The organism is Pseudomonas sp. QD4 (assembly GCF_049199125.1).
Taxonomy (GTDB): Bacteria; Pseudomonadota; Gammaproteobacteria; order Pseudomonadales; family Pseudomonadaceae; genus Aquipseudomonas.
On the sequence record NZ_JBLZOM010000004.1, the window covers coordinates 57,672 to 170,522 of the forward strand.

107 protein-coding genes and 1 pseudogene (2 of these 108 running past the window's edge) are annotated in these 112,851 nt (G+C 61.9%); 67 read left to right on the plus strand and 41 right to left on the minus strand.

Annotation, left to right across the window (positions count from 1 at the left end; all coding sequences use genetic code 11):
• On the minus strand, positions 1–1,195 hold the start of the coding sequence (gene secA, locus ACOZJV_RS23240) for a preprotein translocase subunit SecA (RefSeq protein ID WP_078471866.1). Its footprint begins 1,547 nt before the window's first position; the window shows 1,195 of its 2,742 coding nt (coding positions 1–1,195); its start codon is at positions 1,193–1,195; its stop codon lies beyond the left edge, outside the window.
• Between the two features lie 307 nt (positions 1,196–1,502).
• Between secA and ACOZJV_RS23245 the strand changes: the two genes are divergently transcribed.
• The gene (locus tag ACOZJV_RS23245) at positions 1,503–1,958 is read left to right on the plus strand and encodes a DUF721 domain-containing protein (protein WP_421548606.1); all 456 of its coding nucleotides are present in this window, start codon (positions 1,503–1,505) and stop codon (positions 1,956–1,958) included.
• A 15-nt stretch (positions 1,959–1,973) separates the two neighbouring features.
• On the opposite strand, the gene ACOZJV_RS23250 is transcribed toward ACOZJV_RS23245, so the two are convergent.
• Entirely contained in the window at positions 1,974–3,461 is a 1,488-nt protein-coding gene (locus ACOZJV_RS23250) for a helicase HerA-like domain-containing protein (protein ID WP_078471868.1), read from the minus strand.
• Between the two features lie 192 nt (positions 3,462–3,653).
• Here ACOZJV_RS23250 and ACOZJV_RS23255 point away from each other — a divergent pair.
• A pseudogene (locus tag ACOZJV_RS23255) lies at positions 3,654–4,685 on the plus strand (HAMP domain-containing protein); the annotation flags it as partial.
• 93 nt (positions 4,686–4,778) lie between these two features.
• The gene (locus ACOZJV_RS23260; protein ID WP_371106527.1) at positions 4,779–5,543 is read left to right on the plus strand and encodes a methyl-accepting chemotaxis protein; all 765 of its coding nucleotides are present in this window, start codon (positions 4,779–4,781) and stop codon (positions 5,541–5,543) included.
• Between the two features lie 127 nt (positions 5,544–5,670).
• Here ACOZJV_RS23260 and ACOZJV_RS23265 read toward each other — a convergent pair whose 3' ends face one another.
• Together ACOZJV_RS23265 and purU are read right to left on the minus strand one after the other, a co-directional pair.
• Positions 5,671–5,859, minus strand: a complete 189-nt coding sequence (locus tag ACOZJV_RS23265; protein WP_078471870.1) for a hypothetical protein — start codon at positions 5,857–5,859, stop codon at positions 5,671–5,673.
• A 65-nt stretch (positions 5,860–5,924) separates the two neighbouring features.
• Complete coding sequence (purU, locus tag ACOZJV_RS23270) at positions 5,925–6,773, minus strand: formyltetrahydrofolate deformylase (RefSeq protein WP_421548607.1); 849 nt, start codon at positions 6,771–6,773, stop codon at positions 5,925–5,927.
• Between the two features lie 345 nt (positions 6,774–7,118).
• Here purU and mvaT point away from each other — a divergent pair, with 345 nt between their 5' ends.
• Positions 7,119–7,493 (plus strand): histone-like nucleoid-structuring protein MvaT, encoded by a 375-nt coding sequence (gene mvaT, locus ACOZJV_RS23275; protein WP_078471871.1) that lies wholly within the window; start codon positions 7,119–7,121, stop codon positions 7,491–7,493.
• A gap of 100 nt (positions 7,494–7,593) precedes the next feature.
• On the opposite strand, the gene sbcB is transcribed toward mvaT, so the two are convergent.
• Entirely contained in the window at positions 7,594–9,021 is a 1,428-nt protein-coding gene (gene sbcB / locus ACOZJV_RS23280) for an exodeoxyribonuclease I (protein WP_421548608.1), read from the minus strand.
• A 183-nt stretch (positions 9,022–9,204) separates the two neighbouring features.
• Here sbcB and ACOZJV_RS23285 point away from each other — a divergent pair, with 183 nt between their 5' ends.
• The 6 genes from ACOZJV_RS23285 to ACOZJV_RS23310 are packed head-to-tail and all read left to right on the plus strand — an operon-like array spanning position 9,205 to position 15,971.
• Positions 9,205–9,930 carry an RDD family protein gene (locus ACOZJV_RS23285; protein WP_421548801.1) on the plus strand — a complete coding sequence of 242 codons (726 nt, stop codon included), beginning with the start codon at positions 9,205–9,207 and terminating at the stop codon, positions 9,928–9,930.
• Positions 9,927–10,907, plus strand: a complete 981-nt coding sequence (locus ACOZJV_RS23290; protein ID WP_078472051.1) for a stage II sporulation protein M — start codon at positions 9,927–9,929, stop codon at positions 10,905–10,907. The genes ACOZJV_RS23285 and ACOZJV_RS23290 overlap by 4 nt, the downstream gene beginning before the upstream one ends.
• Complete coding sequence (locus tag ACOZJV_RS23295) at positions 10,894–12,435, plus strand: DUF4129 domain-containing protein (RefSeq protein WP_421548609.1); 1,542 nt, start codon at positions 10,894–10,896, stop codon at positions 12,433–12,435. Before ACOZJV_RS23290 ends, ACOZJV_RS23295 begins: the two co-directional genes overlap by 14 nt.
• Positions 12,432–13,604, plus strand: coding sequence for a DUF4350 domain-containing protein (locus ACOZJV_RS23300; RefSeq protein ID WP_201127566.1), 1,173 nt, complete (start codon positions 12,432–12,434; stop codon positions 13,602–13,604). The genes ACOZJV_RS23295 and ACOZJV_RS23300 overlap by 4 nt, the downstream gene beginning before the upstream one ends.
• Positions 13,601–14,626, plus strand: coding sequence for an AAA family ATPase (locus tag ACOZJV_RS23305; RefSeq protein WP_078471876.1), 1,026 nt, complete (start codon positions 13,601–13,603; stop codon positions 14,624–14,626). The genes ACOZJV_RS23300 and ACOZJV_RS23305 overlap by 4 nt, the downstream gene beginning before the upstream one ends.
• A 13-nt stretch (positions 14,627–14,639) precedes the next feature.
• The gene (locus ACOZJV_RS23310) at positions 14,640–15,971 is read left to right on the plus strand and encodes a DUF58 domain-containing protein (RefSeq protein ID WP_421548610.1); all 1,332 of its coding nucleotides are present in this window, start codon (positions 14,640–14,642) and stop codon (positions 15,969–15,971) included.
• 15 nt (positions 15,972–15,986) lie between these two features.
• On the opposite strand, the gene ACOZJV_RS23315 is transcribed toward ACOZJV_RS23310, so the two are convergent.
• Both ACOZJV_RS23315 and ACOZJV_RS23320 read right to left on the minus strand, forming a co-directional pair.
• On the minus strand, positions 15,987–16,346 hold the full coding sequence (locus tag ACOZJV_RS23315) for a PilZ domain-containing protein (protein ID WP_421548611.1): 360 nt from the start codon (positions 16,344–16,346) through the stop codon (positions 15,987–15,989).
• A gap of 205 nt (positions 16,347–16,551) precedes the next feature.
• Positions 16,552–16,926 carry a tetratricopeptide repeat protein gene (locus ACOZJV_RS23320; RefSeq protein ID WP_078471879.1) on the minus strand — a complete coding sequence of 125 codons (375 nt, stop codon included), beginning with the start codon at positions 16,924–16,926 and terminating at the stop codon, positions 16,552–16,554.
• Positions 16,927–17,083: 157 nt separating this feature from the next.
• On the opposite strand from ACOZJV_RS23320, the gene pyk reads away from it, so the two are divergent.
• Positions 17,084–18,535 (plus strand): pyruvate kinase, encoded by a 1,452-nt coding sequence (pyk, locus tag ACOZJV_RS23325; protein ID WP_078471880.1) that lies wholly within the window; start codon positions 17,084–17,086, stop codon positions 18,533–18,535.
• 132 nt (positions 18,536–18,667) lie between these two features.
• On the opposite strand, the gene ACOZJV_RS23330 is transcribed toward pyk, so the two are convergent.
• Positions 18,668–19,606 carry an iron-sulfur-binding ferredoxin reductase gene (locus ACOZJV_RS23330; protein ID WP_421548612.1) on the minus strand — a complete coding sequence of 313 codons (939 nt, stop codon included), beginning with the start codon at positions 19,604–19,606 and terminating at the stop codon, positions 18,668–18,670.
• On the minus strand, positions 19,599–20,705 hold the full coding sequence (locus ACOZJV_RS23335; RefSeq protein ID WP_421548613.1) for a diguanylate cyclase domain-containing protein: 1,107 nt from the start codon (positions 20,703–20,705) through the stop codon (positions 19,599–19,601). Before ACOZJV_RS23335 ends, ACOZJV_RS23330 begins: the two co-directional genes overlap by 8 nt.
• Positions 20,706–21,041: 336 nt before the next feature.
• Between ACOZJV_RS23335 and ACOZJV_RS23340 the strand changes: the two genes are divergently transcribed.
• From ACOZJV_RS23340 to ACOZJV_RS23355, 4 genes are all read left to right on the plus strand, one after another.
• Positions 21,042–22,565: a fumarate hydratase gene (locus ACOZJV_RS23340; RefSeq protein ID WP_020297224.1), complete on the plus strand. Its 1,524-nt coding sequence runs from the start codon at positions 21,042–21,044 to the stop codon at positions 22,563–22,565.
• Positions 22,566–22,719: 154 nt separating this feature from the next.
• Positions 22,720–24,483, plus strand: a complete 1,764-nt coding sequence (locus tag ACOZJV_RS23345) for an ATP-binding protein (protein ID WP_078471883.1) — start codon at positions 22,720–22,722, stop codon at positions 24,481–24,483.
• Positions 24,477–25,802 (plus strand): sigma-54-dependent transcriptional regulator, encoded by a 1,326-nt coding sequence (locus ACOZJV_RS23350; RefSeq protein WP_421548614.1) that lies wholly within the window; start codon positions 24,477–24,479, stop codon positions 25,800–25,802. Before ACOZJV_RS23345 ends, ACOZJV_RS23350 begins: the two co-directional genes overlap by 7 nt.
• 205 nt (positions 25,803–26,007) lie before the next feature.
• Complete coding sequence (locus ACOZJV_RS23355; RefSeq protein WP_078471885.1) at positions 26,008–27,327, plus strand: MFS transporter; 1,320 nt, start codon at positions 26,008–26,010, stop codon at positions 27,325–27,327.
• A 93-nt stretch (positions 27,328–27,420) separates the two neighbouring features.
• Here the strand turns inward: ACOZJV_RS23355 and ACOZJV_RS23360 are convergent, their stop codons facing one another.
• Positions 27,421–28,176: a hypothetical protein gene (locus ACOZJV_RS23360; protein WP_078471886.1), complete on the minus strand. Its 756-nt coding sequence runs from the start codon at positions 28,174–28,176 to the stop codon at positions 27,421–27,423.
• A 376-nt stretch (positions 28,177–28,552) separates the two neighbouring features.
• Between ACOZJV_RS23360 and ACOZJV_RS23365 the strand changes: the two genes are divergently transcribed.
• Both ACOZJV_RS23365 and ACOZJV_RS23370 read left to right on the plus strand, forming a co-directional pair.
• Entirely contained in the window at positions 28,553–28,927 is a 375-nt protein-coding gene (locus tag ACOZJV_RS23365; RefSeq protein ID WP_421548615.1) for a heme utilization protein, read from the plus strand.
• Positions 28,928–29,102: 175 nt separating this feature from the next.
• Positions 29,103–29,732, plus strand: a complete 630-nt coding sequence (locus ACOZJV_RS23370; RefSeq protein WP_421548616.1) for a flavin reductase family protein — start codon at positions 29,103–29,105, stop codon at positions 29,730–29,732.
• Here the strand turns inward: ACOZJV_RS23370 and ACOZJV_RS23375 are convergent.
• Positions 29,725–29,997 carry a hypothetical protein gene (locus ACOZJV_RS23375; protein WP_078471889.1) on the minus strand — a complete coding sequence of 91 codons (273 nt, stop codon included), beginning with the start codon at positions 29,995–29,997 and terminating at the stop codon, positions 29,725–29,727. The two genes, ACOZJV_RS23370 and ACOZJV_RS23375, sit on opposite strands and share 8 nt — an antisense overlap.
• 9 nt (positions 29,998–30,006) lie before the next feature.
• The gene (locus ACOZJV_RS23380; protein ID WP_043229407.1) at positions 30,007–30,372 is read right to left on the minus strand and encodes a putative quinol monooxygenase; all 366 of its coding nucleotides are present in this window, start codon (positions 30,370–30,372) and stop codon (positions 30,007–30,009) included.
• 327 nt (positions 30,373–30,699) lie between these two features.
• Here ACOZJV_RS23380 and ACOZJV_RS23385 point away from each other — a divergent pair, with 327 nt between their 5' ends.
• Positions 30,700–31,629: an AraC family transcriptional regulator gene (locus ACOZJV_RS23385; RefSeq protein ID WP_078471890.1), complete on the plus strand. Its 930-nt coding sequence runs from the start codon at positions 30,700–30,702 to the stop codon at positions 31,627–31,629.
• 34 nt (positions 31,630–31,663) lie between these two features.
• On the opposite strand, the gene ACOZJV_RS23390 is transcribed toward ACOZJV_RS23385, so the two are convergent.
• Both ACOZJV_RS23390 and ACOZJV_RS23395 read right to left on the minus strand, forming a co-directional pair.
• Positions 31,664–33,112: an aldehyde dehydrogenase family protein gene (locus tag ACOZJV_RS23390; RefSeq protein ID WP_421548617.1), complete on the minus strand. Its 1,449-nt coding sequence runs from the start codon at positions 33,110–33,112 to the stop codon at positions 31,664–31,666.
• A complete protein-coding gene (locus tag ACOZJV_RS23395) occupies positions 33,109–34,746 on the minus strand; it encodes a 5-guanidino-2-oxopentanoate decarboxylase (RefSeq protein ID WP_421548618.1) in 1,638 nt (545 codons plus the stop codon). Before ACOZJV_RS23395 ends, ACOZJV_RS23390 begins: the two co-directional genes overlap by 4 nt.
• A gap of 159 nt (positions 34,747–34,905) precedes the next feature.
• Here ACOZJV_RS23395 and ACOZJV_RS23400 point away from each other — a divergent pair, with 159 nt between their 5' ends.
• Positions 34,906–35,787: a LysR substrate-binding domain-containing protein gene (locus tag ACOZJV_RS23400; protein WP_421548619.1), complete on the plus strand. Its 882-nt coding sequence runs from the start codon at positions 34,906–34,908 to the stop codon at positions 35,785–35,787.
• 69 nt (positions 35,788–35,856) lie between these two features.
• On the opposite strand, the gene ACOZJV_RS23405 is transcribed toward ACOZJV_RS23400, so the two are convergent.
• Positions 35,857–36,471 (minus strand): NAD(P)-dependent oxidoreductase, encoded by a 615-nt coding sequence (locus ACOZJV_RS23405; RefSeq protein WP_421548620.1) that lies wholly within the window; start codon positions 36,469–36,471, stop codon positions 35,857–35,859.
• A gap of 73 nt (positions 36,472–36,544) precedes the next feature.
• Positions 36,545–37,429: an MBL fold metallo-hydrolase gene (locus ACOZJV_RS23410; protein ID WP_421548621.1), complete on the minus strand. Its 885-nt coding sequence runs from the start codon at positions 37,427–37,429 to the stop codon at positions 36,545–36,547.
• A 114-nt stretch (positions 37,430–37,543) separates the two neighbouring features.
• Between ACOZJV_RS23410 and ACOZJV_RS23415 the strand changes: the two genes are divergently transcribed.
• Positions 37,544–38,449 (plus strand): LysR family transcriptional regulator, encoded by a 906-nt coding sequence (locus ACOZJV_RS23415; protein WP_421548622.1) that lies wholly within the window; start codon positions 37,544–37,546, stop codon positions 38,447–38,449.
• 141 nt (positions 38,450–38,590) lie between these two features.
• Positions 38,591–38,767 carry a hypothetical protein gene (locus ACOZJV_RS23420; RefSeq protein ID WP_020298624.1) on the plus strand — a complete coding sequence of 59 codons (177 nt, stop codon included), beginning with the start codon at positions 38,591–38,593 and terminating at the stop codon, positions 38,765–38,767.
• A gap of 8 nt (positions 38,768–38,775) precedes the next feature.
• Here ACOZJV_RS23420 and ACOZJV_RS23425 read toward each other — a convergent pair whose 3' ends face one another.
• The gene (locus tag ACOZJV_RS23425) at positions 38,776–39,672 is read right to left on the minus strand and encodes a helix-turn-helix domain-containing protein (RefSeq protein WP_421548623.1); all 897 of its coding nucleotides are present in this window, start codon (positions 39,670–39,672) and stop codon (positions 38,776–38,778) included.
• A 189-nt stretch (positions 39,673–39,861) separates the two neighbouring features.
• Between ACOZJV_RS23425 and pobA the strand changes: the two genes are divergently transcribed.
• Both pobA and ACOZJV_RS23435 read left to right on the plus strand, forming a co-directional pair.
• A complete protein-coding gene (gene pobA, locus ACOZJV_RS23430) occupies positions 39,862–41,046 on the plus strand; it encodes a 4-hydroxybenzoate 3-monooxygenase (protein WP_178102974.1) in 1,185 nt (394 codons plus the stop codon).
• 140 nt (positions 41,047–41,186) lie between these two features.
• Positions 41,187–42,641 (plus strand): MDR family MFS transporter, encoded by a 1,455-nt coding sequence (locus ACOZJV_RS23435; protein ID WP_421548802.1) that lies wholly within the window; start codon positions 41,187–41,189, stop codon positions 42,639–42,641.
• Positions 42,642–42,662: 21 nt separating this feature from the next.
• Here the strand turns inward: ACOZJV_RS23435 and ACOZJV_RS23440 are convergent, their stop codons facing one another.
• The 4 genes from ACOZJV_RS23440 to ACOZJV_RS23455 form a co-directional block, all read right to left on the minus strand.
• Positions 42,663–43,508, minus strand: a complete 846-nt coding sequence (locus ACOZJV_RS23440; RefSeq protein WP_421548624.1) for a cache domain-containing protein — start codon at positions 43,506–43,508, stop codon at positions 42,663–42,665.
• 124 nt (positions 43,509–43,632) lie between these two features.
• A complete protein-coding gene (locus tag ACOZJV_RS23445) occupies positions 43,633–44,472 on the minus strand; it encodes an ATPase (protein ID WP_078471901.1) in 840 nt (279 codons plus the stop codon).
• Positions 44,473–44,577: 105 nt separating this feature from the next.
• Positions 44,578–45,570: an NAD-dependent epimerase/dehydratase family protein gene (locus tag ACOZJV_RS23450; protein WP_201127595.1), complete on the minus strand. Its 993-nt coding sequence runs from the start codon at positions 45,568–45,570 to the stop codon at positions 44,578–44,580.
• 93 nt (positions 45,571–45,663) lie between these two features.
• Entirely contained in the window at positions 45,664–46,563 is a 900-nt protein-coding gene (locus ACOZJV_RS23455) for a LysR family transcriptional regulator ArgP (protein ID WP_078471903.1), read from the minus strand.
• Positions 46,564–46,659: 96 nt separating this feature from the next.
• Between ACOZJV_RS23455 and ACOZJV_RS23460 the strand changes: the two genes are divergently transcribed.
• From ACOZJV_RS23460 to ACOZJV_RS23505, 10 genes are all read left to right on the plus strand, one after another.
• A complete protein-coding gene (locus ACOZJV_RS23460) occupies positions 46,660–47,061 on the plus strand; it encodes an ACT domain-containing protein (protein ID WP_421548625.1) in 402 nt (133 codons plus the stop codon).
• Between the two features lie 5 nt (positions 47,062–47,066).
• Positions 47,067–47,669 carry a LysE/ArgO family amino acid transporter gene (locus ACOZJV_RS23465; protein WP_020298615.1) on the plus strand — a complete coding sequence of 201 codons (603 nt, stop codon included), beginning with the start codon at positions 47,067–47,069 and terminating at the stop codon, positions 47,667–47,669.
• A 176-nt stretch (positions 47,670–47,845) separates the two neighbouring features.
• Positions 47,846–48,442 (plus strand): superoxide dismutase, encoded by a 597-nt coding sequence (locus ACOZJV_RS23470; RefSeq protein WP_078471905.1) that lies wholly within the window; start codon positions 47,846–47,848, stop codon positions 48,440–48,442.
• 304 nt (positions 48,443–48,746) lie between these two features.
• Positions 48,747–50,798, plus strand: a complete 2,052-nt coding sequence (locus ACOZJV_RS23475; protein ID WP_020298613.1) for a putative bifunctional diguanylate cyclase/phosphodiesterase — start codon at positions 48,747–48,749, stop codon at positions 50,796–50,798.
• Between the two features lie 160 nt (positions 50,799–50,958).
• Entirely contained in the window at positions 50,959–52,302 is a 1,344-nt protein-coding gene (locus ACOZJV_RS23480) for an imelysin family protein (protein WP_078471907.1), read from the plus strand.
• A 178-nt stretch (positions 52,303–52,480) separates the two neighbouring features.
• Positions 52,481–53,908, plus strand: a complete 1,428-nt coding sequence (locus ACOZJV_RS23485; protein ID WP_421548626.1) for a di-heme oxidoredictase family protein — start codon at positions 52,481–52,483, stop codon at positions 53,906–53,908.
• Between the two features lie 31 nt (positions 53,909–53,939).
• The gene (locus ACOZJV_RS23490) at positions 53,940–55,004 is read left to right on the plus strand and encodes an imelysin family protein (RefSeq protein ID WP_020298610.1); all 1,065 of its coding nucleotides are present in this window, start codon (positions 53,940–53,942) and stop codon (positions 55,002–55,004) included.
• A 2-nt stretch (positions 55,005–55,006) separates the two neighbouring features.
• Complete coding sequence (locus ACOZJV_RS23495) at positions 55,007–56,104, plus strand: DUF1513 domain-containing protein (RefSeq protein ID WP_421548627.1); 1,098 nt, start codon at positions 55,007–55,009, stop codon at positions 56,102–56,104.
• A 137-nt stretch (positions 56,105–56,241) separates the two neighbouring features.
• Entirely contained in the window at positions 56,242–57,393 is a 1,152-nt protein-coding gene (locus ACOZJV_RS23500) for an efflux RND transporter periplasmic adaptor subunit (RefSeq protein ID WP_078471911.1), read from the plus strand.
• 13 nt (positions 57,394–57,406) lie between these two features.
• Positions 57,407–60,430, plus strand: coding sequence for a multidrug efflux RND transporter permease subunit (locus ACOZJV_RS23505; protein WP_421548628.1), 3,024 nt, complete (start codon positions 57,407–57,409; stop codon positions 60,428–60,430).
• A gap of 58 nt (positions 60,431–60,488) precedes the next feature.
• Here ACOZJV_RS23505 and ACOZJV_RS23510 read toward each other — a convergent pair whose 3' ends face one another.
• The 5 genes from ACOZJV_RS23510 to colR all read right to left on the minus strand — a co-directional run bounded on the left by ACOZJV_RS23510 (position 60,489) and on the right by colR (position 64,270).
• A complete protein-coding gene (locus ACOZJV_RS23510; RefSeq protein ID WP_020298606.1) occupies positions 60,489–60,716 on the minus strand; it encodes a hypothetical protein in 228 nt (75 codons plus the stop codon).
• Positions 60,717–60,718: 2 nt separating this feature from the next.
• Positions 60,719–61,432 (minus strand): lipopolysaccharide kinase InaA family protein, encoded by a 714-nt coding sequence (locus tag ACOZJV_RS23515; protein WP_078471913.1) that lies wholly within the window; start codon positions 61,430–61,432, stop codon positions 60,719–60,721.
• A 4-nt stretch (positions 61,433–61,436) separates the two neighbouring features.
• Positions 61,437–62,117 carry a class I SAM-dependent methyltransferase gene (locus ACOZJV_RS23520; RefSeq protein WP_078472052.1) on the minus strand — a complete coding sequence of 227 codons (681 nt, stop codon included), beginning with the start codon at positions 62,115–62,117 and terminating at the stop codon, positions 61,437–61,439.
• A gap of 199 nt (positions 62,118–62,316) precedes the next feature.
• Complete coding sequence (locus tag ACOZJV_RS23525) at positions 62,317–63,597, minus strand: sensor histidine kinase (RefSeq protein ID WP_421548629.1); 1,281 nt, start codon at positions 63,595–63,597, stop codon at positions 62,317–62,319.
• Positions 63,587–64,270: a two-component system response regulator ColR gene (colR, locus tag ACOZJV_RS23530; RefSeq protein ID WP_020298602.1), complete on the minus strand. Its 684-nt coding sequence runs from the start codon at positions 64,268–64,270 to the stop codon at positions 63,587–63,589. The genes ACOZJV_RS23525 and colR overlap by 11 nt, the downstream gene beginning before the upstream one ends.
• Positions 64,271–64,475: 205 nt before the next feature.
• Here colR and ACOZJV_RS23535 point away from each other — a divergent pair, with 205 nt between their 5' ends.
• Positions 64,476–66,425, plus strand: coding sequence for an LTA synthase family protein (locus tag ACOZJV_RS23535; RefSeq protein ID WP_421548630.1), 1,950 nt, complete (start codon positions 64,476–64,478; stop codon positions 66,423–66,425).
• 272 nt (positions 66,426–66,697) lie between these two features.
• On the opposite strand, the gene groL is transcribed toward ACOZJV_RS23535, so the two are convergent.
• The 4 genes from groL to ACOZJV_RS23555 form a co-directional block, all read right to left on the minus strand.
• Complete coding sequence (gene groL, locus ACOZJV_RS23540; RefSeq protein ID WP_020298600.1) at positions 66,698–68,341, minus strand: chaperonin GroEL; 1,644 nt, start codon at positions 68,339–68,341, stop codon at positions 66,698–66,700.
• Positions 68,342–68,390: 49 nt separating this feature from the next.
• Entirely contained in the window at positions 68,391–68,684 is a 294-nt protein-coding gene (locus ACOZJV_RS23545) for a co-chaperone GroES (protein ID WP_019827816.1), read from the minus strand.
• 254 nt (positions 68,685–68,938) lie between these two features.
• Positions 68,939–69,415, minus strand: coding sequence for an FxsA family protein (locus tag ACOZJV_RS23550; RefSeq protein ID WP_020298599.1), 477 nt, complete (start codon positions 69,413–69,415; stop codon positions 68,939–68,941).
• Positions 69,416–69,481: 66 nt separating this feature from the next.
• Positions 69,482–70,213, minus strand: coding sequence for a HugZ family protein (locus ACOZJV_RS23555; RefSeq protein ID WP_421548631.1), 732 nt, complete (start codon positions 70,211–70,213; stop codon positions 69,482–69,484).
• A 157-nt stretch (positions 70,214–70,370) separates the two neighbouring features.
• On the opposite strand from ACOZJV_RS23555, the gene ACOZJV_RS23560 reads away from it, so the two are divergent.
• Positions 70,371–71,129 carry an SDR family oxidoreductase gene (locus tag ACOZJV_RS23560; protein WP_201127614.1) on the plus strand — a complete coding sequence of 253 codons (759 nt, stop codon included), beginning with the start codon at positions 70,371–70,373 and terminating at the stop codon, positions 71,127–71,129.
• A gap of 58 nt (positions 71,130–71,187) precedes the next feature.
• Here the strand turns inward: ACOZJV_RS23560 and apbC are convergent, their stop codons facing one another.
• Positions 71,188–72,282, minus strand: coding sequence for an iron-sulfur cluster carrier protein ApbC (apbC, locus tag ACOZJV_RS23565; RefSeq protein ID WP_020298596.1), 1,095 nt, complete (start codon positions 72,280–72,282; stop codon positions 71,188–71,190).
• Between the two features lie 291 nt (positions 72,283–72,573).
• Here apbC and metG point away from each other — a divergent pair, with 291 nt between their 5' ends.
• From metG to ACOZJV_RS23605, 8 genes are all read left to right on the plus strand, one after another.
• A complete protein-coding gene (gene metG, locus ACOZJV_RS23570; RefSeq protein WP_078471921.1) occupies positions 72,574–74,625 on the plus strand; it encodes a methionine--tRNA ligase in 2,052 nt (683 codons plus the stop codon).
• 132 nt (positions 74,626–74,757) lie between these two features.
• Entirely contained in the window at positions 74,758–75,345 is a 588-nt protein-coding gene (locus ACOZJV_RS23575) for an Rnf-Nqr domain containing protein (protein ID WP_201127616.1), read from the plus strand.
• Entirely contained in the window at positions 75,342–76,568 is a 1,227-nt protein-coding gene (gene rsxB, locus ACOZJV_RS23580; RefSeq protein WP_421548632.1) for an electron transport complex subunit RsxB, read from the plus strand. Before ACOZJV_RS23575 ends, rsxB begins: the two co-directional genes overlap by 4 nt.
• Positions 76,555–77,556 (plus strand): RnfABCDGE type electron transport complex subunit D, encoded by a 1,002-nt coding sequence (locus ACOZJV_RS23585; RefSeq protein ID WP_421548633.1) that lies wholly within the window; start codon positions 76,555–76,557, stop codon positions 77,554–77,556. The genes rsxB and ACOZJV_RS23585 overlap by 14 nt, the downstream gene beginning before the upstream one ends.
• Entirely contained in the window at positions 77,553–78,164 is a 612-nt protein-coding gene (locus tag ACOZJV_RS23590; RefSeq protein ID WP_421548634.1) for an RnfABCDGE type electron transport complex subunit G, read from the plus strand. Before ACOZJV_RS23585 ends, ACOZJV_RS23590 begins: the two co-directional genes overlap by 4 nt.
• Positions 78,157–78,750: an Rnf-Nqr domain containing protein gene (locus ACOZJV_RS23595; protein WP_201127625.1), complete on the plus strand. Its 594-nt coding sequence runs from the start codon at positions 78,157–78,159 to the stop codon at positions 78,748–78,750. Before ACOZJV_RS23590 ends, ACOZJV_RS23595 begins: the two co-directional genes overlap by 8 nt.
• 7 nt (positions 78,751–78,757) lie before the next feature.
• Complete coding sequence (nth, locus tag ACOZJV_RS23600; RefSeq protein ID WP_078471927.1) at positions 78,758–79,396, plus strand: endonuclease III; 639 nt, start codon at positions 78,758–78,760, stop codon at positions 79,394–79,396.
• Positions 79,397–79,503: 107 nt separating this feature from the next.
• Positions 79,504–79,683: a PA3496 family putative envelope integrity protein gene (locus ACOZJV_RS23605; RefSeq protein ID WP_020298588.1), complete on the plus strand. Its 180-nt coding sequence runs from the start codon at positions 79,504–79,506 to the stop codon at positions 79,681–79,683.
• A 110-nt stretch (positions 79,684–79,793) separates the two neighbouring features.
• On the opposite strand, the gene ACOZJV_RS23610 is transcribed toward ACOZJV_RS23605, so the two are convergent.
• From ACOZJV_RS23610 to ACOZJV_RS23620, 3 genes are all read right to left on the minus strand, one after another.
• Positions 79,794–80,420 carry a response regulator transcription factor gene (locus ACOZJV_RS23610; protein ID WP_020298587.1) on the minus strand — a complete coding sequence of 209 codons (627 nt, stop codon included), beginning with the start codon at positions 80,418–80,420 and terminating at the stop codon, positions 79,794–79,796.
• A gap of 352 nt (positions 80,421–80,772) precedes the next feature.
• Entirely contained in the window at positions 80,773–81,990 is a 1,218-nt protein-coding gene (locus tag ACOZJV_RS23615; protein WP_020298586.1) for an argininosuccinate synthase, read from the minus strand.
• Between the two features lie 129 nt (positions 81,991–82,119).
• Entirely contained in the window at positions 82,120–83,028 is a 909-nt protein-coding gene (locus ACOZJV_RS23620; RefSeq protein WP_078471928.1) for a flagellar protein MotY, read from the minus strand.
• Between the two features lie 155 nt (positions 83,029–83,183).
• On the opposite strand from ACOZJV_RS23620, the gene pyrC reads away from it, so the two are divergent.
• Positions 83,184–84,230: a dihydroorotase gene (gene pyrC / locus ACOZJV_RS23625; protein ID WP_421548635.1), complete on the plus strand. Its 1,047-nt coding sequence runs from the start codon at positions 83,184–83,186 to the stop codon at positions 84,228–84,230.
• The gene (rnt, locus tag ACOZJV_RS23630) at positions 84,227–84,904 is read left to right on the plus strand and encodes a ribonuclease T (RefSeq protein ID WP_020298583.1); all 678 of its coding nucleotides are present in this window, start codon (positions 84,227–84,229) and stop codon (positions 84,902–84,904) included. The genes pyrC and rnt overlap by 4 nt, the downstream gene beginning before the upstream one ends.
• Before the next feature lie 69 nt (positions 84,905–84,973).
• Here the strand turns inward: rnt and ACOZJV_RS23635 are convergent, their stop codons facing one another.
• Positions 84,974–85,576 carry a peroxiredoxin gene (locus tag ACOZJV_RS23635; protein ID WP_421548636.1) on the minus strand — a complete coding sequence of 201 codons (603 nt, stop codon included), beginning with the start codon at positions 85,574–85,576 and terminating at the stop codon, positions 84,974–84,976.
• A gap of 324 nt (positions 85,577–85,900) precedes the next feature.
• Here ACOZJV_RS23635 and ACOZJV_RS23640 point away from each other — a divergent pair, with 324 nt between their 5' ends.
• Together ACOZJV_RS23640 and bfr are read left to right on the plus strand one after the other, a co-directional pair.
• On the plus strand, positions 85,901–86,119 hold the full coding sequence (locus ACOZJV_RS23640) for a bacterioferritin-associated ferredoxin (RefSeq protein WP_020298581.1): 219 nt from the start codon (positions 85,901–85,903) through the stop codon (positions 86,117–86,119).
• A gap of 200 nt (positions 86,120–86,319) precedes the next feature.
• Positions 86,320–86,790: a bacterioferritin gene (gene bfr, locus ACOZJV_RS23645; RefSeq protein WP_020298580.1), complete on the plus strand. Its 471-nt coding sequence runs from the start codon at positions 86,320–86,322 to the stop codon at positions 86,788–86,790.
• 227 nt (positions 86,791–87,017) lie between these two features.
• Here the strand turns inward: bfr and grxD are convergent, their stop codons facing one another.
• The 3 genes from grxD to ACOZJV_RS23660 all read right to left on the minus strand — a co-directional run bounded on the left by grxD (position 87,018) and on the right by ACOZJV_RS23660 (position 89,987).
• Entirely contained in the window at positions 87,018–87,359 is a 342-nt protein-coding gene (grxD, locus tag ACOZJV_RS23650) for a Grx4 family monothiol glutaredoxin (RefSeq protein WP_020298579.1), read from the minus strand.
• Positions 87,360–87,455: 96 nt separating this feature from the next.
• A complete protein-coding gene (locus ACOZJV_RS23655; protein WP_421548637.1) occupies positions 87,456–89,564 on the minus strand; it encodes a molybdopterin oxidoreductase family protein in 2,109 nt (702 codons plus the stop codon).
• A 132-nt stretch (positions 89,565–89,696) separates the two neighbouring features.
• Positions 89,697–89,987: a hypothetical protein gene (locus tag ACOZJV_RS23660; protein WP_421548638.1), complete on the minus strand. Its 291-nt coding sequence runs from the start codon at positions 89,985–89,987 to the stop codon at positions 89,697–89,699.
• Between the two features lie 415 nt (positions 89,988–90,402).
• Between ACOZJV_RS23660 and argF the strand changes: the two genes are divergently transcribed.
• Together argF and ACOZJV_RS23670 are read left to right on the plus strand one after the other, a co-directional pair.
• A complete protein-coding gene (argF, locus tag ACOZJV_RS23665) occupies positions 90,403–91,323 on the plus strand; it encodes an ornithine carbamoyltransferase (RefSeq protein WP_020298576.1) in 921 nt (306 codons plus the stop codon).
• Entirely contained in the window at positions 91,320–92,429 is a 1,110-nt protein-coding gene (locus ACOZJV_RS23670) for an ABC transporter ATP-binding protein (protein WP_078471932.1), read from the plus strand. Before argF ends, ACOZJV_RS23670 begins: the two co-directional genes overlap by 4 nt.
• A gap of 60 nt (positions 92,430–92,489) precedes the next feature.
• On the opposite strand, the gene ACOZJV_RS23675 is transcribed toward ACOZJV_RS23670, so the two are convergent.
• The gene (locus tag ACOZJV_RS23675) at positions 92,490–93,278 is read right to left on the minus strand and encodes a PhzF family phenazine biosynthesis protein (protein ID WP_421548639.1); all 789 of its coding nucleotides are present in this window, start codon (positions 93,276–93,278) and stop codon (positions 92,490–92,492) included.
• A 124-nt stretch (positions 93,279–93,402) separates the two neighbouring features.
• A complete protein-coding gene (gene ybaK, locus ACOZJV_RS23680) occupies positions 93,403–93,873 on the minus strand; it encodes a Cys-tRNA(Pro) deacylase (protein WP_020298573.1) in 471 nt (156 codons plus the stop codon).
• Positions 93,874–94,256: 383 nt separating this feature from the next.
• On the opposite strand from ybaK, the gene ACOZJV_RS23685 reads away from it, so the two are divergent.
• From ACOZJV_RS23685 to ACOZJV_RS23750, 14 genes are all read left to right on the plus strand, one after another.
• The gene (locus tag ACOZJV_RS23685; protein WP_020298572.1) at positions 94,257–95,108 is read left to right on the plus strand and encodes an MIP/aquaporin family protein; all 852 of its coding nucleotides are present in this window, start codon (positions 94,257–94,259) and stop codon (positions 95,106–95,108) included.
• 76 nt (positions 95,109–95,184) lie between these two features.
• Positions 95,185–96,696 (plus strand): glycerol kinase GlpK, encoded by a 1,512-nt coding sequence (gene glpK, locus ACOZJV_RS23690; RefSeq protein ID WP_078471934.1) that lies wholly within the window; start codon positions 95,185–95,187, stop codon positions 96,694–96,696.
• A gap of 89 nt (positions 96,697–96,785) precedes the next feature.
• Positions 96,786–97,541: a DeoR family transcriptional regulator gene (locus ACOZJV_RS23695; RefSeq protein ID WP_020298570.1), complete on the plus strand. Its 756-nt coding sequence runs from the start codon at positions 96,786–96,788 to the stop codon at positions 97,539–97,541.
• A 245-nt stretch (positions 97,542–97,786) separates the two neighbouring features.
• A complete protein-coding gene (gene glpD / locus ACOZJV_RS23700) occupies positions 97,787–99,325 on the plus strand; it encodes a glycerol-3-phosphate dehydrogenase (RefSeq protein WP_421548640.1) in 1,539 nt (512 codons plus the stop codon).
• A 336-nt stretch (positions 99,326–99,661) separates the two neighbouring features.
• Positions 99,662–100,576 carry a glutamate/aspartate ABC transporter substrate-binding protein gene (locus ACOZJV_RS23705; RefSeq protein ID WP_020298568.1) on the plus strand — a complete coding sequence of 305 codons (915 nt, stop codon included), beginning with the start codon at positions 99,662–99,664 and terminating at the stop codon, positions 100,574–100,576.
• Between the two features lie 192 nt (positions 100,577–100,768).
• Positions 100,769–101,515, plus strand: a complete 747-nt coding sequence (locus tag ACOZJV_RS23710; RefSeq protein WP_020298567.1) for an amino acid ABC transporter permease — start codon at positions 100,769–100,771, stop codon at positions 101,513–101,515.
• Positions 101,515–102,186, plus strand: a complete 672-nt coding sequence (locus ACOZJV_RS23715; protein WP_078471936.1) for an amino acid ABC transporter permease — start codon at positions 101,515–101,517, stop codon at positions 102,184–102,186. Before ACOZJV_RS23710 ends, ACOZJV_RS23715 begins: the two co-directional genes overlap by 1 nt.
• Entirely contained in the window at positions 102,183–102,917 is a 735-nt protein-coding gene (locus ACOZJV_RS23720; protein ID WP_020298565.1) for an amino acid ABC transporter ATP-binding protein, read from the plus strand. Before ACOZJV_RS23715 ends, ACOZJV_RS23720 begins: the two co-directional genes overlap by 4 nt.
• Before the next feature lie 222 nt (positions 102,918–103,139).
• Entirely contained in the window at positions 103,140–105,041 is a 1,902-nt protein-coding gene (locus tag ACOZJV_RS23725; protein WP_421548641.1) for a sensor histidine kinase, read from the plus strand.
• Positions 105,038–106,363, plus strand: a complete 1,326-nt coding sequence (locus ACOZJV_RS23730; protein WP_078471938.1) for a sigma-54-dependent transcriptional regulator — start codon at positions 105,038–105,040, stop codon at positions 106,361–106,363. The genes ACOZJV_RS23725 and ACOZJV_RS23730 overlap by 4 nt, the downstream gene beginning before the upstream one ends.
• A gap of 32 nt (positions 106,364–106,395) precedes the next feature.
• Positions 106,396–106,725: a GlpM family protein gene (locus ACOZJV_RS23735; protein WP_178102975.1), complete on the plus strand. Its 330-nt coding sequence runs from the start codon at positions 106,396–106,398 to the stop codon at positions 106,723–106,725.
• A 211-nt stretch (positions 106,726–106,936) separates the two neighbouring features.
• Positions 106,937–107,857, plus strand: a complete 921-nt coding sequence (locus ACOZJV_RS23740; RefSeq protein WP_421548642.1) for an arginase — start codon at positions 106,937–106,939, stop codon at positions 107,855–107,857.
• A complete protein-coding gene (locus ACOZJV_RS23745) occupies positions 107,854–108,228 on the plus strand; it encodes an EamA family transporter (protein WP_078471940.1) in 375 nt (124 codons plus the stop codon). The genes ACOZJV_RS23740 and ACOZJV_RS23745 overlap by 4 nt, the downstream gene beginning before the upstream one ends.
• A 30-nt stretch (positions 108,229–108,258) precedes the next feature.
• Complete coding sequence (locus tag ACOZJV_RS23750) at positions 108,259–108,660, plus strand: EamA family transporter (protein ID WP_078471941.1); 402 nt, start codon at positions 108,259–108,261, stop codon at positions 108,658–108,660.
• A 27-nt stretch (positions 108,661–108,687) separates the two neighbouring features.
• Here the strand turns inward: ACOZJV_RS23750 and ACOZJV_RS23755 are convergent, their stop codons facing one another.
• On the minus strand, positions 108,688–109,458 hold the full coding sequence (locus ACOZJV_RS23755; RefSeq protein WP_421548643.1) for a MipA/OmpV family protein: 771 nt from the start codon (positions 109,456–109,458) through the stop codon (positions 108,688–108,690).
• 229 nt (positions 109,459–109,687) lie between these two features.
• Here ACOZJV_RS23755 and ACOZJV_RS23760 point away from each other — a divergent pair, with 229 nt between their 5' ends.
• The 4 genes in view from ACOZJV_RS23760 to ACOZJV_RS23775 are tightly spaced (at most 14 nt apart) and all read left to right on the plus strand, a layout consistent with a single transcriptional unit that may run on beyond the window.
• Positions 109,688–110,395 carry an MtnX-like HAD-IB family phosphatase gene (locus tag ACOZJV_RS23760; protein WP_201127655.1) on the plus strand — a complete coding sequence of 236 codons (708 nt, stop codon included), beginning with the start codon at positions 109,688–109,690 and terminating at the stop codon, positions 110,393–110,395.
• Positions 110,388–111,782 carry an aspartate aminotransferase family protein gene (locus ACOZJV_RS23765; RefSeq protein WP_078471944.1) on the plus strand — a complete coding sequence of 465 codons (1,395 nt, stop codon included), beginning with the start codon at positions 110,388–110,390 and terminating at the stop codon, positions 111,780–111,782. The genes ACOZJV_RS23760 and ACOZJV_RS23765 overlap by 8 nt, the downstream gene beginning before the upstream one ends.
• The gene (locus ACOZJV_RS23770; RefSeq protein ID WP_421548644.1) at positions 111,779–112,642 is read left to right on the plus strand and encodes an alpha/beta hydrolase; all 864 of its coding nucleotides are present in this window, start codon (positions 111,779–111,781) and stop codon (positions 112,640–112,642) included. Before ACOZJV_RS23765 ends, ACOZJV_RS23770 begins: the two co-directional genes overlap by 4 nt.
• A gap of 14 nt (positions 112,643–112,656) precedes the next feature.
• Positions 112,657–112,851, plus strand: partial view of a GNAT family N-acetyltransferase gene (locus ACOZJV_RS23775; protein WP_078471946.1) — the 5' end (the start) only. 933 nt of this gene lie beyond the right edge of the window; 195 of the gene's 1,128 nt are visible here — the first part of the coding sequence; its start codon is at positions 112,657–112,659; its stop codon lies beyond the right edge, outside the window.

Here is a 112,851-nt window from a genome sequence, read left to right on the forward strand (position 1 = left end):
ACGCTTCGGTGTCGGCCGTACCGGTCATGCCGGACAGTTTGTTGTACAGACGGAAGTAGTTCTGGAACGTGGTCGAGGCCAGGGTCTGGCTTTCGGCCTGGATGTTCAGGTTTTCCTTGGCTTCGATGGCCTGGTGCAGGCCTTCGGAGAGACGACGACCCGGCATGGTACGACCGGTGTGTTCGTCGACCAGGACCACCTGACCGTCTTGCACGATGTATTCGATGTTGCGATGGAACAGCTTGTGCGCACGCAGGCCGGCGTAGACGTGGGTCAGCAGGCCCAGGTTGTGCGCCGAGTACAGGCTTTCGCCTTCAGCCAGCAGGCCGACACGGGTCAGCATCTCTTCGATGAACTGGTGACCGGCTTCGTTGAGTTCGACCTGGCGGGTCTTCTCGTCGATGGTGTAGTGACCCGCCTTGGTGACTTCGCCTTCCACTTCTTCGACATGCAGCTCCAGCTGCGGGATCAACTTGTTGATCTCGATATAAAGCTTGGAGCTGTCTTCGGCCTGACCGGAAATGATCAGGGGGGTACGGGCTTCGTCGATCAGGATCGAGTCGACTTCGTCGATAACGGCAAAATTGAGCTCGCGCTGGAACTTGTCTTCCATGCTGAAAGCCATGTTGTCGCGCAGGTAGTCGAAACCGAATTCGTTGTTGGTGCCGTAGGTGATGTCGGCGGCATAGGCTGCGCGCTTCTCTTCCGGCGGCTGGAAAGGCGTGACCACGCCAACGCTCAGGCCGAGGAATTCATAGAGCGGACGCATCCAGTTGGCGTCACGGCGGGCCAGGTAGTCGTTCACCGTCACCACGTGTACGCCCTTGCCGGACAACGCGTTGAGGTAGACGCCCAGGGTTGCTACCAGGGTCTTGCCTTCACCGGTGCGCATCTCGGCGATCTTGCCTTCATGCAAGGTCATGCCGCCGATCAACTGTACGTCGAAGTGGCGCATACCCATGACCCGCTTACCGGCTTCACGGGCGACCGCGAAGGCTTCAGGAAGCAGTTTGTCGAGGGTTTCACCTTTGGCTACGCGGGCCTTGAACTCTTCGGTCTTGGCACGCAATTGATCGTCCGAAAGGGCTACCATTTGCTCTTCGAAGGCATTGACGATCTGTACCGTCTTGAGCATGCGTTTGACTTCACGCTCGTTCTTGCTTCCAAAAAGTTTCTTTAACAAAGGCGCAAACATATCGGCAGGATCTTCCACACATAGGGATGGAGGGCGGCCCCGTGAGTCGCCCGAGCAGCCCTTATGGCCGCATGCGAACGAGTATTCTACCCGGAAACGATGGCGAGGAAAGTGGCGTTATTCCACGATGCTAGTACAGCGCTATGACGGGGCTCACTTACAATAAGGCCTTTTCGCCGACTTTCAACCCAGACAAGTACGAAGTTACCCATTGATTTAATGGACAATCCCCAGCCGACAGAGATGAGCGCAGAGAACAGGACGCTTTCTGCTACCATGGCCGCTCTGTAACTTCAGGTTTCTGATCATGGCATTTCGCCCACACACGGCCAGAGCCCCCGCCGTTCTCCTTCGCGAAGCCAAGCCTCTCAAAGCCATATTCGGCCATGCCCAGCGCCTGGCCCATCTGCAACGCCTGGTGGAAAGCCAATTGCAGCCGGCAGCGCGCGAGCATTGCCATGTCGCCTCGTGGCGCGAAGGCAGCTTGCTGTTGATTGTCACCGACGGCCACTGGGCGACCCGCCTGCGCTATCAACAGAAGCGACTGCAACGCCAGTTGGTGGAGTTCAACGAGTTCGCCAGCCTGACGCGGATCCTGTTCAAGGTGCAGCCGCCCACCGTTCCGCAAGGCGCTGCGGGCCACACCATGGACCTCTCGAGCAACGCCGCCGAAACCATCCAGGCAACGGCCAATGGCATCAGCGACCCCAACCTGCGGGCCGCCCTGGAACGCCTAGCCAGTCACGCCAAACCGCGAACCTGAGCCGCCGGCGTCGGATCAGCGACGCTTGCTGCCCCCCAGCAACGAGCCCATCAAGCCACGCACCAATTGCCGTCCCAACTGGTTGGCGGCCTGACGCATGGCTGATTTCAGCGCCTGGCCGGCCGCAGTGCCGAGAAACTCCCCAGCCCGATCGGTAAGACTCGGCTCTTGCGCAACCGGTTTGTCCGGTGCCGTGTCGGCCTTTGGCGCAAGGTCCTTGCGCCCCATCAGCACTTCATACGCCGACTCGCGATCAATGGGTTTGTCGTAGCGCCCAAGCAATGGCGAACCGGCAATCAAGGCCGCCCGCTCGGCTTCAGTCAGCGGCCCGATGCGTGATTGCGGAGGCGCGACCAGCACGCGCTCGACCATGGCCGGCGTGCCTTTGTCCTGCAAGGTGCCCACCAGGGCCTCGCCGATGCCCAGCTCGGTCAGCACTGACAACGCATCGAACGCCGGGTTGGGCCGAAAGCCCTCGGCCACCGCGCGCAGGGATTTCTGTTCCTTGGCGGTGAACGCGCGCAAGCCATGCTGAATCCGCAACCCCAACTGCGCCAGCACGCTGTCGGGCAAATCCCCTGGCGATTGCGTGACGAAGTACACCCCCACGCCTTTGGAGCGAATCAGCCGCACCACCTGTTCCAGTCGATCCTGCAGCGCCTTGGGCGTCCCCGCGAACAGCAGGTGCGCCTCATCGAAAAACAGCGCCAGCAGCGGTTTTTCACCATCACCGCGCTCCGGCAACTGTTCGAACAGTTCAGCCAGCAGCCACAACAGAAACGTCGCGTAGACCTTGGGCGCCTCATGCACCAGGCGGCTGGCGTCGAGCAGGTGAATGCGCCCGCGGCCGTCGCTGGCCGGTTGCAGAATGTCTTCAAGTTGCAAGGCCGGCTCGCCAAACAGCGCTTCGGCCCCTTGCTGCTCAAGGGTTGCCAGGCGCCGCAACAGGGCCTGGCTGGAGCCGGTGGTCATCAACGCCGCATCGTCACCCAGTACCTGCGGGTTTTCCCGCAGGTGATTGAGCAGCGCCTTGAGGTCTTTCAGGTCTAGCAGCAACAGCCCTTCACGGTCCGCGACCTTGAAGGCCGCATAGAGTGCCGATTGCTGGCTGTCGGTCAGCTCCAGCAGGCTTCCCAGCAGCAGCGGACCCATTTCACTCAAGGTGGTGCGTAATGGATGACCGGATTGCCCGTGGATATCCCACAGCGTCACCGGATAAGCCTGAGGCTTATGGTTCAGCCAAGGCATCCCGGCGATTCGTTCGGCCACCTTCCCCTGCGGATTGCCGGCAGCTCCCAAGCCACACAGATCGCCTTTGATATCGGCAGCGAACACGGCAACCCCGGCATCGCTGAAGGCTTCCGCAAGGCGTTGCAGGGTTACGGTCTTGCCCGTCCCGGTGGCACCAGCCACCAAACCGTGACGGTTGGCCAGACGCATGGCCTGGGCGATCGGCTGCCCGGAAAGATCGGCGCCGATAACGAGTTGCGATGAGTCAGGCATTTTGTCACCCCTGGTTAATCTTTAGCCGTACACGGTCGATATGAATAAACGAGATACCAGACACATCTGAAATTAATGTCGGATAGTTCCCTAGGGAGGGATGGAAGTATCAGCTTACTTTCAACTCCGTCTATTTTGCGCGCTTTTATATGAGCACGCCCGGATCACAAGACCTTAGCGGACCCTCGAGCCATGAACAAAAACCTGCGCTTCAGCCATAAAATCCTGCTTGCCGCCTCCCTGATCGTCATAGCTGCTTTCGCGCTATTCACGCTCTACAACGATTACCTGCAACGCAATGCCATCCGCAGGGACCTGGATAACTACCTTCAGGAGATGGGCGACGTCACCGCCAAAAACATCCAGACCTGGCTTGCCGGCCGTGCGCTGCTGATCGAAAACCTCTCGCAATCGGTGGCGCTCAACTCGGACAAGACCAACGTCAGCCTGCTGCTCGAACAAAAGGCCGTGACCTCGACCTTCATGGGCGCTTACCTGGGCAACAACGATGGCAGCTTTATTATCCGTCCCGACAGCAAGATGCCCGACGGTTATGACCCGCGTGCCCGCCCCTGGTACAAGAGCGCCGAAAGCACCAGCGGCTCGGCCCTGACCGAGCCCTACATCGACCTGGCGTCCGGGCAGTTGGTGATTTCCATCGTCGACAGCGTGCTCAAGGGCGGCCAGCGCATCGGTGTGGTCGGCGGCGACCTGAGCCTGCAGGTGATTGCAGACAGCATCAATGCCCTGGATTTTGACGGGATGGGCTATGCGTTCCTGGTCAGCGCCGACGGCAAGGTCCTGGTGCACCCCGACAAAAACCTGGTGATGAAGAACCTCAAGGACATTTACCCCCAGGACACCCCGCGCATCAGCACTGAACTCAGCGAAATCACGGCTGATGGCAAAACCCGAATTGTCACCTTCACCCAGATCAAGGGCCTTTCCTCGGTCAACTGGTACATCGGTCTGTCCGTTGATAAGGACAAGGCCTACGCCATGCTCAGTGAATTCCGTACCTCAGCCCTGATCGCCACCGTGATCGCCGTGGCCATTACCATTTTCCTGCTGGGCATGCTGATCCGGGTCCTGATGCAACCGCTGCATGTCATGACCCGCGCCATGCAAGACATCGCCGACGGCGAAGGCGACCTGACCCGGCGCCTGACTATCCAGAACCAGGACGAATTCGGCATCCTGGGCAACGCCTTCAATCGCTTTGTCGAACGCATCCATGGTTCGATCCGCGAAGTGTCCTCGGCCACCGAGCATGTCAACGAAGTGGCCCTGCGCGTGGTCAGCGCTTCCAACTCGTCGATGCTCAACTCCGATGAGCAGGCCAGCCGCACCAATAGCGTCGCCGCGGCCATCAATGAACTGGGTGCCGCCGCCCAGGAAATCGCACGCAATGCCGCTCAAGCCTCGCAACAGGCCAGCGACGCACGCAACCTGGCCGAAGACGGTCAGCAAGTGGTGGATCGCAGCATCCAGGCGATGAATCAGCTGTCGAAGATGATCAGCGCCTCCAGCACCAACATCGAGACACTCAACAGCAAGACCGTGAACATCGGGCAGATCCTCGAAGTCATCACCAGCATTTCCCAGCAAACCAACCTGCTGGCGCTTAACGCTGCCATTGAAGCGGCACGCGCCGGGGAAGCAGGTCGAGGCTTTGCGGTGGTGGCCGATGAGGTTCGCAACCTGGCGCACCGCACTCAGGAGTCGGCGCAACAGGTGCAAACCATGATCGAGGAGCTGCAAGTGGGCGCCCGCGAGTCGGTCGGTACCATGAGTGAAAGCCAGCGCCACAGCCAGGACAGCGTGGAGATCGCCAACCTGGCTGGCGAACGCCTGAACAGCGTGACCCAGCGGATTGGCGAGATCGACGGCATGAACCAGTCGGTCGCGACCGCCACCGAGGAGCAGACCTCGGTGGTGGAGTCAATCAACATGGACATTACCGAGATCAACACCCTCAACCAGGAAGGCGTGGAAAACCTGCAGTCGACCCTGCGCGCCTGCTCTGATCTGGAGCAGCAGGCCGCGCGCCTGAAGCACCTGGTAGGCACCTTCCGCATCTGACCTATTGCCGGCGAGGGCCTAGGCTCTCGCTGGCAAACGCCCATTAAAAAGCCGGCGCGCCTTTTTCTGAAAACGGGCGGGCCGGCAATAGGGTCTTGTCGCTGTATCCCAAGGCGCTGTTCGCCTATCAGGCAGGCTTGGTCGGTGCCTCGGTTTCGGGGTCTTGATCTTGCTGCAGTTGTTCCCACAACTCAGCGGCTCCGGGAAACTCGGTGCCGTCCTGCGGCCCCATATCGTCAGGGTCGTAGCGGCTCAGACAACCCTCGCCCAAGGTGGCGGGAGCCTTGGATGTGGCTTTATCCAGTGGATCGTTCATCGGCCCGACCTCGCTACGACGATGCGGGGGGCCTGACATGTAACGCCCGGCCCCACCCTTCTCAATCAGAACACCACGGTCTTGTTGCCATGCACCAGGACCCGGTCTTCCAGGTGATAACGCAGGCCACGGGCCAGGACCATCTTCTCGACGTCACGGCCGAAACGCACCATGTCTTCAATGCTGTCGCTATGGCTGACACGCACCACGTCCTGCTCGATGATAGGGCCGGCATCCAGCTCTTCGGTCACGTAGTGACAGGTCGCACCGATCAACTTGACCCCGCGCAGCGACGCCTGGTGGTAGGGTTTGGCACCGACGAAGGACGGCAGGAAGCTGTGGTGAATGTTGATCACTTTGTGCGCGTACTCGCTGCACAGGGATGGCGGCAGGATTTGCATGTAGCGCGCCAAGACCACCACTTCTGCATCGTGATGCTTGACCAGGCGCGAGACTTCGGCGAAAGCCGGTTGCTTGTCCTGTGGATTGACCGGTACGTGGTAATAAGGAATGCCGTGCCACTCGACCATGCTGCGCAGGTCGTCATGGTTGGAGATCACGCAGGAGATCTCGCAATCAAGCTCGTCGCTGTGCCAGCGATGCAGCAAGTCCGCCAGGCAATGGGACTCACGGCTGGCCATCAACACCACGCGCTTCTTCTGTGCGGTGTCGGTGATGCGCCAGTCCATCGAGAACTCGTCGGCAATCGGCTTGAACGCCTCGCGCAATGCTTCGATACCAAAGGGCAACGAATCGGCACGAATCTCGTGACGCATGAAGAACCAGCCACTGAGGTTGTCCGAGTGGTGGCTCGCTTCGGTGATCCAGCCGTTATGGGAGGCCAGAAAGTTACTGACTTTGGCGACAATGCCAACGCGGTCCGGGCAAGAAATCACCAACCGAAAAGTGCGCATGAGGGGGAAACTCCAGAACTTCGCAAAGGCCGCCATTCTAGCCATTACGCGGCAAAACTGCAGTATCCGTTACGCCTCAATCGTCTCCAGGCACCGCCAGGCTCACTAACACCCTGAAAAAACTGACTGCCGGGTTCTGTCACAGACCTAGTTGCAAATAGTCCGTGACTGAGTTTGTGAATATCTGTGAGAGGCCCATCACAGTATTTAACTGCACGGCTTTTTTTCGAGCCGACACTTTAAACAAATTAAACAAAAGCCCTCTTTAATGTTTACTTGCTGAAACTGCCTGACTATTATTACGACACTGTACCCCGCCACTCGCGCCCAAATAAGGTAGTTTCCATGTCCCTGATCAACGAATACCGTGCCACAGAAGAAGCCATCAAAGAGCTCCAGGCCCGTTTGAAGAATCTGTCCCAAGACGACAAACTGCAAACCGAACTGGAATTTGAAGGCAAACTGCGCACCCTGATGGGCGAGTACTCCAAGTCGCTGCGTGACATCATCGCCCTGCTCGATCCAGAGTCCAAAGTTAAAGCGCCACGCGCTGCTGTAAAAACTACCGGCACCAAACGTGCTCGCAAAGTTAAACAGTACAAAAACCCGCACAACGGCGAAGTCATCGAAACCAAAGGTGGCAACCACAAGACCCTGAAAGAGTGGAAAGCCAAGTGGGGCGGCGACGTAGTTGAAGGCTGGGCAACCCTGCTGGGTTAAGCCATAGCGCCGGCACCAGAAATTGGTGACCCGTAAAAAAACGCCAGTCAGCTGGCGTTTTTTATTCCTGGAATTTAACCCGGGTGCGCAGTAAGCCCGTTCAAATACCCAGCCGGACGCTTAATGAACGCGCATAATCCTGCCATTCATTGAGTACCGCTTTCTGCGCCGGCGTGGCGTTTAATAAGGACTGTGCACAGGCCGCGTTAAAAGCCTCAAGGGTATTGGGCGCCCCGTATTTCGGGTCGAGTAGGCGTTGCTGACAAAATGTTTTCCAGTGCTCTTGCTCTTGCTTATTCAATGTCTCGATGAAGTTGCGCGCTCGGTAACGGAATAATAATTCCGGCAGGCGTCCATCATCGAATGGCCAATGCGCTTGAGCCAAATCGACAGGGTCGGCCAGGCGTACTTGCTCGCACAGTCGACGATCACGATCACCAATAAACCCGTCGTATAACTGCTGCTCCGGATCCTCTGTGGCCGCAAAGTCTTCAGTTGCATAGATCGCCTGAAGTTTCTCCCGCCAAACTTCCTGGCCCGCGCTCAGCTGCTGCGCGCGCACCTGATAAAGCTCCATGTCCAGTTGCAGGCGCTGCTGGTCCTGTGGGCGCAATACATTCAGTGGCGCCACCACCGGACAGCGGTTGATATGAATAAGCTTGAGTGGCACCGGCAACTCGCCCTCCTTCAACTCGTCACGGCGGGTGTACAAGCGCTGGCGCAATGACTCCGCATCCTGGTCCAGCAACCCCTGGGGATCGAGGTGCAGGTCACAGACAATCAGCGCATTGCGATTGCGCGGGTGCCAGGCCAGGGGCAGCACCACGCCGAGGTAACTGCGCGCCGCCGAGAACCGCCCGGAGATATGCACCATCGGCTGCAGCAGGCGGATCTGGTCCATCACCCGTTGCTTGCTGCGCAGTTGAAACAGCCAGTCAAACAGCTTGGGCTGCTTCTCCCGGATCAGCCGCCCCAGGGCGATGGTGGCGCGCACATCGGAGAGTGCGTCGTGGGCCTGGCCATGGTCGATGCCGTTGGCAGCGGTCAGACGTTCGAGCTTGAGGCTCACCCGCCCCTCTTCCTCGGGCCAGACGATGCCTTGCGGACGCAAGGCATAGGCCGCACGCGCCACATCGATCAGATCCCAGCGGCTGTTGCCGCCCTGCCACTCGCGGGCGTACGGGTCGAAGAAGTTGCGGTACAGGCTGTAGCGGGTCATCTCGTCGTCGAAACGCAAGGTGTTGTAGCCCGAGCCACAGGTGCCGGGCTGGGCCAGCTGGGCATGGACCCGAGTCATGAAATCGGCTTCGCTCAACCCCTCTGCAGCCAGGCGGCCGGGGGTAATGCCGGTGATCATGCAGGCCGCAGGATGGGGCAGGATATCGTCGCTGGGCTGGCAGTAGAGGTTGACCGCCTCGCCGATCTCGTTGAGTTCATGGTCGGTGCGAATACCCGCCACTTGCAGCGGCCGGTCGCAGCGCGGGTTGATGCCAGTGGTTTCGTAGTCGTACCAGAAGATGGAGGTCACGGGCTGTTCCTGAACTGAAGACCGGCAAAGTCTAGGCGCTAGGCAGCCGCCGCGGCCAGCGATCTTGCACCAGATCGGTTACCCGATGCGTCATCGCGACAGTTAGTGATGTCGTTCGCCCCCCCGACACTGCTAGCATCTGCCCTGGATTTTTTTCTCAACCAGGCCAGCCACCCGTTGCCCATGCCCGAGAACACAGCACTGCCACGGAAAGCACCGCTGCACCCGCCACTGGATACGCGGTACCAGGTCGAGACGCCGGAAGGCATCGACTTGCCGCTGCGCCCGGCCGGGTTGATGTCGCGCGCCATGGCCTTTGCCATCGACCTGGGGTTTCGCGGGGCGATCCTCGGCGTGCTGTTCATTGCCCTGGCGTTTCTCGGCAAGCTGGGCATGGGCCTGGGTTCGCTCCTGCTGTTCCTGATCAGTTGGTGGTACATGGTGCTGTTCGAGGTGCTCAACCAGGGTCGCTCGCCCGGCAAGATGCTGATGGGGCTCAGGGTCGTGCAGGATGACGGCACGCCCATCGGCTGGGGCCCGTCCCTGACCCGCAACCTGTTGCGGTTTGCCGACATGTTGCCATTCGGCTATTTCCTCGGCGCCATCAGTTGTCTGCAGCACCCGACCTTCAAGCGCCTCGGCGACCTGGCCGCCGGTACCCTGGTGATCTATCGCGAGCGCACCCTGGACCGCCCGGCATTGCCCGAGGCTGAACCCAGGCGCGCACCTTTCGCCCTCAAGCTCGATGAGCAGCGGGCAATCCTCGGTTTCGCCGAACGCCAGAGCCAACTGTCGGCAGAACGAATCGACGAGCTGGCGGCGATTCTCGCCCAGCCCCTGCAGGTTCCCATTAACCAGGCCAAGGCCGAGCTCAACGGCATCGCCCGTGGCTTTTTGGGGCCGACATGAAGCAAAGCCTGTTCGAAAGTCGCCATCAACCCGAGTGGCAGCGTTTCAGCCAACTGCTGGAGCAACTGGAGCGCCGCCAGGCCAAGGCCGAAGACTGCCTGAGTTTCCCCCAGGACTACCGCCGCTTGTGCCAACACCTGGCGTTGGCCCAGGAGCGCGGCTACAGCAGCTACCTGATCGATCCGCTGCAACAATTGGCGCTGCGCGGCCATCAACAGCTGTACCGGCAACGCACGCCTTTGAGCGCCAAGGTGCTGGGTTTCGTACTCGCCGGGTTTCCACGCCTGGTGCGCGAACAATGGCGCTTCGTGCTGGCTGCCGGCCTGCTGTTCTTCGGCAGCCTGCTGGGCTTCGGCCTGCTGGTCTATCTGTTTCCCGACCTGGTCTACAGCCTGGTAAGCCCGGAGCAGGTGGGCGCCATGCAGAGCATGTACGACCCCGACTCCAGCCGCCTGGGCCGAGATGCCGCGCGCGCCTCCAGCGAAGACTGGGTGATGTTCGGCTACTACATCATGAACAACATCGGCATTGCCTTTCAGACCTTCGCCAGCGGGCTGCTGTTCGGCCTGGGCAGCGTGTTCTTCCTGTTCTTCAACGGTTTGATGATTGGCGCCATTGCCGGCCACCTGACGCAAATCGGCTCCGGGCAGACCTTCTGGTCGTTTGTCATCGGCCATGGAGCCTTCGAGCTCACGGCCATTGCCCTGGCCGGCGCGGCAGGCCTGCAACTGGGCTGGGCGCTGATCGCCCCCGGGCGCCTGCCCCGGGGCGAAGCGCTGCTGCAAGCCTCGCGCAAGAGCGTGCAACTGGTCTGTGGAGTGATGCTGTTTTTATTGATCGCCGCCTTTATTGAAGCCTATTGGTCCTCCCTGACCTGGCCCGCGCCCTGGATCAAATACCTGGTGGGCGCAGCCCTGTGGGCGCTGGTGGCGCTTTATCTGATTTTTGCCGGACGTACCGCCCATGCGCCTGAGTGACTCAAGTGTGGCGATCCGCCCGCGCACGCCCTGGGAAGCCATGGACCTGGGCGTGCTGCTGAGCCAGCAGCATCGTCGGCTGCTGATGACCAGTTGGGCCATCGTCACCCTGCCGGTCTTTGCCTTGCTCAGCCTGCTGCTGTGGCAGTCGCCCTCATGGGCCCTGCTGCTGTTCTGGTGGTTGAAACCGGCCTTCGACCGGCTGCCGCTGTTTATTCTGTCCAAGGCCCTGTTCGGCGAAACCCCGACCCTGGGCCAGGCGCTGCGCCAATGGCCGCGCCTGCTCAAGCCACAACTGCTGGCGAGCCTGACTTGGCGCCGCCTGAGCATGAGCCGCAGTTTCGTGATGCCGGTAGTGCAGCTCGAAGGCCTGAGCGGTGATGCGCGCCAGCAACGACTCAACGTTCTGCTGCAAAAAAATGCCGGCGCCGCGCGCTGGCTGACCCTGATCGGTGTACACCTTGAAGGCGCGCTGTGGATCGGCCTGATGGTGCTGTTCTACCTGATGCTGCCGCAACAGATCGAACTCGACTGGGACTGGCAGAAAACCCTGGTCGCGGCCGCCCAGCAGGACTGGCTATGGCTGGAGCACCTGACCAATGCCTTCTACGCGCTGGTGCTGATTGCCTGGGAACCGATCTACGTCGCCTGCGGTTTCAGCCTTTATCTCAACCGCCGTACCGAACTGGAGGCCTGGGACCTGGAGCTGGTGTTCCGCCGCCTGCGCCAACGTCTGAGCAGCGTGGCGGCGCTGCTGTTGCTGGTGGGCCTGACGCTGGTCCCGCTGCATCAAGAAGTCTGGGCCGCCGCAGAGGTCGACCCCTCGACCCACCTGCGCCTGCGCAACCAGGCGCTGAACAGCCAGGCGTCAAAAGATGGCATCCAGGCAATCCTGGAAAAACCGCCGTTCAAGAATCCGGAATCGGTGACCCGCTACCGCTTCGGCGACGAACCCAAGCCAGGCACCCAGTCGGGCAAACCGCCGAGCTGGTTGAAGAAGCTGCTGGGTAACCTGGACGGCGGCACCTTCGCCAGCATTGCCAAGGGTCTGGAAGTCTTCCTCTGGGCCGTGGTCCTGGGCACGATCGCCCTGGTGATCTGGCGCTACCGCGAGTGGCTGCAAGCGTTTGTCAGCCGGCGCCCCCAGCCACGGAAAAAAATCCCGAGGCCCCAGCCGACCCAGTTGTTCGGGCTGGATGTCGCCAGCGAAACCCTGCCCGAAGATATCGCCGCCAGTGCCGCACGGTTGTGGCAGAGCCAGCCCCGGGAAGCCCTGGGCCTGCTGTACCGGGCCCTGCTCAACCGCTTGCTGCATGACTACCAGTTGCCACTCAAGGCCGCCGACACTGAAGGCCAGGTCCTGGAACGGATCCGGGGCTTGCAGCAACCGGCCTTGCTGGCGTTCAGCAGCAGCCTGACCCAACACTGGCAAAACCTCGCCTATGGCCACCGACTGCCGGCGGCGCACCTGCAACAGGAACTGTGCGACGCCTGGCGGGCGCTGTTCGAGCCGCAGGTGCGACCATGAAGCGTGGCTTGCCGTGGGCCCTGGGCCTGGTGCTGTGCGTACTGGTCGCCGGGGTCGCTTACGTCATTTATCGCAACGCAGTGCCCTACCAGGAAGTCATCGACCACGGCCCTTCCCCCGAGGCCCTGGCCAACCCTTACCTGGCCGCCGAGCAGTTTCTGCAGCAGCGCGGACTCAAGGTCCAGCACGCCGATGGCCTGGAAATTCTGCCGACCCTGGAGTCCCACGGCCAAACCCTGCTGATGCTGGGGGAGCGCTCGAACATGACCCCACGCCAGGTTCGCCAGGTGCTGAACTGGACCCGCGCCGGCGGGCGCCTGGTGCTGGTCGCCGAGGCGCTGTGGGACGAGAAAACCGAAAAAAGCGGCGACCTGCTGCTGGATCGGCTGCGAATCCATCAATTTATGAGCGCCGACCAGGAACACCCGCCGCAGCCGCAGGAACCTGAAGAAAAAGAAGACTTCCCGAAGTTGACCAAGCTGTACCTGGAAGATGAAAAAGCACCGGCCTACTTCAGCTTCGACAATGACTTTGATCTCGATGACCCCCACGACCTGGCGCGATCCTGGGCCAACAGCGGCGTCGCCACCCACATGATGCAACTGTCCTACGGCAGCGGCACGGTGACGGTGCTGACGGACGCCGAAATCTGGAAAAACACCCAGATCGGCCGTTACGACAACGCCTGGCTGCTGTGGTATTTGAGCACCGACAGCACCGTCACCCTGTTATTCGACACCCACCACGACGGTCTCTGGCAGCTACTGCTGCGGTACTTCCCCCAAGCCCTGGTAGCCCTGGCGGCGTTGATCGGCCTCTGGCTGTGGCATGTCGGCGTACGCCACGGCCCGCTGCAGGCACCTCCGCCCAAGGCGCGGCGCCAGTTGCGCGAACACCTGCGCGCCAGCGCCGACTTCCTGCTGCGCCATGGCGGCCAGGGCGCCCTGCTCAAGGCCCTGCGCCTGGACATCCAGCGCCGCGCCCGTCGCCGGCACCCGGGGTTTGAACGCCTCGACACCGAACAACAGTGCCAGGTGCTCGCGCGCCTGACCCAGCAACCCATCGATGCCATCAGCCAGGCGCTGCCGTCAGGCAGCGGGCAGCGCCATTCCAGTGCCGATTTCAGCCGCCTGGTCGCCCACCTGCAAACTCTCAGGAATGCCCTATGAGCGAACTTCCCGAAGACCCGCTTCCATCCACTGACGCCCTCCCTGCCGAACAACATCTGGCCCAGCAGCGCCAGCGCGCCAGCCAATTGGCCCAGGCCGTACGCCAGGAACTGCAAAAAGTCGTGATCGGCCAGGACGCGGTGATCGACGACGTGCTCACGGCGCTGATTGCCGGCGGCCATGTACTGCTCGAAGGCGTGCCGGGCCTGGGCAAGACCTTGCTGGTGCGCGCCCTGGCTCGCTGCTTTGGCGGTGAGTTCGCGCGCATCCAGTTCACCCCGGACCTGATGCCCAGCGACGTCACCGGGCACGCGGTGTACGACATGCAGACCGAGCAGTTCAAGCTGCGCAAGGGTCCGCTGTTCACCAACCTGTTGCTCGCGGACGAGATCAACCGCGCACCGGCCAAGACCCAGGCCGCGCTGCTCGAAGCCATGCAGGAACGCCAGGTCACACTGGAAGGCCAGGCCCTGCCGATCGGTCAGCCGTTCATGGTGCTGGCCACCCAGAACCCGATCGAACAGGAAGGCACCTACCCGCTGCCGGAAGCCGAACTTGACCGTTTCATGCTCAAACTGCGCATGGACTACCCAGACGCCGAGCAGGAACTGGACATGGTGCGCCAGGTCGCCCGTTCGACCCGCGCCGACATGCTGGATGTGCAACCCCTGCGCACCGTATTGCAAGCCAAGGACGTGCTGACCCTGCAACGGATTGCCAGCGACCTGCCGCTGGACGAACAGGTGCTCGACTACGCCGTGCGCCTGGCCCGCGCCACCCGTACCTGGCCCGGCTTGACCCTGGGCGCCGGCCCCCGGGCATCGATTGCCCTGGTCCGCGGCGCGCGGGCGCGAGCGCTGTTGCGTGGTGGCGACTTCGTGATTCCCGACGACGTCAAAGGCTGTGCCCTGGCGGTGTTGCGCCATCGGGTGCGGATCGCCCCGGAACTGGATATCGAAGGCCTGTCGGTGGAGCAGGTGCTCAAGCAACTGCTCGACCAGATCCCGGCGCCACGCCTATGAGCCATCTGAACCGATGAAACCTTCGCGCCTGTTGCTGATCTGGCTGGGCGTGCTGCTGGGCCTGGACATCGTCCTGGGCGCCTGCGGTGCCCTGGGCCTGGACCTGCCACCAAGCCTCCAGTCGATTGCCTGGGGCCTGCTGTTGGCCTTGTTGCTGCTGGCGGTGCTCGATGCCGCGCTGCTCTGGCGCCTGCCCTCGCCCCGACTGCGGCGGCAGATCCCCGGCAGCCTGCCGCTGGGGCGCTGGAGCGAAGTCAGCCTGGAGCTGCACCACGACTATCAGCGGCCGCGCGCCGTCGAAGTCTTTGACCATGTACCGGACGGTTTGAGCTTCGAACACCTGCCTCAGGGCCTGACCCTCGAACCCGGGCGGCACAGTCAGTTCGGCTATCGAGTGCGACCGCTCAAGCGTGGGCATTTCAACTTCGCCTACTGCGAGCTCAACCTGCCCAGCACCCTGGGACTGTGGAGCGCGCGCCGGATCCTGCCCCTGCCCGACAGCACCCGCGTGTACCCGGACTTCGCCCGCCTCTACGGCGCGCAATTGCTGGCGGTGGACAACTGGCTAAGCCAGCTCGGGGTGCGCCAGTTGCAACGCCGGGGCCTGGGCCTGGAGTTCAACCAGCTGCGGGAGTTTCGCGAAGGCGACAGCCTGCGCCAGATCGACTGGAAAGCCACCGCCCGCCAGCGCACGCCGATTGCCCGCGAGTACCAGGACGAACGCGACCAGCAGATTATCTTTATGCTCGACTGCGGCCGCCGCATGCGCAGCCAGGATGGCGAGCTGGCGCATTTCGACCATGCCCTCAATGCTTGCCTGCTGCTGAGTTACGTGGCCTTGCGCCAGGGCGATGCGGTAGGCCTGAGCACCTTTGCCAGCCAGGCACCGCGCTACCTGGCCCCGGTCAAGGGCTCGGCGCAGCTCAGCGTCTTGCTCAACTCGGTGTACGACCTGGACAGCAGCCAGCGCCCCGCCGACTACCAGGCCGCCGCCAGCCACTTCCTGGCACGGCAGAAACGCCGGGCACTGGTGGTGCTGGTCACCAACCTGCGCGATGAAGATGACGAAGAACTGCTGACGGCGGTCAAGCGCATCAGCCGCCAACACCGGGTGCTGGTGGCCAGCCTGCGTGAAGAAGTTCTCGACGAACTGCGCCAAACACCGGTGCAGACCCTGCCCGAGGCCCTGACCTACTGCGGCACCGTGGACTATCTGAACGCCCGGAGTGAGCTGCATGAGCGGTTGCTGGCCCACGGCGTCTCCTTGCTCGACGCCCGTCCGGGCGAGCTGGGCGCGGAACTGGTGACCCGTTACCTGAGCTGGAAGAAAGCCGGCACCCTGTGAGCCAGGGCCGGCAGGCTAGGCCGAGGCCTGCAAGGGATAGAAACTGAAGTAGTGCTGCAGGTCACTCACCAGTTGCCGGTACTCGGCAGACGTCCGCTGCAGGGCAAAACCCGCGTCGTAATAGTGGGGCGTTACGTCTTCGTGGCACCACAGGCAGTTGGCCGTGAAGTCGATGAACTGCGCTCGACCGGTGTTGCCCGGAAGCTTCACCCGCAGTTCGAAATCGACCCCCACCATCATCGGCAACTGGCTGATCAGCATCAAACCGTCTTGCGAGACATTGCCCAGGCTGCCGACAGGCTTGTCGGTGAGTCGATTGTAGACTTTCAAAAAGTACGGCAGCTGGTGCCGCTCTATCCGACGTTCGGTAGGCATGCTGAAGATCGCTATGCAGAGGCCATTAAGCATGGCCGCACTAGGGCTTCGGAGCAGACCTGCAGGCAGGTCGCTCTCCCGAGTCCGTGCTGTCGCCGGTCGCGGGCAGCCAGCAGAGCCGGCGATTCAGATGCGAAGCTCCAGGCGGACTCCGCAATCTTAGCTCAAGGCCCAAGCCCGGCCACGGAATGTATGACGAATATAATTACAAGGTTGCCGGGCGGACCTGGGCGCCGGTACGCGGCGGGTAGTAGCCCAACTGTTGCAGGGTTTCCAGTCGAGCACGGGCACGGAACGCATACTCGCTGCTCGGGTACTCGGTGAGGATGAACTGATAGGTCTGCGCAGCATCGACGAACAGTTTCTGCCGCTCCAGGCATTGCCCGCGCAACATGGAGACTTCCGGCTGCACATAGCGGCGCGAACGGCTGGTGCGATCGACCTGGCTGAGTTCGAGCATCACGCTCTCGCAGTTACCGCGATCGTAGGCGCGGTAGGCATTGTTCAAATGGTGGTCCATCGACCAGCGGGTACAGCCGACAACACTGACGGCCAGGGCAGCAATGAGTACGAAGCGCATGGGGGATCTCCTGTCTTGTGCAGTGTATCGACTCATCAGCGAAAATCTTCAAGGTTGTTCGTTTAAACAAACAAACGAATAAGTAGTGCAAACGAACAATGACTACAACTTCGGACCATAGTAGCCTCTCGTTGCGCTTGAACTTTAGGAGTCTTGCATGTCCGTTCGTCGTACCAAAATCGTTGCCACCCTCGGCCCGGCCAGTAACTCGCCGGAAGTTCTCGAACAGCTGATTCTCGCGGGCCTCGACGTCGCCCGTCTGAACTTCTCCCACGGCACCCCCGACGAGCACAAGGCTCGCGCCAAGCTGGTACGCGATCTCGCGGCCAAGCACGGGCGTTTTGTCGCGCTGCTGGGTGACCTGCAAGGCCCTAAGATCCGCATCGCCAAATTCGCCAACAAGCGCATCGAGCTGAAGATCGGTGATCACTTCACCTTCTCCACCGTGCATCCGCTGACCGAAGGCAACCAGCAGATCGTGGGTATCGACTACCCGGACCTGGTCAAGGATTGCGGCGTCGGCGACGAGCTGCTGCTCGACGACGGTCGTGTGGTGATGCGCGTTGAAACCGCCTCCGACACCGAACTGAACTGCGTGGTCACCATCGGCGGCCCGCTGTCGGATCACAAAGGCATCAACCGTCGCGGTGGCGGCCTGACCGCACCGGCCCTGACTGAAAAAGACAAGGCTGACATCAAGCTCGCCGCCGAAATGGAAGTCGACTACCTCGCCGTGTCCTTCCCGCGCGACGCCGCCGACATGGAATACGCCCGTAAACTGCGCGACGAAGCCGGCGGCACCGCCTGGCTGGTGGCGAAGATCGAACGCGCCGAAGCCGTAGCCGACGACGAGACCCTTGATGGGCTGATCAAGGCGTCCGACGCCGTCATGGTTGCCCGTGGCGACCTGGGTGTGGAAATCGGCGACGCCGAACTGATCGGCATCCAGAAGAAGATCATCCTCCACGCTCGTCGCCACAATAAGGCAGTGATCGTGGCGACCCAGATGATGGAGTCGATGATCCAGAACCCGATGCCAACCCGCGCCGAAGTGTCCGACGTGGCCAACGCCGTGCTCGACTACACCGACGCCGTGATGCTTTCGGCTGAAAGTGCCGCGGGCCCGTACCCGCTGGAAGCGGTTCAAGCGATGGCGCGGATCTGCGTCGGCGCTGAAAAGCATCCAACCAGCAAGACTTCCAGCCACCGTATCGGCAAGGTCTTCGAAAGCTGCGACCAGAGTATCGCCCTGGCCGCCATGTACACTGCCAACCACTTCCCGGGCGTGAAGGCGATCATCGCCTTGACCGAAAGTGGCTATACGCCGTTGATCATGTCGCGCATTCGTTCCTCGATCCCGATCTACGCGTTCTCCCCGCACCGCGAGACCCAGGCCCGTGCCGCCATGTTCCGTGGCGTCTACACCGTGCCGTTCGACCCGGCATCCCTGCCACCGGAGCAGGTCAGCCAGGCAGCCATCGACGAACTGCTGAAACTCGGCGTGGTAGAAAAAGGCGACTGGGTCATCCTGACCAAGGGCGACAGCTACCACACCACCGGCGGCACCAATGGCATGAAGATCCTGCACGTTGGCGACCCGATGGTCTAAGCAGCACGCGCTGAACGCAAAAGCCCCGTCGTGAAAACGTCGGGGCTTTTTTCGTTGGGTAGCTGTTGGTGCTTGAGCGCGCTGGGGAGCGTCAGGCATAGATGCGCTGGCCCGCGAGGACGCCGTGGCCTGTCAGGCTCGAGGCAGGAAGACGTCGGCCAGCAGTTGATTGCGCGGCAAGCCTGACAGGTACAGACGCCGGGCGAAGGTGTCGACGCTGTCGGGGTGACCGCAGAGCAGCGCCAGGGTTTGCCGGGACGTCAGCCGCAGTTGACCCAAGGCCAAGGGCAGTTCGGCCGGGGTCAGCAACTCGACGCTGAGGTTGGGATGATTCGCCGCCAGGGCCGCCAGGGGCTTGGCCAGGTAATGCTCGCCGGCATCATGGGCGAGGTGGATAACCCGGATCGCGCCCTGATGATCCTGGCGCAACGCCTCACGCAACACCCCGAACAACGGCGCCAAACCGGTGCCGGCCGCCAGCAGCCACAGCGGCCGGCTCTGCCAATCCGGGTCGTAGTGCAGCGCCCCTCCTCGCAGCTCCCCCAGGCGCAGCGGGTCGCCCGGCTTCAGCTCACGCGCCACATCACTGAATGCCCCCGCCTGGCGACAGTCGAGGTGGAACTCCAGAAAGCGGTCTTCCTCGGGCAGGCTCGCCAGTGAATAAGGGCGCGCCACGCCACTGGTCGTCCATAGCACCAGATGCTGGCCGGCCTGATAGCGCAGATTGCGTTCGGGCTGCAATCGCAGACGCAGTACCGTGGACGATAACCAGTCAGCCCCCTGCACCACGGCAGACAGGCCATCGCGCAGGGGATCGAAGGTTTCGACCTGCAGATCCTCGTTCACCTGGCACTGACAGGCCAGGCGCCAGCCGAGACGGCGCTGCTCGTCGCTCAGGGCATCAGGTCGGCTATCGCTGGGCAGGCCCTGGACGCACCGCACCAGGCACGCATGGCAACTGCCGGCGCGGCAACTGTAGGGCACCGCCATGCCGGCCTGATTCAGCGCATCCAGCAGATTACTGCCCGCCGCCACCGACCACTGCCGCTCACCGACCCGCAGCTCAGGCATCGGCCTGCTCCCACGCCGCCGCGCAGCGGTTGCGGCCATCGCGCTTGGCCCGATACAGCGCCTGATCAGCACGCTGCAGCGCATCATCGAGGTCATCGTCCAGCACCAACAGGGTCATGCCCGCCGACAGACTGAGGTCGCGCACCTTCAAGCCAACCAGTTGGGCATCCATAAACGCAATGCGCAGGCGCTCGCAACAGGAGGTCAAGCGCTCGGCGTCGCATTCAGGCAGCAACAGGACAAACTCTTCACCGCCGTAGCGAGCCAGCACATCACCTTCGCGCAGGCAGGCGCTGGCCACTGCGGCAAACGCTTGTAACACCTGGTCGCCGGCGGCATGGCCATGCATATCGTTGATCCGTTTGAAATGGTCGAGGTCGATCAGCGCCAGGCCGTGCACCTGGTCGGCGCCCATGGCGTGCAGCTCACGGGAAGCGAGCCGAAGGAAGTGCCGTCGATTGAACAGGCCCGTCAGTTCATCGGTGGCCACCAGGTCCTCGAGCTGACGCATCATGCCACGCAAGGTGTCCTGGTGGGCCTGCAAGGCGAAGCGCCGTTGTCGCATGCGCTGGCGCGAAGCCTGGACATAGCTGGCGTACAGGCACAGCCACAGCAGCACCACGAACAGCACGCTCACCTGCAACACTGCCAACCGCGGGTCTGCCAGCCGGAAGTGATACGCCTCCCACAGGTTGAGCGCGGCAAAACTGATGAATATCCACATCGCACAGCGGGTAAAGGCCCGCCGCGAAAGATGAAAGAGCCCGAACAACATGGGCACCACGTAGAACACCAGGAAGGTGCCACGGGCGATATCCAGGTGCGCCAACAGCCAGGTCTGCCAGGTGATACCCAGCAGCACCTGCACTTCGGTAAGGCTTGGATCGGAAAACCGCAGGTTGCGCCCGCTGATGAACAGGCCAAACAGGATGGCCTGGCTGATCACCACCAGGACCGTATCGATCAGCGCGGCGCTGACCGGAGCAGAATAATGTCCGGTAAGGATGGCGACCCAGAGCAACAGCAAAATCAATGCGTAACTGCCCGAAGCAATGGCAAAACGCTTGATTAAAAGACGCTGAATAGCTTTATGGGTCAATCGTTGACTCACCGTGCGAAAGGGGGCTTAAAGAGTTTCCTACCCTACAGGCCACTTGCCACTTTAGTGCCGTGGCGAAAAAATAACTATTCAAATTTGTGGCGTTTTAATGCTACGTCTGACGCGTTCACGCAAGAACAGTGCCTGTTCGCTGCTCGACTTTCGTTTGGCGGCTGGCGGGTGTGCCCGGGACTGAGGCGCGGTATACTGCCGCGCCTTTTTAGCGTCGCGCCAATGTGTGTCCGGCGTGCCTCAAGAAGGTGTTTGCAACCGACCGATGCACCCAAGCTGCAAGCACCTTATTAAATGTTCCCGTCTTTTAGAGGAGCGCGACTCATGACCGTGATCAAGCAAGACGACCTGATACAGAGCGTTGCCGACGCCCTGCAGTTCATTTCCTACTACCACCCCGTGGACTTCATCCAGGCGATGCACGAGGCCTACCTGCGCGAAGAATCGCCGGCAGCCCGTGATTCCATGGCGCAAATCCTGATCAACTCGCGCATGTGTGCCACTGGCCACCGCCCGATCTGCCAGGACACCGGCATCGTTACCGTATTTGTCCGCGTAGGCATGGACGTGCGCTGGGATGGCGCGACCATGGGCCTGGACGACATGATCAACGAAGGCGTGCGTCGCGCTTACAACCTGCCGGAAAACGTCCTGCGGGCTTCGATCCTGGCCGACCCGGCGGGCGCGCGTAAAAACACCAAGGACAACACCCCGGCGGTCATCCACTACTCCATCGTCCCGGGCAACACCGTGGAAGTGGATGTGGCGGCCAAGGGCGGCGGCTCCGAGAACAAGTCGAAAATGGCCATGCTCAACCCGTCCGACTCGATCGTCGACTGGGTGCTCAAGACCGTTCCGACCATGGGCGCCGGCTGGTGCCCGCCAGGCATGCTGGGCATCGGCATCGGCGGCACCGCCGAGAAAGCCGCGGTGATGGCCAAGGAAGTGTTGATGGAATCCATCGACATCCACGAGCTCAAGGCCCGTGGCCCGTCCAACCGTATCGAAGAGATGCGCCTGGAGCTGTTCGAGAAGGTCAACCAACTGGGCATCGGCGCCCAGGGCCTGGGTGGCCTGACCACCGTGCTCGACGTGAAAATCATGGATTACCCGACCCACGCCGCCTCCCTGCCGGTGTGCATGATCCCCAACTGCGCCGCCACCCGCCACGCGCACTTCGTGCTCGACGGTTCCGGCCCGGCATCCCTGGAAGCGCCACCACTGGACGCCTACCCGGAAATCGTCTGGGAAGCCGGCCCGTCGGCCCGTCGCGTCAATCTCGACACCCTGACCCCGGAAGACGTGCAGAGCTGGAAGCCGGGCGAAACCGTGCTGCTCAACGGCAAGATGCTCACCGGTCGCGACGCGGCGCACAAGCGCATGGTCGAGATGCTGAACAAGGGCGAAACCCTGCCGGTAGACCTCAAGGGTCGCTTCATCTACTACGTCGGCCCGGTCGATCCGGTCGGTGACGAAGTCGTGGGCCCTGCCGGCCCGACCACCGCCACGCGGATGGACAAGTTCACCCGGCAGATCCTCGAGCAGACCGGCCTTCTGGGCATGATCGGCAAGTCCGAGCGCGGTCCGACCGCGATCGAGGCGATCAAGGACAACAAGGCCGTGTACCTGATGGCCGTCGGCGGCGCAGCCTACCTGGTGGCCCAGGCGATCAAGAAGTCCAAGGTCCTGGCGTTCGCCGAACTGGGCATGGAGGCGATCTACGAGTTCGAGGTCAAGGACATGCCGGTCACCGTGGCCGTCGACAGCCAGGGCGAGTCGGTGCACATCACCGGCCCGGCGATCTGGCAGAAAAAGATCAGTGAAAGCCTGGCGGTAGAAGTGCAGTAAGGCTTCCACGCGTCAACCCAGGCGGCGGCGCTGTTCATTGAACGGCCCGCCGCCTTTTTCATGGGCAGATTTCACCGGCGAAACTGTCCACGATCAACGCCCCGTGGGGCACTCATGCTATCGTTCCCGCCCCCATTGCAGCCTGCCCTGACTCATGGCCCAGATCTCGCGCCCGCTACGCCTGACGTTTTATTCCCTGGTGATTCTCGCTGGTGCCGTCATCAGCGCCGGCCTGGCCATGCATCACGCCGAACGCCAGGCCCTGGTCGATGACGCCGCCCGGGCCAACGAACAACTCGGGCTGTACGCCAATTCCCTGCACACCCTGATTGAACGCTATCGCGCGCTGCCGGCCGTGCTGGCCCTGGACCCCGAGTTGCGCAGCGCCCTCAGCGGCCCGCTGGGTGCCGAGCAACAGGATGCGCTGAACCGCAAGCTGGAAAAAATCAACGGCGCCGCCCGCTCCTCGACCCTCGAGCTGCTCAACCACGACGGCCTCGCCGTGGCCGCCAGCAACTGGCGCCTGCCCAGCAGTTATGTCGGGCACAACTATGGCTTTCGCCCTTACTTCAGCCAGACCCGCAGCCAGGGCACCGGACGCTTTTACGCGGTGGGCGTAACCAGTGGCATTCCCGGCTATTTCCTGTCCAGTGCGGTCAAGGGCGACGCCGAAGAATTCCTCGGGGCCATGGTGGTAAAGCTGGAGTTTCCGGAGCTGGAACGTGAGTGGAGCCAGGGCAGCGACACCCTGCTGGTCAGCGACGCCCGGGGCATCATTTTTATCGCCAACCAGCCTGGCTGGCGCTACCGCCAATTGCGCCCGCTGTCCGACAGCGAGCTGGCGGACATCAAGACCACCCGCCAATACGACAAGCAACCGCTGACACCGCTGGAACATCAGACCCTCAGGCACTTTGACGACAACAGCAAGCTGACCCGGGTCAACGGCCCGCAGGGCAATGCCGACTACCTGTGGGAGTCCCTGCCCCTGAGCGCCGAAGGCTGGACCCTGCACCTGCTGCGCCGCCCCCAGGTCGACGAAGACCGACGCAACGCCGGGCTGGCCGCCGCCGGCGCCTGGCTGACCCTGGTCTTTCTGCTGCTGTTCCTGACCCAGCGCTGGCGCCTGGCCAAGTTGCGCCAGCGCAGCCGCGAAGAACTCGAACAACTGGTCGAGGAGCGCACTCGCGACCTGCGCACCGCCCAGGATGGCCTGGTGCAATCGGCGAAGCTGGCAGCCCTCGGGCAAATGTCAGCGGCCCTGGCCCATGAGATCAACCAGCCGCTGACCACCCAGCGCATGCAACTGGCTACCCTGCGCCTGTTGCTGGATCACGGTCGGGTCGATGATGCCTACAAGGCCCTGCGGCCACTGGATGACATGCTGACGCGCATGGCCGCCCTCACCGGACACCTCAAGACCTTCGCCCGCAAAAGCCCCAGCGGCCTGCGCGAGCGCCTGGACCTGGCCGCGGTGGTGGATCAGTCCCTGCAACTGCTCGAGACACGCCTGCGGGATGAAAACGTCGAGCAGGTGCTGCACCTGACGCGCCCGGCGTGGGTCCGTGGCGACGCGATCCGCCTGGAGCAAGTGCTGATCAACGTGCTGCGCAACGCCCTCGACGCCATGCACGACAAGCCCCACCGGCGCCTGGAAATCCGCCTCGAAGCCGATGATCAGCTGTGGAGCCTGAGCATCGCCGACAGCGGCGGCGGGATTGCCGAGGAACACCTGGCCAATGTCTTCGACCCGTTCTTCACCACCAAGCCGGTGGGCGACGGGCTGGGCCTGGGGCTGGCGGTGTCCTACGCCATCATCCACGAGCTGGGCGGGCGCCTGACCGCCGCCAATCAAGGCGAAGGCGCGGTGTTCACGCTGTACCTGCCCATCGATCTGGAGGCGCACATCCAATGCTGAATTCGGTGCTGGTGGTCGATGACGAAAGCAGCATCCGCAGCGCCATCGAACAGTGGCTGAGCCTCTCGGGCTTCGACGTGCAGTTGTTCAGCCGCGCCGATGAGTGCCTCGCGCACCTGCCGGAGCATTTCCCCGGGGTCATTCTCAGCGACGTGCGCATGCCCGGCATGAGCGGGCTGGAACTGTTGGCCGAGGTCCAGCGCCGGGCCCCGGACTTGCCGGTGATTCTGCTGACTGGCCACGGCGACGTGCCGATGGCCGTGGAAGCCATGCGCGACGGCGCGTATGACTTCCTGGAAAAACCCTTCAGCCCCGACGCCCTGCTCAGCAGCCTGCGGCGAGCCCTCGACAAGCGCCGCCTGGTCCTGGAAAACCGCGCCCTGCACCAGCTGGCGGACAACCGCGCGAAGCTGGATGCCACGCTGCTGGGAGTATCCCGCGGGTTGCAGACCCTGCGGCGCCAAGTCCTGGACCTCGCCGCGCTGCCGGTCAATGTGCTGATCCGCGGCGAAACCGGCAGCGGCAAAGAGTTGGTTGCGCGCTGCCTGCACGACTTCGGCCCGCGCGCCAGCAAGCCGTTCGTGGCATTGAACTGCGCGGCAATTCCCGAGCAACTGTTCGAGGCCGAGCTGTTCGGCCACGAGAGTGGCGCCTTTACCGGCGCCCAGGGCAAACGCATCGGCAAGCTCGAATACGCCGACGGCGGCACGCTGTTTCTCGATGAAATCGAAAGCATGCCCCTGGCCCAGCAAGTCAAACTGCTGCGCGTGCTGCAAGAACAGAAGCTCGAACGCCTGGGCTCCAACCAGAGCATCCATGTCGACTTGCGGATCATCGCCGCCACCAAGCCCGACCTGCTGGACGAAGCCCGCGCCGGGCGCTTTCGCGAGGACCTGGCGTATCGGCTGACCGTGGCCGAGCTACGCCTGCCGCCCCTGCGGGAGCGGCGCGAGGACATTCCGCTGTTGTTCGAATCCTTCGCCCAACACGCCGCCGAGCGTCTGGGTCGCACCTTCCCGCCCCTGAGCGGGCCGCAGTTGAGCCACCTGCTGAGCCATGACTGGCCGGGCAACGTGCGCGAACTGGCCAACGTTGCCGAACGCCAGGTGCTGGGGCTGGGCGAGCCGGAGCCAGTGGGGATCGACCCGGGGCAATCCCTGGCGGCGCAGCAGGAGGCGTTCGAGGCCCACTGCCTGCGCTCCGCCCTGACCCGGCACAAGGGTGACGTGAAGGCCGTGCTCGAAGAGCTGCAACTGCCGCGCCGGACCTTCAATGAAAAGATGCAACGCCACGGCTTGAACCGGGAAATGTTCTTGTAGGCGCCCGCCGTGATCGACGACCTTTGCCACCCCCGCTCGGCAAGTTTCCGCTTACACACCTGCCTTCGATAAGCGGATTTCCGCCTATTCAAATGCCCTACCCCCTCTAAACCGGCCTTCTTCGACCTGGCACAGCTCCTGCTATAGCCCACCCAGGCTGCGTTTACGCGCGCTCCAAAAAAACAATTAGATGAAGGATCCTTCAATGGATAACTCCAACGCCCTGCCTCTTGGGTCGGCTGCCGTGCCAGCCAAAGCCCGAACCACTTCCAGCCGCATCAAATCGATCTTCAGTGGCTCGGTCGGCAACATGGTCGAGTGGTACGACTGGTACGTCTATGCGGCGTTCTCGCTGTACTTCGCCAAGGCCTTTTTCCCCAAAGGCGACACCACCGCCCAATTGCTCAACACCGCCGCGATCTTCGCCGTGGGCTTCCTGATGCGTCCGATCGGTGGCTGGCTGATGGGCCTCTACGCCGACAAGGTCGGTCGCAAAAGCGCATTGATGGCCTCGGTCTACCTGATGTGCTTCGGCTCGCTGCTGATCGCCCTGAGCCCGGGTTACGAAACCATCGGCATCGGCGCGCCAATCCTGCTGGTGTTCGCACGCTTGCTCCAGGGCCTGTCGGTGGGTGGCGAATACGGCACCTCCGCCACTTACCTCAGCGAAATGGCAACCAAGGAACGTCGTGGTTTCTACTCCAGCTTCCAGTACGTGACCCTGATCTCCGGCCAGCTCATCGCCTTGGCCGTACTGATCGTGCTGCAACAGCTCCTGACCACCGAGCAACTGTACGCCTGGGGCTGGCGCATTCCGTTCGCCATCGGCGCGCTGTGTGCCGTGGTCGCGCTGTACCTGCGTCGTGGCATGGAAGAAACCGAGTCCTTCACCAAGAAAGAGAAGGCCAAGGAAAGCGCCATGCGCACCTTGCTCCGTCATCCCAAGGAACTGCTGACCGTGGTCGGCCTGACCATGGGCGGTACCCTGGCGTTCTACACCTACACCACCTACATGCAGAAATACCTGGTGAACACCGTCGGCATGAGCATCTCCGACTCCACCACTATTTCCGCGGCGACCCTGTTCCTGTTCATGTGCCTGCAACCGATCATCGGCGGGCTGTCGGATAAAGTCGGACGCCGGCCGATCCTGATTGCCTTCGGGGTCCTCGGTACCCTGTTCACCGTGCCGATCCTCACCACCTTGCACACCGTGCAAACCTGGTGGGGCGCGTTCTTCCTGATCATGGCCGCGCTGATCATCGTCAGCGGCTACACCTCGATCAACGCGGTGGTCAAAGCCGAGCTCTTCCCTACCGAAATCCGCGCCCTGGGCGTAGGCCTGCCCTATGCGCTGACGGTGTCGATCTTCGGCGGCACCGCGGAATACATCGCGCTGTGGTTCAAGAGCATCGGCATGGAAACCGGCTACTACTGGTACGTCACCGCCTGCATCGCCTGTTCGTTGCTGGTCTACGCGACCATGAAAGACACCCGCAAGCATTCGCGGATCGTGACTGACTAAGCGTTCAGCCAGTAGCAAAAAAGGGCGCTGTCATTCGATGACCGCGCCCTTTTTCATGCCTGCAAGCCTCTGCCCCTGGCCGTGCTCATCGGCTCAGGACGGCTCGGCCAGCGCCTGGCGCCCGAACTTACGCTGGGCATAGGTCGCGCCGATAATCATCACCAGCAGGATCCCCGCCAACACCGCCGAGGAGCCGATGGTGCCAAAATCCAGGCCGCCCTTTTCATGGGGTTTGGTCAGGAAATCCCCCAGGGTCGCGCCGAATGGCCGGGTCAGCACGAATGCCGCCCAGAACAGCAGCACCGACGAAATCCGAGTGAAGTACTTGAGCAGCACCACCACGGCGATGGTGGCGCCGATAAACAATGCGCCGCCGGCAAAACCCAGGCCCGAATCATCTGCCAGGTAGTCGCCCAGGGCGGTGCCCAGGGTGTTGGAAAACAGAATCGCCATCCAATAGAACATCTCCCCCCTGAAGCTGTGGATCTTGTTCACGTTCAGCGAATCGCCGCTCAGGCGCCAGGCCGCGAAGATCGCCAGCAGTATTGCAATCAGGATCATCGAGCCAGTGGCGTAGCCCAGCCCCAGGGTGCGGTCCATGAAGTCCGACATGGTGGTCCCGGCCGTGCTGGTGGAGAGGATCACGATCCAATACAGCACCGGGTTGTAGGTCCTGGAAAACAGTTGGGTGATCAGGGTCAGCACGAACACGCTGATCAGGATCATCGAGCTGATGGCATAGCCGACATTCAAGGTCATCGACAACAGGTCCCCGGCGGTTTCTCCGAGGGTGGTTGCGCAGATTTTCATGACCCAGAACGCCAGGGTGATCTGAGGAAGTTTATTCATTCGCGGTATCGCTCCAGGGCTCTATTCAAGACGGCCTGTCGTCGAATGCAGGCCTGGGCGAAGGCTGCGGGGCGCGCAGTGAAAAATAGGTCTGTGGCGCATGAAAAATCCGTTGATCGCGATTCCACAGCCCGGATTAACAGATTAATGATCCGTTAATGCTCGGGTCGCAGCCTGCAATTGAATCCATAACGCCGTCCCATACGTATACAGAGCACGGGCCCCACCGCAGTTATTTGCAGTCACTTGCGACGGCCTTAACATCGATCAAATCGATTAACTTAAGCGCTTTTTTGCGCTTTTTAATCAACTTACACGGAGTAATATCTATTTCACGCCCAACGCACACACCCTTGACGAACCTGGAGTCACTCTCATGAAAAGCAAACTGATCATCGCCCTGACCCTTTCGGTACTGGCCGCCAACGCCTTCGCTGCCGATGGTTATGACCGTACCGGCTCGACCACGCTGGCCGCTGACGGCTACGACCGCACAGGCTCGGCCACCGTTGTCGAAGACGGCTATGACCGCACCGGTTCTGCCACCTTCGCCGCTGACGGCTACGACCGTACCGGTTCTGCCACAGTCGCTGAAGACGGTTACGACCGCACCGGTTCTGCCACAGTCGCTGAAGACGGTTATGACCGTACCGGCTCTGCCACCTTCGCCGAAGACGGCTACGATCGCACCGGTTCTGCCACGGTCGCTGAAGACGGTTACGACCGTACCGGTTCTGCCACCATCAGCTAATACCCACGCGCGGCATCACAGCCCGGCTTCGGCCGGGCTTAGTCGTTTTATGGTGGGGAGAAAACCACCGTACCTCGTTTGAAAGCCGGCCATCGCCTGACCATCGATGCTGGAATTAGCGCCTCGCGCCCGGCACTATGGCGCCCTCGGATCACCGCACCTCAGGAGCCCCGCCATGCCCGACGATATTCACTACTACGAACCCGCCCAGGGCCACGGCCTGCCCCATGACCCGTTCAACGCCATCGTCGGCCCGCGCCCTATCGGCTGGATTTCCTCACAGGACACCCATGGCCGGCTGAACCTGGCGCCCTATAGCTTCTTCAATGCCTTCAACTACATTCCGCCGATCATCGGGTTCTCCAGCGTCGGGCGCAAAGACAGCCTGAACAACATCGAGCAAACCGGCGAATTTGCCTGGAACCTGGCGACCCGGCCCCTGGCTGAGCAGATGAACCAGAGTTGCGCCTCCGTGCCGGCCGATGTCGACGAGTTCGAATTGTCGGGCCTGACCCCCGTCGCCTCGAAGGTGATCGCCGTACCGCGGGTAGCCGAAAGCCCGGTGTCCTTTGAATGCAAGGTCACGCAGATCATTCAATTGCAGCGGGCAGATCAGGAGCTGGTGCCAAGCTGGCTGATTCTCGGCGAAGTAGTCGCCGTGCATATCGCCAAGTGGCTGCTCAAGGATGGGGTGTACGACACCGCCGCGGCAGAACCGATTCTGCGCGGCGGCGGGCCAGCGGATTATTTCCAGCTGGGGCCTGAGGCCTTGTTCAAGATGTACCGCCCGGGGGCAGTCAGATAGTTTTCCAGGACAGCTCGCCGTCCTCATCGACGTCGATCAACTGCTCAAGCTTCTGCGCAGCAGCCTGGTCGGCGTCATCGGCGGTCTTGAATTTCTGGTCATCCAGTACTTTATGAAAACGCGGAGCCCCTGAACCACCCAGGGCCTTGATGGCGATAGCGGCGCTGTAACCGCCTTCACCCGGTACCACGGCGGATACCGCTTCGAACTGCGCAAACTCTTTACGTGCCATGTTGCTGATCCTGGCCAATGGAAAGTCGGCCATTCTAAACCTTCAACTGGCCAGTTTGTGCACCGGGGCCTGGTTCAGTTGCGCGTATTCGCCATGGGCCTCGGCGGCCGAGATATGGCTGAAGGTGTGGAAGTCCAGGCTGTTGACCACCAGGTCCTGCACCAACTCGGTAAAAATCGCCATGGCGGGCGAACTGAAGTAGGCGGTCATCGCCTGCTGACTGCTCCAGAAGCCGGAAACCATCCACAGCTCGGCATCGCACTGCGAGTGCTGCAACGCGAAATGCAGGCAACCGGGTGTCTGGCGCGACGGCTCGATCAGGCTGCTCAAGCGCGCGCCCAATTCCGTGGTACGCCCGCTGCGGGCACGGACGAAAGCCATATGACTGACAGGACTATGCGTGGACATCTGCGACCCTCCCAGGGTGTTGTCGAGGCAGCCATGGGACGGGCTGCGACAGGATCAAAGATTAAACGGCCGCAGCAGCCGCCGTTAGTCGAATCCTGTCGGCCTTTTGCACAATCCTGCGAGCAGCGGGAGATGGGATCACCGCACGCCCGACAGTCCTGGAAAAACCATACGACTGTTTCAAGCAAGTGACACCCGCGCCGAAACACGTGTTGTGTCTAATACGCGCGGGCGCTGCAGAATCAGGCAAGTTTTACGCAGGAATCGCCTACCCATGGTTCTTGCACAAATTTAAGCTGTGCCCATCAGAAACGCCGGAGGCTTCCCATGTCGTCACTCGAATATCCGCAAGCTCCGCTGGATCCGGACATGGAAAAACAGCGCGCCGAGCTGGCCGGAATCATTCGCCGCAACACCAGCGAAGACGGCAGCTACGCCACCGCCATCCACTCACTGTTTGTTTCGCGCCACAGCAGCTCCCACCAGTTCGCCCCGGTACTGGCCCAGCCCGCGCTGTGCATCATGGCCCAGGGGCGCAAAGAAGTACGGCTGGCCGACGAAACGTTCAACTACGACCCGCTCAATTACCTGGTGGTGTCGGTGTCGGTGCCCTTGAGCGGCAAAGTCGCCATCGTTTCGCCCGAAGAGCCGATCCTGGCCTTGCGCCTGGACATCGACCCCACTGAAATCAGCACCCTGATCGCCGATGCCGGCCCCCTGGGAGTTCCGACCCGGCCCACTGGGCGCGGCCTGTATGTCGAACAACTCGACCCGCCGATGCTCGATGCCGTGCTGCGCCTGACCCGTTTGCTGGACACGCCGAAAGACATCGCCATGCTCGCGCCGCTGATCCGCCGGGAAATCCTCTATCGGCTGCTGCGCAGCAAGCAGGGGCATCGGTTGTATGAAATTGCCATCGCCAACAGCCAGAGCCATCGCGTCAACCAGGCCATCAAGTGGTTGAACGGCAACTATGAACAGCCCCTGCGCATCGATGACCTGGCGCGGGAGGTCAACCTCAGCGTCTCGACCCTGCACCATCGCTTCAAGGCCATGACCGCCATGAGCCCGCTGCAGTACCAGAAGCAACTGCGCCTGCAGGAAGCGCGACGCCTGATGCTCGCCGAAGGCCTGGAGGCCTCCGCCGCCGGCTACCGCGTGGGCTACGAAAGCCCGTCGCAATTCAGCCGCGAGTACAGCCGCCTGTTCGGCGCCCCACCGCTGCGCGACATGGCGCGCCTGCGCATCAGCGTCTGAATCCAGCGCCGCCAGCGACGCTGGATACGCCGGTTCAGCGGGCCCGGATCACGTGTTTGATTTCCTGGAAGGCCTGCAACCCCCAAGGTCCCAACTCGCGGCCGATGCTGCTTTGTTTGTAGCCGCCCCACGCTGCTTGCGGAAAAATCACCTGGGGCGCGTTGATCCACACCAGCCCGGCCTGCAACTCGTTCGCCACCCGTTCGGCTCGCTCGGTGCAACCACTGACCACGCTCGCCACCAGGCCGAACGCGCTGTCATTGGCCAGGTCCACGGCCTCCTGCTCGCTGGCGAAACTGCGTACGCAGAGCACCGGGCCGAAGATTTCCTCGCACCACAGCGCGCTGTCCAGAGGCACCTGGGTGAAGATCGTCGGCTCAATGAAATAGCCACGGGGCAGCGCCGGTGGACGTCCGCCACCCGACACCAGCTTGGCGCCGACACTCAGCCCAGCCTGGATATGGCCCAAGACCCGCTGGTACTGCGCCTGGTTGACCAGCGCTCCCATGTCCACCTCGGCGGCGAACGGGTCGGCGACCCGGATCGCCTCGGCCCGAGTCTTGAGGCGCAGCAGAAACTCATCCGCCAGCTCTTCGGCCACCAGCACCCGACTGGTGGCCGAGCACATCTGCCCGGCGTTGAAAAAACCACCGCCACAGGCCAGCTCTACCGCCAGGTCGAGATCGGCATCGGCCAGCACCAGCAACGATGATTTGCCGCCCAGTTCCAGGCTGACGCCCTTGATGCTTTCTGCTGCACGCTGCATGACCTGGACCCCGACCGCATTGCTGCCGGTAAAGGAAATCTTCGCCACCCGCGGATCCGCCGCCAGCGGTGCGCCGACTGCCAGGCCAGTGCCGCACACCAGGTTGAACACGCCATCGGGCAAACCACTGTCGGCGATGATTGCCGCCAGCTCCAGCTCCGGCAGCGGCGTCACCTCGGACGGTTTGAGGACCACGCTGCACCCGGCCGCCAAGGCGGGCGCCAGCTTCCAGGCCGTGGTCACCATGGGGAAGTTCCAGGGCACGATCAAGCCAACCACGCCGCAGGGTTCGCGACGCAGGCGAGCGCTGAAGTCGTCACTGGGCAGGGGCACATCCGCGTCCTGGGCGGCATCCAGGCTTTCGGCCAGGCCGGCGTAGTATTCGAAGGTGGCAATCACATCATCCACATCGATAGCCGCTTCGAATTGCGGCTTGCCGTTGTTGCTCGATTGCAGCTGCATCAGGCGTTCGCGGCGTGCGGCAACGCCCGTGGCAATCTTGCGTAAGACCACGGCACGCTCGGCGCCGCTGCACGCGGACCACACGCGAAATCCCGCCTGGGCGGCGCGTACCGCCTGCTCCACATCCTGCCCGTCGCCCCCGGCGACTATCGCCAAAGGCTGCTCCGTGGACGGGTTGATCACCTGCAAGCGTTCGCTGCCGGCGCGCCATTGGCCATTGATGTACAGCCCATTCGACAGATTCATTGTGCTCATGCCTGCACCGCCTGCATCCAGCCGGCCTGGTCGATTTCAATCAGGCTCGGCCCCTGGCGTGCGGCGGCGGCACGCAAGGCGTTGCGCAACTGCTCGACACTGCTGATGGCTTCGGCGGCGCAGCCCAGGGCCTTGGCCACACCGATAAAGTCCGGGGTGTAAATGTCCACGCCCACCGGCGTGATGGCGCGGTTGACCATGTATTTCTTGATCTCCTCGTAACCCTGGTTATTCCACAGCAGGACGATGATCGGAGTCTGGGCCTCCACGGCGCTGGCGAGTTCCGCCAGGGTGAATTGCAGACCGCCATCGCCAATCAGACAGGCCACCGGGCCACGGGCACTGCGCTCGGAAGCCCCGCCCAGCCAGGCGCCGACCGCTGCCGGCAAGGCATAGCCAAGGGTGCCGTAACCGGTGGACGAGTTGAACCAGCGCCGCGGCTGCTCGGGGTTGAAGGTCAGGTTGCCGCTATACACCGGTTGCGTGGAGTCACCGACGAACACGATCTCCGGCAGCTCCTGAAGCACGGTGTGCAACAGCAGAGTCTGGGCACGGGTCGGGGCGTCCCAGGCGCTGTCCAGTTCGCGGCGCAGGACTGCCGCGCGGGCCTGGCCCCATTCTGCGGCGCGCTCGGCCAGCGGCTGTTGGCTCAACTGCGCCAGCAAGGCCTCGGCGGCCATCTGCGCATCGGCCACCAGCGCCACCTGCGGCGGGTAGTTGCGCACGGTCTGGTCCGGGTCGATGTCGATCCGCAGCAGCGCCCCGGGAATCTCGAAACCACCGGCGAAGGTCACGTCGTAATCGGTCTCGGCCAGTTCGGTGCCGATGGCCAGGACCACATCAGCCTCTGCCACCAGGGCCCGGGTGGCGACCAGGGACTGGGTCGAGCCGATCAGCAGCGGATGCGAGGACGGCAGCATGCCCTTGGCGTTGATGGTCAGGGCCACGGGCGCTGCCAACAGCTCCGCCAGTCGGGTCAACGCAGCCGCCGCATCGATCGCGCCACCGCCGGCGAGGATCAGCGGGCGCCGGGCGCTGGCCAGGCGCTGGCTCATCTGCGTGATGGCGGCAGGTGCGGCGCCGGCACGGGCGATGCTGACCGGGGTGCTGGCGAGCAGATCATCAGCCTCTTCAACCAGCACATCGAGAGGGATTTCAATATGCACCGGACGCGGACGCCCGGCCTGGAACAAGGCGAAGGCCCGGGCCAATACCCCCGGCAGCTCGGCGGCGGACATCAGGGTGTGGGAAAACGCTGCCACACCGCTCACCAGAGCCGCCTGGTTCGGCAGTTCGTGCAGCTTGCCGCGTCCACCGCCCAGCTGGCTGCGCGACTGCACGCTGGAAATCACCAGCATCGGAATCGAATCGGCGTAGGCCTGGCCCATGGCCGTGGTGATGTTGGTCATCCCCGGGCCGGTGATGATGAAGCACACCCCCGGCTTGCCGCTGGTGCGTGCGTAGCCGTCGGCCATGAAACCGGCGCCCTGCTCGTGACGCGGGGTGACGTGGTTGATACTCGACCCGGCCAGCCCACGGTACAGCTCGACGGTATGCACCCCGGGAATGCCGAATACCTGCTCGACCCCATAACCCTCAAGTAACTTGACCAGTACTTCGCCGCACGTCGCCATTTCATCGCCCTTGTTATTGGATGGACACCGGGCGTCGGCGGCCTGCTTGAACTCGCCATCAAACGCCCGCAGAAGGGGTATTGGAACGGCGGGCCCGTAGCCGGGACAATGGATAAAAAGTCATACTAGCCATGTCCCCACGTCATACCTTGGCCCCCCATGAAACGCCTCCCGCCCCTGCCCGCGCTGCACACATTCCTGATCACCGCCCAGTGCTGCAATTTCACCCGCGCCGCCGAGCAATTACACGTCACCCAGGGCGCGGTGAGCCGGCAGATCGCCGGGCTGGAAAGCCACCTGGGTTACCCGTTGTTTCAGCGCCAGGCGCGGGGCTTGAGCCTGACCGCCGAAGGGCTGGAATGGCTGCCCCGGGTGCAGCAGGTGTTCGAATTGATCAATGGCGCGGTGGATGAAATTGGCGCGCAAAACCACAACCTGCGCCTCAAGGCCCCGACCTGCGTGATGCGCTGGCTGCTGCCGCGCCTGCTGCAATGGCAGAAGGAGCGCCCGGAAGTGCCGGTGCAACTGACCACCACCGTGCAGCATGGCGTGGATTTCAGCCGCGAGCCGTTCGATGCGGCGGTAATGTATGGCGCCCCGCCCACCCCGACGCTGGGGTCGCGGCACCTGTTCAACGAACAGCTGACACCGGTCTGCTCCCGACCGCTGCTGGAGGGTTCGGTGCCACTCAAGACCCCGGCGGACTTGCAGCAGCACCTGCTGCTGCACCCGTCCCATGACCAGCGCGACTGGCAAAGCTGGTTGAAAGCCGCCGGCACGCCATTGAAGACCCTGGGCAAGGGCCAGCATTTCGAGACCCTGGACCTGGCGATGTCCGTGGCCTCCCAAGGTTCTGGCGTGGCGATGGGCGACTGGGCATTGATTGGCGACGACCTGAGTGCCGGGCGGCTGGTCATGCCCTTTGATTTGAAGGTGCCGACGGGCCAGGCCTACTACCTGGTCTACCCGGAACGCCCGGGGCCTTCGGCGGCCTTGCAAGAGTTGCTGGATTGGCTGATAACCCAGGCGCAGCAACGCTAACCACCAGCCTGTAGCCGCTGCCGCCAGGCTGCGCTGGGCCGGTGGGGCGCCGTGGTAGCCGGCCCCTACTCAATAACCAACCGTAAACCGCTGACGGCTGTGGGCCGGTTTTTCCACTTCGTCGATCAAGGCAATGGCGTAGTCGGCAAAGCTGATCCAGCTACGTCCTTCGGCACTGACCAGCAGATGATCCTGACCAAGGCGAAAATGCCCGGTGCGCTCACCCTCGACGAACTCCGCCGAGGGCGAGAGGAAGGTCCAGTCCAGATCCTGTTCCTGGCGCAGGGTGTCGAGGTAGACGCCACCGGCGCTGGCTTCGGCCTTGTACTCCGGCGGGAAGCCAGGGCTGTCGATGACCTTGCCGCCATCGGGCAACAGCAGCGAACCGGCACCACCGACCACCAGCAGGCGCTTGACCCCGGCCTTTTTCACCGGCTCGATGATGGCGCTGGCGGCGATGGTGGAGAAATGCGCGGCACTGATCACTGCATCGTGACCGGCCAGCGCCGCTTGCAACGCTGCGCGGTCGGCAACATCGACCTCACGGGTCACCACACCGGCACGCTGGCCGATCTTTGCCGTGTTGCGGGCAATAGCGGTCACGCTGTGACCACGACGCAGGGCTTCTTCCAGCAATTGGCTACCGGCACGACCGGTGGCACCAATGATTGCGATCTTGCTCATGACAGTTCTCCAGTTGCGATAAGTGCTATAGGGCCTCCCGCGCCAGGCGCGGGAGTGAATCAAACCGATCAGCTCACCACTTCATCTCGCCCTTGGCGACTTTGGCGCTGAGTTCCAGGGAGCTTTCTTCGCCAAGGTTCGGGTAGCGCTTTTTCATGGCCGCGATCAACTCGGCAGAGTTGCTGGCCTTGGCGGTTTCTTCGTCGAAAGCCTTGATGTATTCGGCAGTGAACTGCACCGGCGCCAGGGACCGGGCACTGTCACCCAGGAAGTGCCCCGGAATCACGGTCTTGGGCTGCAGGCCCTGGAGGGTCTGCAGGGTGCTCAACCAATCCTGGTGCGATTGCGCGCTCTGGGTGTCGGCCATCCACACGTGGATGTTTTCCGCAACCACGACGCCACCCACCACGGCCTTGATCGACGGGATCCAGACAAAGGTCCGATCCGGCTGCTTGCCGTCCAGACCGATGATGTCGAGCTTCTGCCCTTCCAGGGTCAGGCTGTGGCCCTTGAGCACAGCGGGAACGATGGTTTTGCCCGGCACGTCGGCGCCCATTTTCGGCCCCCAGAAAGCCAGCTTGCCCTCAACCGTGGCCTTGATGTGCTCGACCGTTGGCTGCGAGGCCACGACCTTGGCCTTGGGAAACGCCGCAGTGATGGTCTCAAGGCCAAAGTAATAGTCCGGATCGCCATGGCTGATGTAGATGGTGGTCAACTGTTTGCCGCTGGCGCGAATTTTCTCGACCAGTTGCTCGGCCTGGGACTTGCCGAATTGGGCATCCACCAAAATGGCTTCCTTCTTGCCGCTGACCAGCACCGAGCTCACCGGAAAGATTGCCGCCGCGCCCGGGTTGTAGACATCCAGGGTCAACCCGGGCTCGGCCGCTGCGGCATGGGCGGCAAAACCCACGATAGCGCTGGCCAGCAGCAGGCGTTTGAGTGAGGTGAATCCGATCATGGGGCAACTCCAGAGTCTGTGGGCTTGGCTTTCGATGGGGGGGAGCTTAGTTGCGTCAGTCGGTACAAAAAATGCGATGCTGGAACATAGTTTGTTTCTGAAAGCGGGCAAATCATGGATCGTCTTCAAGCAATGCGCGTGTTTGTCAGTGTGGTCGACCTCGGCAGCCAGTCGGCCGCCGCCGATCACCTGGATCTGTCGCGCCCGGTGGTTTCGCGTTATCTGGCGGAGTTGGAGGATTGGGTCGGCGCGCGGCTGATGCACCGCACCACCCGCAAACTCAGCCTGACGGCGGCGGGCAGCGAAATCCTGCCGCGGTGTCGGCAGATGCTGGAGCTGTCGAACGACATGCAGGCGGCGGTCAGTGAACCGGATGACGCCCCGCGCGGGCTGCTGCGCATCAGTGTCAGCACCTCGTTCGGCCAGGCCCAACTGGCTGACGCCATGGCCGCCTACGTCAAGCGTTACCCCGGGGTCAGCATCGATTTGCAGATGCTCGACCGCACGGTGAACCTGGTGGATGAACGCATCGACCTGGCGATCCGAACCAGCAACGACCTAGACCCGAACCTGATCGCCCGTCGCCTGACCGTCTGCCGCTCGGTGATCTGCGCCTCCGCGGCCTACCTGGGCGAGCACCCCACACCGCAGCGGGTGGAAGAGTTGAGCGAACACAACTGCCTGACCCATTCCTACTTTGGCAAAAGCCTGTGGCATTTCGAGCAGGCGGGTGAACAGCTGTCAGTTCCGGTACAGGGCAACATCAGCGCCAATGAAGCCAGCACCTTGCTGCGTGCCGCCATGGCGGGTGCCGGGATCGCCATGCTGCCCACCTACCAGGCCGGCGTGCACATCCACAGCGGCGAGCTGGTGCGCCTGCTGCCCGATGCCGAGCCGCGGCAGATGAACATGTATGCGGTGTACGCCTCGCGCAAGCACATGCCTGCCGCGTTGCGCAGCATGCTGGATTTCCTGGTGCTGAGATTTCCCGAAGAACCGCAGTGGGACCAAGGCCTGTAGGCGGTAGCCGTGCGCAGCCGATCAACCGGCTGAATACCCCGTCAACCATGCAGACCTGCGGTCTGGCAACTCGGCAGCGCTGGCCTATGCTGATTAAGTAGCCCTTCAATCAATGGGGCTACTCGTTCAGAGGTGCTAGCCATGAACATCAAAACAAGAAGGTATCTGGCGATCTTCCTGACCTGCGGCGCAACCCTGGCGCTTTACGGCACCGCGGCCTACCGCGTCGAACAGGCCCGGCAATTGCCCCGGGTCTACGCCAGTTGCAGCCTTGAGCACTGCATCCCGCACTCGGCCACGTTGAACGCCTTGCGGTAAGGCGCTGCTCAATCCTCGTTGGCCTGGTCGACCTTCAACCGGTCGCGGAAGGCCTTGGGCGAAATACCAATGCGACGCCGGAACATCCGGGTGAAGTTGGTCGGGTCGGAAAAGCCCAGGCTGTCGGAAATCTCGTAGATGGTCATCCCGGTGTACGTCAGCAGGCGCTTGGCTTCGAGCAACTGGCGTTCGTGCATGATCTGCAACGCTGGCTGCCCGGCCAGTTCGCGGCAAGTGCCGTTGAGGTGAGAAACCGAAATCCCCAGTTTGTGCGCCAGGTCCTCGACCTTCACGTGCTCGCGATAGTGCGCCTCCACCAGTTGCACAAAACCATTGAAGTACTCCCGGGCGCGCTGCGGCCGCTGATTGGCGCTGCGGCGCTGGATCGCCTGGCGGCTGACCCAGACCACGATGGTGCTGACCAACGCGTGCATGAGCATTTCGCGGGCCGGCTCATGCCCTTGATATTCCTGCTGCAAGGCGGCGAACAGGCCGTTGAGGTATGACCCGTCGGCGCGCGCCGGATAGCTCTCGGCCAACGCCAGGGCATTCACCGACTGCCCCAATTGCGCCTGCAGGTGCGCCACCAGCGGTGCGGCCAGCGTCAGCACATACCCTTCTATGTCCTCGGAAAAACGGAAGCCATGCACCGACAACGGCGGCAGCACCTGCAGCGCCGATTCCCCCAGCAAGGTGCGCTGCCCTTCTATCTCGAGTTCCGCCTGCCCACGGTGGACGAACAATAATTGACCGAGGTCGGCGTGCCGGTGCGGCTTGATTTCCCAATGGTGTTCGCGACTGCGTTTGCTGATGGTTTCGCAGTGCAACAAGTCCGGGGTCGGCCAGCCCAGGCTCTCGCCATAGAGTTTGAACACCGGGATGGAAGAAAGGGCAGGCTTGTTCATAACTGCAATCCAGGCCTCAGAGTGACGGGCGATAATCGCACCGATTGGTGAAATGAACAGGTATCGGCTTAGTTTTAACCTTCAATTGACAGGTTCACCGGTGAAAAATGCAAGCACTCGAAACATAAAAAAACCATTCACCGAACCTTGTTCGGCTGAAGCTTGCGAGTCATAAAAACAATGAAAACCCTGAAAACCCAAGTCGCCATCATCGGCGCCGGCCCCTCCGGCCTGCTGCTCGGCCAACTGTTGCACAACGCCGGCATCGACACAGTGATCGTTGAACGCCAAGACCCGGACTACGTCCTGGGTCGCATTCGCGCAGGCGTCCTGGAACAAGGCATGGTCGATCTGCTGCGCCAGGCCGGCGTCAGCCAGCGCATGGACGCCGAAGGCCTGGTGCATGGCGGCTTCGAGCTGGCGTTCGACGGTCGCCAGGTGGCCATCGACCTGCACGCCCTGACCGGCGGCAAGAACGTGATGATCTACGGCCAGACCGAGGTCACCCGCGACCTGATGCAGGCACGCGAAGCCGCCGGCGCGGTGACCCTTTATCAAGCCCGCGACGTGCAGCCCCATGGCATGAAAAGCGAGCAACCCTACCTGACCTTCGAACACGACGGCGAAGCGGTGCGCCTGGAGTGCGACTACATCGCCGGCTGCGACGGCTTCCACGGTGTGGCGCGGCAATCGATTCCCGCTGAATCGCTGAACATTTTCGAGCGGGTCTATCCCTTCGGCTGGCTGGGCATCCTGGCCGATACCCCGCCGGTCCACGAAGAGCTGGTGTACGCCCGGCACGCTCGCGGCTTCGCCCTGTGCAGCATGCGCTCGACCACCCGCACCCGTTATTACCTGCAAGTGCCGGCCGATGAACAGGTCGAGAACTGGTCCGACCAACGTTTCTGGGACGAACTCAAGAACCGCCTGCCAGCCGCCCTGGCCGAGCGCCTGGTGACCGGCCCGTCGATCGAGAAAAGCATCGCACCGCTGCGCAGCTTCGTGGTCGAGCCCATGCAGTACGGGCACATGTTCCTGGTAGGCGATGCCGCGCACATCGTGCCGCCAACGGGCGCCAAGGGCTTGAACCTGGCGGCCAGCGACGTCAGCACGCTGTTCAACATCCTGCTCAAGGTCTACCGCGAGCAACGCACCGACCTCTTGGAGAAATACTCGGAAATCTGCCTGCGCCGGGTATGGAAAGCCGAACGTTTCTCCTGGTGGATGACCTCGATGCTGCACCAGTTTCCCGATGCCGACGCGTTCAGCCAGCGCATTACCGAAGCAGAACTGGATTATTTCGTCAGCTCCGAAGCGGGACGAAAAACCATTGCGGAAAATTACGTCGGTCTTCCTTACGAGGCTATCGAGTAGGAGGCTATCGAGTACACTAGCGCTCATTCCCGCTAGCCTTGCACCCTGCGGGTCCATTACTGCCCGCAGGTTTTTTCGTGACCCAGCTTCCCCCGCCCGGCCAGGCCACCCCGGCCATACGCAGTGTGCTGATCGCCCTGATGCTGGCGATTTTCCTTGGCGCACTGGACCAGACCATCGTCGCTGTTTCCATGCCGGCCATTTCCGCGCAGTTCAAGGATGTCAGCCTGCTGGCGTGGGTCATTTCCGGCTACATGGTGGCGATGACCGTGGCCGTGCCGATCTACGGCAAGCTCGGCGACCTCTATGGCCGACGCAAACTGATGCTGTTCGGCATGGGCCTGTTTACCCTGGCCTCGCTGTTCTGCGGCATGGCGCAAAGCATGGAACAACTGGTGCTGGCGCGGATTTTCCAGGGCATCGGCGCCGGTGGGATGATTTCGGTGAGCCAGGCGATCATCGGCGATATCGTTCCCCCCCGTGAGCGCGGGCGCTACCAGGGTTACTTCAGCGGCATGTATGCGGTGGCCAGCGTCGCCGGGCCGGTGCTCGGCGGCTACATGACCGAGTACCTGTCCTGGCGCTGGGTGTTCCTGATCAACCTGCCCCTGGGCCTGGGTGCCTGGCTGGTGGCCCATCGCACCCTGGTCGGGCTGCCCCTGCCGCAACGCAAACCGATCATCGATTACCTCGGCACGCTGTTGATGATCATCGGCCTGACCGCCCTGCTGCTGGGCATCACCGAGATCGGCCAGGGCCACGCCTGGCGCAGCAACCAGGTCCTTGGCCTGCTCGGTATCGCCGTGGTCGCCCTGGCGCTGTTTGTCTGGCACGAGCGCAGGGCCCGCGAGCCATTGCTGCCGATGCACCTGTTCGCCAACCGCAACGCGGTGCTGTGCTGGTGCACGATCTTTTTCAACAACTTCCAGGCCATTTCCCTGATTGTGCTGATGCCGCTGCGGTTCCAGAGTGTCACCGGCGCCGGGGCCGACAGCGCTGCGCTGCACCTGCTGCCACTGGCCATGGGCTTGCCGATGGGGGCTTATTGCGCCGGGCGCCGGACCTCGGTGACCGGGCGCTACAAACCGATGATCCTCGGCGGCGCGCTATTGATGCCGATCGCGATCCTCGGCATGGCCTTCAGCCCGCCCCAGGCGGTGCTGCTGAGCAGCCTGTTCATGTTGTTGTGCGGGATTGCCGGTGGCATGCAGTTCCCCACCTCGCTGGTGGGCACCCAGAATGCGGTGGAGCAACGGGACATAGGCGTGGCCACCAGCACCACCAACCTGTTCCGTTCCCTCGGCGGAGCTGTCGGGGTGGCACTGATGTCGGCGCTGCTGCTGACCTTGCTGCAACACTCCAGCCTGGTTCACCTGTCGGGCGCAGCACTGCTGGTCGAAGGCAGCTCGGGCAACGCCTTGCTCGACAGTCTGAATGCTGCGCCCGGTCCTGCGCAGGACGCCTTGCGCGCCGAGTTGCTGCTGACCTTCCGCCATCTGCTGATGGTCAGCGCGGCGGTGTCCCTGCTGGGGCTGGCAGCGGCTCTGGCCATGCCCAACATGCTCCTGCGCGGCCGCGAAGACGCCGTGCGCTAGGCCGCGCCAGGGTTCAGGGTGTCACGGACTGTAATAACCCACCGCCACCAGCAGGTCGCCGACCTTGCGCAGGTACGCGTGTTTGTCTTCGACCTTGCCGGTTACCGGGTTTTTCCAGCGGTACTCATATTCCCCCTGATCCTGCTTGGCCATCAGGGCCAGGATCGGCTCGCCCACCGGCTTGCCCTCGGGGTCACGGATCTTGCCAAAGTCGGTATTGATCAAGCGCAGGTTGGTGCCGTGGGCCACGTAGCGATGGGTCTTGAGGTCGACGACAAAGACATACAGGTCGTCCTGCAGAAAACCGCCCTTGAGTGAGTTGATGGCGTTGAGGGTCTGTTTCTGATCGCTGCCAAGTGCGGTGGCCGCCTTGTCCAGCAACGCCCTGGCCAGATCGGCCGACGCCCGGGGCAGGTAATAGCCGACCGCCAGAATGCGCTCGCCGACCCGTTGGAAAAACACCCGCTTGCGCTCGACCTTGCCATCGGCCCAGTTCTGCCAGCGGTACTCGGCTTCCTGGACGCCCTCGCTCGGGGTCTTGAGCACATCCTTGAAAGCTTTTTTCAGGTCCGGCCCAAGCACCTCGGACACATCACGACCGATCAGCGCCGCCGATGGACCTCCGCTGGCGAGCATCACGCCGTGGGTGTCGACCACGAACACATAGCGGTCCTTGTCGACAAAATCGCCCTGACGGCTGAACGCGGCAAACGCCTTGTCACCCTGCTGCTGATAATAAGCCACGGCTTTTTCCAGCAAGGCCCTGGCCGCTGCTCCTTCATCTGCGTCTGGTGCGGCCGCCAGGGCGACACTGCCAAAGAGCATCAACAAACCGTACAGCCAGGAACCTTTCAGCAAAGCCTTCATTGCCCATCCCTCGTTCTTGTTGGTGTTTCAAGAGCGTAGACGGCAACGGGCTATGGTCGAGTATTCAGTCAACGGGGGGCAGGAGGAGCCTTCCCACGCCTGGCGCAGGAAGGCTGGGGCTCGATCAGGGACGGGCGCTGATCTGCTGTTGCAGGTTCTGGATCTGGCTTTGCAGGGTGTTGATGTTGCGCGTGACCTGACCCCGGAAGGCGTCGAACTCAGCGGTATTGGTCGCCCCTTGTGCCGGTGCCGGGTGGTTATCCTGCTGGCTCTTGAGCACGATCATGTCCTGCTCCAGGCGCTCCACGGCGGCGCTCGGGTTGCCCTGTTTTTTCAGTGCAGCGACGTCAGCCGCCAGGCTCTTGAGCTGAGCATCGAGCTTGCCGGCATCGCCCTGGCCGCCCTTGAGGGTCGCCAACTCGGCGCTCAAGGCTTTGACCTGAGCCTGCAACTGGGTGTTGGCGGCCTGCTGTTCGGTGGTCTGGGCGCTCATCTGGGCCAGGCGTTTGTCGAGGTCGGTGGCTTGTCCGGCAACGCCTTGCTGCTGCTTGCCTTGATCCAGCAACTTGCTTTCGAGCTGCTTGATCTGCAGCTTCAACGCCTCGCTGTCGCTGTTGACGTTGGACTGGCTGGCCACCACCTTGCCGGAGATATCCTGCAAACGCCCCGCCGCCTCCTCACTGATGCGGGCAAAGCTTTCCTGGGTTGCCACCAGTTGCTGCTCCATCAGCGAAATCTGCTGGAAACTCCACCAGGCCAGGCCGATAAAGGCAAAGAACAATGCCCCAACCAGCGCCCACAGTGGCCCGGTGCTCGGCCCCTTGACCTTGACCACCGGCGTACTGCGCGAATGCACGGCGGTGCGCTCGCGGACAGCGGTGGTAGTCGGGAAATCATCGTCATCGAGAGGGTCGGCGCGCAGGCTGGGAACATCATCGAAGTCGTCGTTGGCATCGTTACGCATGGGTCAACCTTTGTGAACCGCAGTAATGGCTGGGTGAGCGAGTATAAACCGCTAATTCGCCGCACTGATCGACCCCGAAGTGCAAACTCGGTTCAGTGTTTGTTTTCAGCGTATGTCCTGAGCCTTCCACCAACCGCAGAATTCGTCGAGGGCGGTCCACAGGCTGACCTTGGGCTCGTAGTCCAGATAATGCCGAGCCCGGCTGATGTCGAGGGTGAAGTTCTTGTTCATCACCTGCATCCCCAGGCGCGACAGGGTCGGCTCGGGGCGGCCGGGCCACAGCTTGCACGCCCCCTCATTGAGCGCCGCCAGGCTGTAGGCCAGGCCGTAGGAGCGGTAGCGCGTGACCTGCGGCACTTCCATCTGGCGCATCACATAGTTGATGACATCCCACACCGGCACCGGTGCGCCGTTACTGATGTTGTAGGCCTTGCCCAGGGCCGAGCCGGCAGCCAGCAGACTGCTGAACAGGGCTTCATTGAGGTTTTGCACGCTGGTGAAGTCGACCTTGTTCAGGCCATTGCCGACAATCGCCAGCCGCCCCTTGCGCTGCATCTTCAACAGTCGCGGAAAAATGCTCATGTCCCCGGCGCCGGTGACGAAGCGCGGGCGCAGTGCCAGGACTTCCAGCCCGAACTCCTGGGCGCCGAAGACTTTCTGCTCGGCCAGGTACTTGGTCGCGGCATAGGGATGCTTGAAGCGCTTGGGCACTTGTTCTTCGGTCAGGCCCAGGTGGTCGCGGCCGTCGAAGTAGATCGACGGCGACGACAGGTGCACCAGGCGCCGCACATTTTGCTTGAGGCAGGCCTCGACCACGTTCTCGGTGACCAGCACATTGCCCTGGTGGAAGTCCTGATAACGCCCCCACAAACCCACCGCGCCGGCGCAGTGGACCACCGCGTCGACATCACGGCAGAGGTTGCGTACCAGGCCGGCATCGCTCAAGTCGCCCTGGATGAACTCGGCCCCGCGGCGCAGCAAATGCTCGACCGCTTCGGCCCGGCGCCCGTTGACCCGTACATCCAGGCCTTGCTCAAGGGCGAACCGCGCAAAGCGCCCGCCAATGAAGCCGCTTGCGCCGGTGACCAGAATTTTCATGACTTCTCCTAGAAATGCAGCGCGCGCTTCAAGCCACGGGCTGCACGTTAAATCTTCACGCAAGCACATCACGTGTCGCTTGCAGCTTGACGCTTACGGCTGCACCCAGGGCACCAACCATTGCGCAGAGGAACGCGCCAGATGCTCAGTCAGCAACCCCAGCAATTGCCCGCCATTGCGCCAATGATGCCAGTACAGCGGCACATCGATCGGCTTATCTGGCAGCAGCTCCAGCAATTGGCCGCGTGCCAGCTGTTCGCGTACTTGCAGTTCCGGCACCAGGCCCCAGCCCAGGCCAGCCTCCGTAAGACGGATAAACCCCTCCGAAGACGGGCACAAATGGTGCTCGAACCCGCCATTGACCCCGAGCGACGCCAGGTAGCGATGCTGCAGAAAGTCATCCGGGCCGAACACCAATGCCGGGGTGCGGGCCAATTGTTCGGCGCGCACGCCCTGGGGGAAATGGCGCTGGATAAAGGCCGGGCTGGCCAGGGCGCGATAACGCATGGCGCCCAACAGCAGGCTGCGCGCACCGGCCACCGGCCGCTCGCTGGCACAGACACAAGCCGCCACTTCCCCGGCGCGCATGCGCTTGAGGCCGACGGTCTGGTCTTCGACCACCAGGTCTAGCAGCAGGTGCTGTTCAGCACAGAAATCCCCCACCGCCTCGGCCCACCAGGTGGCCAGGCTGTCGGCATTGAGGGCGATGCGCAGGCGCTCCGGCAGGCCTTCTTCATCCAGCGCCGGCACCAGGCTCTGCAGGTCGCGTTCGAGCAGACGCACCTGCTGCACATGGTTGAGCAGGCGCCGGCCGATCTCCGTCGGCGCCGGCGGCGTGGCTCGTACCAGCACCGGCTGCCCGACCCGGGCCTCCAGCAATTTGATGCGCTGGGAGATGGCCGATTGTGACAGCCCCAGCACCTGGGCCGCGCGTTCGAACCCCGCCTGCTCGACCACGGCGGCCAGGGCCGAGAGCAATTTGTAGTCGAACATCAGTTTTCCTAATGAGCGATCAGTAATATTGGTTTTTCTTATACAACCTTGAACCGGAGAATAGCCAGCATGCCTCTTCGATCAAGGACTTCTTTCATGGCCGGTGAAACCACCCTCGCCACGTTGCTGCGCAGCATGAGCCCGCAGCTCAATGCCGGCGAATACGTATTCTGCTGCATCGCCGACGCCAGCCAGCTTCAGGGCTGTGAAGCGGTGGGCAGCTTTCGCGAACAGGAAGGCCTGACCGTCATTCTCGAACGCGCCCAGGCCGAACGCCTGGGCCTTGGCTTCGACTATGTCGCTGCCTGGATCACCCTCAACGTGCATTCGGCATTGCAGGCCGTCGGCCTGACCGCCGCCTTCTCCGGTGCCCTGGGCCAGGCCGGTATCAGCTGCAACGTGATGGCCGGCTATTACCACGACCACCTGTTTGTCGGCCTGGAAGATGCCGGACGGGCCATGGATGTATTGCAGCAACTGACCGCGGGCCAGGAGTAAGGACTATGTGGCAAAGCTATATCAACGGCCTGCTGGTCGCCGCAGGGCTGATCATGGCGATCGGCACCCAGAACGCCTTTGTCCTGGCGCAGAGCCTGCGGCGCGAGCATCACCTGCCGGTGGCGGCACTGTGCGTGACCTGCGATGCGTTACTGGTTGCGGCCGGCGTCTTCGGCCTGGCCACTGTGCTGGCCCAGAACCCGACCCTGCTGGCCGTGGCGCGCTGGGGCGGCGCGGTGTTCCTGATTTGGTACGGCAGCCAGGCCCTGCGCCGCGCCTGCTCGAAACAAAGCCTGCAACAGGGCGAAAACCAGGCCGTACGCTCCCTGCGCGCAGTGCTGCTCAGTGCCCTGGCGGTGACCCTGCTCAACCCCCATGTCTACCTCGACACGGTGCTGCTGATCGGCTCCCTGGGGGCGCAGCAAACTGAGCCTGGGGCCTACGTGGTCGGTGCCGCCAGTGCCTCGCTGCTGTGGTTTTTCACCCTCGCCCTGGGCGCGGCATGGCTCGCTCCGTGGCTCGCGCGGCCGAGCACCTGGCGGATTCTCGACCTGCTGGTGGCGGTCATGATGTTCAGCGTCGCGTGGCAATTGATCAGCGCCGGCTGACTTATTCCAAAAGGCTCTGGAACCTCTATCCCACACAGTTGTTGCGTGGTTTTGCCGCACCCCCGGTGCTATGATCCAGCCCCTGCGCCGCAAAGAGTACAAACTCCCCGGCGCTTGTTTGGCCGCCCGTGATCGGCCTTGCGCTCACCGCAACTGACCTGATTAGGAGAATCATCATGGCTTTCGAATTGCCGCCGCTGCCCTACGCACACGATGCCCTGCAGCCGCACATCTCCAAGGAAACCTTGGAATTCCACCACGACAAGCACCACAACACCTACGTCGTGAACCTGAACAACCTGGTGCCAGGCACCGAGTTCGAAGGCAAGACCCTGGAAGAAATCGTCAAGACTTCCTCGGGCGGTATCTTCAACAACGCCGCTCAGGTCTGGAACCACACTTTCTACTGGAACTGCCTGGCGCCAAACGCCGGCGGCCAACCTACCGGCGCCCTGGCTGAAGCCATCAACGCGGCTTTCGGTTCGTTCGACAAGTTCAAAGAAGAATTCACCAAGACGTCCGTCGGCACCTTCGGTTCCGGTTGGGGCTGGCTGGTGAAAAAGGCTGACGGTTCACTGGCCCTGGCCAGCACCATCGGCGCCGGCAACCCGCTGACCAGCGGCGATACCCCGCTGCTGACCTGCGATGTCTGGGAACACGCTTACTACATCGACTACCGCAACGTGCGTCCGAAGTACGTCGAAGCGTTCTGGAACCTGGTCAACTGGAAATTCGTCGCTGAGCAATTCGAAGGCAAGAACTTCGTTGCCTAAGCGCGTTTTGCAGTAGAAAAAAGCCCGGCATTGCCGGGCTTTTTTCGTCCGTAGCCTGGGATATGTCTTGCCCCAAAGCGATGGCGCGCTAACATCTACTCAGTAAAAAATATGACCTGCCCCTCAAGTTGCAGGGCCTCGCTACCGACACATTATCAATGGGCCAAAATGCTCCTAATCAGTGCATTCCGGCCAAGCCTACCGGCGAAATATCCTGAGCACGATTGTCTCTTTGACTGCCAACACGGGATTGCCAATACTCATGGCAACTTGACGCTACGCGCACGGAACAAGGAATAGCCCTTTGAAGCTGGAACTCAAAAACAGCTTGTCGGTGAAGTTGCTCCGGGTTGTGCTGCTGTCGGCACTGATCGTGGGCGTAGTCTTGAGCTGCGCGCAAATTGTCTTCGACGCCTACAAGACTCGGCAGGCGGTGGCCAACGATGCCCAGCGCATTCTCGACATGTTTCGCGACCCATCGACCCAGGCGGTCTACAGCCTGGACCGGGAAATGGGGATGCAGGTCATTGAAGGGCTGTTTCAGGACGATGCCGTGCGCATGGCCTCCATCGGCCATCCCAACGAAACCATGCTCGCGGAAAAAAGCCGTGAGCTGCAGCAATCCCCCAGTCGCTGGCTCACCGACCTGATCCTCGGCCAGGAGCGCACCTTTACCACGCAGTTGGTGGGTCGCGGCCCCTACAGCGAATATTACGGCGACCTGAGCATCACCCTCGACACCGCCACCTACGGCAAGGGCTTCATTGTCAGTTCGGTGATCATTTTCATTTCCGGCGTCCTGCGTGCCCTGGCCATGGGCCTGGTGCTGTACCTGGTGTATCACTGGCTGCTGACCAAGCCGCTGTCGCGCATCATCGAGCACCTGACCACCATCAACCCGGACCGTCCCAGCGAACACCAGATTCCACTGCTCAAGGGCCACGAGAAAAACGAACTGGGGATCTGGATCAACACCGCCAACCAGTTGCTGGCCTCCATCGAACGCAATACTCACCTGCGCCACGAAGCGGAAAACAGCCTGTTGCGCATGGCCCAGTACGACTTCCTGACCGGCCTGCCCAACCGCCAGCAATTGCAGCAGCAACTGGACAAGATCCTGGTGGACGCCGGGCGCCTGCAACGCCGAGTCGCGGTGCTGTGTGTCGGCCTGGATGACTTCAAGGGCATCAACGAACAGTTCAGCTACCAGACCGGCGACCAGTTGCTGCTGGCCCTGGCCGACCGCCTGCGTGGCCACAGTGGTCGCCTCGGCGCCCTCGCGCGCCTGGGCGGCGACCAGTTCGCCCTGGTCCAGGCCGATATCGAACAACCCTATGAAGCCGCGGAACTGGCCCAGAGCATCCTCGACGATCTGGAAGCGGCGTTCGCCCTCGATCATCAGGAAATACGCCTGCGCGCCACCATCGGCATCACCCTGTTTCCCGAAGACGGCGACAGCACCGAGAAGCTGCTGCAAAAAGCCGAGCAGACCATGACACTGGCCAAGACTCGGTCGCGCAACCGTTATCAGTTCTATATCGCCAGCGTCGACAGCGAGATGCGCCGCCGTCGCGAGCTGGAAAAAGACCTGCGCGAAGCCCTGGTGCGCGAACAGTTCTATCTGGTCTATCAACCGCAGATCAGCTACCGCGATCACCGCGTGGTCGGGGTCGAGGCATTGATTCGCTGGCAGCACCCGGAGCACGGCCTGGTGCCGCCGGACCTGTTCATTCCCCTGGCCGAACAGAACGGCACCATCATCGCCATCGGCGAATGGGTGCTGGACCAGGCCTGCCGGCAACTGCGCGAGTGGCACGACATGGGTTTCAGCGACCTGCGCATGGCGGTCAATCTGTCCACGGTGCAACTGCACCACGCCGAGCTGCCGCGGGTGGTCAACAACCTGCTGCAGATCTATCGCCTGCCACCGCGCAGCCTGGAGCTGGAAGTCACCGAGACCGGCCTGATGGAAGACATCAGCACCGCCGCCCAGCATCTGCTGAGCCTGCGCCGCTCCGGCGCACTGATCGCCATCGACGACTTCGGCACCGGATACTCCTCATTGAGCTATCTCAAGAGCCTGCCTCTGGACAAGATCAAGATCGACAAGAGCTTCGTTCAGGACCTGCTGGATGACGATGACGATGCAACCATCGTGCGGGCGATCATCCAGTTGGGTAAAAGCCTGGGCATGCAGGTGATTGCCGAGGGTGTGGAAACCGCCGAGCAAGAGGCCTACATCATCTCCGAAGGCTGCCATGAAGGTCAGGGCTATCACTACAGCAAACCCCTGCCGGCCCGGGAGTTGAGCGCCTACCTGAAACAAGCCCAGCGCAGCAACGCGGCGATCCTCTGAGCGGGCAACCGCGCAACGGGGCTTGATCCAGCGCAACCGTCCCGCGAATAAGAAATATTTCCAAGAGCAACCCTTTACACATAATGCAAATCTTTCGCATTATGTGGCAGTTTTGCGCGCCCCCGCGCCTGTCCACCCCTCTCGAAGCAGGATGTTCGCCATGATTCGTATGCCTCTGGCTACCGCCAGTCTGTTGGCCATCGCTATTTCCCTCGCCGGTTGTGGCGAAGGCAAAGACAAGGCCGCCGCGCCTCAAGCGCCGACCCCAGCCACCAGCACTGCCACTCCTGCGGCAGACGCCAGCGCCGGCAAGGTCGACGAAGCCGCAGCCAAGGCCGTTGTCGCGCACTACGCCGACCTGGTCTTCGCCGTGTTCAGCGATGCCGAATCCACCGCGAAGAACCTGCAAACCGCAGTCGACGCCTTCCTCGCCAAGCCGAACGCCGACACCCTGGCCGCCGCCAAGACTGCCTGGATCGCCGCCCGCGTGCCTTACACCCAGAGCGAAGTGTTCCGCTTCGGCAACACCATCATCGACGACTGGGAAGGTCAGGTGAACGCCTGGCCCCTGGACGAAGGCCTGATCGACTACGTCGACAAGAGCTACGAGCACGCGCTGGGCAACCCGGGCGCCACCGCCAACATCATCGCCAACACTGAAGTCCAGGTCGGCGAAGACAAGGTCGACGTGAAAGACATCACTCCGGAAAAACTCGCCAGCCTCAATGAGCTGGGCGGTTCCGAAGCCAACGTCGCCACCGGCTACCACGCCATCGAATTCCTGCTCTGGGGCCAGGACCTCAACGGCACCGGTCCAGGCGCCGGCAATCGCCCAGCCTCGGACTACCTGGAAGGCGCCGGCGCCACCGGTGGCCACAACGATCGTCGTCGTGCCTACCTCAAGGCCGTAACCGACCTGCTGGTCAGCGACCTCGAAGAAATGGTCGGCAACTGGAAGCCGAACGTGGCCGACAACTACCGCGCCACCCTGGAAGCAGAACCGGCTGAAACCGGCCTGCGCAAAATGCTCTTCGGCATGGGCAGCCTGTCCCTCGGCGAACTGGCGGGCGAGCGCATGAAGGTTTCCCTGGAAGCCAACTCCCCTGAAGACGAGCAGGACTGCTTCAGCGACAACACCCACAACTCGCACTTCTACAACGCCAAGGGCATCCGCAACGTCTACCTGGGCGAGTACACCCGCACCGACGGCACCAAGCTGACCGGCGCCAGCCTGTCTTCCCTGGTGGCAAAAGCCGACCCGGCCGCCGACACCGCGCTCAAGGCCGACCTGGCCGACACCGAAGCCAAGATCCAGCTGATGGTCGATCACGCCAACAAAGGCGAGCACTACGACCAACTGATCGCGGCCGGCAACGACGCGGGCAACAAGATTGTGCGCGACGCCATCGCCGCCCTGGTCAAGCAGACCGGTTCGATCGAACAGGCCGCCGGCAAACTGGGGATCAGCGACCTGAACCCGGACAACGCCGATCACGAGTTCTGATCCACGCTGCATAAAAAAGGCGACCTTCGGGTCGCCTTTTTGTTGCCTGCCCCACGCAATGGCTGGCAGACCCCGCCCAGCTTGTCCTGGGTCAAACCAAACGATAATTCCTCTTATTCAAATTTCGTCGCCCTGTTAGACTTTGCGCCCTTGTTTTGCTCGTCTTGCAGGATGTCCGATGCCCTTGTCGCTGCTTCGCTGGTCTGCGCTATTCATGGCCCTGAGCCTGAGTGCCTGCGATGACGCCCCGCGTTTCACCAAGGCCGAACCTGGCGAAGCCCGCTCAGGCGGCGCGGCCACGGTACGCAAGACCGATCAGAACGCCTTCTCCCTGCCCTCGGCCAACCTGTCGCCCACGCGGCGCCTGGACTTCAGCGTCGGCAACAGCTTTTTCCGCAGCCCCTGGGTGATCGCTCCGTCCACCACCACGGCCCGCGATGGTCTTGGCCCGCTGTTCAACACCAACGCTTGCCAGAACTGCCACATCAAGGACGGCCGCGGCCATCCGCCCACGCCAGATGCCGCCAACGCGGTGTCGATGCTGGTGCGCCTGTCGATCCCCAACGACCCGGCCTACGCCAAGCTCATCGAACAGGTCGGTATCGTGCCGGAGCCGGTGTATGGCGGGCAGTTCCAGGACATGGCCATCCCCGGCGTGGCCCCGGAAGGCAAAGTGCGCGTGGAGTACGACCCGGTCAGTGTGCGGTTCAAGGACGGCACCGAGGTCGAGTTGCGCAAGCCAAGGTTGCTGCTGACTCAGTTGGGCTATGGGCCGATGCACCCGGACACCCGGTTCTCGGCCCGCGTGGCACCACCGATGATCGGCCTCGGCCTGCTGGAGGCCATCCCCGAGGCGGCGATCCTGGCCAATGCCCAAGCCCAGGCCAGCGCCAAAAACGGCATCGCCGGCCGCCCCAATCAGGTCTGGGACGATGCCCTGCACAAAACCGTGCTCGGGCGTTTTGGCTGGAAAGCCGGGCAACCCAACCTCAATCAACAAAATGTTCACGCGTTTTCTGGTGATATGGGCCTGACCACCAGCCTGAGACCGTTCGATGACTGCACCGACACCCAGACCGCCTGCAAACAAGCCCCCACTGGCAACGGCCCCGACGGTGAGCCGGAAGTCAGCGACAACATCCTGCGCCTGGTGCTGTTCTACAGCCGCAACCTGGCCGTTCCGGCCCGCCGCGATGTCGGCTCGCCGCAGGTCCTGGCCGGCAAGAATCTGTTCTTCCTGGCCGGTTGCCAGTCCTGTCACACCCCCAGCTACACCACGGCGGCCAATGCCGCCGAGCCCGAACTGGCCAACCAGGTGATCCGCCCCTACAGCGACTTGCTGCTGCATGACATGGGCGAAGGCCTGGCCGACCACCGTACCGAGTTTCTGGCCGGCGGCCGGGACTGGCGTACACCGCCACTGTGGGGCGTCGGCCTGACGCAGACGGTCAGCGGTCACACCCAGTTCCTGCATGACGGCCGCGCCCGCAACCTGCTCGAAGCCGTGCTCTGGCATGGCGGCGAAGCCCAAGCGGCGCAGCAACAGGTTTTATCTTTCAATGCCGAACAGCGTGCAGCGTTGCTGGCATTCCTGAATTCTCTATAAGCTTTTCTCCATTAAAAAAGGGAGCCCGACCATGTTTCGTCCCAAATTGCTGTTTACCAGCCTTGCCGCCCTCGCCCTCGGCGCCTGCTCGCCGCAGGACCCGCAGGCCGTGACCTCCGCAGCCATCGCCAAGCAGGTGATCCTGCCGACCTACAGCCGTTGGGTCGAGGCCGATCGTCAACTGGCGGTCAGCGCCCTGGCGTTCTGCGAAGGCAAGGAAAACCTCGACACCGCCCGTGCCGACTTCCTCCACGCGCAAAAAGCCTGGGCCGAGTTGCAACCGCTGCTGATCGGGCCGCTGGCCGAGGGCAATCGCTCGTGGCAGGTGCAGTTCTGGCCGGACAAGAAAAACCTGGTGGGGCGCCAGGTCGAGCAACTGGTCACCGCCAACCCGCAGATCGATGCGGCGGCGCTGGCCAAGTCCAGCGTGGTGGTACAAGGCTTGTCGGCCTATGAGTACATCCTGTTCGACAGCAAGATCGACATGGCCAACAGCGAGCAGAAAGCCCGCTACTGCCCTTTGCTGACCGCCATCGGCGAACGTCAGAAAACCCTGGCCGAAGAGATCCTGTCGAGCTGGAACAGCAACGACGGCATGCTGGCGCAGATGAGCAAGTTCCCCAACCAGCGCTACGCCGATTCCCATGAAGCAATCGCCGATCTGCTGCGGGTCCAGGTCACGGCCCTGGACACGTTGAAGAAAAAACTCGGCACGCCGATGGGCCGCCAGAGCAAGGGCATCCCTCAGCCATTCCAGGCTGATGCCTGGCGCAGCCAGTCGTCCCTGCAGAGCCTGGAAGCCAGCCTGAGCGCGGCGCAGACGGTCTGGGCCGGGGTCGACAACAAGGGCCTGCGTGGCCTGCTGCCGGCTGAGCAAAAGCCGCTGGCCGACAAGATCGATGCCGCCTACGCCGCGTCCCTGAAACTGTTCGCCAGCAGCCAGCGTTCCCTCAGCGAAATGCTCAGCGACGATGCCGGCCGCCAGCAACTCAACGATATCTACGACAGCCTCAACGTGGTCCACCGCCTGCACGAAGGCGAACTGGCCAAGGCGCTGGGCATCCAACTGGGCTTCAACGCCAACGACGGTGACTGATCATGCTGCGACGTCAGGCCGTGGCGCTCGGCAGCCTGCTGCTGAGCGCGGTCACCCTGGGCGGCTGGAAGCTGTTCAAGCAACAGAATCAAAGCCCTTTGCTGCTGTCGGCCAGGGATGATGGCGACGGTCAGCATTATGCGGTCGGCTACCGCCTGGATGGCCAGCAAGTGTTCGCCACCCAGGTCGGCCAGCGCTGCCACGACATCATCAATCACCCGACGTTGCCGATGGCGCTGTTCGTGGCCCGGCGCCCGGGCACCGAGAGTTACCTGATCGACTTGCGTGACGGCCGTCTGCTGCAGACCCTGAGCTCGCAGCCGAACCGGCACTTCTACGGCCATGCGGTGATCCATCACCGCGGCGACTGGCTGTACGCCACCGAAAACGACACCACCGATCCCGGTCGTGGCCTGCTGGGCCTGTACCGATTCGAGGGGGAGCGACTGGTGCACAGTGGCGAGATTTCGACCCACGGCATCGGTCCGCACCAGGTGTCGTGGATGCCCGATGGCGAAACCCTGGTGGTGGCCAACGGCGGCATCCGCACCGAGGCCGAGAGCCGGGTTGAAATGAACCTCAATGCCATGGAGCCGAGCCTGGTACTGATGCGCCGCGACGGCACCCTGCTGAGCAAGGAAACCCTGGCCCAGCAGATGAACAGCGTGCGCCACCTGGGTATCGCCAGCGACGGCACCATCGTCGCCGGCCAGCAGTTCATGGGCGCCGCCCACGAGTCCTCCGAGCTGTTGGCGATCAAGCGTCCCGGGCAGCCCTTCGTCGCCTTCCCAGTGGCCGAGGAACAACTGCAAGCCATGGGGCATTACACCGCCAGCGTCGCAGTACACAGTGATTTGCGCCTGGTGGCCCTCACCGCGCCCCGGGGCAACCGCTTTTTTATCTGGGACCTGGACAGCGGCGAACTGCGCCTGGATGCACCCCTGCCGGACTGCGCCGGTGTCGGTGCGATCGCCGACGGCTTTGTCGTGACCTCGGGCCAGGGCCGTTGTCGCTTTTACGACTGCCGCCAGAAACAACTTGTGGCAAAACCCCTGGAGCTGCCCGCAGGCCTCTGGGATAACCATTTGCATCTGATCTAGCCGCTCCCCCCTTCGCCGCCCCTGGCGAAGGGGCTCCAGTTGAATGGATTGTCATCTGGAAGCCCCCGAAAAGACGGAGTAATGTGCCCGGCTATCCACGCTTTTTATTCCCGGCTTTTTGTCCAAGGAAACGGAATATGCTGCGCCGCCGCATGCTGATCATGTTGGGTATCGTCCTGTTAATCGTGCTGCTGCTGGCGGGCTACAAAGCCTTCTCCATCTACCGGCAGATTCAGGTGTTCTCGGCCCCACCGCCGCCGATCAGCGTCGCCGTGGCCACCGCCAGCGAGCGCCCCTGGCAAAACCGCCTGCCCACTGTCGGCACCCTCAAGGCCCTGCAGGGCGTCAACCTGAGCCTGGAAATCGCCGGCACCGTCAAAGACCTGCAGTTCGAGTCAGGGCAACAGGTCAAGGCCGGGCAAGCGCTGCTGCAACTCGACAGCGCAGTGGAAAGCGCCCTGCTGGAAACCGCCCAGGCCGACCTCGGGCTAGCCCAGCTGGATTTCGGTCGCGGCAGCCAACTGGTTGGCAGCCAGGCCATTTCCAAAGGCGAATTCGACCGGCTCTCGGCGCAGTTGCAAAAGAACAAAGCCACGGTCAATCAGCTGAAAGCCGCGCTGGCCAAGAAACGCATGCTCGCGCCCTTCAGCGGCACCATCGGCATCCGCCAGGTGGACATTGGCGACTACCTGGCCAGCGGCACGGTGATCGCTACCCTGCAGGACCTGAGCAGCCTCTACGTCGACTTCTACATTCCGGAACAGTCGGTGCCGAAAGTCGCCCTGGGCCAGCCGGTGCAGATCAGCGTCGCGGCCTACCCCGGGGAACAGGTCGAAGGCAAAATCAGCGCCATCAACCCCAAGGTCGAAAACAGCACGCGCAACGTGCTGGTCCGCGCCACCCTGGCCAACCCGGGCGGCAAGCTGCTGCCGGGGATGTTCGCCAACCTGCAAGTGCTGCTGCCGGATCCACAGGCAAAAATCGTGGTCCCGGAAAGCGCCATCGCCTACACCCTCTACGGCAATTCGCTGTACGTGGTGGCCCACAGGAAAGCGGCGGACGGCAGCGAGGAAAAAGACCCTCAGGGCCAGCCGATCCTGATCGCCGAGCGGCGCTACGTCGAAACCGGCGAACGTCGGGACGGCCTGGTGCTGATCAACAAGGGCGTGGCCAAGGGCGAGCAGGTGGTCAGCGCCGGGCAGATCAAGCTGGACAACGGCGCGCACATTGCCATCAGCCCGGACAAGCTGCTGCCCGATCATCAGAACAGCCAGCCACGTACTGACTGATCAAGGAATCACCATGGCTTTTACCGACCCGTTCATTCGTCGCCCGGTGCTCGCCACCGTGGTCAGCCTGCTGATTGTGCTGCTGGGCTTCCAGGCCTGGAGCAAGTTGCCCCTGCGCCAATACCCGCAGATGGAAAACGCCTTGATCACGGTGACCACGGCCTACCCCGGCGCCAACGCCGAGACCATCCAGGGCTATATCACCCAGCCGCTGCAACAGAGCCTGGCCAGTGCCGAAGGCATCGACTACATGACCTCGGTCAGCCGCCAGAACTTCTCGGTGATTTCGATCTACGCGCGCATCGGCTCCAACAGCGACCGCCTGTTCACAGAACTGTTGGCCAAGGCCAACGAGGTCAAGAACCAACTGCCGCAAGACGCCGAAGACCCGGTCCTGAGCCGGGAGGCCGCCGACGCCTCGGCGCTGATGTACATCAGCTTCTTCAGCAAGGAGCTGAATAACCCGCAGATCACCGACTATCTGTCGCGGGTCATCCAACCGAAGCTGGCGACCCTGCCGGGCATGGCCGAGGCCGAGATCCTTGGCAACCAGGTGTTCGCCATGCGCCTGTGGCTGGACCCGGTCAAGCTGGCCGGCTACGGCCTGAGCGCCAGTGACGTGACCGATGCCGTGCGCCGCTACAACTTCCTGTCGGCGGCCGGCGAGGTCAAGGGCGAGTACGTGGTGACCAGCATCAACGCCAACACCGAGCTCAAATCCGCCGAAGCCTTTGCCGCGATTCCGCTGAAAGTCGACGGTGACAGCCGGGTCCTGCTCAGCGACGTGGCACGGGTGGAAATGGGCGCGGAGAACTACAACGCCATCAGCTCTTTCGCCGGCACGCCTTCGGTCTACATCGGCATCAAGGCGACTCCCGGCGCCAACCCGCTGGATGTGATCAGGGAAGTGCGCAAGCTCATGCCCGAGCTGGAGTCCCAGCTGCCGCCCAACCTCAAGGTCGAGATTGCCTACGACGCCACGCTGTTTATCCAGGCCTCGATCAACGAGGTGCTCAAGACCCTGTTCGAAGCCGTGCTGATCGTGATTGTGGTGGTGTTCCTGTTTCTCGGCGCCCTGCGCTCGGTGGTGATCCCGGTGGTCACCATCCCGCTGTCGATGATCGGCGTGATGTTTTTCATGCAATTGATGGGCTACTCGATCAACCTTTTGACCCTGCTGGCCATGGTACTGGCCATCGGCCTGGTGGTGGACGATGCGATTGTGGTGGTGGAGAACATCCACCGGCATATCGAAGAGGGCAAGACACCGCTGGACGCAGCCATCGAGGGCGCCCGGGAAATCGCCTTGCCGGTGGTTTCGATGACCATCACCCTGGCCGCGGTGTATGCGCCGATCGGGTTCCTGACGGGGCTGACCGGAGCGCTGTTCAAGGAGTTCGCCCTGACCCTGGCCGGGGCGGTGGTGATTTCCGGAGTGGTGGCCCTGACCCTGTCGCCGATGATGTGCGCGCTGTTGCTGCGCCACGATGCAAACCCCAGTGGCCTGTCCCACCGTCTCGACCAGATATTCGAGGGCCTCAAGCGCCGCTACCAGCGCATGCTTCACGGCACCCTCAACACCCGGCCGGTGGTGCTGGTGTTCGCGTTGATCGTGCTGTGCCTGATTCCGCTGCTGCTCAAGTTCACCAAGTCGGAGCTGGCCCCGGACGAGGACCAGGGGATCATTTTCATGATGGCCTCGGCCCCACAACCGGCCAACCTGGACTACCTCAACGCCTACACCGATGAGTTCATCACGATCTTCAAGGAGTTCCCCGAGTACTACTCATCGTTCCAGATCAACGGCTTCAACGGCGTGCAGTCAGGGATCGGCGGCTTCCTGCTCAAGCCCTGGAGCGAGCGCAGCCGGACTCAGATGCAAATCCTGCCGGAGGTGCAAGGCAAGTTGAGCTCCATCGCCGGGCTGCAGGTGTTTGGCTTCAACCTGCCGTCCCTGCCGGGCACCGGGGAGGGCCTGCCCTTCGCGTTCATCATCAACACCCCCAATGACTACGAGTCGTTGCTGCAAGTGGCCGAGCGCATCAAGAAACGCACCATGGAGTCCGGCAAATTCGCGTTCGTCGACCTCGACCTGGCCTTCGACAAACCGGAAGTAGTGGTCGATATCGACCGCGCCAAGGCGGCGCAGATGGGGGTTTCAATGCAGGATCTGGGCAGCACCCTGGCCACCTTGCTGGGGGAGGCGGAAATCAACCGTTTCACCATCGACGGCCGCAGCTACAAGGTGATCGCCCAGGTCGAGCGGGCCTACCGCGACAACCCCGAATGGTTGAACAACTACTACGTGAAAAATACCCTGGGCCAGGCGTTGCCGCTGTCGACCCTGATCACCGTCACTGACCGCGCGCGTCCCCGGCAGTTGAATCAGTTCCAGCAACTCAACGCGGCCACCATGTCCGGCGTGCCCATCGTCAGCATGGGCGAGGCGATCGAGACCGTGCGTCAGATTGCCCGTGAGGAAGCACCGGCGGGTTACGCCTTCGACTATGCCGGTGCCTCCCGTCAGTTTGTGCAGGAAGGCAGCGCGCTCTGGGTCACCTTTGGCCTGGCACTGGCGATTATTTTCCTGGTGCTGGCCGCGCAGTTCGAGAGCTTTCGCGATCCACTGGTGATTCTGGTGACCGTGCCGCTGTCGATCTGCGGGGCGTTGATTCCGCTGTTTCTCGGCTGGTCGAGCATGAACATCTATACCCAGGTCGGACTGGTGACCCTGATCGGGCTGATCACCAAGCACGGGATCCTGATCGTTGAATTCGCCAACCAACTGCGCAAGGACAAGGGCCTGACCCCGCGTCAGGCAGTTGAAGAGGCCGCCGCCATACGCCTGCGTCCGGTACTGATGACCACTGCGGCCATGGTCTTTGGCATGGTGCCCTTGATCCTGGCCACCGGTGCGGGGGCCGTCAGCCGTTTTGACATCGGCACCGTGATCGCCACCGGCATGTCCATCGGTACCCTGTTCACCCTCTTCGTATTGCCGTGCATCTACACCTTACTGGCCAAGCCGGACAGATAAGCGCCAACACAGTAAAAGGCCTCGCAATGCGAGGCCTTTCAGGTGGGCTTGCTGCTCTTCAACTTTGCGGCCTCATTCCCTGAGTCATGCCGAACATGAATAACAACAGATCATGGTCGGGCTTGACCACCGCAGAGGCTTTGGCCACTCGTGGCAGAGGGCAATGCGCATCGCTGTGCATTGCACTGAGCACTTGCGTACGCGGCTGCTCCCAGGCAGCCACGGCCAGTGAGGCGACCACCAGGGCACCTACCAGAAACAAACCTCGTGCAACTTCTAGCTTCATCGCTATAAACCTTTGATAGCGCTGCCAAACGCCGTCTTGTAAAAGTAGTAGAGTTTGTCCCAGTCCGTGGCATTCCACGACGAATGGCGACGCAGTTGTTTCATGTCATGGGCCGCCGCTCGTTGACGGGACAGGCGTTGCCGACACTTCTCGAAATCCAGCAGCGCCACCTCGACCTCGGCCGACGCCCCGCTCCCGGTGACCTTGACGAACACATGCTTGGCATATAGGCAACCGTGCTGCCAACGCCCCTGATGCATGCGCGCCAGGGTCTGGGCCAATTCCTTGAGCAAACGATCATGCAGCGCTTCGTCGTGACGCTCACGCTCGCCCGCGGCGTACCAGTTTTCCACTTCCACAAAGCCCTCGAGCGCCGCGGTGACCAACAGCGCCCGCCACTGGTGCTCGGGATCACGTTGCGCACCACAGAACACCAGCTCCGGCACCCGCACGTCCAACAGACGCAAGCCCTTAAGGGCGGTCTCCTCACGCAACACAGTGGGGCGACCAAAGGGGTGCAGCCAACTGCGATAAATATGCCCGGTCTGACGTTTTACATAGAGCAAACGGCCGTTGATGCCCGAAACCCGCTGCACACCGCTTTCCCCGCCTCGACGTCGATTGGGCTCTTCAACCCATTCGCCGTGTTGATTCCAAAAATAATCGAAGCGATCTGCGTGCGCGACGTCCATTTCCGATGCACATTCAACAGCCATCCTGTTACCTCTTACGTAGTACGTAAACCCGCCACATAGCGTAGAGCGGGAAAAAATCCAGACGATCCTGGACGCGAAAACCTGCCTGTTCAAATTCTTGTTCTACCGTGGCCGCAGGTAACACAAACCGGTTCTGGTAACCCTGCTCCCCGTTTTCCTCGAGCCGCTGGCGCTCCATGCGCTTGCGTTTCCAGGCCTTGAAATTACCGTCAACCCAGAGTGAAACGATGACGCTATCGCGGGTAACCCGCTGAAATTCCTGCAACAAGGCGACCCTATGCGCCGACTCACCAATGTGGTGTAGCAGACGCATTGAGAAAATGCTGTCGACTGCGTTATCTGGCAGATCGATGGCAAATGCAGAGGTCTGCAAGGGTTGTACCCGTTTTACCACCTCACCCGGTTGGGCCACGGTGGCTATCTTCAACATGGATGCGGAATTATCAGCACCAATGATCACGCGGTTGGCTTTTTCCGCCAGCAATGGCCAGAAGCGCCCGGCTCCACACGGCAAATCGAGCACCAGCCCCGGCTCACCGGCCAGGGCCAGGGCGGCACGGGCCAACTGCTCATCACGCCGATGGGACAATTTGCGCGCAAGACCGTTCTGGTGCTTGAGCAAATAGTCCTGGGCATGCTGATCGTCGTACTTTTCGGAAAATTCCAGCTTGATCGGGGTCGCCATCATCAAAGTCTCCTGCAACTGATGGCGCCACTTTAGGTAGCGGACTGTCAGCGTCAGGTCATGCCTTTGTGAAAACTTTGTCCCGTCCACGGCGAAAATATTACAGATTTTTACAGCTTATCCGAGGTGGCATGGGGCCACATGGCAGCAGATAAACGGCAAAGAGCAATGCCCCGGAGAACCGGGGCATAGGGAGGGTTCAGGCTTTGGCCTGGTTCAAATCCACCTGAAAGCGGCAACCGTTCGGGGTCATGGTGCTCAAGGTCACGGTCCAGCCCTGGTTTTCGCAGATCCGTTGCACCAGCGACAAGCCCAGGCCCAGGCCTTCGCCGCGCTTTTCATCGCCGCGGACAAAGGGCTCGAACATCGCTTCGCGCTTCTCCTCCGGGATGCCGACACCGCTGTCTTCGACCACAAAACCCTGAGGCTGCAAGGTGAGGCGGATGTAGCCCTGCTCGGTGTAGTGCAACGCGTTGCGCAGCAGGTTACCCATCACCGCGTGCAGGAAGGTCGCGTTATAGCGGGTGTCCAGGGGTTGTCCGGGTTCGAAGATGAGCTCGATGCCCTTATCGCGGATCGGCCCGCTCCAGAGCCCGATCAAATCATCGGCCACCTGGCTCAGCGTCAACTGCGGCGACATGCTCGCATCTTCACGCTGGGCCCGCGCCAGCATCAGGAACGTCTGCACCAGCTCGCGCATTTCCTCGCAGGCACGGGCGATGCGTTCGACCTGGGCGCGACCGCGCTGGTCGATGCAGGGGTTTTCCAGCAACAACTCGCAGGAGCTGGCCAGCACCATCAGCGGCGTGCGCAGCTCATGGCTGACATCGCTGGTAAACAGCCGTTCGCGACTCAGGGCCTGGCGCAAGCGGCCCAGGGTGGCGTCGAACGCCACCGCCAGCTCGCCGACTTCATCCGCCGCGTAGTCGGGCGCCAGCGGCGGGGCCAGGCCCAACAGTTGGTCGCGATGGCGGACCTGACGCGCCAGGCGCACCACCGGAGCCATGACGCGTCGCGCCAGGATCCAACCAAGAAACACCGCCAGCGCCAGGCTGAGGACAAACCCCACCAGCACCACAGCGAACAGCACCCGCTCGCGCTCTTCGAAATCACTTTGGTCCTGCAGCAGGACATAACGCCGTCCGTCGACGACCTCGACCATGGCGTGGTACGACAGCTGCTCGCGAAACACCTCATGGAACCCGGGATCCAGATGGCGCAGATCCTTGGGCAATTCGAAATCACCACGGCCGCCACTGTAGTAAAACAGCTGGTCCGGCTCCGGGCGATGGCTCCAGTCACTGACGTTGTCCATCAGCAACAGCCGCTGCAGATCGCCCCCCAGCCCTGCGGAAATCAGTTTTTCCTCGACCAGATGCACAGTGGCAACGATGCCCATGGCGAAGGCGCCCGCCACCAGCGCACTCATCAGGGCAAAGGCAATGATGATCCGCTGGGCAAGGCTTTGCTTAAACTCCATCTCGCCCCTCGGCCAGGCGATAACCGACGCCGTGCACAGTGTGCAGCAGGGGTTTGGCAAACGGCTTGTCGATCACCTGCCGCAACTGGTGCACATGGCTGCGCAGACTGTCGCTGTCAGGGCAGTCATCGCCCCACAGCGCTTCCTCGAGAATCTCGCGCCGCAGCACATGGGGGCTTTTCTGCATCAGGACCGCCAGCAGCTTCAGCCCCACCGGGTTGAGCTTGAGCAAACGCCCCTCACGGGTGACCTCCAGGGTGTCTAGGTCATAGCTCAGGTCACCAACCTGCAACGCGCGGCGCCCGCCGCCCTGGGCCCGGCGCATCACGGCTTCGATGCGCGCGGCCAGCTCGGACAGGGCAAAAGGCTTGACCAGGTAGTCGTCGGCCCCGGACTTGAAGCCCAGCAGTCGGTCATCCAATTGATCGCGGGCAGTGAGCATGATCACCGGGGTGTCGCGCCGGGCGTCTTCGCGCAGGCGCTTGCACAGGGTGTAGCCATCGATTCCGGGCAGCATGATGTCGAGCACGATCAGGTCGTAATGCTCGGTGGCGGCCAGATGCAAACCTGACAAACCGTCCTGCGCACAGTCGACGGTGTAGCCCTTGAGCCCCAGGTAGTCGGCCAGATTGGCCAAAATATCGCGGTTGTCTTCAACCAATAAAATTCGCATCGGCACTTTCTCCACACGCTGTTACGGCCGTCTTGGCTCGCGCAGCTTACGGCCAAGCGCAGCTCAGAGCCAGAACTGCGCGAACAGCACTCCGGCCGCGGTGCCGACGGTGCCCGGCGCTTAACAAGTTTTTCACTATCGGTTCACAACCTCTCTACAGTGGCGCCTCCACACTCCCCCCATTGAATAATAAGGAATGTTAACAATGGACCTGCTCAAGTCAGCGCCGTTGCGTTTTCTGCTGCTTCTGACCAGCTCCTGGCTGGTGATTTTCCTCCTAACCCGCAGCGTGTTGCTGATCACCCACCTGGACGAGGCCGGAAGCCATTTCCTGCCGCTGTTCGGGATCGGCGTGCTCTATGACCTGGGTTTCCTGGCCTACGCCGCGTTGCCCCTGGGCCTGTATCTGTTGCTGTGTCCGCCGGGCCTGTGGCGCCGCAAAGGCCATCGCTGGTTTCTCCAGGGCCTGCTGTGCGTCAGCCTGTTCGCGATGCTGTTCACCGCCGTCGCGGAGTGGTTGTTCTGGGATGAGTTCGGGGTGCGCTTCAACTTTATTGCCGTGGATTACCTGGTGTACTCCGACGAGGTGCTGAACAACCTCCTGGAGTCGTACCCGATCGGCACCTTGCTGAGCATTCTCGCGGTCCTGGCGATTGCACTGAGTCTGGCCCTGCGCAAACCGTTCAACGCGGCACTCGATGCACCGTTACCAGCACTGCGTGGACGCCTGGTCAGTGCACTGGGCCTGGCGCTGCTTGCCGGGGCCAGCCTGCAACTGCTCAGCCAGGACAGCCCCCGTGCACAGGGTGGCAATGCCTATCAGAATGAACTGGCGAGCAACGGGCCCTATCAATTCTTTGCGGCATTTCGCAATAACGAACTCGACTATCCGCAGTTCTATCGCAGCCTGCCGGCGCCAATCGTGGCCCGCCAATTGCGCGACGAACTCAGCGAACCCAATGCGCGCTTTATCGGCAATGACCCACTGGATATCCGCCGGGTCATCGATAACCCGGGCACGCTGCGCAAAGCCAATATCATCCTGGTGACCATTGAAAGCTTCAGCGCCAAGTACATGGGCAGCAACGGCGACGAGCGCAACCTGACACCGAACCTCGACGCCCTGCGAAAACAGAGCCTGTACTTCAACAATTTCTACGCCACCGGAACCCGCACCGACCGGGGCCTGGAAGCCATCACCCTGGCCATCCCCCCCACTCCGGGGCGCTCGATCGTCAAGCGCGTCGGCCGTGAAAGCGGCTTCGCCAGCCTGGGCCAGCAACTCAGCGCCATCGGCTACGACAGCGTGTTCGTCTACGGTGGCCGTGGTTACTTCGACAATATGAACGCGTTCTTCGGCGGCAACGGCTATCGCGTGGTCGATCAGAGCAGCGTCGAAGAGTCGCAAATCCACTTCAAAAATGCCTGGGGCATGGCCGACGAAGACCTCTACCAGCAAACGCTCAAGCTGGCGGACGCCGACTATGAGAAGCAACAACCGTTTCTATTGCAGTTGATGACCACGTCCAACCACCGCCCCTACACCTACCCCGATGATCGGATCGATATCAAATCCGGCAAGGGTCGTGACGGCGCGGTGAAATACACGGACTACGCCATCGGCCAGTTCCTCGAGGCCGCGCGGCAAAAGCCCTGGTTCGACAACACCATTTTCGTGTTTGTCGCCGACCACACAGCGGGCAGCGCCGGCAAGGAAGACTTGCCGATCACCAACTACCAGATCCCGCTGTTCATCTATGGACCCAAACTGATCGAAGCCCGGGAAACCGCGCAGTTGGCCAGCCAGATCGACCTGGCCCCAACCCTGCTCGGCCTGCTCAACCTGGACTATCAATCGACCTTCTTCGGCCGCAACTTGCTGCAGGACAACCCGCTGCCGCCTCGCGTGGTGGTCGGTAATTATCAGCACCTGGGGCTATTCGATGGCCAGGATCTGGCTATCCTCAGCCCACGCCAGGGACTGCGCCGACATGACCAGGCGTTGGGCGACAGCCGTGAATCCCAGGCCGAGGCCAGCGACCCGCTGATTACCCGAGCCATCACCTACTACCAAGCCGCCAGCTATGACTTCAAGCAACAGCTGCTGGGCTGGAAACCCGCGCCAAAAGCTTCGGTCGAGATCAGCGTGCGTTAAGCGAAAGGCCCCGGAGCCATCGCCCCGGGGCCTTTCAAGCATTGTGGATGCTGGCTTTCCTGCCCTCTCCTTCTGCCTCTCTCGCCTGCGCCCCATTTCACTACTTGGAAGTATCCTGCCACTTCACGCAGCACCGGCCCCTGCGCAGTGGCGCCAGTGATTCAGGGAGCACTCGCAAAGCGTTACAAGCCAGGCCTGCCAACAAGCAGGCATAAAAAAGCCCCGCCTGCTAAACGCAGGCGGGGCTTTTCAGTACAGCGGGTAAGGCTGGCTTACATCATGCCGCCCATGCCGCCCATACCGCCCATGTCTGGCATACCGCCGCCAGCTGGAGCGTCTTCTTTGATCTCGGCGATCATCGCTTCGGTGGTGATCATCAGGCTGGCGATGGAAGCCGCTGCCTGCAGAGCCGAACGAGTCACTTTAGCTGGGTCAAGGATGCCCATCTCGATCATGTCGCCGTATTCGCCGGTAGCAGCGTTGTAACCGTAGTTACCCGAACCCTGCTTGACCTTGTCGACCACAACGCTTGGCTCGTCGCCGGAGTTGGCAACGATCTGACGCAGTGGCGCTTCAACAGCGCGACGCAGCAGTTGGATACCAACGTCCTGATCGGCGTTGTCGCCTTTCAGTTCGCTGATGGCTTGCAGAGCGCGAACCAGTGCCACGCCACCGCCAGGTACCACGCCTTCTTCAACGGCTGCACGGGTAGCGTGCAGGGCGTCTTCAACGCGGGCTTTCTTCTCTTTCATTTCAACTTCGGAACCAGCGCCAACCTTGATCACTGCAACGCCGCCGGACAGCTTGGCCAGACGCTCTTGCAGTTTTTCACGGTCGTAGTCGGACGAAGTGTCAGCCACTTGCTGACGGATCTGCAGAACGCGAGCCTGGATGTCAGTCTCAACGCCAGCGCCGTCGATCACGGTGGTGTTTTCTTTGGACAGGATCACGCGCTTGGCATTACCCAGGTGCTCCAGGGTAGTGCTTTCCAGGCTCAGGCCGATCTCTTCGGAGATAACGGTACCGCCAGTCAGAACAGCGATGTCCTGCAGCATTGCCTTGCGACGGTCGCCGAAGCCCGGTGCCTTGACGGCAGCGACTTTGACGATGCCACGCATGTTGTTCACAACCAGAGTCGCCAGGGCTTCGCCTTCAACGTCTTCGGCCACGATCAACAGTGGACGGCCGGCTTTGGCAACGGCTTCCAGTACTGGCAACATTTCGCGGATGTTGGAGATTTTCTTGTCAACCAGCAGGATCAGCGGACCGTCCAGCTCGGCAGTCATGGTCTCTGGCTTGTTGACGAAGTACGGGGACAGGTAGCCACGGTCGAACTGCATGCCTTCAACAACCGACAGTTCGTTTTCCAGGCCCGAGCCTTCTTCAACGGTGATCACGCCTTCTTTACCGACTTTTTCCATGGCTTCGGCAATGATGTCGCCGATGGAGCTGTCGGAGTTGGCCGAGATAGTGCCGACCTGAGCGATGGCCTTGGTGTCAGCGCAAGGCTTGGACAGGGCTTTGAGCTCTTTGACGATAGCGATGGTCGCTTTGTCGATACCGCGCTTGAGGTCCATTGGGTTCATGCCGGCAGCGACGGCTTTCAGGCCTTCGTTGACGATCGACTGAGCCAGAACGGTAGCGGTGGTGGTGCCGTCGCCTGCGTCATCGTTGGCACGGGAGGCAACGTCTTTGACCAGCTGCGCGCCCATGTTTTCGAAGCGATCTTTCAGCTCGATTTCTTTGGCGACGGAAACGCCGTCCTTGGTGATGGTCGGAGCGCCGAAGCTCTTCTCGATGATCACATTACGGCCTTTCGGGCCCAGGGTCGCTTTTACTGCGTCAGCCAGGACGTTGACACCGGCGAGCATTTTCTTACGGGCGGAATCGCCGAATTTAACTTCTTTAGCAGCCATGATCGATATTCCTTAAATACTTTGTAGTAACGGGAAAATGAGCGGGGAATCAGCCTTCGATAACAGCGAGAATCTCGTTCTCAGCCATTACCAGCAGGTCTTCGCCGTCTACTTTCACAGTGTTGCTGCCGGAGTAAGGGCCGAACACAACCTTGTCACCCACTTTCACGGCCAGCGCACGTACTTCACCGTTGTCCAGCACGCGGCCGGTACCGACAGCAAGGATTTCACCGCTGTTGGCTTTTTCGGCAGCCGAACCTGGCAGAACGATCCCGCCAGCGGTTTTCTTTTCTTCTTCGCTGCGACGGATGACGACGCGGTCATGCAGAGGACGAAGCTTCATTGTCGATCTCTCCTAATTGTGGTTTTAAGCGGCCGGTGTGGATGCCGGCGGGTTAGCAAATCCGGCGTTGCCGGTTGCGACTCGACAAGCGAGCCGCGGAAGTCTGTCTGGCGTAACCACCAGAAACCTTGCGGTGACCGTTACATAAGGGCGCATAAGCTTATTACAAGGGCGGCCCAGTGAAATTTTTTTACTTTCCTGACGCCGAAAACCAACACGGCACCTTCAAGGTGCCGTGTCGATGTGCGGTTGAATCACGAATCGCGGTGCTCGAACTCGCCTTCGATCACATTCGGCTCACGCCCGACCGGACGCTGTGGCGCCGGACCGCCGCGAGCGGCGTGCATATCGTCGGCAAAGGCTCGCTGACGAATCGCCTGTTCCTCGGCCCGCTGGCGCATTTTATTGGCCAGCAAGCGACGAGTCAGGGGCAGCAGCATGATCAGGCCAAGCACGTCGCTGACGAAGCCCGGCAGGATCAGCAGGCCGCCGGCCAGGGCCATCATCAGCCCCTCGAGCATGGTCTGCGCGGGCAACTCGCCCCGGTTCAGGCTTTCACGGGCCTTCAACGCCGTGGCCAGGCCTGCGACACGCAGCACCAGCACCCCCAACATCGAGCCGAGGATAATCAGCAGCAACGCCGGGAAAAACCCGATGGCAGCACTGACTTTGACGAATACAAACAGCTCTAGCACCGGGAACAGCAGAAAGAGCAACAGAAAAGGGCGCATCAAGTGGTTTCCTCTACGGAAGAATGCCTTCCAATAGACCCTAGATGACGTCGCCAATTCGTGAATTCAAGCGTCGGCGGTCGTATTTTTCGGCCATTGTTCAGCGTGGGCCAGGAAAACCAGGGCCTCGCGCACTTGTGTCGGCGTATTACACAGGCTTGGAAAGGGTAACCAGTACAGCGCCTGGCCGATACGCAGGTGCATGCCCTCGGTGTCGACCCCGACCATGTGCGCGGGCGCGGTCTTGGGCAACCCGGCCAGGTCGACATAGTGGGAGATGGCTTTGCCATGGTCGCTGTTCATGTGCTCGACCATGCTGATTTCGCCCTTGCCGGCAAACGGGTTGGCCAGGGTCACCTGGTCGACCCAGTGGATCGCGCCGAAGCCACCGATATAGCGATGGCGAACCGGCTTCAGGACCCAGAAATCAAAATCGTGGGCCTGATGGTAATTCTGCGATTCGGGGAAGTAGCGGTAGTAACGCTCGGCAGCGGCGTCGATGGCGGCGCTGTCTCCAATCTTTTCGGCTTCGGCGAGGTAGGTCAGGCGCCCCACGGCCTGCACATCTTCAGCTTCGCGCTCGCCCACCAGCAACGAGCACTTGGGGTCTTTCTGCAGGTTATGGGTGTGCTGGGCGATGCGGCTGATCAGGATCAGCGGCCGGCCCTGCTCGTCCAGGCAATAGGGCACCACCGAACCAAAGGGAAAACCGGGCATGGCCTTGGAGTGGGTCGACAATACGCCGCGGTATTCCTTGAGCAGTAATTCTCGTGCATTCTTGGCAGCTTCAACGCTCACTTTATGACTCCTTTTAACTAATCCGTCGAAAACGGACGGGCGCCTGGAGCAGTGTTCCAGTTACGCCATCGGGGCAATTCTCATCTGCAGCCAGGCCATGTCCGGCGCGGGGATTTCCCAAAGGAAAACCACTCTGACCTGCTAGCGGGACATGCGAATGCAACTCACTGACAAAGTAATCATTATCACTGGCGGTTGCCAGGGTCTGGGCCGCTCCATGGCCGAGTATTTCGCGGCCAAGGGCGCCCGGTTGGCGCTGGTCGACCTCAACCCGGAAAAACTCGATCAGGCGGTCGCCGCTTGTCGCGCGGCGGGTGTCGAGGCTCGCAGCTACCTGTGCAACGTGGCCAATGAAGAACAGGTGACGCACATGGTGGCCCAGGTCGCCGAGGACTTCGGAGCCATTCACGGCCTGATCAACAATGCGGGCATTCTGCGCGACGGCCTGCTGCTCAAGGTCAAGGACGGCGAAATGACCAAGATGAGCCTGGCCCAATGGCAGGCGGTGATCGACGTCAACCTGACCGGGGTGTTCCTGTGCACTCGGGAAGTCGCGGCAAAAATGGTCGAGCTGAAAAACAGCGGCGCCATCATCAATATTTCCTCGATCTCCCGTGCCGGCAACGTGGGCCAGACCAACTACTCGGCCGCCAAGGCCGGGGTCGCCGCGGCTACCGTGACCTGGGCCAAGGAACTGGCGCGCTACGGCATCCGCGTAGCCGGCATCGCACCCGGCTTTATCGAGACCGAAATGACCCTGGGCATGAAACCCGAAGCCCTGGAAAAAATGACCTCGGGCATTCCGCTCAAGCGCATGGGTAAACCGGAAGAAATCGCCCATTCGGCGGCTTACATCTTCGAAAACGACTATTACACCGGGCGCATCCTGGAAATGGATGGCGGCTTGCGGATCTGACTCCCCCCTGCCAGGCAGGCTCCTTATTCCACGGGAACCTGCGCTGGAGAGGGCTTCATCAATCGTCGCTGATGGTGATATTCGGCATCGCCGGTGCCGCGGCTTCCTGCAACACGATCCGCGCACCGACGTGGCGCGCCAGTTCCTGGTAAACCATGGCGATCTGGCTGTCGGGCTCGGCGATCACCGTCGGCTTGCCACCGTCGGCCTGCTCGCGAATCAGCATCGACAACGGCAACGAGGCCAGCAGCTCGACATCGTATTGGCTGGCCAGCTTCTCGCCGCCGCCTTCACCGAACAGGTGCTCGGCGTGGCCGCAGTTGGAGCAAATGTGCACCGCCATGTTTTCGACGACGCCCAGCACCGGGATATTGACCTTGCGGAACATCTCCACGCCCTTGCGTGCGTCGAGCAGGGCCAGGTCCTGTGGCGTGGTGACGATCACCGCACCGGCCACCGGCACCTTCTGCGCCAGGGTCAGCTGGATATCACCGGTGCCTGGCGGCATGTCGATCACCAGGTAGTCGAGGTTGCCCCAGTCGGTCTGGGTCACCAGTTGCAACAATGCCCCGGAAACCATCGGCCCGCGCCAGACCATCGGCGTGTTGTCGTCGGTAAGGAAGGCCATGGACATGACTTCGACCCCATGGGACTCGATCGGCACAAACCACTTCTGGTCCTTGATCTTCGGCCGAGTGCCTTCGGCGATGCCGAACATGATGCCCTGGCTCGGGCCGTAGATATCAGCATCGAGGATGCCGACCTTGGCGCCTTCGCGGGCCAGGGCCAGGGCCAGGTTGGCGGCGGTGGTGGATTTACCCACACCGCCCTTGCCGGAGGCCACTGCGACCACGTTCTTGACGTTGGCCAGGCCCGGAATCTGGGCCTGGGCCTTGTGCGCGGCGATCACGGTACTGATCTCGACCTTGGCGCTCGCCACGCCGTCCAGGCCTTCAATGGCCAGTTGCAGCATCTGCGCCCAGCCGCTCTTGAACAGATCGGCGGCGTAGCCCAGCTCGAGCTGGACCGACACACGGTCGCCCTGCACCTCGATAGCCCGCACGCAACCGGCGCTGACGGGGTCCTGATTCAAGTAAGGGTCGGTGTACTGGCGAAGTACGGCTTCCACCGCTGCGCGATTGACGGCGCTCATGGGCAACTCCGATAACAAGACTGGAAAAACAGGCGGCTATCCTACGCCGGACATACATGCGTGGCGAGGGAGCTTGCGCCCTCCGACCGGCAAAGTCGTTGCAACCGAACTGATTCGGTCAGTCTGGCAGCGCCACATCGACCGGCTCGGGGCGACTTCACCCCCAGCACAAGCCAGCGGCCTGGCTACGGTTTTTGTGAGCGCCGCACTTGGATACGGGCTCACGGGGTGAAAAATCCGCGCCGGCGCTTTATAGTGGCCGACCTCCGTTTCATCAAGTAGCCGAGCCCCATGTCCGAGCCACGCAAGATCCTCGTCACCAGCGCCCTGCCCTATGCCAATGGTTCGATCCATCTTGGCCACATGCTGGAATACATCCAGACCGACATGTGGGTGCGCTTCCAGAAGCACCGCGGCAACCAATGCATTTATGTCTGCGCCGACGACGCCCACGGTTCGGCGATCATGCTGCGCGCGGAAAAAGAAGGCATCACCCCGGAACAATTGATCGCCAACGTCCAGGCTGAACACAGCGCCGACTTTGCCGACTTCCTGGTGGACTTCGATAACTTCCACTCCACTCACGCCGAAGAAAACCGTGAGCTGTCGAGCCAGATCTACCTGAAACTGCGAGACGCCGGGCACATCGCCCAGCGCTCCATCACCCAGTATTTCGACCCGGAAAAGAAAATGTTCCTGGCCGACCGCTTCATCAAGGGCACCTGCCCGAAATGCGGCACCGAGGACCAGTACGGCGACAACTGCGAAAAATGCGGTGCGACCTACGCCCCTACCGACCTGAAGGATCCGAAGTCGGCGATCTCCGGCGCCACCCCGGTGCTCAAGGATTCCCAGCACTTCTTCTTCAAGCTGCCGGACTTCCAGGCAATGCTGCAAACCTGGACCCGCAGCGGCACCCTGCAGGACGCCGTGGCCAACAAGATCGCCGAGTGGCTGGACGCCGGCCTGCAACAGTGGGACATCTCCCGCGATGCGCCGTATTTCGGCTTCGAGATCCCGGACGAGCCCGGCAAGTACTTCTATGTCTGGCTGGACGCGCCGATCGGCTACATGGCCAGTTTCAAGAACCTGTGCGCCCGCCGTCCGGAACTGGATTTCGATGCGTTCTGGGCCAAGGATTCCAGCGCCGAGCTGTATCACTTCATCGGCAAGGACATCGTCAACTTCCACGCCCTGTTCTGGCCCGCCATGCTCGAAGGTGCCGGGTTCCGCAAGCCTACCGGCATCAACGTGCACGGCTACCTGACCGTCAACGGTCAGAAGATGTCCAAGTCCCGTGGCACCTTCGTCAAGGCCCGGACCTACCTCGACCACCTGTCGCCGGAATACCTGCGTTACTACTACGCGGCCAAGCTGAGCCGCGGGGTCGATGACCTGGACCTGAACCTCGAAGACTTCGTGCAGAAGGTCAACTCCGACTTGGTGGGCAAAGTCGTCAACATCGCCAGCCGTTGCGCCGGGTTCATCCACAAGGGCAACGCCGGGGTGCTGGTGGCAGGCAATGCCGCGCCGGAACTGACCGACGCGTTCCTGGCTGCCGCGCCGAGCATCGCCGAGGCCTACGAGGCCCGCGACTTTGCCCGAGCCATGCGTGAAATCATGGGCCTGGCCGACCGCGCCAACGCCTGGATCGCCGACAAGGCCCCCTGGTCACTGAACAAACAGGAAGGCAAGCAAGACGAAGTTCAGGCCATCTGCGCCCTGGGCATCAACCTGTTCCGCCAACTGGTGATCTTCCTCAAGCCGGTGCTACCGCTGCTGGCCGCCGATGCAGAGGCCTTTCTCAACGTCGCGCCGCTGACCTGGAATGACCACGCCACCCTGCTCAGCAACCATCAACTGAACGAGTTCAAACCGTTGATGACCCGCATCGACCCGGTAAAAGTGCAAGCCATGACCGACGCTTCCAAAGAAGACCTGACCGCCAGCGCCACCGACACCGGTGAAGCGGCACCTGCCGGCAACGGCGAGCTGGCCAAGGACCCACTGTCGCCGGAGATCGAGTTCGACGCCTTTGCCGCGGTCGACCTGCGCGTTGCCTTGATCCTCAAGGCCGAGGCCGTGGAAGGTGCTGACAAGCTGCTGCGCCTGACCCTGGATATCGGTGATGAGCAGCGCAACGTGTTCTCCGGGATCAAGAGCGCCTACCCGGATCCGTCCAAGCTCGAAGGCCGCCTGACCATGATGATCGCCAACCTCAAGCCACGGAAAATGCGTTTCGGCATTTCCGAAGGCATGGTGATGGCCGCCGGCCCTGGCGGCGAAGAGATCTACCTGCTGAGCCCGGACAGCGGCGCCAAGCCTGGCCAGCGCATCAAGTAAGCCCCCGCGCAGGCACGATCCCCCCGCCACGCCTTTGCGTGACGGGGGGATTTTCATATCTGGCCCGACCCTGCGCGCTGCCGGATAATGCCTAACCTTTAGGCTACACGCCTGCCCTCACCGGCCACGTCCATGACCGACATACTGCTCACGCTTATCAGCGCTGCCCTGATCAATAACCTGGTGTTGCACTGGCCACTGGGCGTCGATCCGCTGTTGCGCAGCCAACGTCCGGCGCCGGCGACTCGCCGTCAGGTACATGCCCTCGGGCTGGCCACCACGTGCCTGATGCTGCTGTGCGGGGTGAGCGGGCATGTGCTGTATCAGGCGCTGCTGGTTCCGTTGCAGCTGACTTCACTCAAGCTCCTGGTGTTTCTGCCGCTCTGCGCCCTGCTGGTCAGCCCGCTGTTGAAGCTGCTGGCTCGTGCCCTGCCGCAACTGCCCTTCGACCACCTCTGGCCACTGTTGCTCGGCAACGCTGGCGTACTTGGCCTGCTGCTCCTGGATGCCCAGGGCACTCAGGGCGTGGTGCATGCGGCCGCACTCGGCCTGGGCTCGGGCCTGGGTTTCTGGCTGGTGTTGAGCCTGTTCAACGACCTGCGCCAGCGCATTTTCGATAACGATGTGCCCCTGCCCTTTCGCGGCCTGCCGGTCGACCTGATCAGCGCCGGGCTGATGGCAGTGGCCTTTCTCGGCTTCAACGGACTGATCAAGACATGAGTCTGATTCAACGCATCGATGCCCTGCTGCCGCAGACCCAGTGCGGTAAATGCGGCCATCCCGGATGCAAACCCTACGCCCAGGGCATTGCCGACGGCGAGGCGATCAACAAGTGCCCACCGGGTGGCAGCGAAACCATTGCCGGCCTCGCCCGGTTGCTGCAGGTTCCGGTACTGGAACTGGACACCAGCCGCGGCTCGGCCCCGGCGCAGATCGCTTTTATCCGCGAGGCCGAGTGCATCGGCTGCACCAAGTGCATACAAGCCTGCCCAGTGGATGCCATCGTCGGCGCGGCGAAGCTGATGCACACCGTGATCATCGACGAGTGCACCGGTTGCGACCTTTGCGTGGCGCCCTGCCCGGTCGATTGCATCGAGATGCAGCCGCTGCCTTTGGCCAGCGTGCTGCCGATCGTCGGCGGCCTGGCGCCCGACCTCGCACAGCAACGCGCCCGCAATGCCAAGCGCGACCATGCCCGGCGCCGCTTCGAGCAGCGCAACGCCCGACTGCAACGTGAAGAACAGCAAAAACTGGCCGAACGCCAAGCCCGGGCGCAGCGCGCCGTGCAGGCCAGCACCAGCACCAGCACCAGCACCAGCAGCCTGAATCCGGTGCAGGCGGCCGTCGAACGGGTTCGCGCGCAAAAAGCGGCGGCAGCCGATGCGGCGCTGAAAAAAGCCAAGATCGATCTGGCCATGAGCCGCGCGCAGTTGAACAAATCCCTGAAAGCCTTCGGTCATCCACCGACCTTTGAGCAGCAGGCGCAGTTGATCATCCTGCAACACCAATTCGAGGCGGCCGAGCAGGTCCTGGCCGAACTTGAATCCACGGCCCCCGCTCCCACGGCAGCGCCCGCAGCCAAGGACCCGGATCTCAAGAAAGCCAAGATCCAGCTGGCCATGCGCCGCGCCGAGCTGAAAAAAGCCCAGAGCGATGCCGCTCCCGAGGCACAGCTGGCCGTCTTGAGCGCGGCCCTGGCCGAGGCCGAGCAGGCCCTGCACGCTGCCGAGGCGGCAAGCGCGAAACCGGCGCCGAACCTGACCCGGGTCGAGAAACGCCCGATCGACACTCAACTGCGCCAACTGAAAACCGAACTGGCTTACGCCCGGGCCGAGCTGAGCAAGCTCGAGCGCCATGCCGACACTTCGCCAGCGCTGATGGCCAAGGCCCGCGAACGATTGGCCGAAGCCGAGCGCCAGGTGCAGGCCCATGCCCCCAACTGAACACCTGGCCCAGCCGGAACCACGCCTGCAGCAGGCCATGCAGCGGGTGCTGCTGGCCACCTTGCCCGGGGTGTTGGTGCTGGTGTGGTTTTACGGTTGGGGGGTGCTGATCAATGGGTTATTGGCCGGCGCCACGGCCTTGGCGGTAGAAGCTGCGGTGCTGCGGCTACGTGCCTGGCCGCTGAAGCCATCCCTCGGCGACGGCAGCGCCCTGGTCAGCGCCACCTTGCTCGCCCTGGCATTGCCGCCCTATTGCCCCTGGTGGCTGACCGTCAGCGCCAGTGCCAGCGCCCTGCTGCTGGGCAAGCACCTGTACGGAGGCCTGGGTAAAAACCCGTTCAACCCGGCGATGCTCGGCTACGCGCTGATGCTGGTGTGCTTCCCGCAACAGATGACTCATTGGCCGACGTCCCACGGCATGGACCTGCTCGGCGGTCTGCAGCAGATCTTCGGCGTCGATTTCGGATCGGAAGTGCCGGACGCCTGGGCCCAGGCCACGGCACTGGACAGCCTGCGGATCAATAAAAGCCTGACCATCGACGAGCTGTTCGCCGGCAATGCGGCCTTCGGCCATTTCGGCGGCCGCGGCAGCGAATGGGTCAACCTGGCCTTTCTGGCCGGCGGCCTCTTCTTGCTGCAACAACGGGTAATCAGCTGGCACGCCCCTGTCGGCATGCTCGGCAGCCTGTTTATCATCAGCCTGCTGTGCTGGAACGGCTCGGGTTCGGACTCCCACGGCTCGCCATTTTTCCACCTGCTCACCGGTGCCAGCATGCTCGGTGCGTTTTTTATCGTCACCGAGCCCATCTCCGGCCCGAAAGCCGCCAAGGCGCGGCTGCTGTTCGGTGTCGGCGTGGGCCTGCTGACGTACCTGATCCGCACCTGGGGCGGTTACCCGGATGGCGTAGCCTTTGCCGTGCTGCTGATGAACTTGGCCGTTCCCGCCCTGGAGCGTTTGGTCGCTCCCGTCGCGCAGGCGCAAGCATGAGCCGCCGGCTGAGTGTGTTGATGCTGGTGCTGCTGGCCGGCGCTGGCATCGCGGTGAGCTATTTCGCCCAGCAGGCCGCCAGCCCGCGAATCGCTGCCGAACAACGGGCGAGCCAAGCCCGCGAACTGCTCGATCTGCTGCCTGTGGGCAGCTACGACAATCAACCCCTGGACCAGCCGTTGCCCCTCCAGCATCTGGTTCTAAGCAACAGCACCCTGCTCGGCGGTTACCGCGCCAGCCGCGCCGGCCAACCCAGCGCGGTGTTGCTCCGCAGCCAGGTCACAGGTTATGCGGGCCCCATCGAGCTGTTGATCGCCATCGATGCCAATGGCCGGCTGCTGGGCAGCAAAAGCCTCAAGCAAGGGGAAACCCCGGGCCTGGGCGGGCGGATCGCCGAACAACCCACTGGCTGGCTGCAAGGTTTTACCGGCAAATCGCGCAACGATCCCGCCGACAACGCCTGGGCCCTGAAGAAAGACCAGGGGCAGTTCGATCAGATGGCCGGCGCCACCATCACTTCTCGGGCGGTGATCAACGCCCTGCATGATGCGCTGCGCTATTTCGACGAACACCGGGATCAACTGCTGACAGGTGCGGCCAATGAATAAGCCCTCTGCACTGCACTATTCACTGACGCTGGTGGCGCTGATCGGTGCCAGCGACTCCCTGGTCAAGGCAGTGGGCCTGTCGCTGGCATCAGTGCTGGTCATCAGCCTGTACGCCCTGGGCATGAAAGGCCTGCGACGCCTGATCAGCAGTGACCTGCATTGGCTGGCCGGCCTGCTGCTCAGCGCCACACTGAGCAGTTGCGCAGCCCTGGCGATGCAAGCCTGGGCCTTCGAACTGCATCAGCAACTGGGGATTTACCTGGGCCTGATCGCGCTGCAATGCGTACTGCTGGAACACGGTGGTTTCTTCAATGGCCAAGGGCAAGTGCGCCAGATCGGCACGTTCTGCCTGTTACTGATCACCCTGGGTGCCTTGCGTGAAGTGCTGGGCAGCGGCTCTTTGGGCAACCATCTCGGATGGCTGGCCGGCCGCTACGGGGCCGACTGGCCGGCCTGGATCGCCAGCCTACACGGCAATCTGCACCTGCTGAGCCTCGCCCCCGGCGGTTTTATACTGCTGGGCTTGCTGCTGGCAGCCAGACAGGCCTGGGCCTCAACCTCACACCGACCGCCTTCAAGGAACTGAATCACCCATGAATGCCGCAAAACGCCTGGAAATATTCCGACGGTTTCACGAAGACAATCCCGAACCAAAAACCGAATTGGCCTACTCGTCGCCATTCGAACTGCTGATCTCGGTGATTTTATCGGCCCAATCCACCGACGTCGGGGTCAACAAGGCGACGGCCAAACTGTATCCGGTGGCCAATACGCCGGCGGCCATTTACGCCTTGGGGGTCGAAGGCCTGTCCCAGTACATCAAGACCATCGGCCTGTACAACAGCAAGGCAAAGAACGTCATCGAAACCTGCCGCCTGCTGCTGGAGCGCCATAACGGTGAAGTCCCGCAAACCCGCGAAGAGCTCGAGGCCCTGCCCGGCGTCGGCCGCAAGACCGCCAATGTGGTGCTCAACACGGCGTTTCGCCAGCTGACCATGGCCGTCGACACGCATATTTTTCGGGTCAGCAACCGGACTGGGATCGCGCCCGGCAAGAATGTGGTGGAAGTGGAAACCAAGCTGATGAAGTTTGTGCCCAAGGAGTTTCTCCTTGATGCCCATCACTGGCTGATCCTCCATGGGCGCTATGTGTGCCTGGCGCGCAAGCCGCGCTGCGGCAGTTGCCGGATCGAAGACTTGTGCGAATACAAGCAAAAGACTTCGGACGATTGAGTAACCATTGATTTTGATGATCGGTCGATTGAAAAAATCTTTTTTACCCGCCAGGAGAATATCGCTATAAGGAGCGCCAATGGCAGTCTTAGCCTGGAGTTGACCTTATGAGCACTGGCAAAGAACAACTGGACGTAGAAGACGATTTTATTGCTGTTGAACCAGAAGAGGCTGAGCCGGTGGTTGAGGTGGCAAAGACCAACCTGAACAAGCGCCGCACCATTGACAACCTCCTCGAAGAACGCCGCCTGCAAAAGCAGCTGGCCGATTACGACTTCGATCTGTAATTCCAGGAAAGCCCCAGCCACTCGGGCCTTCCTGTCGGCGCCAGGTCTACCCGGCGACTTGGCGCCTGTCCTTCATCCCTTCGCCGGAGCAAACTCCATCCACTCGTTGTTCACGCCAGCTTATGGCGCTGGGCAAATTCAATCAGGTCCACCAGCGAGCGGGCATTGAGCTTGGAAAGCAGCCGCCGCTTGTAGGTGCTCACCGTCTTGTTGCTCAAACTCAGGCCTTCGGCAATCTCCTTGTTACTCAAGCCAGAGGTGAGTTGCTTCAACACCATCAACTCCCTTGCCGAGAGCAATTCCACCATCTCCTCTTCAGTGGACAAGCCCTGGCAGGACCGCAACGTGTGTAAGGCTTCGTTGGGGAAGTAACTGTAACCGGCCTCCACCGCCTTGATCGCACTGATCAGTTCAGTGATGTCCTGTTGCTTGCAGATATAACCAGCGGCGCCGGCCTGCATGCAACGCATTGAAAAGGGCCCGGGTAGTTGCAGAGTCAATACCAGGATCTTAATAGTCATCGCTTTTGAAGTCAGACGGGTTATAACTTCCAGACCATCAAGTTTGGGAATGCCGATATCCAGTATCAAAATATCCGGCATCAACTCAAGTGCGAGTTGCAACGCATCCAAACCATTGTCTGCCTCGGCAATCACCTTGAAACCATGGCGTTCCATCAGCATGCGCACCGCCAGACGAATGACGGGGTGATCATCCACGATCAATACTCTTTTCATAGGCACTTCCGAATTCAAGGCATAATTGTTAATCCACACAATAACCCGCCATCCTGCCCTTGGCACCGCGTGCCCATGGGCTACAGCAGTACAGAGACGATCCTTACAAACAATGAGGATTTGCCTTACAAAAACAGTCAAAAGGCGACATCCTTGCAACTAGCTAATTTAAGATAGTTCTGTATACCTGCTACTTTTCGTATTAATAATCAACTATCCATATCACTTCGAAAAACACCTCGTAGTGCATGCATTGGTTAATTGCGCGATAAGACTCACAACTAGAGCAACCGAGTTACCGAGCACAAAAAAGCCCTGCACAAGGCAGGGCTTTTTCACAGCGGTTCAAGAATCAGAACAGTGTCCGACCTTTGTTGGCCGCAATGCGCATACGCAAGGCATTCAACTTGATGAAGCCCGCAGCGTCTGCCTGGTTATAGGCACCGCCATCTTCTTCAAAGGTTGCGATGTTGGCGTCGAACAGCGACTCATCGGACTTGCGACCGGTAACGATCACGTTGCCTTTGTACAGTTTCAGGCGAACCACACCGTTAACGTGAGCCTGGGAAGCGTCGATCATCTGTTGCAGCATCAGACGCTCAGGGCTCCACCAGTAGCCGGTGTAGATCAGGCTGGCGTACTTGGGCATCAGCTCGTCTTTGAGGTGAGCCACTTCACGGTCCAGGGTGATGGACTCGATGGCGCGGTGCGCACGCAGCATGATGGTGCCGCCCGGGGTTTCGTAGCAGCCACGGGACTTCATGCCGACGTAACGGTTCTCGACGATGTCGAGACGGCCGATACCGTGTTCGCCACCGATACGGTTCAGGGTCGCGAGCACGGTAGCCGGAGTCATTTCAACGCCGTCCAGTGCCACGATGTCGCCGTTGCGGTAGGTCAGTTCCAGGTACTGCGGGGTGTCGGGAGCCTTCTCCGGGGAGACGGTCCAACGCCACATGTCTTCTTCGTGCTCGGTCCAGGTGTCTTCCAGCACGCCGCCTTCATAGGAGATGTGCAGCAGGTTGGCATCCATCGAGTACGGGGATTTCTTCTTGCCGTGACGCTCGATCGGGATGTTGTGCTTCTCGGCGTAGTCCATCAGCTTCTCGCGGGACAGCAGGTCCCACTCGCGCCAAGGAGCAATCACTTTCACGCCCGGCTTGAGGGCATAGGCGCCCAGTTCGAAACGAACCTGGTCGTTGCCTTTGCCGGTGGCGCCATGGGAAATGGCGTCGGCGCCGGTTTCGTTGGCAATTTCGATCAAACGCTTGGCGATCAACGGACGCGCGATAGAGGTACCCAGCAGGTACTCACCTTCGTAAACGGTGTTGGCGCGGAACATCGGGAAAACGAAATCGCGGACAAACTCTTCGCGCAGGTCGTCGATATAAATCTCTTTCACGCCCATGGCTTGCGCCTTGGCACGTGCAGGTTCGACCTCTTCGCCCTGACCCAGATCGGCGGTAAAAGTCACCACTTCACAGTTATAAGTATCCTGCAGCCACTTGAGGATCACCGAAGTGTCCAGGCCGCCGGAATACGCCAGAACGACCTTGTTAACGTCCGCCATGCCATCACTCCACGGGGTTGTACGGAAAGCCGTTAAGTCTACCGATCAACGCGGATAATTTACAGAGGCGCGACAGCTTATGACGACGAAGCGACAGATTATGTCGAGCGCGCGACGACTACAGCCGTTTCAGGACGTCGCCGCGGCATTGGGTGTGGCGGCGGCTTGAGGCGCCGGCTTTTCGACAGGAGCGACACGCTCCAGGTGCACATTGACCCGACGGTTCTTGGCCCGATTGGCCGGGTTGGTATTGGGGGCCAACGGGTAACGCTCACCGTGAAAACGCATGGTGATCTGTGATTCGGGTATGCCATTGGCCTTCAGGTAATCCAACACTGCCAGCGCCCTGCGCCGCGACAGATCGCGGTTGGTCAGGCGGTTGCCGCTGTTGTCGGAATGCCCGTCCAGCTCGATGTGATTGACCGTGGGATCAGCCTTGAGAAACTCCAGGATCACTTGCAGCTTGGCCTTGGCCTGGGCATCCAGCTCGGTGCCGGTGCCCGGGAAGCCGATCTCGGCCTGCTTCACCTGTTCGTAATTCATCGGCAACAACTTCGCCGTGCAGCTTTGATAGTCACTGTAGGCCTTGCTGAATTTCACCGGCAACAGACGCACTTCGGACACACCGCCTTCGCGGGAGTAGTGACGCACCACCGGGCTGCGCCCATCCAGCAAACCGTTAATCAGCCGGCCAGCCTGCACCTGCGAGCTATTGAACATCACCCCGCCGCTGCCGGCCTTGACCGCGCCCAGGTTGATATCACCGCGCCCCGGCTGCCAGGGGGCTGCCGCGGCGAGCAAGGTCGCCGAGCCCCCACCCTGCATCGGATTGAAGCTCTTGAGGCGGAAAGTCGCCTGCTCACCCGCCCGGCGCACGAACTCGCCGGAGCCGAAATCGGTGATCGGCTGAGTCAGGCGGCACTCGAATTTGTCACCTTCGACCGTCCACTCAATGCTCTCCAGACGGGTCTGGAAAGTGAGAGCCATCGCAGGCAGGCTGGCAAACACGCTGAGCAGGACTAGATAATGCTGGCGCACGGGAGGCTCCACTGACTTGTACAGATCAAAATCAACATGCCCGTTTACGGCACACCTACGGGATATCGGAAGCTTTACGCAAAACTTGATAGCGAGTGCCTGGATGAGTCTTTTCCGGTAGCATTCCCCCGAGTTTGACCCGCCTGGAATCCCCAATGTCCGACCGCCTGACCCTGCTGCGTCCCGACGACTGGCATATACATCTTCGCGATGGTGCCGTGTTGACCAATACCGTCGCGGATGTCGCGCGCACCTTTGGTCGCGCCATCATCATGCCTAACCTGGTACCCCCGGTGCGCAACGCCGAGCAAGCCGACACCTATCGCCAGCGCATTCTCGCTGCGCGGCCGGCCGGCAGCCGCTTCGAGCCGCTGATGGTGCTCTACCTGACCGACCTGACCCAGCCTGAAGATATTCGTACGGCCAAGGCCAGTGGCTTCGTGCATGCCGCCAAGCTCTATCCGGCCGGCGCGACCACCAACTCGGACTCCGGCGTCACCAGTATCGACAAGATCCTCCCGGCGCTTGAGGCCATGGCCGAAGTCGGTTTGCCATTGCTGATCCACGGCGAAGTGACCCGTGGCGACGTCGATGTATTCGACCGCGAGAAGATTTTCATCGACGAGCATATGCGCCGCGTCGTCGAGCGCTTCCCGACCCTGAAAGTGGTCTTCGAGCACATCACCACCCGTGAAGCCGTGCAGTTCGTCAACGAGGCCTCGGTCAACGTTGGCGCAACCATCACCGCCCATCACCTGCTGTACAACCGCAACCACATGCTGGTTGGCGGGATTCGCCCGCACTTCTATTGCCTGCCGATTCTCAAGCGCAATACCCACCAGGAAGCCCTGCTCGACGCCGCCACCGGTGGCAGCACCAAGTTCTTCCTGGGGACCGACTCCGCGCCACACGCGCAGCACGCCAAGGAAGCCGCCTGCGGCTGCGCCGGCTGCTACACCGCTTACGCCGCAATCGAGTTGTACGCCGAGGCATTTGAACAGCGCAACGCGCTGGACAAGCTCGAAGGATTCGCCAGCCTCAACGGCCCGCGCTTCTACGGCCTGCCCGTGAACACCGATAGCATCACCCTGGTCCGTGAAGAATGGACCGCCCCTGCCAGCCTGCCGTTCGGCGAGCTGACTGTCATCCCGCTGCGCGCCGGTGAAAAACTGCGCTGGCGCCTGCTGGAGAAACACTCGTGAGTGAAGACCATTTCGACGACGAACAGGACGGTCATGGTGGCGGTGGCGGTTCCCGTCATCCGATGGCGGCCCGCTTTCGTGGCTACCTGCCGGTCGTCATCGATGTTGAGACCGGTGGTTTCAACTCGGCCACCGATGCGCTGCTGGAAATCGCCGCGACCATCATCGGCATGGATGAAAAGGGCTTCGTGTTCCCCGAACACACGCTGTTTTTCCGTGTAGAACCCTTCGAGGGTGCCAATATCGAAGCCGCTGCGCTGGAATTTACCGGCATCAAGCTCGACCATCCATTGCGTATGGCTGTCAGTGAAGAAACAGCACTGACCGACATCTTCCGCAGTGTGCGCAAGGCGCTGAAAGCCAATGGCTGCAAGCGCGCGATCCTGGTGGGCCATAACAGCAGCTTCGACCTGGGTTTCCTCAATGCTGCGGTCGCGCGCCTGGACATGAAGCGCAACCCCTTCCACCCCTTCTCCAGCTTCGACACCGCCACCCTGGCCGGCCTGGCCTATGGCCAAACCGTGCTGGCCAAAGCGTGTCAGGCGGCCGATATCGACTTCGACGGACGTGAGGCCCACTCGGCTCGCTACGACACCGAGAAGACCGCCGACCTGTTCTGCGGCATCGTCAACCGCTGGAAGGAAATGGGCGGCTGGGCAGACTTCGACGACTGATTCGGTCGCCAAATCGTCCCCATGAAAAAACCGGCCCTGAGGCCGGTTTTTTTATGCGTGACGCGCGGCTTACAGCTTGCCGGCGTTCTCGCTCAGGTAAGCAGCAACGCCTTCTGGCGAAGCGGTCATGCCTTTGTCGCCTTTTTTCCAGTTGGCTGGGCAAACTTCGCCGTGCTCTTCGTGGAATTGCAGAGCGTCGACCAGACGGATCAGCTCTTCCATGTTACGGCCCAGTGGCAGGTCGTTGATGATCTGCGAGCGGACAACGCCCTTGTCGTCGATCAGGAATGCGCCACGGAAAGCCACGCCGCCTTCGGACTCAACGTCGTAGGCCTTGGCGATGTCGTGCTTCATGTCAGCAGCCATGATGTACTGAACCTGACCGATGCCGCCGGCATTGATCGGGGTGTTGCGCCAGGCGTTGTGGGTGAAGTGCGAGTCGATCGAAACCGCGACCACTTCTACGTTACGTGCCTTGAAGTCTGCCATGCGGTGGTCCAGAGCGATCAGCTCGGACGGGCAAACGAAGGTGAAGTCCAGCGGGTAGAAGAACACCAGGCCGTATTTGCCTTTGATGGCCGAGGACAGGGTGAAGCTGTCGACGATTTCGCCATTGCCGAGAACAGCGGGAACGGTGAAGTCAGGGGCTTGTTTGCCTACGAGTACGCTCATTGGATATCTCCTGGTGTGGTCGAATGAAGAGCAAGATCATCCCAGTCTGCCGCGGCTATACGACAACCCGGTGACGCGATCTTGCTGCGTAAGGACCGACCATCATACACCGCGTGTTTGAGCTGTCCTTAATCGTTTTTAGATCTGCTGCTGTGGATGCGTGCAAAACCGCCCGTTTCGATACTAGCCCGCGGGACCGAAAAAAGGCCGTTCGTCAGACTTGTCCGATTCGCTGAAAAACCCCGCCAAACCACTTTGACAATCATTCTCGTTAACATTAAGATCCATCGCAATTGGGCCATAACCAGCGACGGTTCTCACCTTATGTATGTCTGCCTCTGCACTGGCGTCACCGACGGACAAATCCGCGATGCGATCTTTGAAGGTTGCTGCAGCTACCGCGAAGTACGCCAAGCCACCGGCGTCGCCAGCCAATGCGGCAAATGTGCATGCCTGGCCAAGCAGGTCGTGCGGGAAACCCTGACCAAAGTGCAAAGCAGCCAGGCAGCGATTCCCTATCCCGTAGAATTTAATGTCGCGTAAATAACCGTATTTCAAGGAACCGGACTTAGTGTCCGGTTTTTTTATGCCTAGAATTCAATCGCTTAGCGTCATAACGCGGAACACAAACATTCTTATTCCGATTAATTTTCATATATTATTCAATAACTTAGGTTTGACACTCATGATTGCGCAGCTCAGACTCCGCCTTATACACAGCTGATACAGGGCAGGACCCCATCATGAAAGGCGACATTACAGTCATCCAGCATCTCAACAAGATCCTTGCCAATGAGCTGGTCGCGATCAATCAGTACTTCCTGCATGCACGCATGTATGAAGACTGGGGCCTGAACAAGCTGGGCAAACACGAGTACCACGAGTCCATCGACGAGATGAAGCATGCGGACAAGCTGATCAAGCGCATCCTCTTCCTCGAAGGCCTGCCGAACGTCCAGGACCTGGGCAAGCTGCACATCGGTGAACACACCAAGGAAATGCTTGAGTGCGACCTGCGTATCGAGCGCACCGGCCACGCCGACCTCAAGGCAGCCATCGCCCATTGCGAAGTCACCGGCGACTTCGGTAGCCGTGAACTGCTGGAAGATATCCTTGAGTCCGAAGAAGAACATATCGACTGGCTGGAAACCCAACTGGGCCTGATCGACAAAGTGGGTATCGAGAACTATCTGCAATCGCAGATGGGCGAATAACCTTCGCACCGCTCACCACTGTTAAAACGCCCCGCCCTCTTAATCGAGGCGCGGGGCTTTTTATTGCGCGGCTTATTTAGATAAGCCGTAGTTGCGATTGATAACGATATGCGACCCTTTAATTACTTCGCACTTATCAATCACCGCAAAAACAAAAGCCCCGCATGGCGGGGCTTTTATTCGATGGCCTCACGGCCTGCAGCAGCGTAGAAGCTACTGCACCTGCATCAGGCTTCGGTCTTGTTCGCAGCGGCTTTTTCGGCAGCTTCCTTGACCAGGGTCTGCAGCTCACCGTTGGCGAACATCTCGGCCATGATGTCGCTGCCGCCGACCAGTTCACCACCCACCCACAGTTGCGGGAAGGTTGGCCAGTTGGCGTATTTCGGCAGGTTGGCGCGGATTTCCGGGTTCTGCAGGATGTCCACGTAAGCGAACTTCTCACCACAGCCCATTACGGCCTGAGCGGCTTTCGCGGAGAAGCCACACTGTGGGGCATTCGGCGAGCCTTTCATGTAAAGCAGAATGGTGTTGTTGGCAATCTGCTCTTTAATAGTTTCGATGATATCCATGGAACACCTCGGCTGAACTTTCCGACTCTGTTGTCGGCACGGTGGCGCATTGTAACGGAAAGCCGAGCGCCATGCTCGGTCTCCCCGACAGACACCTCAAGCAGCCTGCACCTTGACCGGCACGCCGTTGAGCGCCGCATTCCCCGATAATTCGTCGAGTTGCCGCTCATCGGTCAGGTCGTTGGCGCTGGAGCCCGGCTGCTCGCTGGCGATGCTCATGTGCACGCCAGGCCGCGCATGCCCCCAACCGTGAGGCAGGCTGACCACCCCCGGCATCATCTCGCTGCTGGCCAGCACTTCAACTTCAATCATCCCGACCCGCGAGCTGACCCGCACTCGTTGCCCGTCGCTGAGACCACGACTGGCCAGGTCATCGGGGTGCATCAGCAACTGATGGCGCGGCTTGCCCTTCACCAGCCGGTGATAGTTGTGCATCCATGAATTATTACTGCGTACGTGGCGCCGCCCGATCATCAGCAATTCATCGACCGGGGGCGCCTGCAACGCGGCAAAACGCTCCAGATCAGCCAGAATCGCCGCCGGGGCGGCTTGCACCCGCTGGTTCTCGGTCTTCAGGCGCTGCGCCAGGTTCGGCTTGAGCGCCCCCAGATCAATGCCATGAGGATGATGGGCCAGGGTCGCCAGGGAAAGCTGGTACGTCGAGTCATCACCGTAGCAACCGCCTCGCAGCCCCCGATCGATCATCTGCGCCGGCGCCACGGTGGGCTTGAGCGACTGGCCGCTGTGGGTAGCAAAAGCCTGAGCCAGGCCGACGAAGATCTCCCAGTCATGCAGCGCACCCTCGGGCTTGGGCAAAATGGCCTGGTTGAAACGGCTCACATTGCGCACCGCGAACATATTGAAGGTGGTGTCGTAGTGATCGTTCTCCAGGGCCGATGTGGAGGGCAGGATCAAGTCCGCGTAGCGCGTGGTTTCGTTGATGTACAAATCGATGCTGAGCATGAACTCCAGGCCGCCCAGCGCCTGCTCCAGTTGCCGGCCATTGGGCGTGGACAGCACCGGATTGCCGGCAATGGTGATCAGCGCCCGGACCTGGCCCTCACCTTCGGTCAGCATCTCCTCGGCCAGTGCCGATACCGGGAACTCGCCACCGTATTCAGGCCGTCCGGAAACCCGGCTTTGCCAGACGTTGAAGTGCCCGCCCGAGGTCGATGCCACCAGGTCCACCGCCGGCTCCGTGCACAGCGCACCACCAACCCGATCGAGGTTGCCAGTGACCAGGTTGATCAATTGCACCAGCCAATGGCACAAGGTGCCGAACGCCTGGGTCGAGACCCCCATGCGCCCGTAACACACGGCTTTGTCCGCGGCCGCAAAGTCCCGCGCCAACTGGCGGATCTGCAAGGCTGGCACGGCGCACAGCGGGCTCATGGCCTCGGCGCTGAAGCCGGCGATGGTTTCGCGCACCTGGTCCAGGCCGTCCACCGGCAAATGGCTGGGGCGAGTCAGGCCCTCATCGAACAAGGTATGCAACATCCCGAACAGCAGCGCGGCATCGCCTCCCGGGCGCACGAACAGGTGCTGATCGGCGATGGCGGCGGTTTCGCTGCGCCGCGGATCGACCACCACCACTTTGCCACCTCGGGCCTGGATCGCCTTCAGGCGCTTCTCCACATCCGGCACGGTCATGATGCTGCCGTTGGAGGCCAACGGGTTGCCGCCCAGGATCAGCATGAAGTCGGTGTGGTCGATGTCCGGAATCGGCAGTAACAGGCCGTGGCCGTACATCAGGTAACTGCTCAGGTGATGGGGCAATTGGTCGACCGAGGTCGCGGAAAAACGGTTACGGGTTTTCAGCAGGCCGAGAAAGTAGTTGCTGTGGGTCATCAACCCATAGTTGTGCACGCTGGGATTGCCCTGATAGGTGGCGACGGCGTTGTTGCCGTGGCGCTGCTGGATCGCCGCCAAGCGCTCGGCCACCAGGGCAAACGCCGCGTCCCACGCGATTGGCCGCCACTGGTCACCCACCCGCTGCATGGGCTGGCGCAGGCGATCAGGATCATCCTGGATGTCTTGCAGGGCCACTGCCTTGGGGCAGATATGGCCGCGACTGAAGCTGTCGTCCTTGTCGCCCTTGATCGACGTGATCCTGATCGCGGCGCCTTCGGCCTGGGTGGTTTCAATGGTCAGGCCGCAGATGGCTTCACACAAATGGCAGGCACGGTGATGGAGAGTCTTGGTCATGGCCAGTCTCTATTGTATTCAGGGCAGCCAGCGGGCCGCGGAAACAAAACTATGGCGCTGCGGGGTGCCCAGCGCCAGGGAGAGGTGTCCTGTGAATCGCAGGGCATCAGGCCTGCCGATAACCGCCGACGCTCAGTTGGAAGGCAAGCCGGGAGGGCCCTGGGCGGTGATCTGTGCCACGTTGAGCAGCGGGTCCGGCTCGACCTGCTGACCGCCGAGCTCAGCCAGCAGGCGCCATTGCTCGTCCAGGCCGGCACTGATGTTCATCATCCGATCGATCATCTGCCGCGCCGCATTGCGTGTGACATCGTCCTCGCTACGCAGCAACTCGAACGACAGGGTGGTCATGGACGCCGTCATGTCCGTCAACGCCCGTGCCGTCAGCCCCAACAGCGCCATCAGTTGTTGTTCCTTTGTCTGCATTGCCAACACTTCCCTGTCGCTGTTGCGCAGTTATAACTCCAGCACTTTGCATTAGGAAATATTTCAGAGTGCAGGCCCAGTGAATGCTGCCGGAAAACCCCTCGCCCGACAGGTCAGAAAACGACCGGGATCACGCCGCGCCCGCCCTGCTTGATTGCCAAGCGGCGTGGGGGCAGTGTACAAATGGCCGGCTGCTGTCAGGAAACAGGCTTCAAAAGCGCTACCGCACTCGCACCGTAGCCTCTCTGAAATCCCCTAAACGCCGTAGCACTATTGGTAAGACGCGACATTTAATTATAAGATCGCGCCTTCCCCTATTTCGTCGCCCCGTGCGGCTTTCGCCGCAGGTCTCGCCCGTTTTTCAAATAAACAAGGCTTTGAGTATCTGCGGTCTGTTGCAAAAAGGTAGTTAATGATGAGCGCAAGGCACTTTCTCTCCCTGATGGATTGCACGCCCGAAGAGCTGGTCAGCGTGATTCGTCGAGGCATCGAGCTGAAGGACCTGCGTAACCGCGGCGTACTGTTCGAGCCATTGAAAAACCGCGTGCTCGGAATGATTTTCGAGAAGTCGTCGACCCGTACCCGTCTTTCATTCGAAGCCGGCATGATCCAGCTCGGCGGCCAGGCCATCTTCCTGTCCCCGCGCGACACCCAACTGGGTCGCGGCGAGCCCATCAGCGATTGCGCGATCGTCATGTCGCGCATGCTCGATGCGGTGATGATCCGTACATTCGCCCATAGCACCCTGACCGAGTTCGCGGCCAACTCCCGCGTGCCGGTGATCAACGGCCTGTCCGATGACCTGCATCCCTGCCAGTTGCTGGCCGACATGCAAACCTTCCTCGAACACCGCGGCTCGATCCAGGGCAAGACCGTGGCCTGGATCGGCGACGGCAACAACATGTGCAACAGCTATATAGAGGCGGCGATCCAGTTCGACTTCCAGTTGCGCATCGCCTGCCCTGAAGGCTACGAGCCCAACCCGCACTTCCTGGCCCAGGCCGGCGATCGCGTGACCATCGTCCGCGATCCGAAAGACGCCGTGCGCGGCGCCCACCTGGTGAGCACCGACGTCTGGACCTCCATGGGCCAGGAAGAAGAAACCGCCAAGCGCCTGAAGCTGTTCGCCCCGTTCCAGGTCAACCGCGCCCTGCTCGACCTCGCGGCCGAGGACGTGCTGTTCATGCATTGCCTGCCGGCGCACCGCGGTGAAGAAATCAGCCTCGACCTGCTGGACGATGCCCGTTCAGTGGCTTGGGACCAGGCCGAAAACCGCCTGCACGCACAAAAGGCCCTGCTCGAATTTCTGGTCGAGCCGGCGTACCACCACGCATGAGCCAGCCATTACTGCTAAACCTGCGCAATCTCGCCTGCGGCTACCAGGATCAACGGGTCGTCCAGAACCTCAACCTGCACCTGAACGCCGGTGACATCGGTTGCCTGCTCGGCTCGTCCGGCTGCGGCAAGACCACCACCCTGCGTGCGATTGCCGGGTTCGAACCGGTGCACGAAGGCGAGATCCAGCTCGCCGGCGAGACCATTTCCAGCGCCGGTTTCACCCTGGCCCCGGAACGTCGTCGCATCGGCATGGTGTTCCAGGACTACGCCCTGTTCCCACACCTGTGCGTGGCGGACAACATCGCCTTCGGCATCCGCAAGCACCCGCAGAAAGAGCGAGTGGTCGAGGAGTTGCTGGAGCTGGTCAACCTGAAGAACCTCGGCAAGCGCTTCCCCCACGAGCTGTCTGGCGGCCAACAGCAACGCGTGGCCCTGGCCCGAGCCCTGGCGCCGGAACCGCAATTGCTGCTGCTCGACGAGCCCTTCTCCAACCTCGACGGCGAGCTGCGCCGCAAGCTCAGCCATGAGGTGCGCGACATCCTCAAGGCCCGTGGCACCAGCGCGATTCTGGTGACCCATGACCAGGAAGAAGCATTCGCCGTCAGCGATCACGTCGGGGTGTTCAAGGAAGGTCGCCTGGAGCAGTGGGATACGCCCTACAACCTCTACCACGAGCCGCTGACCCCGTTTGTCGCGAGCTTTATCGGCCAGGGCTATTTTATTCGCGGGCAGCTCACGACCCCGGAATCGGTGCAGACCGAGCTCGGCATGCTGCGAGGCAATCGAGCCTATACCTGGCCGGTGGGGGGAGCGGTGGATGTCCTGCTGCGCCCGGACGATATCGTCTACGCCCCGGACAGCACGCTCAAGGCGCGGATTGTTGGCAAGACCTTCCTCGGCGCATCGACCCTGTACCGCCTGCAGTTGCCCACCGGCAGCCAGCTGGAGTCGATCTTCCCGAGCCACGTCGACCACCAGGTCGGGGCGGATGTGGGCATTCGGGTCGCAGCCGAGCACCTGGTGCTGTTCCAGGCCAACGGCAGCACGGCGGCGCAGATGGTCCAGGTCGAAGCCGGGGTCCGTCGCTACAGCACGGCCCACTGACCGCACACCGGCTTGCCGCTATGCAGGCGCCGCCATCGGGCGGCGCCTGCACATTGCCCCTCAGCCCAACAACAATTCGCCGCAGGCCACCAGGGTCGCGTGGCCGCCAATCTTCACCCGCTCCCCTTCCAGCCGACAGAACAACTCCCCACCCCGTTGCGAGCATTGGTAGGCCGTAAGCTCGGTCTTGCCCAGGCGTTCGGCCCAATACGGGATCAGGCAGCAATGGGTCGACCCGGTCACCGGGTCTTCATTGATACCAATCGCTGGCGCAAAAAAGCGCGACACAAAATCATGCTCACGCCCCGCAGCGGTGACAATCACCCCTGGCCACGGCAGTTTGGCCAGGGCGGCCAGATCCGGCTGGCAATCACGCACGGCCTGCTCCGAATCGAGCACCACCAACAGCTCGTTGGCCGCCAGCACCTGCACCGGCTCGCGCCCCAGTGCCTGGGTCAAGGCTGCCAGATCGAGCCCGCTGACCTCGCCCGGCTGGCGACGGGGAAAGTCGAGCCACAGTCGCCCACTGTCGCGGGTGACGCTCAGGGGGCCGGAGCGGCTGAGGAAATCAATGCGTTGCGCCGGCTCCTGATACACCTCGAACAGCACATGGGCACTGGCCAGGGTCGCATGCCCGCACAGCGGGATTTCGGTGAGCGGGGTAAACCAGCGAATGCGCCAACCGGCGTCTTCACGCACCACAAAGGCGGTTTCCGCCAGGTTGTGTTCGGCGGCGATATTTTGCATCAGCACATCGGCTGGCCAGGCCGCCAGGCGATAGACCATGGCCGGGTTGCCGCTGAAGGGGCGGTCGCTGAAGGCGTCGACTTGATGAAACTCGAATTGCATGTGGCTTCTCCATGAACAGGCGACGCGCAGCATGGAGGCCCGCCCCCCGGGGGCGATAGCCACAGAACAGGGGATTTTTCACCATACAGCGCCGGCCTCTCCCCATGGCGTAGCGCCAGTGCCTTCAGGCGCGACCGATATCGGCAAACCTGGCCTGGGTATGCTCCGCCAGCACCGCCGCTGCCAGCTCGACTTCCAACCCACGGCGCCCGGCGCTGACAAAGATGCTCGCAAACGGCTGGGCACTGTTGTCGATAAAGGTCCGCAAGCGCTTCTTCTGCCCCAGCGGGCTGATCCCCCCCAGCAGGTAGCCAGTCGCCCGTTGCGCGGCCGCCGGGTCTGCCATTTCGGCTTTCTTGACCCCTGCGGCCTGGGCCAGGGCCTTGAGATCAAGACTTCCGACGACCGGCACCACCGCCACCAGCAATTCACCCTTTTCACTGCTGGCCAACAGCGTCTTGAACACCTGCGCCGGGTCCAGGCCCAGTTTTTCCGCTGCCTCCAGCCCATAGGAGGCTGCCTTGGGATCATGTTCGTAACTGTGCACCCGATGTTCGGCGCGAACTTTTTTCAGCAGATCCAGTGCAGGGGTCATGGCAGCTCCAAGGGAGGGACAAAGACTAAAAACATGGGCCTCGGATTCTAGGACATCAATCGGCAAAAGGCTCTACCCCGAGGCCCGCCAACCCGGGTCGAAACGATTTTCCCGGGCGTTGGGCGACAGATTGTCCCAGGGGCCAGAGTGCCCTTGTGACGAACATTCACTTGACTGATAACTACAAAATGACTACCGGTTCACTTTCGACCTTTGACAGCAGTGTTTCTTGTCTATATTTTTTCGTTTATGAATATCATGCTGTAGATCGAATGGTGTACCGGCAGTAAGCCGTTATTGGGATGGGGATCCTGATGGTGGTGAAAATCGCGCTTGGCACCCTTAGCCCAAGCGTCAGACAACAACAAAAAACGAGGTTTTCAATGACAACTGCTTTACAACAACCAACGCTCTTCGGCCAATGCACTGCCGAATTCCTGGGCACCGCCCTGCTGATCTTCTTTGGTACGGGTTGTGTTGCCGCGCTCAAGGTGGCGGGTGCCAGCTTCGGCCTGTGGGAAATCAGCATTATCTGGGGGATCGGCGTGAGCATGGCGATCTACCTCACGGCCGGGGTTTCCGGGGCCCACCTCAACCCTGCCGTCAGCATCGCGCTGTGCCTGTTTACCGATTTCGAGAAGCGCAAACTGCCGTTCTATATCCTCGCCCAGGTTGCCGGCGCCTTCTGCGCAGCGCTGCTGGTCTACACGCTTTACAGCAACCTGTTCTTCGATTTCGAACAAAGCCACCAGATGATTCGCGGCTCCCAGGCCAGCCTGGAGCTGGCGTCGGTGTTCTCCACCTACCCGCACCCGGCGCTGTCGACGGCCCAGGCGTTCCTGGTGGAAGTGGTGATCACCGCCATCCTGATGGGGGTGATCATGTCCCTGACCGACGACAACAACGGCCTGCCACGGGGTGCGATGGCGCCCTTGCTGATTGGTTTGCTGATTGCCGTGATCGGCAGCGCAATGGGCCCGCTGACCGGCTTTGCGATGAACCCGGCGCGGGACTTCGGCCCGAAACTGATGACCTTCTTCATGGGCTGGGGTGAAGTCTCCTTCACCGGCGGCCGTGATATCCCATACTTCCTGGTACCGATCTTTGCTCCGATCGTCGGTGCCTGCCTCGGTGCAGCAGCCTATCGCGGGCTGATTGCCCGTCACCTGCCTAGCGCCATTGCTGCTACAAAGGACGCAGAACCGGCCACTGACGGCAAAGTAAGAACTTCTTGAAACCGCGGGCGCGAGATCCTGCCCAAACCGATCTCGCGCCTCACCTCACTTCCTTATTTCGTCCAAGGCAATCGACATGACCGACATTCAGAATAAGAACTACATCATTGCCCTCGATCAGGGTACGACCAGCTCGCGCGCGATCATTTTCGACCGTGACGCCAATGTGGTCTGCACCGCTCAGCGCGAATTCGCCCAGCATTATCCGCAAGCCGGCTGGGTCGAACACGACCCGATGGAAATCTTCGCCACCCAGAGCGCAGTGATGGTCGAGGCCCTGGCCCAGGCTGGCCTGCACCATGACCAGGTCGCTGCCATCGGCATCACCAACCAGCGCGAAACCACCGTGGTCTGGGACAAGAACACCGGCCGCCCGATCTATAACGCCATCGTCTGGCAGTGCCGACGCAGCACCGAGATCTGCCAGCAGCTCAAGCGCGACGGCCACGAGCAATACATCAGCGACACCACCGGCCTGGTCACCGACCCGTACTTCTCCGGTACCAAGCTCAAGTGGATCCTCGACAACGTCGAAGGCAGCCGTGAGCGTGCCCGTGACGGCGAACTGCTGTTCGGCACCATCGACAGCTGGCTGATCTGGAAATTTACCGGCGGCAAGACCCACGTCACCGACTACACCAACGCCTCACGCACCATGCTCTTCAACATCCACACCCTGGAGTGGGATGCCAAGATGCTGGAAGTGCTGGATATCCCGCGGGCCATGCTGCCTGAAGTGAAGTCGTCGTCCGAAATCTACGGCCGCACCAAGAGCGGTATTGCCATCGGCGGTATTGCCGGCGACCAGCAGGCGGCGCTGTTCGGCCAGATGTGCGTCGAGCCGGGCCAGGCAAAAAACACCTACGGCACCGGCTGCTTCCTGCTGATGAACACCGGCGACAAGGCGGTCAAATCCAAGCACGGCATGCTCACCACCATCGCCTGCGGCCCACGGGGTGAAGTGGCATACGCCCTGGAAGGCGCGGTATTCAACGGCGGTTCCACCGTGCAGTGGCTGCGGGACGAGTTGAAAATCATCAACGACGCCCACGACACCGAATACTTCGCCAACAAGGTCAAGGACAGCAATGGCGTGTACCTGGTCCCGGCCTTCACCGGCCTTGGCGCCCCCTACTGGGACCCCTATGCCCGTGGCGCGCTGTTCGGCCTGACCCGGGGCGTGCGGGTTGACCACATCATTCGCGCGGCCCTGGAGTCCATCGCCTACCAGACCCGCGACGTACTCGACGCCATGCAACAGGACTCCGGCGAACGCCTCAAGGCCCTGCGTGTGGACGGTGGCGCGGTGGCCAACAACTTCCTCATGCAGTTCCAGGCCGACATCCTCGGCACCCAGGTCGAGCGCCCGCAAATGCGCGAAACCACGGCACTGGGCGCCGCCTACCTGGCGGGCCTGGCTTGTGGCTTCTGGGGCAGCCTGGAAGAGTTGCGGGGCAAAGCCGTGATCGAGCGCGAGTTCGAACCTGCCCTGGACGAAGCCGCCAAGGAAAAACTCTACGCCGGCTGGAAAAAAGCCGTCAGCCGCACTCGCGACTGGGAACCCCACGAAGGCGCTGAGCAGGCCTGAGGCCGGATTCGCGTCCGGTTGTAACTGGTAGGGAGCAGATTCCTGCGGCATCATGGGCAAATTTTGCACGGCAGCCCAAAGGAAGCCCCATGAATCTGCCTCCCCGTCAGCAGCAAATCCTCGAACTGGTCCGCGAACGCGGCTACGTCAGCATCGAGGAAATGGCTCAGCTGTTCGTTGTTACCCCGCAAACCATCCGCCGCGATATCAACCAATTGGCGGAAGTGAACCTGCTGCGTCGCTATCACGGCGGCGCCGCCTACGACTCCAGCGTCGAAAACACCGCCTATGCCATGCGCGCCGATCAGATGCGCGATGAGAAACAACGCATCGGCGAAGCCATCGCCGCACAAATTCCCGACCACGCCTCGCTGTTCATCAATATCGGTACCACTACCGAGTCCATTGCGCGGGCGCTGCTCAACCACAACCACCTGAAGATCATCACCAACAACCTGCACGTCGCCTCCATGCTCAGTGCCAAGGACGACTTTGACGTGCTGCTGACCGGCGGCACCGTGCGCCGCGACGGCGGTGTGGTGGGCCAGGCCAGCGTCGACTTCATCAATCAGTTCAAGGTCGACTTCGCCCTGGTCGGCATCAGCGGCATCGATGAAGACGGCAGCCTGCTGGACTTCGACTACCAGGAAGTACGGGTCTCCCAGGCGATCATCGCCAACGCCCGGCAAGTGATCCTGGCCGCCGACTCCAGCAAGTTCGGGCGCAACGCCATGATCCGCCTGGGGCCGATCAGCCTGATCGACTGCCTGGTAACCGATCAGCAGCCCGTCCCGGCCCTCGCCCAACTGCTCAGCCAGCACAAGATCCGCCTCGAAGTGGTGTAACCCCTCCCCCAAGCAGCCTGCAACAGCAGGCTTGGCTTTTTCCGCCTGCGCCTGAGCAGTCTCCACGACCGCCTCAAAGCGTCGAACAATGTTCGTATATTTTCCTTTGAGCCCGCTTCGATCAGTTTTTTCAATCGAAGGCGACTGGCTGTGGGCGACTTTATGCGCTAGTATTTTCGGAAATGAACATTAATGTTCGAATTCAAATATCAATTCAAATATTAAAAGAAACCCGAGGCCCGCCGATGCCCACTTCTACCTTGCCCACGCCCCCTCTTGCCGAGGTCTACGATGTTGCCGTGATTGGCGGCGGGATCAATGGAGTCGGGATCGCTGCCGATGCCGCCGGTCGCGGCCTGTCCGTGTTCCTTTGCGAAAAGGACGACCTGGCCAGCCACACCTCTTCAGCCAGCAGCAAGTTGATCCACGGCGGCCTGCGCTACCTCGAACATTACGAATTCCGCCTGGTGCGCGAGGCCCTGGCCGAACGCGAAGTGCTGCTGGCCAAGGCGCCGCACATCGTCAAACCGATGCGTTTCGTGCTGCCGCACCGCCCGCACCTGCGCCCGGCGTGGATGATTCGTGCCGGCCTGTTTCTGTATGACCACTTGGGCAAGCGAGAAAAACTCGCCGGCTCCAAAAGCCTCAAGTTCGGTGCCGACAGCCCGCTGAAAGCGCAAATCACCAAGGGTTTCGAATACTCCGACTGCTGGGTCGATGACGCGCGCCTGGTGGTGCTCAACGCCATGGCTGCCCGGGAGAAAGGCGCCCACGTCCACACCCGGACCCGTTGCGTCAGCGCCCGGCGCAGCAAGGGCCTGTGGCACCTGCACTTGGAGCGCGCCGACGGCAGTCTGTTCTCGATCCGCGCCAAGGCCCTGGTCAATGCGGCCGGGCCGTGGGTCGCCAAGTTCATCAAGGATGACCTGAAGCTGGATTCGCCCTACGGCATCCGCTTGATCCAGGGCAGCCACCTGATCGTGCCCAAGCTCTACGAAGGTGAACATGCGCACATCCTGCAGAACGAAGATCAGCGCATCGTCTTCACCATCCCGTACCTGAATCACTTCACCCTGATCGGCACCACCGACCGCGAATACACCGGCGACCCGGCGAAAGTGACGATCACCGACGGCGAGACGGATTACATCCTTAACGTGGTCAATGCCCACTTCAAGAAACAGCTGAGCCGCGGCGATATCGTCCACACCTATTCCGGCGTGCGCCCGCTGTGCAATGACGAGTCCGACAACCCTTCGGCCGTGACCCGCGACTACACCCTGGCCCTGTCCGGCGCGGCTGAAGAGGCGCCGTTGCTGTCGGTGTTCGGCGGCAAGCTGACCACCTACCGCAAACTGGCCGAGTCGGCACTGGCTCAACTGGCGCCCTATTTCAAGGACATCCGCCCGAGCTGGACGGCCCAGGCGACCCTGCCGGGCGGCGAGGACATGAGCACCCCACAGGCGCTGAGCGAGGCGATCCGCAAGCGGTACGACTGGGTCCCTGGGGAAATCGCCCTGCGCTGGGCCACCACCTACGGCAGCCGCACCTGGCGCCTGCTGGAAGGTGTGCAAGGCCTGAACGACATGGGCGAGCACCTGGGTGGCGGGCTCTACACTCGTGAAGTCGACTACCTGTGCAGCGAGGAATGGGCAGTCAACGCCGAGGACATCCTGTGGCGGCGCAGCAAACTCGGCCTGTTCACCACCGCAGCCGAACAGCAGAAGCTGCGGGACTATCTGGAACAGGTCGAGCAGAACCGCCGCAAGATCGAAGCGGCCTGATCTCCCCGAGTGCTTCACCCCAACCCCCGGCGCCTCACGGCCCGGGGGTTTTGCGTTAGGGGGTGTCAGCCAGACGGTGGATGTTCGGTTTTCCGAACGAACATCCCGCGCGGATTCGGATAACCGGATAATCGCCGCTTCAGAAACCCTGGATAGATATTTAATTCCCTTTTAAATCAGCCTCTTGATCCTTTTATCCTGGCCTGGCACGACTCATGCTCTACACTCTGCGACGAATGCCTGATCGCCAACACATCAGGAGCCGTCAAGGCATTCGCTGTATAAAAGAGCCGTCGAACTGGCTTCATAAAAAAAACAAATGTCGAGGAAATATTGATGCGCATCGTTCCCCACCTGTTGGGCGCAGCTATCGCTGCCGCTCTGATTAGCACTCCAGTTTTCGCAGCCGAACTCACCGGCACACTGAAGAAGATCAAAGAGTCCGGCACCATCACCCTCGGACATCGCGACGCATCCATTCCGTTTTCCTACATCGCGGATGCTTCCGGCGTTCCTGTTGGCTACTCCCACGACATCCAGCTGAAAATCGTCGAAGCCATCAAGAAAGACCTCGACATGCCGGATCTCAAGGTCAAGTACAACCTGGTCACCTCGCAAACCCGTATCCCACTGGTGCAGAACGGCACCGTGGACGTCGAGTGCGGCTCCACCACCAACAACGTCGAGCGTCAGCAGCAAGTTGACTTCTCGGTAGGCATCTTCGAAATCGGCACCCGCCTGCTGGCCAAGAAAGACTCCACCTACAAAGACTTCCCTGATCTGAAGGGCAAGAACGTGGTGACCACCGCCGGCACCACCTCCGAGCGCATCCTCAAGTCGATGAACGCCGACAAGCAGATGGGCATGAACGTGATCTCCGCCAAGGACCACGGTGAATCCTTCAACATGCTGGAAAGCGGCCGCGCCGTTGCCTTCATGATGGATGACGCACTGCTGGCCGGTGAAATGGCCAAGGCCAAGAAGCCGACCGACTGGGCCGTGACCGGTACCGCGCAGTCCTATGAAATCTACGGCTGCATGGTGCGCAAGGGCGATGCCCCGTTCAAGAAGGCGGTCGACGACGCCATCGTGGCGACCTACAAGTCGGGCGAGATCAACAAGATCTACGACAAGTGGTTCCAATCGCCAATCCCGCCAAAAGGCCTGAACCTGATGTTCCCGATGAGCGACGAGCTCAAGGCCCTGATCGCCAACCCGACCGACAAAGCGGCTGACGACAAAAAGTCCTGATTCCTGACTAACCTTACATCCTGAAGGGGCCCCGCCCCTTCAGGAGTCTGTCACTACCTGCTGGCATTTTTTGGAAACACTCGAACCGGTGGTTGTCGAGCCGATCGTGTGTGCCTGATCTTCAACATCAGGCGGGAAAGGATTCTCCCCAAGCGGGTGCTTGTACATCGATCGATCTGAGGGGAGACCCTAATGAATTACAACTGGGACTGGGGCGTGTTCTTCAAGTCCACCGGCGTGGGCAGCGAGACCTATCTCGACTGGTTCATTTCCGGCCTGGGCTGGACCATCGCCATTGCCGTGGTGGCCTGGATCATCGCGCTGACACTGGGCTCGGTGCTCGGGGTCATGCGTACCGTGCCGAATCGCCTGGTATCGGGGATCGCCACGGTTTACGTGGAGCTCTTCCGTAACGTACCGCTGCTGGTTCAGCTGTTTATCTGGTACTTCCTGGTACCCGACCTGCTGCCGCAAAACCTCCAGGACTGGTACAAACAGGACCTCAACCCGACGACGTCGGCGTACCTGAGCGTGGTCGTGTGCCTGGGCCTGTTCACCGCCGCCCGGGTCTGCGAACAAGTGCGTACCGGTATCCAGGCGCTGCCACGGGGCCAGGAATCCGCCGCTCGCGCCATGGGCTTCAAGCTGCCGCAGATCTACTGGAACGTGCTGCTGCCCCAGGCCTATCGGATTATTATTCCGCCGCTCACCTCGGAATTCCTCAACGTCTTCAAGAACTCCTCGGTGGCGTCCTTGATCGGCCTGATGGAATTGCTGGCGCAGACCAAACAGACCGCCGAGTTTTCCGCCAACCTGTTTGAAGCCTTCACCCTGGCCACCCTGATCTACTTCACCCTGAACATGAGCCTGATGTTGCTGATGCGCCTGGTCGAGAAGAAAGTCGCAGTGCCCGGCCTGATCTCCGTGGGGGGTAAATAATGGAATTTGATTTCAGTGGCATCGTCCCGGCCATTCCCGGCCTGTGGAACGGCATGCTGATGACCCTGCAACTGATGGTGCTCGGCGTCGTCGGCGGGATCATCCTGGGTACCATCCTGGCGTTGATGCGCCTGTCCGACAGCAAACTGCTATCGCGGATCGCCGGTGCGTACGTCAACTACTTCCGCTCGATCCCGCTGCTGCTGGTGATCACCTGGTTTTACCTGGCGGTGCCGTTCGTGCTGCGCTGGATCACCGGCGAAGACACCCCGATCGGCGCGTTCACCTCGTGCATCGTGGCGTTCATGATGTTCGAAGCGGCGTACTTCTGCGAAATCGTCCGTGCCGGCGTGCAGTCGATCCCCAAGGGCCAGATGGGCGCCGCCCAGGCATTGGGCATGGGCTATGGCCAGACCATGCGCCTGATCATCCTGCCCCAGGCCTTTCGCAAGATGACCCCGCTGCTGCTGCAACAAAGCATCATCCTGTTCCAGGACACCTCGCTGGTGTACACCGTGGGCCTGGTGGATTTCCTCAATGCCTCGCGCTCCAGCGGCGACATCATCGGTCGCTCCAATGAGTTCCTGATTTTCGCAGGGCTCGTGTACTTCACAATCAGCTTTGCCGCCTCGCTGCTGGTCAAGCGTCTGCAAAAAAGGTTTGCCGTATGATCTCTATCAAGAACATCAACAAGTGGTACGGGGACTTCCAGGTGCTGACCGATTGCAGCACCGAGGTCAAGAAAGGTGAAGTGATCGTGGTGTGCGGGCCGTCCGGTTCCGGAAAATCGACGCTGATCAAATGCGTCAACGCCCTGGAACCGTTCCAGAAAGGCGACATCGTGGTCGATGGCACCTCCATTGCCGATCCGAAGACCAACCTGCCGAAACTGCGTTCGCGGGTTGGCATGGTGTTCCAGCATTTCGAACTGTTCCCGCACCTGACCATCACCGAAAACCTGACCATCGCGCAGATCAAGGTCTTGGGCCGCAGCAAGGAAGAAGCCACCAAGAAGGGCCTGCAACTGCTTGAGCGCGTCGGCCTTTCCGCCCACGCCCACAAACACCCCGGCCAACTCTCCGGCGGCCAGCAGCAGCGTGTGGCGATTGCCCGTGCGCTGGCGATGGACCCGGTGGTCATGCTGTTCGACGAACCGACCTCGGCGCTGGACCCGGAGATGGTCAACGAAGTGCTCGACGTCATGGTGCAACTGGCCCACGAAGGCATGACCATGATGTGCGTCACCCACGAAATGGGCTTCGCCCGCAAAGTGGCGGATCGGGTGATCTTCATGGACCAGGGCAAAATCATCGAAGACTGTCAGAAAGAAGAGTTCTTCGGCGACATCAGTGCCCGTTCCGAACGTGCGCAGCATTTCCTCGAGAAAATCCTGCAGCACTGAAACCTTGGCGCTTCCCTTGCCCGTGTGGCGAGGGAGTTCGCCCCCGCGGGGTCGCACAGCGGCCCCAGGACCTGCAACCGCGCTGTGCCTGACACACCGCGATTACCGGTTTTACGACTGCTTCGCAGCCGAGCGGGAGCATGCTCCCTCGCCACGGGTTCCGCGCTCGACTGGAAACCAGAGCAGGCCCCTCGCCATGCTGGTTGACCCAAGGCATCTGTGATGAAATGCGACCCCACTCTCTATCGCGCCGCGCCGCCATCACTCGCCGTGAAACCTCGCCTGATTCGCCAACTGTTCCTGCCGCCACTGATCATTTTGCTGATGATCGGCCTGGGGTATGCCGGCTTTTGGATCAGTGAGCACAACGGGGTCCGCAGCCTCAGCGAAAACGGCGAGCGGCAGCTGGAACTGCACGCCCGCGCCGTCGAAAGCGAGATCAGCAAATACACCTACCTGCCCAGCCTGCTGGAACTGGAATCCAGCGTTTCCCGGCTGCTGGAAGACCCGACGCCCGAACACCGGCAAACGGTCAATGATTACCTCGAAGGCCTGAACCGGCGCAGCCGCAGTCGGGCGATCTACGTGATGGACACCACTGGCCGGGTGCTGGCCACCAGCAACTGGCGGGATGTCGATAGCTACCTGGGTGAAGACCTGTCATTTCGCGCGTATTTCCAGAACGCCGTGCGCGGCCAGCCCGGACGTTTCTACGGCATCGGCAGCACCAACGGCGAGCCGGGCTACTACCTGGCCCATGGCCTGGAGGCCCAGGGCAAGATCATCGGCGTGGCCGTGGTCAAGGTCCGCCTCGAAGCCCTGGAAGAGCGTTGGCAGCGAGCACGCCTGGAAGCCTTTGTCAGCGACGAGAACGGCATCATCATCCTCTCCAGCGACCCGGCGCGGCGGCTCAAGTCGGTCCGTCCCCTGAGCGATGAAACCAAGGAGCGCCTGGCCCGCAGCCTGCAGTACTACTGGTTCCCGCTCAACGAACTGGAACCCCTGGCCCGCGAACGCCTGGCCGAGGGCGTGGAAAAACTGACCTTCCCGGCCAACACCGAACTGGTCTCCGACGAACAGGAAATCAGTTACCTGTCCCAGACCCGGCCCCTGAGCGACACACCGTGGAATTTCACCCTGCTCACCCCGTTGCAGGACCTGCGCCGCGAAGCCATCAATCAGGGCATCCTGGTGGCGGTGGCCTTTGCCCTGGTGGCGTTCCTGCTGATCGCCTGGAACGAACGGCGCAAGGTGATCGCCACCCGCCTGGCCGCCCGTGAAGCGCTGCAGGAAGCCAACAATCAGCTGGAGCGTCGGATTACCGAACGCACCGCCGACCTGCGTGCCAGCAACGAACGGCTCAAGGGTCAGATCCGCGAACGACGCCAGGCCGAAGAGACCCTGCGCCGCGCCCAGGACGAACTGGTGCAGGCCGGCAAGCTGGCGGCCATCGGCCAGATGTCCACCAGCATCGCTCACGAACTGAACCAGCCGCTGGCGGCGCTGCGCACCTTGTCCGGCAACACCGTGCGCTTCCTGGAACGGGGAGCCCTGGACACCGCCAGCGCCAACCTCAAGACCATCAATGAATTGATCGATCGCATGGGCCGCATCACCGCCAGCCTGCGCTCCTTCGCCCGGCGCGGTGACGACCAGGGCGAAGCCAGCCTGGGCAAGGCGGTGGACGCGGCCCTGCAACTGCTCAACGCGCGTATCGAACCACTGCCACTGGCCCTGCGCCGTCACTTCAGCGACGTTCAGGTACAAATCGACCAGACGCGCCTGGAGCAGATTCTGGTCAACCTGATCGGCAATGCCCTGGACGCCATGCAGGCGCAACCGGCGCCCGAGCTGTGGCTGGAAGGCGAACAGGTCGACGATAAATACCGCCTGCGGGTGCGTGACAACGGCCACGGCATCGACGCCGAGGCGCGCAAGCACCTGTTCGAACCCTTCTTTACCACCAAGCCGGGTGAACAGGGCCTGGGCCTCGGCCTGACCCTGTCGGCCAGCCTGGCCGCGGCCACCGGCGGCAATCTGGGTGTCGAGCACCCGGCCACCGGAGGCACCGCCTTCGTCCTCAGCTTGCCCCTGGTAAGCCCCACTCGAGCCGAGCCGCTATGAACCACGACCTCACCGTGCTGATCGTCGAAGACGACCCCCATGTCCTGCTGGGCTGCCAACAGGCCCTCGGCCTGGAGGACATCCCCTGCATCGGCGTCGGCAGTGCCGAGGACGCCCTGGCCCAGGTCGGCGAGAACTTTCCCGGCATCGTGATCAGTGATATCCGCCTGCCGGGTATCGACGGCCTGGAGCTGCTGACCCGCCTCAAGGCGCGCGATCGCAGCTTGCCAGTGGTACTCATCACCGGGCACGGCGATATCTCCATGGCGGTGGGCGCGATGCAGAAAGGCGCCTACGACTTCATGGAAAAACCCTTCTCCCCCGAGCGCCTGGTGGACGTTGCGCGCCGCGCCCTGGAACAGCGGGGCCTGGCTCGGGAAGTGTCCTCGTTGCGCCGGCAGCTGGCCGAGCGCGACTCCCTGGAAGGCCGGATCATCGGCCGCTCACCGGCCATGCAGAACCTGCGCGAGCTGATCGCCAACGTCGCCGACACCTCGGCCAACGTATTGATCGAAGGCGAGACCGGCACCGGCAAGGAACTGGTCGCGCGCTGCCTGCATGACTTCAGTCGACGTCACGCTCACCAGTTCGTCGCGCTGAACTGCGGCGGCCTGCCGGAGAACCTGTTCGAAAGCGAGATCTTCGGCCACGAAGCCAACGCCTTCACCGGCGCCGGCAAGCGACGCATCGGCAAGATCGAGCACGCCCATGACGGCACGCTGTTCCTCGACGAAGTGGAAAGCATGCCGATCAACCTGCAGATCAAGCTGCTGCGGGTCTTGCAGGAGCGCACCCTGGAACGCCTGGGCTCGAACCAGAGCGTGGCCGTGGACTGCCGGGTGATTGCCGCGACCAAGTCCGACCTCGATGAGTTGAGCCGCGCCAACCAGTTTCGCAGCGACCTGTATTACCGGCTGAATGTGGTGACCCTGGAGCTGCCGCCCTTGCGCGAGCGGCGCGAGGACATCCTGCAGTTGTTCGAGCACTTTTTGCAGCAGTCGTCGCTGCGTTTCGACCGCGCGGTGCCGGAGCTGGACAACCAGACCGTATCGATCCTGATGAGCCACGACTGGCCGGGCAACGTGCGTGAGCTGCGCAACGTCGCCGAGCGCTTCGCCCTGGGCCTGCCGGTGTTCAAGAAATCCGGCAGCCACCCGGCCCAGGGCCTGGGCTTTGCCGAAGCGGTGGAAGCCTTCGAGCGCAATCTGCTGGGCGATGCCTTGCAGCGCAGCGGCGGCAACCTGACCCAGGCCAGCCAGGAACTGGGCATGGCCAAGACCACGCTGTTCGACAAGGTCAAGAAGTACGGCCTGAGCCACTAACCCGACCCAAGCGAGATATACCTGTGGATCTATTGCTCAAAGCTGCACTAGGCGCTGGCGTGGTGCTGATCCTGGCCGCCCTGGCGAAAACCCGGAATTACTACATCGCCGGGTTGGTGCCGCTGTTTCCGACCTTCGCCCTGATCGCCCATTACATCGTCGGCAAGGGCCGTTCGGTGGAAGACCTGAAGACCACCATCGTCTTTGGCATGTGGTCGATCATTCCGTACTTCGTGTACCTGGCGACGCTGTACGTGATGGTCGACCGCCTGCGCCTCGAAGCCTCCCTGGCCGTGGCCGCCGTGGCCTGGCTGATGGCCGCGACGGTCCTGGTCAGCGTCTGGGTCCGCCTGCACGCCTGACCTGTCGCCGCTGCCGAGCCCGCGAGGCTGCGCTGGCCGGACCTGGCGCCCCTCATCTGCCTGACACCCCCTCGGCGTTCATCCGGGCCTGCGGCAGCGGCTACGGTCCAGGCGCGCGTTCGAACGTGGCCCGGTCTTTGCAATTACCGTGGAAAGCCCGGCCGGTCTGCGTTTCAGCGCTGGCGGGGCGCTGCCATGGGTAAATCACACGTTGAATATTTTAGATCTCGACCACAGCCTGACCGCCCAGGAGGCCGTCACGCGACGCTTGGAAAACGGTCAGGCGCGGCGCCTGGACCTGCTGGACCTGGGCCCGAAACTGCGGCTCTGGTCCACCGAGCGCACCTACCGGCGCTTCACCGAACGCCTGGGCCAGCGGCCCGCGCATAACGGGCCGCAGCCGGAAATCTTCTTTGTCGGCTCCGGCGACTACCACCATCTGACCCCGGCCTTTCTCGCCAACCTGAAGGAGCCGGTGAGCCTGATCCACTTCGATAACCACCCCGACTGGGTGCGACTGGCCCCGCGTCGGCACTGCGGCTCCTGGGTCAACCGCGCGCTGCAAATGCCCCACATCCAGCGCATCGTCACCCTGGGGCCGTGCAGCGAGGACCTCGACAGCCCGCAACTGCGCGGCGGCAACCTGGGCGCGTTGCGCCAGGGCAAGCTGCAGCTGTTTCCCTGGCAGCATGCGCCGTCCAAGGTCTGGGGCCGGATCGGCGATGGCGCCGGGCACCAGCAGCGGGAAAACCATCTGCACTGGCACAACCTGGTGGACCAGGACTGGCCCGGTTTCATCGCTCAGATGATCGCCGGCCTGCCCACCGAGGCGGTCTGGATCACCATCGACAAAGACGTGCTGGCCAGTGAAGACGCCGCGACCAACTGGGACCAGGGCGGCATGCGCCTGAGCCACTTGTTGCAGGCGCTGCGCCTGCTGGCCGAGGGCAAACGGGTTCTGGGCATCGATGTCTGCGGCGAATTTGCCGCGCCGGCCTTCAGCAACGCCCTCAAGCGCTGGGAAGCCACATCCGACCAACCGCCTGTCGAACGCTGGAGCCAGGCCGACCTGCTGCGCAACTCGGTGACCAATGAAGCGCTGATGAGCCTGTTCGAGGAGTTGTACCCGTGACCTTGACCGTTGTTCTGCTGGTGGCCTTTTCCATCGTCCTGGATGTGATCGGCCAACTCTGTTTCAAGCTCGGCCTGGACCGCCTGCCCGAACTCGAAGGCGGCTTTCGCCTCAATGCGTTCTGGGGCCAGGTATTCAATGCGCCCCTGCTCTGGTGCGGGATCGGCGCCTATGTGATCGAGTTTTTCGTCTGGCTCGAAGCCTTGTCCCGCGCGCCCCTGAGCCTGCTGTTTCCAGCCGCGGCCCTGGCCTATTGCGGCGTGGTCCTGGCCGGCAAGGTCATCCTCGGTGAACACGTCAGCCGGCGGCGCTGGCTCGGCACCCTGGTGATCACCCTGGGCGTGATGCTGGTGTGCATCGCCAGTACCTGAGCCTCTATTCACGATTGAAAGGAACCCTACATGACTTCAACCACCTCATCCGGCTGGCTCCACGAGCGCCTGGGCACCGTGGTGCTCTGGGCCCTGCTGATCGGCTTTGAAAGCGCCGGGCAGATCGCGACCAAGGTGGCCGGCGACCAACTGGGACAGATGGACTTCACCCTGCAATGGCTGCTGGCGGTGGCCGCCAACCCTGGGATCCTGCTGGCGATCGCCTGTTACATCGGCGCCTTTTTCGTCTGGATGCTGATTCTGCGACGCAGCAGCCTGTCCCTGGCCTTCCCCTTGAGTTCACTGGTGTTCGTGGTGGTACTGCTCGGCTCCTGGCTGGGCCTGGGTGAGCAGATCAGCCTGCTGCACTGGGTCGGCGTACTGGTGATCATCGGCGGGATCGCCCTGCTGGCCGAGGGCGAGGCAAGCTGAAACGACGCTGGCCGCAGCCAGCACGTTTCAGAATTTGTAGCTGATTGCGGTCTGCACCTGGCCCTGATTGACCTGGCCCTTCTCGCGCACGATGCTGCTGTCCGCCGCCGAATGGGTCAGGCGAATCCAGCTGGCACTGGTCATCAGCGACCAGTCGCCGCCCAGGGGGATTTGCAGGTTCTGGGTCAGGGTCACGTTCTGCAAACCGCCACTGGCGTTGTACGGCGCGATGCCGGAGGCCTGGGCCTCGTCGCCACTGACCCCGAAAAAAGTCTGGGCCTGACGCCCATCGGCAAAGTGTGCGGTCAGGTTATTGCTGCCAATAATCCCGGCACCCAGCGGGTAACCGATCTCGCCACCGACCTTGCCCAGCACCCCGCCCTGACCATCGCCTCCCGCCACCGCGTGGCCGAGGAAGGCGAACACGCGCCAGAAATCGTCCGGCGCATACTCGATAAAACCCCCAACGTCGGCCATGTTCGGTACGTCTCGCAGGCCGCGCAGCGAGCCGTTGGCGTTACGCCCTGGCAGGTAATTGATATACGGCCCGGCGCTGAAACCGTTGGCCGACAGAGCATCCCAGGTCAGGCCGTCATCGGTGTCGAGGCTGACCGAACCCCAGTCCAGGTCGAAGTACGGCAATGGCACGCTTTCATAGCGACTGCCGCTTGGGTCGTGGGGCTGGTAGCCGACGCCCAGCCCGACCTGTCCGGTGATGCCGTCGTCGGCCAGGGCTGTGGAGCCCGCCCCCAACGCCAGCAGGCCGGCGAACAGGGCAGAACGTGTGAACCTGGGCATGGGTGCATTTCCTTGTCTGAACATGCGCGCATCAATCCCTAGACGTCGGTGTCTGCGCAAGCACTGATATTGTTTGTAGCAAGCTACAAAAATTGTAGCTACAAAGCTGAAAAACAGCCCAGACCGCCGCCGCAAGCCCAGCCCTGCTGGGTTTTCTCCAGTTGGCACAGTCCCTGCTCTACCTCTCTGGCAAGCGCAAATAGCGCTCCTATCCAACAGGTAACTGCAGATGATGCACTGGCATATCGTGTGTGACTTCGACGGGACCATCACCCGCACCGACGTGATCGACAACGTCCTCCAACGCTTCGCCGACCCTAGCTGGGAGAGCATCGAGCAGGAGTGGCTCGACGGTCACATCGGTTCCCGTGAGTGCCTCAGTCGCCAACTGGCGCTGGTCAAGGCGACCCCGTCCGAGCTGCTCGGGTATTTCGACAGTGTCGAAATCGACCCCGACTTTCCCGACTTCGTCGACCATGTGACCGGCCTCGGCGCCTCCATTGAAGTGGTCAGCGACGGCATCGAACAAGGCATCGCCCGGATTCTGGCGCGCAACTACGTGAGCCTGCTGCCGATCCTTGCCAACCGCCTGCGCCAGGTCGACCACAACAGCTGGCGCATCGACTTCCCCTACGCCAGCGACGCCTGCCGTGCGGCATCCGGCAACTGCAAATGCAAATCCACCCCGCGTGGCAAACGCGTGCTGGTGATCGGTGACGGCCAGTCCGACATGTGCGTGGCCTCCACCGCCGACTTCGTTTTTGCCAAGGACCGCCTGGCCGAATACTGCGAGCGCAATGCAATTCCTTATGCACGCTTCGACACCTTCGCCGAGCTGCCTGCGCTGATGGCCCAACTGCCTAACGGCAGCGCCAACGCCAATACCTTCTCCCTTGAAAATTCTGCTGAACCACAGGAACTCTTCCATCATGTCTGACATTCGCATTGCCACCGCAGAAGACCAGATCCTTCTGGAAAAAGAAGCCAAGTACTGCTCCTACGGCGACACCGTCCACTACATCGAGCCGCCGCGCATTTTCAGCCGCTGCGAAGGCTCCTACGTCTGGGACACCGAAGACCAGGCCTACCTCGACCTGCAAATGTGGTATTCGGCGGTCAACTTCGGCTACGCCAACCCGCGTCTGAACAACGCCCTGAAACAGCAGATCGACACCCTGCCGCAGATCGCCAGCCAGTACCTGCACAAAGGCAAGATCGAGCTCTCGGAAATGATCGCGGTCGATGCCAAGAAGAAATTCGGCCTCGACGGCCGCGTGCACTTCAACGTCGGCGGCTCGCAGTCCATCGAGGACTCGCTGAAAGTGGTGCGCAACGCCAGCAACGGCAAGAGCCTGATGTTCGCCTTCGAAGGCGGCTACCACGGCCGGACCCTCGGTGCCTCGTCGATCACCTCCAGCTACCGCTACCGTCGCCGCTACGGCCACTTCGGCGAGCGCGCCAACTTCATTCCGTTCCCGTACCACTTCCGTGGTCCGAAAGGCATGACCAAGGAAGAGTACGGCAGCCACTGCGTGCAGCAGTTCGCCCGGCTGTTCGAAACCGAATACAACGGTGTCTGGGACCCGAAAGTCGGCCAGAGCGAATACGCCGCGTTTTACGTCGAGCCGATCCAGGGCACCGGCGGCTACGTGATCCCGCCGATGAACTTCTACAGCGAGCTCAAGCAGGTCCTGGACCAGCACGGCATCCTGATGGTGGTCGATGAAATCCAGATGGGCTTCTGGCGCACCGGCAAGCTGTGGTCGATCGAACACTTCGACGTGCAACCCGACGTGATCGTGTTCGGCAAGGCACTGACCAACGGCTTGAACCCACTGGGCGGCATCTGGGCCAAGGAAGAATTGATCAACCCGAAAATCTTCCCGCCAGGTTCGACCCACTCCACCTTCGCCTCCAACCCATTGGGTACGGCGGTCGGCCTGGAAATGTTCAAGATGACCAGCGAAGTCGACTACGGCGCGATGGTCATGGCCAAGGGCAAATACTTCCTCGACGGCCTGCAGGAGTTGCAGAAGCGCTTCCCGATCATCGGCGATGTCGACGGCCTGGGCCTGGCCCTGCGCTGCGAAATCTGCGGCCCGGACGGCTTCACCCCGGACAAGGCGACCCTGGACTACATGGTCGAGGAAGGCATGAAGGGCGACATGCTGGTTGACGGTCGGAAACTGGGCCTGATCCTCGACGTCGGCGGCTACTACAAGAACGTGATCACCCTGGCACCGTCCCTGGAGATCAGCTACCCGGAAATCGACCTGGGCCTGAAGCTGCTTGAGCAGTTGCTGGTTCGAGCCATGAAGCGGTGAACGTGGCAGGGATCGATCTGGGTCAAGGCGACTCAGGCTTCGTTCTCGGCAATGGTCCGGTCGGGGTCCTGTTGATCCACGGCCTGACCGGCACCCCGACGGAGTTGCGTCGGGTGGCCCAGGGCCTGGCCAAGCAGGGCTGCACGGTGTACGTGCCGACCCTGGCCGGGCATTGCGGGGACAACAGCGACCTGCAGGCCACCGGCTGGCAGGACTGGTACGAGGGGGTGCGCAGAACCTTCGTCGGCGTGCGTCAGCGTCACCAGCAGGTGTTTGTCGGCGGCTTGTCCATGGGTGCAGTGATGTCGATGTACGTGGCGTCCGAGCATCCGGGTCAGGTCACCGGCCTGCTGATGTATTCGACCACCCTCAAGTACGACGGCTGGAGCATCAACAAACTGGCGTTCCTGACCCCGTTGCTGATGAAGATTCCGTTCGGCGTGCACATCTGCAGCTTCGAGGAAAAACCGCCCTACGGCATCAAGAACCAACGCCTGCGGGCTATCGTCGAGCGGCAGATGAAAGCCGGCGAGAGCAGCAATGCCGGGCTGCTGACCATGGAGGGGGTGACCGTGCGCGAACTGCATCGGATGAACGCCGTGGTGAAAAAACGCATGCCGTCGATCACCACGCCGGCCCTGGTGCTGCACTCGATCGAAGACGACATCACCAGCCGCTGGAACGCCGATTATGTGGAACGCAAACTCGGTGGCCCGGTGACCAAGATCCTCCTCGACAACTGCTATCACATGATCACAGTCGACCTGCAATACCGTCGGGTCGTGGAGTTAAGCCTCGCGTTCATCGAGCAACAGGCTCACTCGCCAGCCGTGCGCGAAGACTATCGACAGCTGGCGTAACTTAAGGACGAGACGTGATTACCGCCCAAGCCTATTCGACCATCCAGGCCATCGACCGCCGTGCCTGGAATGACTGTTTCCCGAATGCCTTGGAGGACTGGGACTATTACCTGGCGGTGGAAAACGCCGGGATCGAAGACTTCCAATGGCGCTACCTGGCGCTCTATGAAGGCTCGACCCTGGTGGCGGTGGCGCCGGCCTTCACCACC

Excerpts from the sequence above, each read along its gene's own strand:
- ACOZJV_RS23405 (WP_421548620.1), bottom strand. The coding sequence starts at position 36,471 with ATGAGCAAGATCGCAATCATTGGTGCCACCGGTCGTGCCGGTAGCCAA.
- ACOZJV_RS23585 (WP_421548633.1), top strand. The coding sequence starts at position 76,555 with ATGCCCCCAACTGAACACCTGGCCCAGCCGGAACCACGCCTGCAGCAG.
- ACOZJV_RS23455 (WP_078471903.1), bottom strand. The coding sequence starts at position 46,563 with ATGTTCGACTACAAATTGCTCTCGGCCCTGGCCGCCGTGGTCGAGCAG.
- ACOZJV_RS23605 (WP_020298588.1), top strand. The coding sequence starts at position 79,504 with ATGAGCACTGGCAAAGAACAACTGGACGTAGAAGACGATTTTATTGCT.
- ACOZJV_RS23500 (WP_078471911.1), top strand. The coding sequence starts at position 56,242 with ATGCTGCGCCGCCGCATGCTGATCATGTTGGGTATCGTCCTGTTAATC.
- ACOZJV_RS23720 (WP_020298565.1), top strand. The coding sequence starts at position 102,183 with ATGATCTCTATCAAGAACATCAACAAGTGGTACGGGGACTTCCAGGTG.
- ACOZJV_RS23750 (WP_078471941.1), top strand. The coding sequence starts at position 108,259 with ATGACTTCAACCACCTCATCCGGCTGGCTCCACGAGCGCCTGGGCACC.
- ACOZJV_RS23420 (WP_020298624.1), top strand. The coding sequence starts at position 38,591 with ATGAACATCAAAACAAGAAGGTATCTGGCGATCTTCCTGACCTGCGGC.
- ACOZJV_RS23395 (WP_421548618.1), bottom strand. The coding sequence starts at position 34,746 with ATGGCGACGTGCGGCGAAGTACTGGTCAAGTTACTTGAGGGTTATGGG.
- ACOZJV_RS23685 (WP_020298572.1), top strand. The coding sequence starts at position 94,257 with ATGACAACTGCTTTACAACAACCAACGCTCTTCGGCCAATGCACTGCC.
- ACOZJV_RS23400 (WP_421548619.1), top strand. The coding sequence starts at position 34,906 with ATGAAACGCCTCCCGCCCCTGCCCGCGCTGCACACATTCCTGATCACC.
- ACOZJV_RS23425 (WP_421548623.1), bottom strand. The coding sequence starts at position 39,672 with ATGAACAAGCCTGCCCTTTCTTCCATCCCGGTGTTCAAACTCTATGGC.
- bfr (WP_020298580.1), top strand. The coding sequence starts at position 86,320 with ATGAAAGGCGACATTACAGTCATCCAGCATCTCAACAAGATCCTTGCC.
- ybaK (WP_020298573.1), bottom strand. The coding sequence starts at position 93,873 with ATGACCCCTGCACTGGATCTGCTGAAAAAAGTTCGCGCCGAACATCGG.
- ACOZJV_RS23350 (WP_421548614.1), top strand. The coding sequence starts at position 24,477 with ATGCTGAATTCGGTGCTGGTGGTCGATGACGAAAGCAGCATCCGCAGC.
- ACOZJV_RS23510 (WP_020298606.1), bottom strand. The coding sequence starts at position 60,716 with ATGAAGCTAGAAGTTGCACGAGGTTTGTTTCTGGTAGGTGCCCTGGTG.
- ACOZJV_RS23330 (WP_421548612.1), bottom strand. The coding sequence starts at position 19,606 with ATGCCTGAGCTGCGGGTCGGTGAGCGGCAGTGGTCGGTGGCGGCGGGC.
- ACOZJV_RS23515 (WP_078471913.1), bottom strand. The coding sequence starts at position 61,432 with ATGGCTGTTGAATGTGCATCGGAAATGGACGTCGCGCACGCAGATCGC.
- ACOZJV_RS23450 (WP_201127595.1), bottom strand. The coding sequence starts at position 45,570 with ATGAAAATTCTGGTCACCGGCGCAAGCGGCTTCATTGGCGGGCGCTTT.
- ACOZJV_RS23365 (WP_421548615.1), top strand. The coding sequence starts at position 28,553 with ATGAAAAGCAAACTGATCATCGCCCTGACCCTTTCGGTACTGGCCGCC.
- ACOZJV_RS23730 (WP_078471938.1), top strand. The coding sequence starts at position 105,038 with ATGAACCACGACCTCACCGTGCTGATCGTCGAAGACGACCCCCATGTC.
- ACOZJV_RS23435 (WP_421548802.1), top strand. The coding sequence starts at position 41,187 with ATGCTGGCGATTTTCCTTGGCGCACTGGACCAGACCATCGTCGCTGTT.
- ACOZJV_RS23705 (WP_020298568.1), top strand. The coding sequence starts at position 99,662 with ATGCGCATCGTTCCCCACCTGTTGGGCGCAGCTATCGCTGCCGCTCTG.
- ACOZJV_RS23410 (WP_421548621.1), bottom strand. The coding sequence starts at position 37,429 with ATGATCGGATTCACCTCACTCAAACGCCTGCTGCTGGCCAGCGCTATC.
- ACOZJV_RS23550 (WP_020298599.1), bottom strand. The coding sequence starts at position 69,415 with ATGCGCCCTTTTCTGTTGCTCTTTCTGCTGTTCCCGGTGCTAGAGCTG.
- ACOZJV_RS23760 (WP_201127655.1), top strand. The coding sequence starts at position 109,688 with ATGATGCACTGGCATATCGTGTGTGACTTCGACGGGACCATCACCCGC.
- pyk (WP_078471880.1), top strand. The coding sequence starts at position 17,084 with ATGTCCGTTCGTCGTACCAAAATCGTTGCCACCCTCGGCCCGGCCAGT.
- purU (WP_421548607.1), bottom strand. The coding sequence starts at position 6,773 with ATGCGCACTTTTCGGTTGGTGATTTCTTGCCCGGACCGCGTTGGCATT.
- ACOZJV_RS23470 (WP_078471905.1), top strand. The coding sequence starts at position 47,846 with ATGGCTTTCGAATTGCCGCCGCTGCCCTACGCACACGATGCCCTGCAG.
- ACOZJV_RS23615 (WP_020298586.1), bottom strand. The coding sequence starts at position 81,990 with ATGGCGGACGTTAACAAGGTCGTTCTGGCGTATTCCGGCGGCCTGGAC.
- pyrC (WP_421548635.1), top strand. The coding sequence starts at position 83,184 with ATGTCCGACCGCCTGACCCTGCTGCGTCCCGACGACTGGCATATACAT.
- ACOZJV_RS23595 (WP_201127625.1), top strand. The coding sequence starts at position 78,157 with ATGAATAAGCCCTCTGCACTGCACTATTCACTGACGCTGGTGGCGCTG.
- ACOZJV_RS23380 (WP_043229407.1), bottom strand. The coding sequence starts at position 30,372 with ATGTCCACGCATAGTCCTGTCAGTCATATGGCTTTCGTCCGTGCCCGC.
- ACOZJV_RS23390 (WP_421548617.1), bottom strand. The coding sequence starts at position 33,112 with ATGAGCACAATGAATCTGTCGAATGGGCTGTACATCAATGGCCAATGG.
- ACOZJV_RS23670 (WP_078471932.1), top strand. The coding sequence starts at position 91,320 with ATGAGCCAGCCATTACTGCTAAACCTGCGCAATCTCGCCTGCGGCTAC.
- rsxB (WP_421548632.1), top strand. The coding sequence starts at position 75,342 with ATGAGTCTGATTCAACGCATCGATGCCCTGCTGCCGCAGACCCAGTGC.
- ACOZJV_RS23715 (WP_078471936.1), top strand. The coding sequence starts at position 101,515 with ATGGAATTTGATTTCAGTGGCATCGTCCCGGCCATTCCCGGCCTGTGG.
- ACOZJV_RS23480 (WP_078471907.1), top strand. The coding sequence starts at position 50,959 with ATGATTCGTATGCCTCTGGCTACCGCCAGTCTGTTGGCCATCGCTATT.
- ACOZJV_RS23355 (WP_078471885.1), top strand. The coding sequence starts at position 26,008 with ATGGATAACTCCAACGCCCTGCCTCTTGGGTCGGCTGCCGTGCCAGCC.
- groL (WP_020298600.1), bottom strand. The coding sequence starts at position 68,341 with ATGGCTGCTAAAGAAGTTAAATTCGGCGATTCCGCCCGTAAGAAAATG.
- ACOZJV_RS23655 (WP_421548637.1), bottom strand. The coding sequence starts at position 89,564 with ATGACCAAGACTCTCCATCACCGTGCCTGCCATTTGTGTGAAGCCATC.
- ACOZJV_RS23345 (WP_078471883.1), top strand. The coding sequence starts at position 22,720 with ATGGCCCAGATCTCGCGCCCGCTACGCCTGACGTTTTATTCCCTGGTG.
- ACOZJV_RS23320 (WP_078471879.1), bottom strand. The coding sequence starts at position 16,926 with ATGCGCTTCGTACTCATTGCTGCCCTGGCCGTCAGTGTTGTCGGCTGT.
- ACOZJV_RS23375 (WP_078471889.1), bottom strand. The coding sequence starts at position 29,997 with ATGGCCGACTTTCCATTGGCCAGGATCAGCAACATGGCACGTAAAGAG.
- ACOZJV_RS23265 (WP_078471870.1), bottom strand. The coding sequence starts at position 5,859 with ATGAACGATCCACTGGATAAAGCCACATCCAAGGCTCCCGCCACCTTG.
- ACOZJV_RS23315 (WP_421548611.1), bottom strand. The coding sequence starts at position 16,346 with ATGCCTACCGAACGTCGGATAGAGCGGCACCAGCTGCCGTACTTTTTG.
- ACOZJV_RS23535 (WP_421548630.1), top strand. The coding sequence starts at position 64,476 with ATGGACCTGCTCAAGTCAGCGCCGTTGCGTTTTCTGCTGCTTCTGACC.
- ACOZJV_RS23635 (WP_421548636.1), bottom strand. The coding sequence starts at position 85,576 with ATGAGCGTACTCGTAGGCAAACAAGCCCCTGACTTCACCGTTCCCGCT.
- ACOZJV_RS23485 (WP_421548626.1), top strand. The coding sequence starts at position 52,481 with ATGCCCTTGTCGCTGCTTCGCTGGTCTGCGCTATTCATGGCCCTGAGC.
- ACOZJV_RS23305 (WP_078471876.1), top strand. The coding sequence starts at position 13,601 with ATGAGCGAACTTCCCGAAGACCCGCTTCCATCCACTGACGCCCTCCCT.
- glpD (WP_421548640.1), top strand. The coding sequence starts at position 97,787 with ATGCCCACTTCTACCTTGCCCACGCCCCCTCTTGCCGAGGTCTACGAT.
- argF (WP_020298576.1), top strand. The coding sequence starts at position 90,403 with ATGAGCGCAAGGCACTTTCTCTCCCTGATGGATTGCACGCCCGAAGAG.
- apbC (WP_020298596.1), bottom strand. The coding sequence starts at position 72,282 with ATGAGCGCCGTCAATCGCGCAGCGGTGGAAGCCGTACTTCGCCAGTAC.
- ACOZJV_RS23290 (WP_078472051.1), top strand. The coding sequence starts at position 9,927 with ATGAAGCAAAGCCTGTTCGAAAGTCGCCATCAACCCGAGTGGCAGCGT.
- ACOZJV_RS23560 (WP_201127614.1), top strand. The coding sequence starts at position 70,371 with ATGCAACTCACTGACAAAGTAATCATTATCACTGGCGGTTGCCAGGGT.
- ACOZJV_RS23440 (WP_421548624.1), bottom strand. The coding sequence starts at position 43,508 with ATGAAGGCTTTGCTGAAAGGTTCCTGGCTGTACGGTTTGTTGATGCTC.
- ACOZJV_RS23295 (WP_421548609.1), top strand. The coding sequence starts at position 10,894 with ATGCGCCTGAGTGACTCAAGTGTGGCGATCCGCCCGCGCACGCCCTGG.
- ACOZJV_RS23460 (WP_421548625.1), top strand. The coding sequence starts at position 46,660 with ATGGCCGGTGAAACCACCCTCGCCACGTTGCTGCGCAGCATGAGCCCG.
- ACOZJV_RS23640 (WP_020298581.1), top strand. The coding sequence starts at position 85,901 with ATGTATGTCTGCCTCTGCACTGGCGTCACCGACGGACAAATCCGCGAT.
- glpK (WP_078471934.1), top strand. The coding sequence starts at position 95,185 with ATGACCGACATTCAGAATAAGAACTACATCATTGCCCTCGATCAGGGT.
- ACOZJV_RS23505 (WP_421548628.1), top strand. The coding sequence starts at position 57,407 with ATGGCTTTTACCGACCCGTTCATTCGTCGCCCGGTGCTCGCCACCGTG.
- ACOZJV_RS23360 (WP_078471886.1), bottom strand. The coding sequence starts at position 28,176 with ATGAATAAACTTCCTCAGATCACCCTGGCGTTCTGGGTCATGAAAATC.
- ACOZJV_RS23725 (WP_421548641.1), top strand. The coding sequence starts at position 103,140 with ATGAAATGCGACCCCACTCTCTATCGCGCCGCGCCGCCATCACTCGCC.
- metG (WP_078471921.1), top strand. The coding sequence starts at position 72,574 with ATGTCCGAGCCACGCAAGATCCTCGTCACCAGCGCCCTGCCCTATGCC.
- ACOZJV_RS23385 (WP_078471890.1), top strand. The coding sequence starts at position 30,700 with ATGTCGTCACTCGAATATCCGCAAGCTCCGCTGGATCCGGACATGGAA.
- ACOZJV_RS23285 (WP_421548801.1), top strand. The coding sequence starts at position 9,205 with ATGCCCGAGAACACAGCACTGCCACGGAAAGCACCGCTGCACCCGCCA.
- ACOZJV_RS23520 (WP_078472052.1), bottom strand. The coding sequence starts at position 62,117 with ATGGCGACCCCGATCAAGCTGGAATTTTCCGAAAAGTACGACGATCAG.
- ACOZJV_RS23250 (WP_078471868.1), bottom strand. The coding sequence starts at position 3,461 with ATGCCTGACTCATCGCAACTCGTTATCGGCGCCGATCTTTCCGGGCAG.
- ACOZJV_RS23495 (WP_421548627.1), top strand. The coding sequence starts at position 55,007 with ATGCTGCGACGTCAGGCCGTGGCGCTCGGCAGCCTGCTGCTGAGCGCG.
- ACOZJV_RS23310 (WP_421548610.1), top strand. The coding sequence starts at position 14,640 with ATGAAACCTTCGCGCCTGTTGCTGATCTGGCTGGGCGTGCTGCTGGGC.
- ACOZJV_RS23765 (WP_078471944.1), top strand. The coding sequence starts at position 110,388 with ATGTCTGACATTCGCATTGCCACCGCAGAAGACCAGATCCTTCTGGAA.
- ACOZJV_RS23300 (WP_201127566.1), top strand. The coding sequence starts at position 12,432 with ATGAAGCGTGGCTTGCCGTGGGCCCTGGGCCTGGTGCTGTGCGTACTG.
- grxD (WP_020298579.1), bottom strand. The coding sequence starts at position 87,359 with ATGGATATCATCGAAACTATTAAAGAGCAGATTGCCAACAACACCATT.
- ACOZJV_RS23710 (WP_020298567.1), top strand. The coding sequence starts at position 100,769 with ATGAATTACAACTGGGACTGGGGCGTGTTCTTCAAGTCCACCGGCGTG.
- ACOZJV_RS23415 (WP_421548622.1), top strand. The coding sequence starts at position 37,544 with ATGGATCGTCTTCAAGCAATGCGCGTGTTTGTCAGTGTGGTCGACCTC.
- ACOZJV_RS23260 (WP_371106527.1), top strand. The coding sequence starts at position 4,779 with ATGCTCAACTCCGATGAGCAGGCCAGCCGCACCAATAGCGTCGCCGCG.
- ACOZJV_RS23675 (WP_421548639.1), bottom strand. The coding sequence starts at position 93,278 with ATGCAATTCGAGTTTCATCAAGTCGACGCCTTCAGCGACCGCCCCTTC.
- ACOZJV_RS23525 (WP_421548629.1), bottom strand. The coding sequence starts at position 63,597 with ATGGAGTTTAAGCAAAGCCTTGCCCAGCGGATCATCATTGCCTTTGCC.
- ACOZJV_RS23465 (WP_020298615.1), top strand. The coding sequence starts at position 47,067 with ATGTGGCAAAGCTATATCAACGGCCTGCTGGTCGCCGCAGGGCTGATC.
- ACOZJV_RS23695 (WP_020298570.1), top strand. The coding sequence starts at position 96,786 with ATGAATCTGCCTCCCCGTCAGCAGCAAATCCTCGAACTGGTCCGCGAA.
- ACOZJV_RS23575 (WP_201127616.1), top strand. The coding sequence starts at position 74,758 with ATGACCGACATACTGCTCACGCTTATCAGCGCTGCCCTGATCAATAAC.
- ACOZJV_RS23755 (WP_421548643.1), bottom strand. The coding sequence starts at position 109,458 with ATGCCCAGGTTCACACGTTCTGCCCTGTTCGCCGGCCTGCTGGCGTTG.
- ACOZJV_RS23490 (WP_020298610.1), top strand. The coding sequence starts at position 53,940 with ATGTTTCGTCCCAAATTGCTGTTTACCAGCCTTGCCGCCCTCGCCCTC.
- colR (WP_020298602.1), bottom strand. The coding sequence starts at position 64,270 with ATGCGAATTTTATTGGTTGAAGACAACCGCGATATTTTGGCCAATCTG.
- mvaT (WP_078471871.1), top strand. The coding sequence starts at position 7,119 with ATGTCCCTGATCAACGAATACCGTGCCACAGAAGAAGCCATCAAAGAG.
- ACOZJV_RS23545 (WP_019827816.1), bottom strand. The coding sequence starts at position 68,684 with ATGAAGCTTCGTCCTCTGCATGACCGCGTCGTCATCCGTCGCAGCGAA.
- ACOZJV_RS23245 (WP_421548606.1), top strand. The coding sequence starts at position 1,503 with ATGGCATTTCGCCCACACACGGCCAGAGCCCCCGCCGTTCTCCTTCGC.
- ACOZJV_RS23340 (WP_020297224.1), top strand. The coding sequence starts at position 21,042 with ATGACCGTGATCAAGCAAGACGACCTGATACAGAGCGTTGCCGACGCC.
- ACOZJV_RS23590 (WP_421548634.1), top strand. The coding sequence starts at position 77,553 with ATGAGCCGCCGGCTGAGTGTGTTGATGCTGGTGCTGCTGGCCGGCGCT.
- nth (WP_078471927.1), top strand. The coding sequence starts at position 78,758 with ATGAATGCCGCAAAACGCCTGGAAATATTCCGACGGTTTCACGAAGAC.
- ACOZJV_RS23445 (WP_078471901.1), bottom strand. The coding sequence starts at position 44,472 with ATGCGTAACGATGCCAACGACGACTTCGATGATGTTCCCAGCCTGCGC.
- ACOZJV_RS23660 (WP_421548638.1), bottom strand. The coding sequence starts at position 89,987 with ATGCAGACAAAGGAACAACAACTGATGGCGCTGTTGGGGCTGACGGCA.
- ACOZJV_RS23370 (WP_421548616.1), top strand. The coding sequence starts at position 29,103 with ATGCCCGACGATATTCACTACTACGAACCCGCCCAGGGCCACGGCCTG.
- ACOZJV_RS23610 (WP_020298587.1), bottom strand. The coding sequence starts at position 80,420 with ATGAAAAGAGTATTGATCGTGGATGATCACCCCGTCATTCGTCTGGCG.